102 protein-coding genes, 2 tRNA genes and 1 pseudogene (2 of these 105 running past the window's edge) are annotated in these 115,343 nt (G+C 65.1%); 62 read left to right on the forward strand and 43 right to left on the reverse strand.

Annotation, left to right across the window (positions count from 1 at the left end; translation table 11 throughout):
- The 4 genes in view from ACGFK1_RS18160 to ACGFK1_RS18175 are tightly spaced (at most 56 nt apart) and all read right to left on the reverse strand, a layout consistent with a single transcriptional unit that may run on beyond the window.
- On the reverse strand, positions 1-340 hold the 5' portion of the coding sequence (locus tag ACGFK1_RS18160; protein WP_393431884.1) for a hypothetical protein. It extends 116 nt beyond the left edge of the window; 340 of the gene's 456 nt are visible here — the first part of the coding sequence; its start codon is at positions 338-340; the stop codon falls past the left edge of the window.
- A gap of 56 nt (positions 341-396) precedes the next feature.
- Positions 397-1,539 carry a thiolase family protein gene (locus ACGFK1_RS18165; protein ID WP_393431887.1) on the reverse strand — a complete coding sequence of 381 codons (1,143 nt, stop codon included), beginning with the start codon at positions 1,537-1,539 and terminating at the stop codon, positions 397-399.
- A 13-nt stretch (positions 1,540-1,552) separates the two neighbouring features.
- Entirely contained in the window at positions 1,553-1,987 is a 435-nt protein-coding gene (locus ACGFK1_RS18170; RefSeq protein ID WP_393432365.1) for a Zn-ribbon domain-containing OB-fold protein, read from the reverse strand.
- Between the two features lie 21 nt (positions 1,988-2,008).
- Positions 2,009-2,656 (reverse strand): TetR/AcrR family transcriptional regulator, encoded by a 648-nt coding sequence (locus ACGFK1_RS18175; protein ID WP_393431890.1) that lies wholly within the window; start codon positions 2,654-2,656, stop codon positions 2,009-2,011.
- Positions 2,657-2,720: 64 nt separating this feature from the next.
- Here ACGFK1_RS18175 and ACGFK1_RS18180 point away from each other — a divergent pair, with 64 nt between their 5' ends.
- The 4 genes from ACGFK1_RS18180 to ACGFK1_RS18195 are packed head-to-tail and all read left to right on the forward strand — an operon-like array spanning position 2,721 to position 5,488.
- Positions 2,721-3,146, forward strand: coding sequence for a nuclear transport factor 2 family protein (locus ACGFK1_RS18180; protein ID WP_393431893.1), 426 nt, complete (start codon positions 2,721-2,723; stop codon positions 3,144-3,146).
- Positions 3,143-3,946 (forward strand): SDR family NAD(P)-dependent oxidoreductase, encoded by an 804-nt coding sequence (locus tag ACGFK1_RS18185; RefSeq protein ID WP_393431896.1) that lies wholly within the window; start codon positions 3,143-3,145, stop codon positions 3,944-3,946. Before ACGFK1_RS18180 ends, ACGFK1_RS18185 begins: the two co-directional genes overlap by 4 nt.
- A 1-nt stretch (position 3,947) precedes the next feature.
- The gene (locus ACGFK1_RS18190; RefSeq protein ID WP_393431898.1) at positions 3,948-4,970 is read left to right on the forward strand and encodes a zinc-binding dehydrogenase; all 1,023 of its coding nucleotides are present in this window, start codon (positions 3,948-3,950) and stop codon (positions 4,968-4,970) included.
- A complete protein-coding gene (locus ACGFK1_RS18195) occupies positions 4,967-5,488 on the forward strand; it encodes a VOC family protein (protein WP_393431901.1) in 522 nt (173 codons plus the stop codon). The genes ACGFK1_RS18190 and ACGFK1_RS18195 overlap by 4 nt, the downstream gene beginning before the upstream one ends.
- Positions 5,489-5,491: 3 nt before the next feature.
- On the opposite strand, the gene ACGFK1_RS18200 is transcribed toward ACGFK1_RS18195, so the two are convergent.
- Positions 5,492-6,208 (reverse strand): enoyl-CoA hydratase/isomerase family protein, encoded by a 717-nt coding sequence (locus ACGFK1_RS18200; protein ID WP_393431904.1) that lies wholly within the window; start codon positions 6,206-6,208, stop codon positions 5,492-5,494.
- Between the two features lie 80 nt (positions 6,209-6,288).
- Between ACGFK1_RS18200 and ACGFK1_RS18205 the strand changes: the two genes are divergently transcribed.
- The 7 genes from ACGFK1_RS18205 to ACGFK1_RS18235 all read left to right on the forward strand — a co-directional run bounded on the left by ACGFK1_RS18205 (position 6,289) and on the right by ACGFK1_RS18235 (position 13,791).
- Complete coding sequence (locus ACGFK1_RS18205; RefSeq protein ID WP_393431907.1) at positions 6,289-7,848, forward strand: AMP-binding protein; 1,560 nt, start codon at positions 6,289-6,291, stop codon at positions 7,846-7,848.
- A gap of 36 nt (positions 7,849-7,884) precedes the next feature.
- Positions 7,885-9,075, forward strand: a complete 1,191-nt coding sequence (locus tag ACGFK1_RS18210) for an amidohydrolase family protein (protein ID WP_393431910.1) — start codon at positions 7,885-7,887, stop codon at positions 9,073-9,075.
- 32 nt (positions 9,076-9,107) lie between these two features.
- Positions 9,108-10,520 carry a FadD3 family acyl-CoA ligase gene (locus tag ACGFK1_RS18215; protein WP_393432368.1) on the forward strand — a complete coding sequence of 471 codons (1,413 nt, stop codon included), beginning with the start codon at positions 9,108-9,110 and terminating at the stop codon, positions 10,518-10,520.
- Between the two features lie 146 nt (positions 10,521-10,666).
- Positions 10,667-11,521, forward strand: coding sequence for a hypothetical protein (locus ACGFK1_RS18220; protein WP_393431913.1), 855 nt, complete (start codon positions 10,667-10,669; stop codon positions 11,519-11,521).
- Entirely contained in the window at positions 11,518-12,120 is a 603-nt protein-coding gene (locus ACGFK1_RS18225) for a hypothetical protein (protein WP_393431916.1), read from the forward strand. The genes ACGFK1_RS18220 and ACGFK1_RS18225 overlap by 4 nt, the downstream gene beginning before the upstream one ends.
- Positions 12,121-12,154: 34 nt before the next feature.
- On the forward strand, positions 12,155-13,132 hold the full coding sequence (locus ACGFK1_RS18230) for a patatin-like phospholipase family protein (RefSeq protein ID WP_393432371.1): 978 nt from the start codon (positions 12,155-12,157) through the stop codon (positions 13,130-13,132).
- Positions 13,132-13,791: a 2-C-methyl-D-erythritol 4-phosphate cytidylyltransferase gene (locus ACGFK1_RS18235; protein ID WP_393431919.1), complete on the forward strand. Its 660-nt coding sequence runs from the start codon at positions 13,132-13,134 to the stop codon at positions 13,789-13,791. The genes ACGFK1_RS18230 and ACGFK1_RS18235 overlap by 1 nt, the downstream gene beginning before the upstream one ends.
- Here ACGFK1_RS18235 and ACGFK1_RS18240 read toward each other — a convergent pair.
- The 4 genes and pseudogenes from ACGFK1_RS18240 to ACGFK1_RS18255 form a co-directional block, all read right to left on the reverse strand.
- Positions 13,769-14,485, reverse strand: a complete 717-nt coding sequence (locus ACGFK1_RS18240) for a 2-C-methyl-D-erythritol 4-phosphate cytidylyltransferase (protein ID WP_393431922.1) — start codon at positions 14,483-14,485, stop codon at positions 13,769-13,771. The genes ACGFK1_RS18235 and ACGFK1_RS18240 overlap by 23 nt on opposite strands.
- Positions 14,486-14,492: 7 nt before the next feature.
- A complete protein-coding gene (locus ACGFK1_RS18245) occupies positions 14,493-14,915 on the reverse strand; it encodes a PPOX class F420-dependent oxidoreductase (protein ID WP_393431924.1) in 423 nt (140 codons plus the stop codon).
- A gap of 163 nt (positions 14,916-15,078) precedes the next feature.
- Positions 15,079-15,648: a transcriptional regulator gene (locus ACGFK1_RS18250; protein WP_393431927.1), complete on the reverse strand. Its 570-nt coding sequence runs from the start codon at positions 15,646-15,648 to the stop codon at positions 15,079-15,081.
- A gap of 56 nt (positions 15,649-15,704) precedes the next feature.
- Positions 15,705-16,732 (reverse strand): annotated as a pseudogene (locus ACGFK1_RS18255) (NAD-dependent epimerase/dehydratase family protein).
- A 33-nt stretch (positions 16,733-16,765) separates the two neighbouring features.
- Here ACGFK1_RS18255 and ACGFK1_RS18260 point away from each other — a divergent pair.
- Complete coding sequence (locus ACGFK1_RS18260; protein ID WP_393431929.1) at positions 16,766-18,028, forward strand: low temperature requirement protein A; 1,263 nt, start codon at positions 16,766-16,768, stop codon at positions 18,026-18,028.
- Positions 18,029-18,243: 215 nt separating this feature from the next.
- Complete coding sequence (locus ACGFK1_RS18265) at positions 18,244-18,663, forward strand: ChaB family protein (RefSeq protein WP_393431932.1); 420 nt, start codon at positions 18,244-18,246, stop codon at positions 18,661-18,663.
- A gap of 3 nt (positions 18,664-18,666) precedes the next feature.
- Here the strand turns inward: ACGFK1_RS18265 and ACGFK1_RS18270 are convergent, their stop codons facing one another.
- Entirely contained in the window at positions 18,667-19,938 is a 1,272-nt protein-coding gene (locus tag ACGFK1_RS18270) for a nitrate/nitrite transporter (RefSeq protein WP_393432374.1), read from the reverse strand.
- A gap of 299 nt (positions 19,939-20,237) precedes the next feature.
- Between ACGFK1_RS18270 and ACGFK1_RS18275 the strand changes: the two genes are divergently transcribed.
- Complete coding sequence (locus ACGFK1_RS18275) at positions 20,238-21,020, forward strand: MerR family transcriptional regulator (protein WP_393431935.1); 783 nt, start codon at positions 20,238-20,240, stop codon at positions 21,018-21,020.
- A 3-nt stretch (positions 21,021-21,023) separates the two neighbouring features.
- On the opposite strand, the gene ACGFK1_RS18280 is transcribed toward ACGFK1_RS18275, so the two are convergent.
- Genes ACGFK1_RS18280 through ACGFK1_RS18295 form a run of 4 tightly spaced genes read right to left on the reverse strand, consistent with a single transcriptional unit; the run spans position 21,024 to position 24,971 of the window.
- The gene (locus ACGFK1_RS18280) at positions 21,024-21,824 is read right to left on the reverse strand and encodes an ABC transporter permease (RefSeq protein ID WP_393431937.1); all 801 of its coding nucleotides are present in this window, start codon (positions 21,822-21,824) and stop codon (positions 21,024-21,026) included.
- On the reverse strand, positions 21,824-22,705 hold the full coding sequence (locus tag ACGFK1_RS18285; protein ID WP_393431939.1) for an ABC transporter permease: 882 nt from the start codon (positions 22,703-22,705) through the stop codon (positions 21,824-21,826). Before ACGFK1_RS18285 ends, ACGFK1_RS18280 begins: the two co-directional genes overlap by 1 nt.
- Positions 22,684-23,886: an ABC transporter substrate-binding protein gene (locus ACGFK1_RS18290; protein ID WP_393431942.1), complete on the reverse strand. Its 1,203-nt coding sequence runs from the start codon at positions 23,884-23,886 to the stop codon at positions 22,684-22,686. The genes ACGFK1_RS18285 and ACGFK1_RS18290 overlap by 22 nt, the downstream gene beginning before the upstream one ends.
- Before the next feature lie 2 nt (positions 23,887-23,888).
- On the reverse strand, positions 23,889-24,971 hold the full coding sequence (locus tag ACGFK1_RS18295; protein WP_393431945.1) for an ABC transporter ATP-binding protein: 1,083 nt from the start codon (positions 24,969-24,971) through the stop codon (positions 23,889-23,891).
- A 181-nt stretch (positions 24,972-25,152) separates the two neighbouring features.
- On the opposite strand from ACGFK1_RS18295, the gene ACGFK1_RS18300 reads away from it, so the two are divergent.
- The 4 genes from ACGFK1_RS18300 to ACGFK1_RS18315 all read left to right on the forward strand — a co-directional run bounded on the left by ACGFK1_RS18300 (position 25,153) and on the right by ACGFK1_RS18315 (position 37,511).
- The gene (locus ACGFK1_RS18300) at positions 25,153-25,875 is read left to right on the forward strand and encodes a DUF1906 domain-containing protein (protein ID WP_393431947.1); all 723 of its coding nucleotides are present in this window, start codon (positions 25,153-25,155) and stop codon (positions 25,873-25,875) included.
- A gap of 538 nt (positions 25,876-26,413) precedes the next feature.
- The gene (locus tag ACGFK1_RS18305) at positions 26,414-35,629 is read left to right on the forward strand and encodes a fatty acid synthase subunit beta domain-containing protein (protein WP_393431950.1); all 9,216 of its coding nucleotides are present in this window, start codon (positions 26,414-26,416) and stop codon (positions 35,627-35,629) included.
- 46 nt (positions 35,630-35,675) lie between these two features.
- Entirely contained in the window at positions 35,676-36,068 is a 393-nt protein-coding gene (locus tag ACGFK1_RS18310; RefSeq protein ID WP_067805904.1) for a holo-ACP synthase, read from the forward strand.
- A 96-nt stretch (positions 36,069-36,164) separates the two neighbouring features.
- Positions 36,165-37,511 (forward strand): dipeptidase, encoded by a 1,347-nt coding sequence (locus ACGFK1_RS18315; RefSeq protein WP_393431955.1) that lies wholly within the window; start codon positions 36,165-36,167, stop codon positions 37,509-37,511.
- Here the strand turns inward: ACGFK1_RS18315 and bcp are convergent.
- Positions 37,488-37,961: a thioredoxin-dependent thiol peroxidase gene (gene bcp / locus ACGFK1_RS18320; RefSeq protein ID WP_393431958.1), complete on the reverse strand. Its 474-nt coding sequence runs from the start codon at positions 37,959-37,961 to the stop codon at positions 37,488-37,490. The genes ACGFK1_RS18315 and bcp overlap by 24 nt on opposite strands.
- A gap of 99 nt (positions 37,962-38,060) precedes the next feature.
- Between bcp and ACGFK1_RS18325 the strand changes: the two genes are divergently transcribed.
- Positions 38,061-38,288, forward strand: a complete 228-nt coding sequence (locus ACGFK1_RS18325) for a DUF3618 domain-containing protein (protein ID WP_393432377.1) — start codon at positions 38,061-38,063, stop codon at positions 38,286-38,288.
- Positions 38,289-38,943: 655 nt separating this feature from the next.
- Here ACGFK1_RS18325 and ACGFK1_RS18330 read toward each other — a convergent pair.
- A complete protein-coding gene (locus tag ACGFK1_RS18330; RefSeq protein WP_393431961.1) occupies positions 38,944-39,102 on the reverse strand; it encodes a hypothetical protein in 159 nt (52 codons plus the stop codon).
- 64 nt (positions 39,103-39,166) lie between these two features.
- Positions 39,167-39,239, reverse strand: a tRNA-Lys gene (locus ACGFK1_RS18335).
- A gap of 160 nt (positions 39,240-39,399) precedes the next feature.
- On the opposite strand from ACGFK1_RS18335, the gene ACGFK1_RS18340 reads away from it, so the two are divergent.
- Positions 39,400-40,626, forward strand: coding sequence for an Ig-like domain-containing protein (locus ACGFK1_RS18340; RefSeq protein WP_393431964.1), 1,227 nt, complete (start codon positions 39,400-39,402; stop codon positions 40,624-40,626).
- A gap of 473 nt (positions 40,627-41,099) precedes the next feature.
- Here the strand turns inward: ACGFK1_RS18340 and ACGFK1_RS18345 are convergent, their stop codons facing one another.
- The 3 genes from ACGFK1_RS18345 to ACGFK1_RS18355 form a co-directional block, all read right to left on the reverse strand.
- Positions 41,100-41,438 (reverse strand): hypothetical protein, encoded by a 339-nt coding sequence (locus ACGFK1_RS18345; RefSeq protein ID WP_393431967.1) that lies wholly within the window; start codon positions 41,436-41,438, stop codon positions 41,100-41,102.
- Between the two features lie 628 nt (positions 41,439-42,066).
- A complete protein-coding gene (locus ACGFK1_RS18350; protein WP_393431970.1) occupies positions 42,067-42,834 on the reverse strand; it encodes an SDR family NAD(P)-dependent oxidoreductase in 768 nt (255 codons plus the stop codon).
- Positions 42,835-43,413: 579 nt separating this feature from the next.
- On the reverse strand, positions 43,414-44,502 hold the full coding sequence (locus ACGFK1_RS18355) for a ketopantoate reductase family protein (protein ID WP_393431973.1): 1,089 nt from the start codon (positions 44,500-44,502) through the stop codon (positions 43,414-43,416).
- Positions 44,503-45,102: 600 nt separating this feature from the next.
- On the opposite strand from ACGFK1_RS18355, the gene ACGFK1_RS18360 reads away from it, so the two are divergent.
- From ACGFK1_RS18360 to ACGFK1_RS18385, 6 genes are read left to right on the forward strand one after another with little or no spacing between them, the layout of a single operon-like run.
- Positions 45,103-46,140: an ABC transporter permease gene (locus ACGFK1_RS18360; protein ID WP_393431976.1), complete on the forward strand. Its 1,038-nt coding sequence runs from the start codon at positions 45,103-45,105 to the stop codon at positions 46,138-46,140.
- 37 nt (positions 46,141-46,177) lie between these two features.
- Positions 46,178-47,269: a substrate-binding domain-containing protein gene (locus ACGFK1_RS18365; protein ID WP_393431979.1), complete on the forward strand. Its 1,092-nt coding sequence runs from the start codon at positions 46,178-46,180 to the stop codon at positions 47,267-47,269.
- Entirely contained in the window at positions 47,262-49,814 is a 2,553-nt protein-coding gene (locus tag ACGFK1_RS18370) for an ATP-binding cassette domain-containing protein (protein ID WP_393431982.1), read from the forward strand. The genes ACGFK1_RS18365 and ACGFK1_RS18370 overlap by 8 nt, the downstream gene beginning before the upstream one ends.
- Positions 49,815-49,840: 26 nt before the next feature.
- Complete coding sequence (locus ACGFK1_RS18375) at positions 49,841-51,229, forward strand: M24 family metallopeptidase (protein WP_393431985.1); 1,389 nt, start codon at positions 49,841-49,843, stop codon at positions 51,227-51,229.
- Entirely contained in the window at positions 51,229-52,281 is a 1,053-nt protein-coding gene (locus tag ACGFK1_RS18380) for a zinc-binding dehydrogenase (protein WP_393431987.1), read from the forward strand. The genes ACGFK1_RS18375 and ACGFK1_RS18380 overlap by 1 nt, the downstream gene beginning before the upstream one ends.
- Entirely contained in the window at positions 52,278-53,258 is a 981-nt protein-coding gene (locus ACGFK1_RS18385) for a zinc-binding dehydrogenase (RefSeq protein ID WP_393431990.1), read from the forward strand. The genes ACGFK1_RS18380 and ACGFK1_RS18385 overlap by 4 nt, the downstream gene beginning before the upstream one ends.
- Here ACGFK1_RS18385 and ACGFK1_RS18390 read toward each other — a convergent pair.
- On the reverse strand, positions 53,248-54,324 hold the full coding sequence (locus ACGFK1_RS18390) for an SDR family oxidoreductase (protein WP_393431993.1): 1,077 nt from the start codon (positions 54,322-54,324) through the stop codon (positions 53,248-53,250). The genes ACGFK1_RS18385 and ACGFK1_RS18390 overlap by 11 nt on opposite strands.
- A gap of 193 nt (positions 54,325-54,517) precedes the next feature.
- Here ACGFK1_RS18390 and ACGFK1_RS18395 point away from each other — a divergent pair, with 193 nt between their 5' ends.
- Positions 54,518-55,180, forward strand: coding sequence for a helix-turn-helix domain-containing protein (locus ACGFK1_RS18395; RefSeq protein ID WP_393431996.1), 663 nt, complete (start codon positions 54,518-54,520; stop codon positions 55,178-55,180).
- Positions 55,181-55,185: 5 nt separating this feature from the next.
- On the opposite strand, the gene ACGFK1_RS18400 is transcribed toward ACGFK1_RS18395, so the two are convergent.
- From ACGFK1_RS18400 to ACGFK1_RS18410, 3 genes are all read right to left on the reverse strand, one after another.
- The gene (locus tag ACGFK1_RS18400) at positions 55,186-56,562 is read right to left on the reverse strand and encodes an NADP-dependent succinic semialdehyde dehydrogenase (RefSeq protein WP_393431999.1); all 1,377 of its coding nucleotides are present in this window, start codon (positions 56,560-56,562) and stop codon (positions 55,186-55,188) included.
- 135 nt (positions 56,563-56,697) lie between these two features.
- Complete coding sequence (locus tag ACGFK1_RS18405) at positions 56,698-57,375, reverse strand: GntR family transcriptional regulator (RefSeq protein ID WP_393432002.1); 678 nt, start codon at positions 57,373-57,375, stop codon at positions 56,698-56,700.
- Positions 57,348-57,872: a VOC family protein gene (locus ACGFK1_RS18410; RefSeq protein ID WP_393432005.1), complete on the reverse strand. Its 525-nt coding sequence runs from the start codon at positions 57,870-57,872 to the stop codon at positions 57,348-57,350. The genes ACGFK1_RS18405 and ACGFK1_RS18410 overlap by 28 nt, the downstream gene beginning before the upstream one ends.
- A gap of 156 nt (positions 57,873-58,028) precedes the next feature.
- On the opposite strand from ACGFK1_RS18410, the gene ACGFK1_RS18415 reads away from it, so the two are divergent.
- Positions 58,029-60,248 carry a thiamine pyrophosphate-dependent enzyme gene (locus ACGFK1_RS18415; protein WP_393432007.1) on the forward strand — a complete coding sequence of 740 codons (2,220 nt, stop codon included), beginning with the start codon at positions 58,029-58,031 and terminating at the stop codon, positions 60,246-60,248.
- Between the two features lie 17 nt (positions 60,249-60,265).
- Positions 60,266-61,522, forward strand: coding sequence for a dihydrolipoamide acetyltransferase family protein (locus ACGFK1_RS18420; protein ID WP_393432010.1), 1,257 nt, complete (start codon positions 60,266-60,268; stop codon positions 61,520-61,522).
- Between the two features lie 78 nt (positions 61,523-61,600).
- On the opposite strand, the gene ACGFK1_RS18425 is transcribed toward ACGFK1_RS18420, so the two are convergent.
- On the reverse strand, positions 61,601-62,647 hold the full coding sequence (locus tag ACGFK1_RS18425; protein WP_393432013.1) for a ketopantoate reductase family protein: 1,047 nt from the start codon (positions 62,645-62,647) through the stop codon (positions 61,601-61,603).
- 272 nt (positions 62,648-62,919) lie between these two features.
- On the opposite strand from ACGFK1_RS18425, the gene ACGFK1_RS18430 reads away from it, so the two are divergent.
- The 6 genes from ACGFK1_RS18430 to ACGFK1_RS18455 all read left to right on the forward strand — a co-directional run bounded on the left by ACGFK1_RS18430 (position 62,920) and on the right by ACGFK1_RS18455 (position 68,062).
- Positions 62,920-63,216, forward strand: coding sequence for a Dabb family protein (locus tag ACGFK1_RS18430; RefSeq protein ID WP_393432016.1), 297 nt, complete (start codon positions 62,920-62,922; stop codon positions 63,214-63,216).
- A 6-nt stretch (positions 63,217-63,222) separates the two neighbouring features.
- On the forward strand, positions 63,223-64,254 hold the full coding sequence (locus ACGFK1_RS18435) for a ketopantoate reductase family protein (protein ID WP_393432019.1): 1,032 nt from the start codon (positions 63,223-63,225) through the stop codon (positions 64,252-64,254).
- A 317-nt stretch (positions 64,255-64,571) separates the two neighbouring features.
- Positions 64,572-65,360, forward strand: a complete 789-nt coding sequence (locus tag ACGFK1_RS18440) for an SDR family NAD(P)-dependent oxidoreductase (protein WP_393432022.1) — start codon at positions 64,572-64,574, stop codon at positions 65,358-65,360.
- Positions 65,361-65,423: 63 nt separating this feature from the next.
- Positions 65,424-66,482, forward strand: a complete 1,059-nt coding sequence (locus ACGFK1_RS18445; protein WP_393432025.1) for a 2,3-butanediol dehydrogenase — start codon at positions 65,424-65,426, stop codon at positions 66,480-66,482.
- Positions 66,482-67,243 carry an SDR family NAD(P)-dependent oxidoreductase gene (locus tag ACGFK1_RS18450; RefSeq protein ID WP_393432028.1) on the forward strand — a complete coding sequence of 254 codons (762 nt, stop codon included), beginning with the start codon at positions 66,482-66,484 and terminating at the stop codon, positions 67,241-67,243. The genes ACGFK1_RS18445 and ACGFK1_RS18450 overlap by 1 nt, the downstream gene beginning before the upstream one ends.
- 30 nt (positions 67,244-67,273) lie before the next feature.
- Complete coding sequence (locus tag ACGFK1_RS18455; protein WP_393432032.1) at positions 67,274-68,062, forward strand: SDR family NAD(P)-dependent oxidoreductase; 789 nt, start codon at positions 67,274-67,276, stop codon at positions 68,060-68,062.
- 30 nt (positions 68,063-68,092) lie between these two features.
- On the opposite strand, the gene ACGFK1_RS18460 is transcribed toward ACGFK1_RS18455, so the two are convergent.
- From ACGFK1_RS18460 to ACGFK1_RS18470, 3 genes are all read right to left on the reverse strand, one after another.
- Positions 68,093-69,031 carry an ABC transporter permease gene (locus ACGFK1_RS18460; protein ID WP_393432035.1) on the reverse strand — a complete coding sequence of 313 codons (939 nt, stop codon included), beginning with the start codon at positions 69,029-69,031 and terminating at the stop codon, positions 68,093-68,095.
- A gap of 108 nt (positions 69,032-69,139) precedes the next feature.
- Positions 69,140-70,627 carry a sugar ABC transporter ATP-binding protein gene (locus tag ACGFK1_RS18465; RefSeq protein WP_393432038.1) on the reverse strand — a complete coding sequence of 496 codons (1,488 nt, stop codon included), beginning with the start codon at positions 70,625-70,627 and terminating at the stop codon, positions 69,140-69,142.
- Entirely contained in the window at positions 70,624-71,622 is a 999-nt protein-coding gene (locus ACGFK1_RS18470) for a sugar ABC transporter substrate-binding protein (protein WP_393432041.1), read from the reverse strand. The genes ACGFK1_RS18465 and ACGFK1_RS18470 overlap by 4 nt, the downstream gene beginning before the upstream one ends.
- Positions 71,623-71,922: 300 nt before the next feature.
- Between ACGFK1_RS18470 and ACGFK1_RS18475 the strand changes: the two genes are divergently transcribed.
- The gene (locus ACGFK1_RS18475) at positions 71,923-72,273 is read left to right on the forward strand and encodes a hypothetical protein (RefSeq protein ID WP_393432044.1); all 351 of its coding nucleotides are present in this window, start codon (positions 71,923-71,925) and stop codon (positions 72,271-72,273) included.
- A gap of 16 nt (positions 72,274-72,289) precedes the next feature.
- Here ACGFK1_RS18475 and ACGFK1_RS18480 read toward each other — a convergent pair whose 3' ends face one another.
- The 3 genes from ACGFK1_RS18480 to orn all read right to left on the reverse strand — a co-directional run bounded on the left by ACGFK1_RS18480 (position 72,290) and on the right by orn (position 74,662).
- Positions 72,290-73,153, reverse strand: a complete 864-nt coding sequence (locus tag ACGFK1_RS18480; RefSeq protein ID WP_393432047.1) for an NAD(P)-dependent oxidoreductase — start codon at positions 73,151-73,153, stop codon at positions 72,290-72,292.
- A gap of 757 nt (positions 73,154-73,910) precedes the next feature.
- Positions 73,911-73,983, reverse strand: a tRNA-His gene (locus ACGFK1_RS18485).
- 31 nt (positions 73,984-74,014) lie between these two features.
- On the reverse strand, positions 74,015-74,662 hold the full coding sequence (orn, locus tag ACGFK1_RS18490) for an oligoribonuclease (protein ID WP_393432050.1): 648 nt from the start codon (positions 74,660-74,662) through the stop codon (positions 74,015-74,017).
- Between the two features lie 80 nt (positions 74,663-74,742).
- Here orn and ACGFK1_RS18495 point away from each other — a divergent pair, with 80 nt between their 5' ends.
- Positions 74,743-76,317: a helicase HerA-like domain-containing protein gene (locus ACGFK1_RS18495; RefSeq protein ID WP_393432053.1), complete on the forward strand. Its 1,575-nt coding sequence runs from the start codon at positions 74,743-74,745 to the stop codon at positions 76,315-76,317.
- Positions 76,318-76,395: 78 nt separating this feature from the next.
- Here ACGFK1_RS18495 and cmrA read toward each other — a convergent pair whose 3' ends face one another.
- Positions 76,396-77,202 (reverse strand): mycolate reductase, encoded by an 807-nt coding sequence (gene cmrA / locus ACGFK1_RS18500; protein ID WP_393432056.1) that lies wholly within the window; start codon positions 77,200-77,202, stop codon positions 76,396-76,398.
- 24 nt (positions 77,203-77,226) lie between these two features.
- Between cmrA and ACGFK1_RS18505 the strand changes: the two genes are divergently transcribed.
- The gene (locus tag ACGFK1_RS18505; RefSeq protein WP_393432059.1) at positions 77,227-78,474 is read left to right on the forward strand and encodes an MFS transporter; all 1,248 of its coding nucleotides are present in this window, start codon (positions 77,227-77,229) and stop codon (positions 78,472-78,474) included.
- Here ACGFK1_RS18505 and ACGFK1_RS18510 read toward each other — a convergent pair.
- Complete coding sequence (locus ACGFK1_RS18510; protein ID WP_393432062.1) at positions 78,471-79,217, reverse strand: MmpS family transport accessory protein; 747 nt, start codon at positions 79,215-79,217, stop codon at positions 78,471-78,473. The genes ACGFK1_RS18505 and ACGFK1_RS18510 overlap by 4 nt on opposite strands.
- Positions 79,218-79,336: 119 nt before the next feature.
- On the opposite strand from ACGFK1_RS18510, the gene ACGFK1_RS18515 reads away from it, so the two are divergent.
- The 3 genes from ACGFK1_RS18515 to ACGFK1_RS18525 all read left to right on the forward strand — a co-directional run bounded on the left by ACGFK1_RS18515 (position 79,337) and on the right by ACGFK1_RS18525 (position 81,713).
- Positions 79,337-81,211 carry an alpha/beta hydrolase family protein gene (locus ACGFK1_RS18515; protein ID WP_393432065.1) on the forward strand — a complete coding sequence of 625 codons (1,875 nt, stop codon included), beginning with the start codon at positions 79,337-79,339 and terminating at the stop codon, positions 81,209-81,211.
- A gap of 84 nt (positions 81,212-81,295) precedes the next feature.
- Positions 81,296-81,517: a hypothetical protein gene (locus ACGFK1_RS18520; protein ID WP_197518613.1), complete on the forward strand. Its 222-nt coding sequence runs from the start codon at positions 81,296-81,298 to the stop codon at positions 81,515-81,517.
- A 40-nt stretch (positions 81,518-81,557) separates the two neighbouring features.
- Positions 81,558-81,713: a DUF6131 family protein gene (locus ACGFK1_RS18525; protein WP_101946508.1), complete on the forward strand. Its 156-nt coding sequence runs from the start codon at positions 81,558-81,560 to the stop codon at positions 81,711-81,713.
- Here the strand turns inward: ACGFK1_RS18525 and ACGFK1_RS18530 are convergent.
- Positions 81,710-82,333, reverse strand: a complete 624-nt coding sequence (locus ACGFK1_RS18530; RefSeq protein ID WP_393432068.1) for a TetR/AcrR family transcriptional regulator — start codon at positions 82,331-82,333, stop codon at positions 81,710-81,712. The genes ACGFK1_RS18525 and ACGFK1_RS18530 overlap by 4 nt on opposite strands.
- Positions 82,334-82,421: 88 nt before the next feature.
- Between ACGFK1_RS18530 and ACGFK1_RS18535 the strand changes: the two genes are divergently transcribed.
- Genes ACGFK1_RS18535 through ACGFK1_RS18555 form a run of 5 tightly spaced genes read left to right on the forward strand, consistent with a single transcriptional unit; the run spans position 82,422 to position 88,479 of the window.
- A complete protein-coding gene (locus tag ACGFK1_RS18535; protein ID WP_393432071.1) occupies positions 82,422-83,975 on the forward strand; it encodes a carboxyl transferase domain-containing protein in 1,554 nt (517 codons plus the stop codon).
- Between the two features lie 2 nt (positions 83,976-83,977).
- On the forward strand, positions 83,978-85,996 hold the full coding sequence (locus tag ACGFK1_RS18540) for an acetyl/propionyl/methylcrotonyl-CoA carboxylase subunit alpha (RefSeq protein WP_393432074.1): 2,019 nt from the start codon (positions 83,978-83,980) through the stop codon (positions 85,994-85,996).
- Entirely contained in the window at positions 85,989-87,149 is a 1,161-nt protein-coding gene (locus ACGFK1_RS18545; protein ID WP_393432077.1) for an acyl-CoA dehydrogenase family protein, read from the forward strand. The genes ACGFK1_RS18540 and ACGFK1_RS18545 overlap by 8 nt, the downstream gene beginning before the upstream one ends.
- The gene (locus ACGFK1_RS18550; RefSeq protein ID WP_393432081.1) at positions 87,146-87,661 is read left to right on the forward strand and encodes a MaoC family dehydratase; all 516 of its coding nucleotides are present in this window, start codon (positions 87,146-87,148) and stop codon (positions 87,659-87,661) included. The genes ACGFK1_RS18545 and ACGFK1_RS18550 overlap by 4 nt, the downstream gene beginning before the upstream one ends.
- Positions 87,661-88,479 (forward strand): HpcH/HpaI aldolase/citrate lyase family protein, encoded by an 819-nt coding sequence (locus tag ACGFK1_RS18555; RefSeq protein ID WP_393432084.1) that lies wholly within the window; start codon positions 87,661-87,663, stop codon positions 88,477-88,479. Before ACGFK1_RS18550 ends, ACGFK1_RS18555 begins: the two co-directional genes overlap by 1 nt.
- A gap of 212 nt (positions 88,480-88,691) precedes the next feature.
- Here ACGFK1_RS18555 and glgC read toward each other — a convergent pair whose 3' ends face one another.
- From glgC to fucP, 5 genes are all read right to left on the reverse strand, one after another.
- Complete coding sequence (gene glgC, locus ACGFK1_RS18560) at positions 88,692-89,930, reverse strand: glucose-1-phosphate adenylyltransferase (protein ID WP_393432087.1); 1,239 nt, start codon at positions 89,928-89,930, stop codon at positions 88,692-88,694.
- Between the two features lie 39 nt (positions 89,931-89,969).
- Positions 89,970-91,460 carry a mannitol dehydrogenase family protein gene (locus tag ACGFK1_RS18565; RefSeq protein WP_393432090.1) on the reverse strand — a complete coding sequence of 497 codons (1,491 nt, stop codon included), beginning with the start codon at positions 91,458-91,460 and terminating at the stop codon, positions 89,970-89,972.
- Between the two features lie 96 nt (positions 91,461-91,556).
- Positions 91,557-91,868, reverse strand: a complete 312-nt coding sequence (locus ACGFK1_RS18570) for a putative quinol monooxygenase (protein WP_393432092.1) — start codon at positions 91,866-91,868, stop codon at positions 91,557-91,559.
- Positions 91,869-91,904: 36 nt separating this feature from the next.
- A complete protein-coding gene (locus ACGFK1_RS18575) occupies positions 91,905-93,179 on the reverse strand; it encodes an ABC transporter substrate-binding protein (RefSeq protein WP_393432095.1) in 1,275 nt (424 codons plus the stop codon).
- Positions 93,176-94,501, reverse strand: coding sequence for an L-fucose:H+ symporter permease (gene fucP / locus ACGFK1_RS18580; RefSeq protein WP_393432098.1), 1,326 nt, complete (start codon positions 94,499-94,501; stop codon positions 93,176-93,178). Before fucP ends, ACGFK1_RS18575 begins: the two co-directional genes overlap by 4 nt.
- A 525-nt stretch (positions 94,502-95,026) precedes the next feature.
- On the opposite strand from fucP, the gene pdhA reads away from it, so the two are divergent.
- The 3 genes from pdhA (at position 95,027) to ACGFK1_RS18595 (ending at position 98,383) form a co-directional block, all read left to right on the forward strand.
- Positions 95,027-96,118, forward strand: a complete 1,092-nt coding sequence (gene pdhA / locus ACGFK1_RS18585; protein ID WP_393432101.1) for a pyruvate dehydrogenase (acetyl-transferring) E1 component subunit alpha — start codon at positions 95,027-95,029, stop codon at positions 96,116-96,118.
- 64 nt (positions 96,119-96,182) lie between these two features.
- Positions 96,183-97,181 (forward strand): alpha-ketoacid dehydrogenase subunit beta, encoded by a 999-nt coding sequence (locus ACGFK1_RS18590; RefSeq protein ID WP_393432380.1) that lies wholly within the window; start codon positions 96,183-96,185, stop codon positions 97,179-97,181.
- Complete coding sequence (locus ACGFK1_RS18595) at positions 97,178-98,383, forward strand: dihydrolipoamide acetyltransferase family protein (protein WP_393432104.1); 1,206 nt, start codon at positions 97,178-97,180, stop codon at positions 98,381-98,383. Before ACGFK1_RS18590 ends, ACGFK1_RS18595 begins: the two co-directional genes overlap by 4 nt.
- On the opposite strand, the gene ACGFK1_RS18600 is transcribed toward ACGFK1_RS18595, so the two are convergent.
- Together ACGFK1_RS18600 and ACGFK1_RS18605 are read right to left on the reverse strand one after the other, a co-directional pair.
- Positions 98,384-98,641, reverse strand: coding sequence for a hypothetical protein (locus tag ACGFK1_RS18600; protein ID WP_393432107.1), 258 nt, complete (start codon positions 98,639-98,641; stop codon positions 98,384-98,386). It abuts the gene before it with no gap.
- A 60-nt stretch (positions 98,642-98,701) separates the two neighbouring features.
- Positions 98,702-99,454, reverse strand: coding sequence for an enoyl-CoA hydratase (locus tag ACGFK1_RS18605; protein ID WP_393432110.1), 753 nt, complete (start codon positions 99,452-99,454; stop codon positions 98,702-98,704).
- 271 nt (positions 99,455-99,725) lie between these two features.
- Between ACGFK1_RS18605 and ACGFK1_RS18610 the strand changes: the two genes are divergently transcribed.
- The 12 genes from ACGFK1_RS18610 to ACGFK1_RS18665 all read left to right on the forward strand — a co-directional run bounded on the left by ACGFK1_RS18610 (position 99,726) and on the right by ACGFK1_RS18665 (position 110,347).
- Positions 99,726-100,076, forward strand: coding sequence for a GNAT family N-acetyltransferase (locus ACGFK1_RS18610; protein ID WP_393432113.1), 351 nt, complete (start codon positions 99,726-99,728; stop codon positions 100,074-100,076).
- A gap of 1,185 nt (positions 100,077-101,261) precedes the next feature.
- The gene (locus tag ACGFK1_RS18615; RefSeq protein ID WP_393432116.1) at positions 101,262-102,302 is read left to right on the forward strand and encodes an alpha/beta hydrolase; all 1,041 of its coding nucleotides are present in this window, start codon (positions 101,262-101,264) and stop codon (positions 102,300-102,302) included.
- Positions 102,303-102,559: 257 nt separating this feature from the next.
- Positions 102,560-102,994, forward strand: a complete 435-nt coding sequence (locus ACGFK1_RS18620) for a cupin domain-containing protein (RefSeq protein ID WP_393432119.1) — start codon at positions 102,560-102,562, stop codon at positions 102,992-102,994.
- Between the two features lie 99 nt (positions 102,995-103,093).
- Positions 103,094-103,543, forward strand: a complete 450-nt coding sequence (locus ACGFK1_RS18625) for a hypothetical protein (protein WP_393432122.1) — start codon at positions 103,094-103,096, stop codon at positions 103,541-103,543.
- Between the two features lie 143 nt (positions 103,544-103,686).
- Positions 103,687-104,307 carry a sigma-70 family RNA polymerase sigma factor gene (locus ACGFK1_RS18630; protein ID WP_393432383.1) on the forward strand — a complete coding sequence of 207 codons (621 nt, stop codon included), beginning with the start codon at positions 103,687-103,689 and terminating at the stop codon, positions 104,305-104,307.
- Between the two features lie 244 nt (positions 104,308-104,551).
- On the forward strand, positions 104,552-105,013 hold the full coding sequence (locus ACGFK1_RS18635) for a YkgB family protein (RefSeq protein WP_393432386.1): 462 nt from the start codon (positions 104,552-104,554) through the stop codon (positions 105,011-105,013).
- A gap of 278 nt (positions 105,014-105,291) precedes the next feature.
- Positions 105,292-106,059 carry an SDR family NAD(P)-dependent oxidoreductase gene (locus ACGFK1_RS18640; RefSeq protein WP_393432125.1) on the forward strand — a complete coding sequence of 256 codons (768 nt, stop codon included), beginning with the start codon at positions 105,292-105,294 and terminating at the stop codon, positions 106,057-106,059.
- 148 nt (positions 106,060-106,207) lie between these two features.
- Complete coding sequence (locus ACGFK1_RS18645) at positions 106,208-106,873, forward strand: nitroreductase family protein (protein WP_393432127.1); 666 nt, start codon at positions 106,208-106,210, stop codon at positions 106,871-106,873.
- 316 nt (positions 106,874-107,189) lie between these two features.
- Entirely contained in the window at positions 107,190-107,570 is a 381-nt protein-coding gene (locus ACGFK1_RS18650) for a nuclear transport factor 2 family protein (RefSeq protein WP_393432130.1), read from the forward strand.
- Positions 107,571-107,669: 99 nt separating this feature from the next.
- Entirely contained in the window at positions 107,670-108,227 is a 558-nt protein-coding gene (locus ACGFK1_RS18655) for a hypothetical protein (RefSeq protein ID WP_393432133.1), read from the forward strand.
- The gene (locus ACGFK1_RS18660; protein ID WP_393432136.1) at positions 108,217-109,653 is read left to right on the forward strand and encodes a dihydrolipoyl dehydrogenase family protein; all 1,437 of its coding nucleotides are present in this window, start codon (positions 108,217-108,219) and stop codon (positions 109,651-109,653) included. Before ACGFK1_RS18655 ends, ACGFK1_RS18660 begins: the two co-directional genes overlap by 11 nt.
- 97 nt (positions 109,654-109,750) lie before the next feature.
- On the forward strand, positions 109,751-110,347 hold the full coding sequence (locus ACGFK1_RS18665; protein WP_393432139.1) for a GNAT family N-acetyltransferase: 597 nt from the start codon (positions 109,751-109,753) through the stop codon (positions 110,345-110,347).
- 36 nt (positions 110,348-110,383) lie between these two features.
- On the opposite strand, the gene ACGFK1_RS18670 is transcribed toward ACGFK1_RS18665, so the two are convergent.
- Positions 110,384-111,301, reverse strand: coding sequence for an LLM class F420-dependent oxidoreductase (locus ACGFK1_RS18670; RefSeq protein ID WP_393432143.1), 918 nt, complete (start codon positions 111,299-111,301; stop codon positions 110,384-110,386).
- Positions 111,302-111,421: 120 nt separating this feature from the next.
- Complete coding sequence (locus tag ACGFK1_RS18675) at positions 111,422-112,075, reverse strand: TetR/AcrR family transcriptional regulator (RefSeq protein WP_393432146.1); 654 nt, start codon at positions 112,073-112,075, stop codon at positions 111,422-111,424.
- 1,094 nt (positions 112,076-113,169) lie between these two features.
- Between ACGFK1_RS18675 and ACGFK1_RS18680 the strand changes: the two genes are divergently transcribed.
- Positions 113,170-115,343, forward strand: partial view of a LuxR C-terminal-related transcriptional regulator gene (locus tag ACGFK1_RS18680; RefSeq protein WP_393432389.1) — the 5' portion only. It continues 88 nt past the right edge of the window; 2,174 of the gene's 2,262 nt are visible here — the first part of the coding sequence; the start codon lies at positions 113,170-113,172; its stop codon lies beyond the right edge, outside the window.

The raw sequence follows: 115,343 nt of genomic DNA on the forward strand, positions 1-115,343 counted from the left end.
CAGCGACCACCATCGCCCACTGATCCGGGTCGGCCAGACCGACGTCAAGGTTCCATTGCTGGTTCGGCCCGACGTCGGCTTCGACATTGGGACTGAATTGATAGGGGTTGTGGCTGTAGTCAGCCCAGTTCGGCGGGTCGACGTCGCGGTAGTAGATCTCGACCGTGAACGGCTGCTCGGCCCACACCGTGTAGTGGACGTTGTGCAACGGCGGTGGCGGCGGATCGTTGTCCGCGGCCGCTCGGGGTGTACCGCCACTGAGGCAGGCGGCCGCCAGCGCCGTTGCCCACACCATGGCAAGCAGCGGCCTGGCCCGAGCGCGCGCAGCCGGAAGCATCATTTGCGAGATTTTAGAACCTTGTTTTCGCACCGGGCTCCGAATCGCAGATCCGGCGTTTACCGGCTGAGGATCGTCGCCGACGCGGTGCCCGGCGCGCCGTATACCTGCGCCAGGCCGACGCGGGGATTACCGGGCACCTGCCGATCGCCTGCCTCACCGCGCAGTTGACGCACCAACTCGTGCACCTGCCGCAGCCCCGAGGCGCCTATCGGCTCACCATTGGCGATCAACCCTCCGTCGGTGTTGACCGGCAGTGAGCCGTGGATTTCAGTCTCGCCGTCGGCGATCAGCTTCTCCTGATCGCCGTTTGCGCACAGCCCCGTCTCGGCCATGTGGATGACCTCGGCGCCGGCATCGGTGTCCTGCAACTGGGCGACGTCGACGTCCTCGGGGCCGATGCCCGCGGCCTCATATGCGGCCTTGGCTGCGAACACCGTGGGGGAAGGGTCCTCATCGAGCGGCGCCGAGGTGGCGTGCACCTCGTAGGCGCCGAAGGTGCGGGTCCGGATCTCGGTGGCCCGCACATAGACCGGCTTGTCGGTGAACTTGTGCGCGATGTCGCCGCGGCACATGATGACCGCGGCCGCGCCTTCATCGGGAGCGCAGAACATGTACTGCGTCAGCGGATAGTTGAGCACCGTCGAGCTGAGGATCTCTTCCTCGGGAATAGGCTTGCGCCGGAACGCATTCGGATTCTTCTCGCCGTTGCGGAAGTTCTTCGCCGCCACCTTCGCCAGCGTCGCCTGCGAGATGCCGTGTTTGTGGATGTAGTGGTTGGCCTTCATCCCGAAGAATTTGGTGGTGACGAACTGACCGTTCTCGGCGTACCACTGCGGCAGCGCGAGCTTGGCGGGATCGTCGGTGAACGCACCACGCGGGTGTTTGTCGAGACCGATCGCGATGCCGATGTCGTACTTGCCCAACCGGATGGTGTCGGCCGTCTGCTGGATCGCCGACGCGGCGGTAGCGCACGCGTTGAAGACATTGGTGAACGTGATGCCGGTCAAGCCCACCAGGCGGGTTACCGCGTCGGGATTGGAGACCTCATGGCTGCCCCCGAAGCCGAACTGGATGTCCTTCCACTGCACTCCCGCGTCGGTGAGGGCAGCGTCGATCGCGTCGGCGCCCATCTCCATCGCCGTCTTGTCGAAGCGTCCGAACGGGTGCAGACCCACGCCGATGATGGCGACGTCGTTCATTGGCGTTCCTCTCTTAGACCGGTTGGAAGGCGAAGGTGACGACCTCGTTGCCATCTTCGTCGGTGGTGAACGGCACCATGGTCAGTTCCACTTCCTGGCCGAACTGGAGTTTGGCCGGATCATTCTCGGTGAGGCGGCCCTCGACGCGGATGACGTCATCGAGTTGCACCAGGCCCACGCCGAATGGGACGAAGTCTTTACCGGTCGGACCCTTGTACGGCGCGCCGGGCGGGAAGCCCTGCGTCGTCCACGCGATCAAAGTCCCGCGGCGGGGTAACAGCACCTCGGACATCTGGCCGGCACTGCACTTCGGGCAGCGCCGCTGTACGGGAAAGGCGGTGGCTCCGCAGCTACCGCAGGTGCTCCCGATGAGTTGAGGGTTCTCGGCAGGCCAGGTCGAAATCTCCGGCGCAAGCGCAATCTGCTGTGCTGACACGCGGTTCACGATAACCGGAAATGGGATTCTCGTCTAGAGAGAACACGAGCGCGCATAGCCAACGACCAACGCCGTGATGTCGCGACTGACCACCTCGGCGAAGGACCGCCCGCCGTACTTGCCCGCGGCCCAGTGGCGCGCACCTTCGCCGACCAGAGACTGAGCGACGTTCGCGACATGCGCGACATCGACGTGCCGGGGCAGCTTGCCGTCCTGTTGCGCCCGCTCGAAGATCTCGGCGAAGATCAGCGACGTCCGCTCGAGATGATCGTGGCCGGCGAGCGCCTGGCGATATCCCTCGAGAATGGCCTCGATGATGAGTTCGGGCGTGCTGCGCCGCATGGTGTCCTCGATGCTGGCGAGCACCGCCGTGATGACCGCCGACACCTCGTACGGTTTGGCCATCATCTCGGTCGCGACGTTGTGCGCGACATCCGTCGACAACACCCCGACTTCGAACAGGACGTCCTCCTTCCGCGGGAAGTAGAAGTAGAACAACGCCTTCGACACGCCCGCGGCCCGGCAGATGTCGGCCACGGTCGTGCCCGCATACCCATTGGTGCGCCACAACGCCATCGCCGCCTGCACCAGCGACCGTTTGGTCTGGTGTGAGCGCGCCTGCTGGAACGAGGCCCGGCGCTGACCTTGGTCAGCAACAGATATCCGAGCTATCTCAGGCATTGGCAATGCTTTTCCACGGTATGCATAGTTGACCCGAGTCTAACTTGTGAAATAGCCTCGCCGTGTGGATGCCGACAAGGAGCAGATCGCCGAGGTGCTGATCCGCTACGCCACCGGAATCGATTCCAAAGACTGGCCGCTGCTGCGCAGGTGCTGGACCGAGGACGTCGATGTCGACTACGGCGAAGTCGGCCGCTACTCGGGCGCCGATGCGATCACCGACCTGATGCGGCAGCTTCACAACGCGATGGGGCCGACGTATCACCGGCTGACCAACTTCGCGATTGCCGTCGAAGGTGAATTCGCCACGGCGCGGTCGTACGTACACGCTGTGCTGCAGGCGGTCCCCGACGACGCGACCAGTTGGGTTGAAGCGCTGGGGCATTACGACGACGAGCTGGTCCGAACGTCTGATGGCTGGCGCATCTCCCGCCGGACGACGAGCATCGCGCGGGTGCACGCGGGCGCGCCATCGGCTGCCAACTCATGACCGGAGGTTTCGTCGAGAAGTACGGCCGGTGGGCCGTCGTCGCGGGAGCCTCCGAGGGCATCGGTGCCGCACTGGCCGACCAATTGGCCTCGCGTGGAATGGATCTGGTGCTGATCGCGCGCAACGGGCCTCTGCTCGACGAAGTGGCCACCCGAGCACGCGGCGACCACGGAGTGCAGACCAGGGTGCTCGTGCAGGACCTCACCGACCCTGGCGCCGGCACGGAAGTGGCCGCTGCGACGGACGGTCTCGACGTAGGGCTGCTGATCTACAACGCCGGCGCGTCGGATCGGACCAACGCATTTCTGGACAACGACGTCGACTACTCACTCGAGCAGATCAAGTTGGACTGCATCGGGCCAACTGTCCTCGCACACCACTTCGGTACGGCCATGCGTCAGCGCGGTCGCGGAGGCATCGTGCTCGTCGCTTCGTTGGCCTGCCTTGCCGGATCCGCCACGCTCGCGATGTACTCGGCGGTCAAGGCGTTCCAGCACAATCTCGCCGAGGGACTGTGGGCCGAGCTTCGGCCACACGGTGTCGACGTCTGCTGCACACCACTCGGCATGACGTACACCCCGGCGCTTCGGCGGATGGGCATCGAGTACGACCCCGCCGCGCACATGTTGTCCGAGGACGTAGCCCGCGAGATCATCGATAACATCGGCAACGGTCCGGTGCATGTGGTCGGGGAGAACAATCGGGCGGCTTCTGCTGCGGTGTGGACCATTGACCGGCGCGCTCTCGTGGAGATGATGAGCACGGCCTCACTGGATTTCGCGGCCAAAAGGAGCGTCTGACATGCGTGCGGTAGTGCTTCGCGACAGCGCGCTCGAGGTCCGCGACACCGCCGATCCCGTCCCCGGCCCCGGTCAACTGCTGATCCGACCGCTGAGCGCGGCGATCTGCGCGTCCGACGTCCACTACATGGACCATCCGAATTCGGCCCCTCGATTCGTCTGGGATTCGGAGCGCGACACCGTCATGGGACACGAGTTCATCGGCGAGGTGGTCGGCCACGGGCCGGAGTGCTCCGATGACTTCCCGATCGGCTCACGCGTCACCAGCCTCCCGTTGCTGATCCGCGAGGGCGCCGAACCGCATGTGATCGGCCACGATCCGGATGCCCCAGGGGCGTTCGGTGAGCTCATGCTGGTGTCGGAGGTGTTGGCCCGCACGGTGCCCGACGGTGTTTCCGACGATGCGGTCGCGGTGGTCGATGCGTTCGCGGTGGGGGAGTTCTACGTTCGCAGTTCTGCGATCGGACCCGGTGAGCTGCCGCTCGTTGTCGGGGCCGGCGCCATCGGCCTTTCCGCGGTCGCGGCTCTGGTATCGCGTGGCGTCGGCCCGGTGATCGTTTCGGACTACAGCGCCGAACGCCTGGATTACGCAACAAAGTTCGGGGCAGATGTGCTGGTGAATCCGGCTGAGCGCTCGCCCTATGACGTGTGGCGAGAAGTGGCCAGTGACAAGGGAATTCAGAAGGCGCAGGTCATCTTCGAATGCGTCGGCGCACCAGGTCTGCTCGGCGACATCATCGGGTCATGCGAGTTCCAGGCCCGGCTGTTCGCCGCCGGCGGTTGGCACGGCAGCGATTCGGTGTCGGTCACCGAGGCCACGCACAAGGGGGTGACCATTCAGTTCGGCGGTGGCCCGCATCCCGTCGACTGGTACGGCACACTCGATGCGGTGGTCAGCGGTCAACTCGACCCGTTGCCGAGCATCGGCAAGGTGATCGGCCTCGACGAGGTGCCCGCCGCGATAGACCACGCACGCAAGGCGCAGGGGCCGCCGCGCGTCGTCGTCCATCCCACGGCATCATGAACGTGCTGCCAGGTCCGATCCGTCAGATCGGTTACGTCGTCGGTGACATCGACGAGGCGATCGCGAGTTGGGTCGCGCTGGATGTGGGACCCTGGTTCGCCGTGCGGGGATTGTCGATGCGGGCGCACTACCGTGGCCAGCCCTGTGAGACGACGCTGTCGCTCGCGCTGTCCAACAGCGGTGAGATGCAGATCGAGCTGATCTACCAGCACGACGAGACGCCGAGCATCTTCACCGAATTCCTCGCTGCCAACGGCCCCGGCTATCACCAGTTGGCGTACTGGGCAGAGGAATTCGATGCCGCGATGAAGGCCGTCGAGGACGCGGGCTGGCCTGTCGTGTGGTCCGGAGGCGAAGATTTCGGGGTGCGCTTCGCCTACGTCGAACCGCCCAACAGCCCCGCGACCGTCATCGAAATCTCCGAACTCACGGAAACCACCAAGGCAAGTTCCGCGTTCATTCGCGACGCGGCGGCGAACTGGGACGGCAGCGACCCCATCCGCGAGATGGGCGGCTAGCGACTACTTGCCGCGCTTCATTACCTTGTCTGCGGCCGCCCAATGTTCGTCGGCGATCCACAGCCGGGCAAACGCCGCCACCGCCTCCGTCGTCGAGGCCCCCTTCATCACGCGTTTGATCTCATCGGCCGGCCGACTCGCCAACGCCTTGGCGATACCGCGCCAACCGTCCTCGAAGGAGGCGCGCGGTAACACCTTGTCCACCAAGCCGATTCGTTCGGCCTCGGCCACATCGAGCACGGCGCCGGTGCCGGCCAGCAGCAGCGCCTTGCCGTAACCGACGAGCGTGACGAGCCGCTCGGCACCGCCCCAGGCCGGCATGATCTCCAGCGCCACCTGGTTGAACCCGATCTTGATGTCGTCGGCGGCGAGCCGGATGTCTGCCGCCACGGCGAATTCAGCGCCGCCACCGAGCGCGTGGCCGTTCAGCACTGCGATGGTGGGGGTGGGAAATCCGGCGATCCGGTCGCAGATCGTGCGCATCCGAAACGCCATCGCCGCCGCCTCGTGTTCGGTGCGCAGCGCGCTGAGTTCCTTCAGGTCGCCACCGGAGACGAACGCGCGATCACCCGCGCCCGTGAGCACCAGCGCGCTGGCGCCGACGGCCCCGTCGAGCGCCTTCTCGAGCTGGTCCATGGTTTCCAGCGAAATCGCGTTGCGGGCGTGCGGCCGATCGATGGTGATGACCGCCAGGCCGTCGTCCAACTCAAGGTCGACCATCGAGCGTTCTCCGTCTGCGGTATTGGCATTCTCTGCAGCGGAGAATAGCATCGCAGCGGGAGTGGAGGTGCCGCCTAGCCATGCGAAACATCCCTGTCGAGCTGACCAAACGCTACGAGGAGGAGGGCTGGTGGACGCGAGACACCCTCGGTGACCTCATCGCTCGCGGCCTGAAGGACAACCCCGACGTCGGATTCGTCGTGCATTCTGCGGTGCGGCCGTTCGCCGGCAACTTCGGTGACGTCGAGTTGGAGGCGCGTCGGCTGGCGGCCGGTCTGCGGGCCCGCGGTGTCGGGCCCGGTGACGTGGTGGCGTTGCAGCTGCCCAACTGGATGGAGGCGGCCGCCGCGTTCTGGGCCTCGACATTCCTGGGCGCGGTGACGGTGCCGATCGTGCATTTCTACGGGCGCAAGGAACTCGGCCACATCCTCGGCACGGCCAGGCCACGTGTCTTCATCACCGCAGAAGAGTTCGGACGCATGCGGTTTCAGCCAGACCTGTGCGCGGACATCCCGATTGTCGGGCTCGTCGGCTCCGATTACGAAGAGCTGCTCGCCGACGAACCGCTCGACGGCACGCTGCCCACCGACCCCGCGGGGCCGGCCCTGATCGCCTTCACCTCCGGCACCACAAGTAATCCCAAAGGCGTCGTGCACAGCCATCAGACGTTGGGTTTCGAGACGCGCCAGTTGTTGGAGAACTATCCGAAGGACCGCGGTCGCCAGCTCACCGCAACGCCGGTCGGCCACTTCATCGGCATGCTGGGCGCCTTCCTCATTCCGGTTCTCGAAGGTGCGCCAATCGACCTCTGCGACGTCTGGGATCCCGGCAAGGTGCTCAAACTCATTGAGCGCGAAGGGCTGTCGATCGGCGGCGGCCCCCCGTACTTCGTCACCAGCCTGCTCGACCACCCGGACTGCACGCCCGCGCACATGAGCCACTTCACGACCGTCGGCCTCGGCGGCTCAACGGTGCCCGCAGCGGTCACGCGGCGCCTGGCCGACCTCGGCATGTTCGTGTTCCGGTCATACGGCAGCAGCGAACACCCGTCCATCACCGGGTCCGCACCGACCGCTCCCGAGGACAAGCGGCTGTACACCGACGGCAATGCGCGTCCTGGCGTGGAGATCCGGCTCGGCAGTGACGGCGAGATCTTCAGCCGCGGTCCCGACCTGTGCCTCGGCTACACCGATCCCGAGTTGACGGCCAAGGCATTCGACGCCGACGGCTGGTACCGCACCGGGGATGTGGGGATGCTCGACGACGACGGCTATCTGACCATCACCGACCGCAAGGCCGATGTGATCATCAGGGGCGGCGAGAACATCAGTGCCCTCGAGGTCGAGGAGGTGCTGCTGAGCATGCCGAGCGTCGCGGAGGCGGTGGTGGTGGCCACCCCCGACGAACGGCTCGGGGAGCAGACGGCCGCGGTGCTGCGCGTGCGGGCCGGCCACTCGATGCCGACCATCGACGAGGTGCGCGAACACTTTAGGCAGGCAGGCGTCGCAACTCAGAAGTGGCCGGAGGAACTGCACCAAGTGGACGACTATCCGCGCACCGCAAGCGGAAAAGTGCAGAAGTTCCGGGTGCGCCAGAACGTGCTGGCGGCCCGGCAGGATATTGCGACTTGTCAAAAGTGAGAATATGATTCTCACAACCAGAAAAGGAGTGTTCCAATGGGGCAACTGTCGCACCGGGTCGACATACCGTTTCCGCTGTTCGATGCGGACAACCACCTGTATGAGCCGCCGGAGGCGCTGACCAAATACCTGCCCAAGGAGTACCAGGACGTCGTCCAGTACGTGGAGGTCAACGGTCGCACCAAGATTGCGCTGCGCGGGGTGATCAGCAACTACATCCCCAACCCCACGTTCTCGGTGGTCGCCAGGCCGGGCGCATGGGAGGAGTACTTCAAGTTCGGCAACCCCGAGGGTAAGAGCAAGCGTGAACTGTTCGGCGAACCGATGAGGTCCATTCCGGCGTTCTTCGAGCCCGGTCCCCGTCTCGAGCTGATGAACGAGTTGGGGGTCGACCGCTCGCTGATGTTCCCGACGCTGGCCAGCCTGATCGAGGAGCGGTTGCGCGACGACCCGGTCGCCATCCACGTGCTGATCCATTCGCTCAACCAGTGGCTCGACGAGGTGTGGGGTTTCAATTACCAGAACCGCATCTTCACCACGCCGGTGATCACCTTGCCCATCGTGGAGAAGGCGATCGAGGAGTTGGAGTGGTGCGTCAAGCGTGGCGCGCGCGCCATCCTGATCCGTCCGGCGCCGGTGCCCGGCTTCCGCGGGCCGCGGTCGTTCGCGCTGCCTGAGTTCGACCCGTTCTGGCAGAAGTGCGTCGAGTACGACGTGCTGATCGGGATGCACTCGTCGGACAGCGGCTACTCCCGCTACACCTCCGAATGGGACGGTGCGGCCCAGGAAATGCTGCCGTTTCAGACCAACGCGATGTCGATCCTCAACGAGTGGCGTCCCATCCAGGACGCCGTGGCGTCGTGGGTGATTCACGGTGCGCTGTTCCGCTTCCCGGCGCTCAAGGTGGCGATCGTCGAAGCAGGGTCGAAATGGATGTTCCCGCTTCTTGACTCGATGGCCGAGGTGTACAAGAAGACCCCCGAGAGTTTCCCCGGCAACCCGGTTGAGGAGATCAAGAACCGCATCCACGTCAGCCCGTTCTACGAGGAGGGCATCGACGACCTGATCAACCTGGTCGGCGTGGAGCAGGTGCTCTACGGCTCCGACTGGCCGCATCCGGAGGGCCTCGCCGAGCCGACCCATTACGTCACCGCGCTCGAGCACCTCTCGGTCGAGGATCAAGCGAAGATCATGGGCGGCAACCTGGACCGGCTCGTCACGGTGTGACCGTCCCGCAACCGTGGTCGACCATCCCCGAGATGGTCCTGAGCGCGGCGGACCGCTTCGGCAACGCGGAAGCGGTCGTCGACGGTCCGCTGCGCCTCACCTTCGCTCAGCTCGTTGCCCGGATCCGTTGTGCTGCAGGTGCATTCGCTGATTTCGGGGTGACGAGGGGCGACCGTGTCGCCGTCTGGGCGCCGAATTGCGCCGAGTGGATCATCGCCGCGTTCGGGCTGCTGACCGCAGGTGGCGTGCTCGTGCCGGTCAACACCCGGTTCAAGACCGAGGAGGCGGCCGACGTCATCGGCCGGAGCGGCGCCAAGGCGGTGCTGGTCCAGAAGGGATTCCTCGGCCAGGATTTCACCGCCCCCCCAGACGTTCCGGTGATCGATCTGAAATCTGATTTCCTGTCCAGCGGCGCGCCGTTCGAACGGGACGTCGACGGCGGCGACATCTCCGACATCATCTTCACCTCCGGCACCACCGGACGGCCCAAGGGCGCGAAGATGACTCACCGCCAGACGCTGCGGATGTACGAGGAGTGGGCGACGCTCGCCGATCTTCGCGAGGGCGACCGCTACCTGATGATCAACCCGTACTTCCACACCTTCGGCCTGAAGGCGGGATTGATCGCGTCGTTCCTGCGCGGCGCGACCATGCTGCCGGTGGCTGCCTTCGATATCGATCGCGTCGTGGAACTGATTGCAGCTGAACGCATCACGATGCTGCCGGGGCCGCCGACGCTGTACCACTCGTTGCTCGCCGTCACCGAGAAGGGCAAACTCACGACCCTGCGCGCCGGTGTCACGGGCGCCGCGGACATTCCCGTCGAACTGGTCCGCCGGATTCACGACGAGCTTCCGTTCCAGACACTGATGACGGGCTATGGGCTCACCGAGGCGGGCAACGTGACGCTTTCTCGACCCGGCGACTCGTTCGAAGATGTCGCCACCACCGCCGGGCTGCCGTGCGAGGACATAGAGGTGCGGATCGCCGACGACGGTGAAGTACTCGTACGCGGCTACGGCGTCATGCAGGGATACCTCGACGACCCTGCCGCCACGGCGGACGCCATCGACGCCGACGGGTGGCTGCACACCGGCGATCTCGGCAACTTCACCGAATCCGGTCGGCTGCGCATCGTCGGCCGCAAGAAGGACATGTTCATCGTCGGCGGCTTCAACGCCTACCCCGCCGAAATCGAGGGATCTCTGATGCAGCACCCTGCGGTCGCGCAGGCGGCCGTGATCGGTGTTCCCGATGAACGGTTGGGACAGGTCGGCAAGGCGTTCGTCGTGGTGAAGACTGGCGAAGCCGCCGTAAGCGGGGACGAATTGATTGCCTGGAGCCGTGAGCGGATGGCCGGATTCAAGGTTCCGCGGTCTGTCGAGTTCCTCGAACAGTTACCGTTGAACGCCACTGGCAAGGTGATGAAGGACAAATTGCGCTGAGCGCCCGCACAGCGCGTAAATAGCATTTCCGCAGGAAGCGCGCCGAAGGTTCCCGTTCGGGATGCGGTATCCTCTCGGCAATACTCAGAAATGAATAATGACATTCTCACATTTAGTAAAGCTTTGCAGCAGACAAGGAGGTCGCTGTGCCGTCTTTCAGGCGCCGCGCGTCGGTGATCGACGCTGACCGCGTCGACGAGCCGCCGCGCGAACCTGACCGGGCGGCCGACGCATCCGAGGCATTGACCCTCGCCGACGAAGCCGAGGCTGAGGCGGCGGAGGCGGAGGCGATCGCTGCCGCGGCCCGGGCCAGGGCGCGTGCGATCCGGCTTCGCAGACAAGCGCAGAGCGCCGGTGCGGACGCGGAGGCGCCCGATGCTCCGAAACCTGCCGTCGCCGATGATGAGCCGCAAGCCTCTGTAGCGGTCGAGCTGACCGAACCGACCGTGGCCGTCGGCGACGACGCCGCGGCCGACGTCACCGCCGAACCAGTGGGCAAGCGGCCGTCCCTGGTCCTCCGAGTCCTGAAGGTCGTCACGACCGTTGTCGCCATCGCAGCCACCGCGGCGCTGATCACGTTGAGCGTTCTGATGGTGATCAGTCACCGGCAGCAGGCGGCCGAACAGCAGAACCGCGCTGAGTTCACGGCGGCCGCGCGGCAGAGCGTGGTGACTCTGATGTCGCTGGACTTCAACAAAGCCAAGGAGGATGTCCAGCGCATCATCGACAACTCGACGGGGCAGTTCCACGACGACTTCAAGAACGAGGCCGAAGACTTCATCAAGGTGACCCAGGATTCGAAGGTGGTCACGGAGGTCACCGTCAATGCCACCGGCGTCGAATCGATGACTGACAATTCGGCCGTCGTCCTGGTGTCGGCCAGTTCACGCGTAACCAACGCCGCGGGCGCCAAGCAGGAGCCGCGTTCATGGCGGCTATCGGTCAATCTCGAGCGCGTCGGCGACCAGATCAAGATGTCGAAAGTGGAGTTCGTGCCGTGACCACCAAGGACACCGACGCCGTGACCGACGTCGACGAAACTAAAACGGTCATCGACGAACCCGTCGAAGAGGTGGCGAAGGGCGGCGGGGGCCAGCGTCGACCGGTGCGCGGGCTGGCGGGGCGAGTGGCCGCCATCGTGTTGGCGGTTGCGCTGCTTGCCTCGGCCGGCGTGGCCGCTTGGCTGTACTTCGGTCAGTACCGTGCTGACCGGCAAATCGACGATGCTGCCACCGACGGCGCGCTCGACGCCGCGAAGACCGGCACAGTCGCGATGCTGTCGTATTCACCCGAAAGCCTCGACAAGGATTTCGCGGCTGCGAAATCGCATCTGACGGGCGACTTCCTGTCGTATTACACGAACTTCACCCAGCAGATCGTCACACCGGCCGCCAAGCAGAAGGCCGTCAAGACCTCCGCGGCCGTCGTGCGGGCCGCCGTGTCGGAGATGCATCCCGATTCCGCCGTCGTGTTGGTGTTCATCAACCAGAACACCACCAGCAAGGAGAACCCGGACGGTGCCTTCGCGGCCAGTGCGGTCAAGGTGGGGCTGAAGAAGGTCAATGACGCCTGGCTGATTTCGTCGTTCGACCCCGTGTAGCGTCGGCGCCGTGGCGGACACCAAGCCTGCGGACATGGTGCTGTCGGGTGGCGGCGTCAAGGGAATCGGTCTGGTAGGGGCCGTCGTCGCCCTGATGGACGACGGGTACCGCGCCGAACGGGTTTCCGGAACGTCGGCGGGGTCCATCGTGGGGGCCATCGTGGCCGCTGCGGCGATGGGCGATCAGCTCAGCCCGGACGATGTCAAAGAGCTTGCCCTGCAGTTGGATTACCGCAAGTTCACCGATGCGGGCCCGGTCGAGCGGGTCCCTGTACTGGGTCCGTCGCTGGCGGTGTTGCGCGGTACCGGCATCTACAAGGGGGACTACGCCCACGACTGGGTGCGCAGCCAACTCGGCCATCTCGGTGTGCGCACCTTCGGTGACCTTGCCATCGACGATGAGGACCTGCCGCCAGAGCGGCGCTACAAACTGGTCGTCACCGTCGCCGACGTGACCACAGGCCAACTGGTCCGGCTGCCGTGGGACTACCGCAGGGTTTACGGTGTCGATCCCGACGAGCAATCGGTCGCCGACGCCGTGCGCGCCTCGATGTCGATCCCGTTCTTCTTCCGCCCTGTCACACTGACCGCGTCGAGCGGGTTGACCTCCACGCTGGTCGACGGCGGAATCCTGTCGAACTTCCCGATCGACTCGCTCGATCGCCACGACGGGCGTCCGCCCCGCTGGCCCACTTTCGGCGTCACGGTGTTGCCGAACCTGCCTGCGGGCAATGACAAGGTGATTCCCGCGTTGGCGTCCATCCGGAAGTTCGGCGCACCGCACCTGCTGGAAGATGTGATCACCACCGCTCTGGTCGGCCGCGATCAGGCGTACCTGAACGAGCCGTGGGTCAGCGCTCGCACCATCCGGGTCGACTCGACCGACGTCGGCTTCCTCGACTTCGACATCTCCGACAACGAGATCGAGGCGCAGTACGCGAAGGGATATGCCGCGACTGAGCAGTTCCTCTCGGCCTGGAACTGGCAGGCCTACCTCGACCGCTTCCGCTGATGGCCGACGATCTCGCGGCGATCTTGCCGCTGTCATCGACATCCGCCGACGCGGCCTTCGTGCCGTTGGCGGGGGAGGCGCCGTTGGTGCGCGTCGCCCGCACCATGTGCGGCGCCGCGGTGGTCGCCGCCGCCGAACCGTTGGCCGACCGTGCCCGGGAGACCCTTGCCGCTGAGGGGCTCTCGACGATCTCCGTGGTGACGGCGGCCAAACCCGGCTCGCGCGCGCAATGCGTTGCCGCCGCGCTGGAGTCCTTCGCGCACCGTTCGCCTCATGTACTGATTCACGACATCCGCAGGCCGTTGGCACCCGTGCGCGTGCGCGACAGGGTGATTGACGGGTTGCGGGCAGGTGGTTCTGTGGTGATGCCGATGCTTGCGCTGACCGACAGCGTGAAGACCGTCGACGCGCGCGGCGCGGTGACCGGCACCCTCGATCGCTCGCTGTTGCGAACGGTGCAGTATCCGCGCGGCTTCACCGCCGATCAACTGAACCGACTGCTGGCGACGGACACCACCGACGACTTCGACGAACTCGACGCGGCGCTGCGCACGGATACCCCGCTGACCCTTGTCGATGGCGATCCTGACGCATTCGTTGTCGAATTGCCAAGGGACGCGCACTATGTCGAGGCGATTATCGCCTGCCGGCTCGAGTGAGCAGTCGGGCCGCGACGGCCACGTCCTCGGCGTAGGTCACCTTGAGGTTGGCCTCGTCGCCCGCGAACGTGCGGACCTGCTCATCGGTGTACTGCTCCATGCATGACGAGGTGTCGGTGCCCTCGAACCCGTCGACGGCGGCCGCCAGGTACGCGCGCAGCAGGGGTCGAGCGCGAAACGCCTGCGGGGTCTGCACCCGGACCAGCGTTCGGCCGGTCGCCTCGACGCCGGACGGTCCCTGACGGACCACGTCCGATATGGGCAACGCCGGTATCGCACCGCCGAACTCGCGCGCCAACGACAGGGCGCTGAGGAACATGCCCCGTGTCGCCAACGGGCGGGCCGCGTCGTGAATCAGCACCACGTCGGCGGCACCGGTGTCGATGTCGGCGGCGAGATAGCCCAGCACATTGAACTCCGAAGCGTGCCTGGTATCCCCGCCCTCGACGAGTTCCACCGCCACACCAGGTAACTCCGCGGTGACGGTGTCGCGGGCCACGTCCAGTTCACCCCGCCGGTGCACCAACACGATTCTGGCGATCTCGGGGACCCCCGCTACTGCGCTCAGCGACCACGCCACCATGCTGCGACCTGCCAGCGGCAGATAGGCCTTGTTGCCGTCGGCGCCGACGCGGGCGCCAAGGCCCGCGGCGAGCACCACGCCGACCACGTACGGCCGCTGTGGCGTACTCATCGACCGATCACTCCGCCACGTTGAACGCCTTGATGATCTTGGTCGGCTTGATGCGCACCACGATCTCGCCCGGCACAGCATTGCGTCTGCCGTATTCCTCGGCCCTGTCCGCGCCCATGTAACGGCCACCGGTACGAGTTGCTATGTCGAGGACGTCGTCGGGGTCCTCGGCGATCGTCGCGACGCCTTGGACTTGGACGAACGAGTACGGCGGGCGGGAGTCGTCGACGCACATCACCACACGCGGATCACGTACCAGGGCACGGCCTTTCGCAGTGTCCTTGCCGGTCAAGAATGTCAATCCGCCGTTGTCCACGACGAACCAAACCGGCGCTGCCAGAGGACGACCATCGGATGCTAGGTAGCCCAGCAGTCCGGTGCGCGTGCCTTCTGACAGGAATTCGACGACATCGTCGGAAAGTTGTTCCACGCCATCACAGTAGGCTGCGGTAACGACGGCGTCGACGTTCAGTCCTCCGCGTGGCGGTTGTAGTCCCAGCGTTCCAGCCGCGTCTGCAAGTCGTACACGCCCAGTGCGGCAAGCGGTGTGCCGATGGACATGCAGATCATGAGCAACGCGTTCATGGTTCTCTCTAGTCGTTCTTGGACTTCCTGACCGAATGAAGCGTATGTATGGACCGCATCGAGCCGCACGGGTAACTGGCTACCTGCTTTTCCGTTCCGCCGCTCAACGCATCACGCGCCGCCCTGCGGATGGCGCGGTAGCGCTGACGCTCGGCGTGCGCCCATGGTTCGGACCACCCGTCTAGAAGCTCACCGGCACGAAGCAGCGGAAGGAGGTCGGACACGAACTGCGGATCGACGGGCTCGTCGCTGCCGAGCAGATGCTCGATCCGGTCGGCAGCGTCGTGCCAGTCCACCGACACCTCCGACGCCAGCGCGATGTACTGAGGATCGATTTCGAGGAGTGGATCTGCACCAACCGGCCGAAGCCGCCACATCGTGGACCGCAGACTGGCGATCGCTCGACGCGTCTGAGCGTGCGGCCACAACATCGCGCACACCCACAGCCTGTGCACCGGCCTTCGCTTCAGTGCGACAAGGGCGACAAGTCGCTGGCACGCCGGAGGTAGCTCAATGGGCTGCTCACCTCGCTGAACGGCGAACTGTCCGAGCAGCTTGAGCGCAAATTCTTCCGACATATCTTGATCGTCGATCTGGTTGCCGAAGAAGACATGCGTAGTCGACTACCTGTTTTTCATGGCACGCAGTTTCGCCGCCGCCCTGGCCTGTTCTCCCGGAAGAACTGCGCGGCTCTGCGGACCGACTCGTGCACCGGCTTCGGTTGCCAGCCCAGTTCTCGTTCGGCTTTCCCATGGTCGAGCGCCAGATGTGCATGAGCCGGACGCTGCGGCTTGTCAGCTGAAAATCGCGGCGCAGCGCGCTGCGCGCAAGGTCGCCCGCGTACCCCATCACGTACATGGCCCACAACGGCATGCCGAACGGGGCGGATCGGCTCCTGCCGCATCTGCAGCAGTCTCGTACAGCTCTCGAACGCTGATCGACCGCTCTGAGATGATGTAGCGCTCGCCATTTCGGCCCTTCTCGGCGGCCAGCAGCAGTGCCTCGGCCGCGTCCTCGACGCCCACCGCCTCACCTGTCCAGCCCTTGACGTAAAACGGCAGCTTTGCCCGCCGCGGCGAGCGCAAGCTGTTTACCGTGCGGCGTCGGCTGCCAATCGCCCGGCCCGTAGGTGTTCGAAACGCACATCGCCACAGCGGGGAGCCCACGATTTTCGCCGGCGCCCAGTACGAGGCGTTCGGCCTCCACGCGCGAGCGGATATAGCCACCACCTCTGTCGGCCCAGTTGAACTCGTCCTCTTCGGTGGCAGGCCTGTCCTCGGCCGGGATGCCGATCGTGCCGATCGTGCTGGTGAAGACGAACCGTCTCAGGTCCGCCTTCGCGGCCGCACCGAGGACATGGCGCAGACCCTCGACGTTGGTGCGAAAAAGCGGACTCGGGTCACGGAGCCAGGCGCGGATGTCGACGACGCAGTAGAAGACGTCGTCGCACCCCGCCATGGCCGCGCGGACCGCGTCGTGATCGAAGATGTCGCCGTAGCGGCACTCGACGGCACCCGCGTCAACGAGGTCCTCGATGGCCTTCGTCGAACTGGTCGGGCGCAGGATGACCCGCACGTCGTCGCCGCGTTGCACCAGCTGCCGGGTGACGTGGGAGCCGAGGAAACCGCTTGCGCCCATCACCAATATCTTGCCACCCGCCATGAGGTGAAATGTAGCTGTGAGAGGACTCAGACGATGACCGACGCGCACCCACAGCCGCCTTCGGTGCGGGCGCACCGGATTCGCCGGATGGCGGGGCGTGACCCATACGAGGAACACCGGGTGGCAACTCCGTTGGAGCTGCTGTTCGACCTCACGTTCGTCGTCGGGTTCGGCATCGCCGCCAGCGAGTTCGCGCACATGCTCGCCGAGGGCCACGTCGGTGCCGGTCTGCTGGGATTCTCGTTCGCGACGTTCGCGATCTGCTGGGCCTGGATCAACTTCGCGTGGTTCGCGTCGGCCTATGACACCGACGACTGGATCTACCGGTTGATGACCATGCTGCAGATGGTCGGCGTGATCGTGTTGGCGCTCGGCTTGCCGCAGATGTACGCGTCGATCGAGCACGGCGGCCACGTCGCAAACGAAGTGATGGTGGCGGGCTACGTCATCATGCGGATCGCGTTGGTGGCTCAGTGGTTACGCGCCGCCAAGCAGGACCCAACCCGCCGCTCGGCGTGCCTCACTTATGCCACTGCCGTCACCATCGCGCAGATCGGTTGGGCCGCGGCCATATTCATCCACACCTCGCTGCCCGCCACCTTCGCGGTCGTGGTGGTGCTGATCGGCATCGAGATGCTCGGTCCGCTCCTCGCCGAAGTCAGGATGGCCGGGACGCCGTGGCACGCACACCACATCACCGAGCGCTACAGCCTGCTGACCATCATCGCGCTCGGTGAGAGCGTGGTGGGAACGGTGGCCACGGTCTCGGCAGCGGTGAGCGCGCAGGGCTGGTCCTACGATGCGATCTTCGTCGCGGTGGCCGGCATCGGACTCACCTTCGGCATGTGGTGGACCTACTTCGTCGCGCCACAGGCCGATCTGCTCCACGCGCACCGCGAGCGGTCGTTCTTCTTCGGCTACTTCCACATCGTGACGTTCGGCTCCATCGTCGCCACCGGAGCTGGTCTGCATGCGGCGGCCTACTACATCGAGCACCGCTCCGAGCTCGGTTCGGTTGCGACCGTGCTGTCCGTTGCCGTGCCGGTGGGGATATACACGCTGTCCGTCTACGCGTTGTATGCGCGGCTCGCTCGCACGGTCGACCCCTTCCACGTTCTTCTGCTCGTGCTCACCGCCGGGGTGCTCGGGGGCGCGGTGTGGCTTGCCGCATCGGGCATCTCGATGGCGAACTGCCTGTTGGTCGTCACGCTCGCGCCGATGGTCACGGTGGTCGGCTACGAGACGCTCGGCCATCGGCACGCTGCGGATGTGATCGCCAGAAACCTCGAGGGCTGACCGCCGGTCGGCGGTTTTGCCTGGCTGTCGCCGGGGTAAGCGTCAGAGAGCCGTTCGAGGTCGCACGGCGAGGTGACCGACGTCAGCCGCTCGCGCCACGCGAGCAACTCGAACCGCAAGGTCAAGACGCGGCCGCGGTCCGTTCCTCGTCCACTGTCGAACCTCGTCGATGCCGCCTCGACGGCTTTCACCTCAGCGTCAACCGAGGAGCCACGATGCCGAAGACAACCAAGAGCGGTACTGCCAAGAAGAGCGAACTACCGAGCACGCTGCAGAAGTCGTCTGCCAAGGCGCAGCGCACTTTCGCCAAGGCCCATGACGCGGCGGTCAAGGAGTACGGCGAAGGTCAGCGTGCGCACCGCGTGGCCTATAGCGCGTTGAAGCACAGCTTCGAAAAAGTCGGCGACCACTGGGAGCCGAAATCTCAGAAGGGACCGTCGGATTCCCGTGCCCGCAGTGGCGGACCGAACCCCAAGGGCGACTCTGCTGAGGGGGTCAACGCCAACTCGTCGAAGAAGCACCTCGTCGATGTCGCGCGCAAACTCGACATTTCGGGCCGAACCACCATGAGCAAAGACGAATTAGTATCCGCGATCAAAAAGGCCAATCGACGCGCCACGGCACGCAACCGCTAGCGGTCAGCGCGCCGTCGGGTGCGTGTCGACCGTTTCCAGCAGCATCGCTTCTTCCTCGACGCGCATCAGCCTGCGCGCTTTTCGCCGGGTGATCAGGATGCCGACCACAGCGAGCACCCACACCGCATACTGCACCGTCCACGCATGCCGGAACGAGGCGAACGAGAAATCGCCTGCGGCGTCGAGGATCAGGCCCATGGCCTGCATGACCAACAGCGAGGCAACGAAGCCACCCATGTTGACCATGCCTTGAGCAGTGCCCAGCGTCGAACTCGGATTGAAGGTGCGGGCGAAGTCGAAACCCACCATCGATCCCGGGCCGCCGACGGAGATGACCACGATCAATGTGAGCAGCAGCCACAACGGGGCTCGATGCGGGAGCGCGAGCACAACCGTCCACGCGATGGCGTTGGCGGCGATGATGCCCAGCACGAGACGCGAGCGCCGATGCGGCACTCGTCCCGTGAAGATGCCGATGACGATGCCGGCCGAGATGGCGGCGACCACTGAGATGGTCAGCAGACCGCCCGCGGCACCAGTCGAAAGCCCTTGTGCTTCCGTCAAATACGGCACGCCCCACATCAACGCGAAGACGGTGACGGAAAACTGGGTGCCCATATGGGTGAAGAAGCCCAGCCGGGTGCCTGGCCGCATCCACACCGCCTTGACACTGGCCAGTGTCTCCCGGACGGAGGTGATCTGTGTCGGCAGCGCGGGACCGTTCGGTGTGTTCTTGACGAATGCGACTGTCAGCGCCATCGACAGCACGCCGAGTGCGGCCACTGACACGTAAGCCGACGTCCAGCCCGCCCCCGTCAGCAGCGCGAAAAACGGCACCGCAGAAAGCACTTGGCCGAGCTGGCCACAGATCCCCGTCAGCTGTGTGACGAGCGGCACCTGCTTGGCGGAAAACCAGTACGGCACCAAACGAAGGACGGAGATGAATGTGACCGCGTCGCCGAGGCCGACAACCGCACGGGCGGCGACGGCCGTCGGAAGCGATTCGGTGAAGGCCAGCACCAATTGACCCAATGCCATCACAGCCGCGCCGGACAGGATCAGCGCCTTGGAGCCGAACCGGTCCAGCAGCAGGCCGGCAGGCACCTGGGCGCCCGCGTAGACCACGACTTGAAGCACCACAAAGGTCGAAAGCACACTCGGGCTGGCACCGAACCGATCGGCGGCGTCCAGACCCGATACGCCGAGCGTGGTCCTGTCGAGGACAGCGACGATGTATGCGAGCAGTCCGGTGGCCCAGACAATCCAGGGACGCACACCGAACCTTTCGCTGGGGGGAGTCTCGACGTCGTGCAACACGCGGTGGCTCCATGATGTTCCAGCGACCCGCCGACGCGCCAATCCAGCTGGCGTGAAATCACTCACCTCGGACACCCGAATCCAATGGAAATCGGGTTGGCTGAAACTGCGCATGGTCGTCTCAGCCGAATTTGACGACTCTGCATCAGAGCAGATAGGACCGCCTAGCACGGGTAGCTAGCAAACTGTGGTATGACGGTCTAGACTTCGCTCGCAATAAACAGTAGGCGGCTACAGTGGTCGCATGGATTGTCGCGGTGCAAACGCCAAACGCGTCGGGACGCGCGGCATTGGCTGAGTACCGACTGGACGAGTTGGCGCGTGCCTCAGGGGTCAGCGCCCGCAATATCCGCGCCTATCGGGAGCGGGGCTTGCTCGACCCCCCGCGACGGGTCGGCCGATCGGCCTACTACGACGATTACCACCTGTCGCAGCTGAAGACCATCAATCAACTGCTGCGCCGCGGATTCACCTCCGCGCACATTGCGGAGTTCTTCACCAGCATGCGTCAGGGCGCAGACCTTGCCGACATTTTGGGCATTCAGCGGGCGGTGCTGGGCCCGCGAAGCGACGAGGCCCCTTCGCCGGCGCCCAGCGACGCGGGCGCCGGGCGACTCGACGCCGAGTCCGATGAGGCGCACAGGCTGATCGACTGCGGTCTGGCCGACATCGTCCACGGCGAGGTGGTGTTGAAGGACAGCACGATCGGAGCCATCGTCGCGCGCAGCCCTGATCCGGTGCTCTATGCCCGAGCGATCGTGCGACTGTTCGAAGCGACGCGCCACTGCGTCGACGACCTGGCCGCACATCTCGTCCACACGCTGGAGGAGTTGTACGGAGCCCGGTTCGGCACGAACCACGTGCCCAAGCGCGAGGAGATCGCGGAAGTGAGCCGCATCGTGCGGGACTACCGCGATCTGGGCACCAGAGTGGTCGCCAACAGCCTCCAAGAGGCGGTGCGCGAGCAGCTGATCACGGCGGTGTCCGACTTCACTGCGGGCATCCTGCTGAGCGGTGACCAGGCCCCGACAGAGTCGTAACGGCTACACCCTGGTGGCTGCCGGGTCTCCACCGAACCGTTGCGCGAGCCATACCGGGATGATCGCGACGACCGTGAGCGCGGCGGCGACCACATTGATCACCGGAGCCTGATTGGGACGGAACAGGTTTCCGAAGATCCAGATGGGCAGCGTCTGAACTGTTGGGCCCGCGGTGAACGTGGTGACCACGATTTCGTCGAAGGACAGCGCGAAGGCCAGGATGGCACCCGCCACCAACGCGCCGCGCATCATCGGGAACGTGACGTAGCGGAATGTCTGCCACGGCGAGGCGCCGAGATCGGCCGACGCATCCTCGAGGTGGCTGCCCAGTCGCCGCAACCGGGCCTGACTGTTGTTGAAGACGATCACGATGCAGAACGTCGCGTGGCCGACGATGACGGTGGCCAGGCCCAGCGTGACACCCAGCGCCGAGGTGAACGTCGCGTTGAGCGCGATGCCGGTGACGATGCCAGGCAACGTGATCGGCAGTACCACGAGGAAACTCACCACGTGGCGACCGAAGAATTCGTAGCGCTGCACTGCGAATGCGGCCATGGTGCCGAGCACCAGCGCGACGGCCGTCGCACCGAGGCCGACCACCGCCGAATTGGCCAGCGATTTCCACATGCCCTGACTGTTCGCCGCGTCGATCCACCACTGGAACGTGAAGCCGCTCGGTGGAAACGCGAACGTCCGCGACGCATTGAAGGCATTGATGACGACCAAAAGCAGTGGGGCATAGAGGAAGGCGAGTACGAGCAGGACCCACACCCGTACCACTCGGCGCGCCACGGCGGACAGCATCACACGTTCTCCAGTGCGCCGGTGCGCCGCATTGCCAACAGGTAGGCGATGATCGCGACGAGGGGAATGATCGAAAGCGCCGCCGCCAACGGCTGATTGTTGGCGGTGACCAGTTGGCCGTAGATGATATTGCCGAGCATCTGCGTCTTGCCGCCGACGATCGTCACCGCGATGTAGTCGCCCATCGACAGCGAGAACGTGAAAATGGAGCCTGCCGCGATGCCGGGAAACACCAACGGCGCCACCACCATCCGCAACGTCGACGAGTCCGAGGCGCCGAGGTCAGAGCTGGCGTCGATGAGCTCGTCCGGGACGCGTTCGAACGCCGCGAACACTGGTATCACCATGTAGGGCAACCACAGATAGGTCAGTGTGACGACGGTGGCGGTCAGTCCGTAGCCGGGACTGTAACCCGTCGCCCACGCCATCGGGCCCGCCGGGGAGAACAACATCCGCCACGCGTAGGCCTTGACGAGATAGCTCGCCCACAGTGGGGTGGTCACCGCCACCACCAACGCCAGTCGAACCCGCGGCGATGCGATCTTGGCCATGTAGAACGCCAACGGCACCGCGAGGAGTGCGCAGAGCACCGTGACGGCCGACGCGATCAGCAGCGTGCGCACGGTCGCGATCCGGAACACCGCCTCGGTCGCCACCCGGACGACGTTGTCGCTGGTGAACCCGCGGACCACTGCGCCGGTGAAGGTATCGGTGCTCCAGAACGCCGAAACCAGCAGCACCGCAAGCGAACCCAGGTACGCCACCAGCAGCCACGCCATCGGTGGCAGCAGCAGAAAGGCCAGACTGATCCGGCGTGCCAGAGACGCAGAGGTGATTGGTGCCGCCTGCGCGCGCTGCGTCACCCCTTGATCTGTTGCCACTTGTCGACCCACTCGTTGTAGGCCGTGCAGTTGTCACCGCTGCCGTCGACGCAGTGCTTCTGCGGCGTCGTCCAGTAGTGGATCTCTGCGGCGAACTTCTCGTCAGTCGCGTGGTAGATGTCGCAGAAATCCTTCTGGGTGGTGTGGTCACAGGCCTTGGTCTGTGCGGGCGCCTCACCGAAGTACTCGGCCACCTGGGCGTTCACCTCAGGTGATGAGATCCAGTCCATCCACTTGTACATGCAATTCGGATGGGCGGCCTTCGACGAGAGCATCCAGGTGTCGGACCATCCGGTGGCGCCTTCCTTCGGCAGCACCGTGTTGACCTGGACCTTATTGTCGGTGCCGATCGTATTGGCGATCACCTGCCATGTGGTGCCGATCACCGATGTGCCCGATTCGAATGCCTGCACCTCTTTGGTGTAGTCCGACCAATACTCACCGATGTTCTCGCGCTGCTTCTTGAGCAGATCGACTGCGGCGTCGAGTTGTTCGGGCGTCAGCGAATAGGGATCCTTGATGCCGAGGTCGGGCTTGGTCTTGGACAGGTACAGCGCCGCGTCGGCGATGTAGATGGGGGAGTCGTAGGCGGTCACCTTGCCCCTGTACTTGCCGGCGTCGTCGAACACCGCGGCCCATGAATTCGGCGCGTCGCGCACTGCGTCGATGTTGTACATCAACAAGTTGGCGCCCCAACCGTGCGGAATCCCGTACATCTGACCGTCGACCGAATTCCACGGCTTGTCCTTGAGGAACGACGAGATCGTCGCGTAGTTGGGCACCAGATTCGTGTTCACCGGTGCCGCGTCGCCCGCGTAGATCAATCGAAGGGTGGCGTCGCCGGAAGCCGAAACCCCGTCGTATTGACCACTTCTCATCAGCTGCACCATCTCGTCGGAGGTGTTGCCGATCTTCACGTTCACCTTGCAGCCGGTCTGCTTCTCGAACGGGGTCACCCAGTCGACACTCTTGTCATTGGACCCGTTTTCGGCGTAGCCGGCCCAGGCGATGAGATTCAGCTGGCCTTCGCCGTTGCCGACCGACGACAGCGGCTCCATCTTCGGGGGCGATTGTCCATTGCCGCCGCTGGGCTCTTCAGATTTCGAGCAGCCGGTGAATCCCAGGACCAGGGTGGCGCAGGCGACGAGCGCAAGGCCGAGTCGCACGGGCGTGGATGTCATCACTACTCCTCGTATTTCAATTGGTGGACTGCCTTTTCGGGCCAAGCCAACGTGATCGGTGTTCCGTGGTGCAGATCGGGCGGCAGCCATGTGCTGGCTGTCAGTACGGTCGCGGTCAGTGTGACGTCGGGTGCCGCGACCGCTGCGATGCGGGTCGTCGGGCCCGCGTAGATGACCTCGGACACCGTGGCCTCGACTGTGCGAACGCCTGGCACCGGATCGGTGCCAGGACGGAACACCCCGATACGTTCCGGCCGGATGACGAACATGCCGGGCCTGCCCATGAGTGCTTCGGCGACCGCGCCGTCGAGCACATTCGACGTGCCGACGAAATCGGCGACGAAACGATTGGCCGGGTTCTCGTACACGTCGCGGGCGATGCCGACCTGTTCGATGCGCCCGTTGTTGAACACGGCCAGTCGATCGCAGAGAGTCAGCGCCTCGTCCTGGTCGTGGGTGACGATGACGAACGTGATGCCGACTTCGCGCTGGATCGACTTCAATTCCAGCTGCATCTGTTCACGCAGCTTCATGTCCAGTGCGCCGAGTGGCTCGTCGAGCAGGAGTACCTTCGGTCGTCCGACCAACGCACGGGCCAGCGCCACCCGTTGACGCTGGCCTCCGGACAGCTGAGCCGGGCGGCGTACCGCGTGGTCGGTCAGGCGCACCATGTCGAGCGCGTCAGCGGTGCGGCGTCGGCGCTCGGCCTTGGGGACGCCTTTGACCTTCAGTCCGTATTCGACGTTCTGCGCGACGGTCATGTGCGGAAACAGGGCGTACTCCTGAAACACCGTGTTGACGTCGCGGTGCCGAGCAGGCAGCGCGGTCACGTCGGCGCCGCCGAGTTTGATCACGCCGTCGGTGGGCTGCTCGAACCCGGCGATCATCCGCAGCACCGTGGTCTTGCCGGACCCAGAGGGGCCGAGGATCGCGAACAACTCGCCGTCGGCCACCGTCAGGTCAGCGCCCTCGACGGCGACCACGTCGCCGAATGTCTTGCGGACCCCGACCAGCTCGATCTGCGGATCGTCAACCGCGGCAGCTACATTCGCGGCCGGTCGTGAGCTGACTGTCCCCGAGGGCATGGCTCATCGTAGGAATACAACCGTCCGGGCGCATTGTGAACGCGGATTTCGTGATCAGGCCCCCCTCGCGCCACTGGTTTCGCATTCCCGCGATTACGGCGGGGCCGATTGTGAATCTTGATGTAGATGTGACCAGTGGCGTTGAGGTGAAAATTGATACTGCTGTCATATTCTGTGGCACGTGGCATTATCCCGGCGCGACGTGCTCAAATACGCCGCCGCGGCACCCGCGGTGCTCGGTCTCGGCGCGGTGTCGTCGACGCTGGCGGCGCCGCAGGCCGGTGCCGGGCCGTTGGGAATCCTGCTCGACTATGCGGCGGGGGTGATCAGGGCAGGCGATCTGCGCGCATCGGGTGCGCTGGGCGCGATCCGCTACGTTTCGGACCGGCGTCCTGGCGGCGCATGGATGCTGGGCAAGCCGATCCAACTGCCTGAGGCGCGCGACCTCTATCAGAACGGGATGAAGATCGTCTCCTGCTACCAGTACGGCAAGCAGGACAGCGCGGACTGGCTGGGCGGGCAGAGTGCGGGTGTCGCACATGCCAAGCGGGGCTGGGCGTTACACGTCGCGGCCGGGGGTTCCTATGGCGCGCCGATCTACGCGTCGATCGACGACGACCCCAGTTACGACCAGTACAAGACGCAGGTCGCGCCGTATTTGAAGGGCTGGGAGGCGGTGCTGGGGCATCAGCGTGTCGGGGTGTACGCCAATTCCAAAACCATCGACTGGGCGCTGCAGGACGGCCTCGGTTCGTACTTCTGGCAGCACAACTGGGGTTCGCCACGGGGCTTCACCCATCCTGCCGCACACCTGCATCAAGTCGAGATCGACAAGCAGAAGGTGGGCGGCGTCGGGGTCGACATCAACCACATCCTGAAGCCGCAGTTTGGCCAATGGGACTAAACCTTACCGATCAGTAAGTAAAGTCAGCAAACTCCATCGGGTAGCCAGTGGGCGAGAGAAGACAAATTCGTTTCACTTGTCGCCTGCTCTTGCGACGACGTCGCTTGTGAGACAGCGCAAAATTTTTACATAACGATTGCATAACAATACTGCCTTGATCTGCGCTGTTGTCCTTACTCGAGCGTAACCACCTGCCAACAGGACGTTTGTCCCGCATGCCATCGGCGCCCACCGGGGCCGGTGTTATCGAACATCGGGTTACCCATGCGTAGAACTCGCCAGTAACCATTTAGGGCGCGAAAATGGTGCAGTCTCTTATGACACTCTTAGTACGGCTGGAGAGGCTTGAGCGTCCAGTGGGCCGTCTGACCAGACGGCCAGGTGGCCCGGGAACCGGACGCGCGTAGCACCAGCCAGGATTCGACGGCGAATCGCACGACCCGCGCGGGGGAAGCGCGGGCCTCCAAGAGTTCCAGAGACGACAGCCGACAGGCGACGAGCGATACGCGCGAGACAGCACCGAGGGAGATAACACGACGTGACGATCAACGAACAGAGCAGGGTGACCACCGGCCGCGGCGCCTCCGCATACGACACTGACGCGTTGTCCTCTGCTTCTGCCCTGGTCGATCGTTTGAACGCCGGAGAGCCGTATGCGGTCGCCTTTGGCGGCCAGGGTGGCTCCTGGCTGGAGAACTTGGAGGAACTGGTCAGTTCCGCGGGTATCGAATCCGAGCTGAGCGAGGTCGTCGGTGAGGCCGCGCTGCTGCTGGAGCCGGTGGCCCGCGAGCTTGTGGTGGTGCGACCGATCGGCTTCGAGCCGCTGCAATGGGTCCGCGCGCTGGCCGCCGAAGAGAAGCTGCCAACCGCCAAGCAGTTGATGAGCATCGCCATCTCGGGCCCGGGCATCCTGCTCACCCAGATGGCCGCGACGCGTGCCGTCATTCGCCAGGGTCTCGACCTGTACGGCACCCCGCCTGTGGCGATGGCCGGGCATTCGCAAGGCATCGTGGCGGTCGAGTCGCTGAAGGCGCAAGGCGCGCGGGACGCCGAGATGCTCGCCATCCTGCAGCTGATGGGCGCCGCCGGGTCGCTGATGTCGCGCCGCCGCGGCATGGTCGGCCGCGGTGACAAGTCGCCGATGGTGTCGATCACCAATGCCGATCCCGAGCGCATCGCCGAACTGCTCGAAGAGTTCTCCCAAGACGTCCGCACCGTGCTGCCGCCAGTGCTTTCGATCCGAAATGGCAGGCGCTCGGTCGTCATCACCGGCACCCCCGAGCAGCTCGGCCGCTTCGAGCTGTACTGCAGCAAGATCACCGAGAAGGAAGAGGCCGAGCGCAAGAACAAGATCCGCGGCGGCGCCGTCTTCTCTCCCGTGTTCCACGGCATCCAGGTCGAGGTCGGCTTCCACACGCCGCGACTGGCCCCTGCCGTGGACCTCATCGACGAGTGGGCCAGCCGGACCAGCATCGACCGTGAGCTCACACGCCACTTCGCGGAGGCGATCTTCGTCAAGCCCGTTGACTGGGTGGCCGAGATCGAGCGGCTGCACGACTCCGGCGCCAAGTGGATCGTCGACCTCGGCCCGAGCGACACCGCGACCCGCGTGACCGCCCCGGTGGTCCGTGGCCTCGGCGTCGGCCTGGTGCCCGCGGCAACGCGGGTGGGCCAGCGCAACCTGTTCACCGTGGGCGGCGAGCCCGAGGTGCCGCCTGCCTGGTCGAGCTACAAGCCGACCACCGTCAAGCTGCCCGACGGCTCGGTGAAGCTGTCGACCAAGTTCACCCGGCTGACAGGACGCTCACCGATCCTGCTCGCGGGGATGACCCCGACGACCGTCGACGCCAAGATCGTCGCCGCCGCAGCCAATGCAGGCCACTGGGCCGAGCTGGCCGGTGGCGGCCAGGTCACGGAGGAGATCTTCGCCGACCGCATCGCGGAGCTGACCCAGCTGCTCGAGCCCGGCCGCGCCGTGCAGTTCAACTCGCTGTTCCTCGACCCGTACCTGTGGAAACTGCAGGTCGGCGGGAAACGCTTGGTGCAACGGGCGCGCCAATCCGGCGCCCCGATCGACGGTGTGGTGGTGTCGGCAGGCATTCCCGACCTCGAGGAAGCCGTCGACCTGATCGACGAGCTCAACAGCGTCGGCATCAGCCATGTGGTGTTCAAGCCGGGCACCATCGACCAGATCAAGTCGGTCATCAACATCGCCGCCGAGGTGCCGGGCAAGGATGTCATCGTGCACATCGAGGGCGGGCGCGCGGGCGGCCACCACTCGTGGGAGGACCTGGACGACCTGTTGCTCGCGACGTATGCCGAGCTACGCAAGCTGTCCAACATCACTGTCTGTGTCGGCGGCGGAATCGGTACACCCGAACGTGCGGCCGAGTACCTGTCGGGCGAGTGGGCCGAGCGTTACGGGTTCCCGGCGATGCCTGTCGACGGAATTCTCGTTGGCACCGCCGCGATGGCCACGCTGGAGGCGACCACGTCACCCTCGGTCAAGCGGATGCTGGTCGACATCACCGGCACCGACCATTGGATCAGCGCCGGCAAGGCCACCGGCGGCATGGCTTCCAGCCGCAGCCAGCTCGGCGCCGACATCCACGAGATCGACAATGCCGCCTCCCGTTGCGGTCGCCTGCTGGACGAGGTGGCGGGCGACGCGGAGGCCGTTGCGGCCCGCCGCGACGAGATCATCGCCGCGATGGCCACCACCTGCAAGCCGTACTTCGGCGACGTCGGCGACATGACCTATGCGCAGTGGCTGCGCCGCTATGTCGAACTGGCCATCGGCGATGATGACAGCACCGCGGACACCAAGCTCCCCGACAGCCCGTGGCTGGCCGATACCTGGCGCGACCGGTTCGAGCAGATGCTCGAGCGCGCCGAGGCCCGGCTGCATCCACAGGACTCCGGCAAGATCGAAGCGCTGTTCAATGACGTTGCGCTGCTTGACAATCCGGACCAGGCGATCGCCACGCTGGTGGCTCGCTATCCCGAGGCCGAGACGCTCAAGCTGCATCCGGCCGACGTGCCGTGGTTCGTCACCCTGTGCAAGCTGATAGGCAAGCCGGTCAACTTCGTCCCGGTCATCGACAAGGACGTGCGCCGCTGGTGGCGCAGCGACTCGCTGTGGCAGGCCCACGACGCGCGTTACACCGCCGACCAGGTGTGCATCATTCCCGGCACACAGTCGGTGGCGGGCATCACCCGCGTCGACGAACCGGTCGGTGAACTGCTCGATCGCTTCGAGCAGGCCGCCATCGACCACGCGTTGGCCACCGACGGACACCCCGTCGAGGTGGTCTCCCGCCGTCAGGCCCGCGCCGACGTCACCGGTCCGCTTGCGGTGGTGCTGGATTCGCCGGACGTGCTGTGGGCCGGCCGTGCCTCGATCAACCCGGTGCACCGCATCGGTGCGCCCGACGAGTGGCAGGTCAACGAAAACCGTTCTGCCACACACCCATCAACGGGTGCGCGGCTCGAATTGGCCGGCGATGCGGTGACGTTGAGCGTTCCGCTGTCCGATATCTGGATCGACATCCGCTTCACGCTGCCGTCCTGCACAGTCGACGGCGGTATGCCGGTCGTCACCGTGGAAGACGCCTCGACCGCGATGCGATCGGTGCTGGCGATCGCCGCGGGCGTGGACGGGCCCGACGCCCTACCGCCGGTGGTCGACGGCGCCGCCAAGGTCACCGTCGACTGGGACCCCGAAGCGGTCGCCGACCACACCGGCGTCACCGCGACGTTCGGGGCGCCGCTGGCACCCGGCCTGACGCTGGTGCCCGACGCGTTGGTCGGCCACTGCTGGCCCGCGGTGTTCGCAGCGATCGGTTCTGCCGTGACCGATGATGGTTTCCCCGTCGTCGAGGGCCTGCTGAGCCTCGTGCATCTGGACCACGCTGCACACCTTCTGACCGCAATGCCGAAGACCAAGGCCGAACTGTCGGTTACTGCACCGGTTTCCGCGGCGACCGATACCGAGTACGGCCGGGTCATCCCCGTCTCGGTGGCCATCGCATCTGCTGACGGCACCCCGCTGGCCACGCTCGAGGAGCGGTTCGCGATCCGTGGCCGCACCGGTGTCGCCGAGTTGGCCGACCCGCCGCGCGCGGGCGGTGCGATGACGGACAACGCGACCGATACGCCGCGGCGCCGACGCCGTGACGTCACCGTCGAGGCGCCGACCGACATGAGCGCGTTCGCGGTGGTGTCCGGGGATCACAACCCGATCCACACCGACCGTGCCGCCGCGCTGCTGGCCGGGCTGAAATCGCCCATCGTGCACGGCATGTGGCTGTCTGCCGCCGCACAGCACGTCGTCACCGCGACCGACGGCAAGCCGGCCCCGCCCGCCCGCGTGGTCGGCTGGACGTCGCGCTTCCTGGGCATGGTGCTGCCGGGCGACGAGATCGACTTCCGGGTGGACCGGGTCGGAATCGACTGCGGCGCAGAGATCATCGAGGTGGCCGCCCGTGTCGGTTCCGAGTTGGTGATGTCGGCGACCGCACAGTTGGCCGCGCCCAAGACCGTCTACGCGTTCCCCGGCCAGGGCATCCAGCACAAGGGCATGGGCATGGAGGTCCGCGCGCGGTCCAAGGCCGCCCGCAAGGTGTGGGACACCGCGGACAAGTTCACCCGCGACACATTGGGCTTCTCGGTGTTGCACGTGGTGCGGGACAACCCGACCAGCCTGATCGCCAGTGGTGTGCACTACCACCACCCGGATGGTGTGCTGTTCCTGACGCAGTTCACTCAGGTCGCGATGGCGACCGTAGCCGCTGCGCAGGTGGCCGAGATGCGCGAGCAGGGCGCGTTCGTCGAGGGCGCGATCGCCTGCGGCCACTCCGTCGGTGAATACACCGCGCTGGCATGCGTTTCCGGCGTTTACGAGCTGGAGGCGCTGCTCGAGGTGGTGTTCCATCGCGGCAGCAAGATGCACGACATCGTGCCGCGCGATCACCTCGGTCGGTCCAACTACCGGCTGGCCGCAATCCGTCCGTCGCAGATCGACCTCGACGACGCCGACGTCAAGCAGTTCGTTGCCGACATCTCGGAGCGCACAGGCGAGTTCCTGGAGATCGTGAACTTCAACCTGCGTGGCTCCCAGTACGCCATCGCGGGCACCGTTCGCGGGCTGGAGGCGCTCGAGGAAGAGGTCGAGCGGCGGCGCGAAATCACCGGCGGCAAGCGGTCATTCATCCTGGTGCCGGGCATCGACGTGCCCTTCCACTCTTCCGTGCTTCGGGTCGGTGTCGCCGACTTCCGCCGCTCGCTGGAGCGCGTCATGCCGCGCGATCAGGATCCGGCGTTGATCGTCGGCAAGTACATTCCCAACCTGGTGCCGCGGCCGTTCACGCTGGATCGCGACTTCATCCAGGAGATCCGGGATCTGGTGCCCGCCGAGCCGCTCGACGAGATCCTCGCCGACTACGACACGTGGCGAAACGAGAAGCCGGCCGAACTGTGCCGCAAGGTCGTCATCGAGCTGCTGGCTTGGCAGTTCGCCAGCCCGGTGCGCTGGATCGAGACCCAAGACCTGCTCTTCATCGAGGAGGCCGCTGGTGGTCTGGGCATCGAGCGGTTCGTCGAGATCGGCGTCAAGTCGGCGCCGACCGTCGCCGGGCTTGCCGCCAACACGCTGAAGCTGCCCGAGTATTCGCACAACACAACGGAGGTGCTGAACTCCGAGCGGGATGCGGCCGTGCTGTTCGCGACCGACACGGATCCGGAACCAGAGGTCGACGAGGATGAGGCGGCTGCGCCCGTCACGGAGGCGGCGGCCCCCGTCGAGGCGGCAACACCTGCGCCCGCGCCCGCCGCTCCTTCGGGTGGCCCGAGGCCGGATGACATCGGATACGACGCCGCCGACGCCACCATGGCGTTGATCGCGTTGTCGGCGAAGATGCGCATCGATCAGATCGAGCCGCTGGACTCGATCGAGTCGATCACCGACGGTGCGTCGTCGCGACGCAACCAGCTGCTGGTCGACCTCGGCTCCGAGCTCAACCTGGGCGCCATCGACGGTGCGGCCGAGGCGGACCTGGCCGGGCTGAAGGGACAGGTCACCAAGCTGGCCCGCACCTACAAGCCGTTCGGCCCAGTGCTTTCCGACGCGATCAACGATCAGCTGCGTACGGTGCTCGGCCCGTCCGGCAAGCGCCCGGGCTACATCGGGGAGCGGGTCAAGAAGACCTGGGAACTCGGTGAGGGCTGGGTCAAACATGTGACGGTCGAGGTGGCACTGGGCACCCGCGAGGGTTCCAGTGTCCGCGGTGGCGAGCTCGGCGGCCTGCACGACGGCGCGCTCGCGGATGCGGCGACCGTCGACAAGGTCATCGATGCTGCGGTGTTGGCAGTCGGTGCACGCCAGGGTGTTTCGGTGTCGCTGCCATCAGCCGCAGGCGGCGGTGGCGGCGTGGTGGATTCCGCCGCGCTTGGCGAGTTCGCCGAACAGGTCACCGGCCGCAACGGCGTGCTCGCCTCGGCGGCCCGTCTGATCCTCGGCCAACTGGGCCTTGACACTCCCGTCCCTGTCCCTGAGGCCACCGACGCGGAGCTCATCGACCTGGTCACCGCCGAACTCGGCTCGGACTGGCCGCGGTTGGTGGCCCCCACGTTCGACGGCCGCAAGGCGGTGGTCTTCGACGACCGCTGGGCCAGCGCGCGCGAGGACCTGGCCAAGTTGTGGGTGCTCGACGACAGCGAGATCGACGCCGAATGGGAGCGGCTGTCCACGCGCTTCGAGGGCGCGGGCAATGTCGTCGGTACACAGGCGACGTGGTGGCAGGGCAAGGCCTTGGCCGCGGGCCGCAACGTGCATGCTTCGCTGTACGGACGCGCCGCAGCGGGTGCGGAGAATCCGGGCAAGGGTCGCTACACCGACGAGGTTGCGGTCGTCACGGGTGCCTCCAAGGGATCCATCGCCGCCTCGGTGGTGGCTCAGTTACTCGACGGCGGCGCGACGGTGATCGCGACGACGTCGAAGTTGGACGACAGCCGATTGGCCTTCTACCGCAACCTGTACCGCGACAACGCGCGCTTCGACGCGAAGCTGTGGGTCGTGCCTGCGAACATGGCGTCCTACACCGACATCGACAAGCTGGTCGAATGGGTCGGCACGGAACAGACCGAAAGCCTTGGGCCGCAGTCGATTCACCTCAAGGATGCGCTGACACCGACGCTGTTGTTCCCGTTCGCGGCGCCGCGAGTGGCCGGTGATCTCTCCGATGCCGGGTCGCGTGCCGAGATGGAGATGAAGGTTCTGCTGTGGGCTGTTCAGCGGCTGATCGGCGGCCTGTCACACATCGGTGCGGAGCGCGACATCGCCGCACGCCTGCACGTGGTGCTGCCCGGTTCGCCGAACCGCGGCATGTTCGGCGGTGACGGTGCGTACGGCGAAGCGAAGGCCGCGCTCGACGCGGTGGTATCGCGGTGGAAGGCCGAGTCATCGTGGGCGCAGCGAGTGTCGTTGGCGCACGCGCTGATCGGCTGGACCAAGGGCACCGGGCTGATGGGCCACAACGACGCGATCGTCGGTGCGGTCGAACAGGCCGGCGTGACGACGTACACGACCGACGAGATGGCAGGCATGCTGCTGCGCCTGTGCGACATCGAGTCCAAGGTCGCCGCCGCCCGTGAACCGTTGCAGGTCGACCTGACCGGCGGGCTTGCCGAGGTGGACCTCGATCTGTCCGAGCTGGCCGCCAAGGCCCGCGAGGACATGTTGGGCGAGAGTTCGGCAGAGCAGACCGACGACGAGAGCACCATCCGGGCGCTGCCGTCGCCGCCGCGTGGTTACCGGGCCGCACCCGCCCCGGAATGGGACGACCTGGACGTCGACCCGGCGGATCTGGTCGTGATCGTCGGCGGCGCCGAACTCGGCCCGTACGGCTCGTCGCGGACCCGCTTCGAGATGGAGGTCGACAACGAATTGTCGGCGGCGGGCGTGCTGGAGCTCGCGTGGACCACCGGCCTGGTCAAGTGGGAAGACGACCCGACGCCGGGCTGGTACGACACGGAGTCCGGCGACCTGGTCGACGAGGGCGAGCTGGTGGAGCGCTACCACGACGCCGTCGTCGAGCGTGTCGGCATCCGCGAGTTCGTCGACGACGGCGCGATCGACCCCGATCACGCTGCGCCGCTGCTGGTTTCGGTGTTTCTCGACAAGGACTTCACGTTCGTGGTGTCCTCCGAAGAGGAGGCGCGCCAGTTCGTGCAGTTCGATCCGGAGCACACCGTCATCGCGCCGGTGCCCGACAGCGCCGACTGGGAAGTCACCCGCAAGGCGGGCACCGAGATCCGGGTACCGCGTAAGACGAAGCTGTCCCGTACGGTCGGCGCGCAGATCCCCACCGGGTTCAACCCGATGGTGTACGGCGTCAGCCAGGAGATGATGAACTCGATCGACCGGTTGGCGATCTGGAACCTCGTCACCACGGTGGACGCATTCCTGTCGGCGGGCTTCACGCCGGCGGAACTGATGCGCTGGGTGCATCCCAGCCTGGTGGCCAACACGCAGGGCACCGGCATGGGCGGGATGACGTCGATGCAGACCATGTATCACGGCAACCTGCTCGGCAGGAACAAGCCGAACGACATTCTGCAAGAGGTGCTGCCGAACGTGTACGCCGGACACGTCGTCCAGTCGTACATCGGCAGCTACGGCGCGATGATCCACCCGGTCGGCGCGTGCGCCACCGCGGCGGTGTCGGTCGAGGAGGGCGTCGACAAGATCCGGTTGGGCAAGGCGGATTTCGTCGTCGCGGGCGGTTATGACGACCTGACGCTCGAGGCGATCATCGGATTCGGTGACATGGCGGCCACCGCCGACACCGAGATGATGCGCGCCAAGGGCATCAGCGATTCGAAGTTCTCGCGTGCCAACGACCGTCGTCGGCTCGGCTTCGTCGAGGGCCAGGGCGGCGGCACCATATTGCTGGCGCGCGGTGACCTAGCGCTGAAGATGGGTCTGCCGGTGCTGTCGGTCCTCGCGTACGTCTCGTCGTTCGGCGACGGCGTGCACACCTCGATTCCGGCGCCGGGTCTCGGCGCATTGGCCGCCGGGCGTGGCGGTCGCGAATCGCAGCTGGCGCGTTCGCTTGCCAAACTCGGCGTCGGGCCCGACGACATCGCGGTGGTGTCCAAGCACGACACCTCCACGCTGGCCAACGACCCCAACGAGACCGAGCTGCACGAGCGGCTGGCCGACGCGATGGGCCGTTCACCCGGTGCACCGCTGTTCGTGGTGTCGCAGAAGAGCCTGACCGGCCACTCGAAGGGTGGCGCCGCGGCCTTCCAGATGATGGGGCTGTGCCAGATCCTGCGCGACGGCGTCATTCCGCCGAACCGCAGCCTGGACTGCGTCGACGACGAGCTGAGCAGCGCCGCGCATCTGGTGTGGCTGCGTGACACCCTGCGGCTGGGGGACAAGTTCCCATTGAAGGCGGGCCTGATCACCAGCCTCGGCTTCGGTCACGTGTCCGGTCTGATCGCGCTGGTGCATCCGCAGGCGTTCATCGCCGCCCTGAGCCCCGAGCAGCGCGAGGATTACCAAGCGCGGTTCGAGGCGCGGGTGCTGGCCGGTCAGCACCGGCTGGCATCGGCGATCGCCGGCGGCCCGGCGCTGTACGAGAAGCCTGCCGATCGCCGGTTCAGCCACGAGGCGCCGGAGAAGCGACAGGAAGCCGAGATGCTGCTCGATCCGGAGTCCCGGCTGGGCGACGGCGACGTGTATGTGCGGTGATGAGCGCTCGCGCGAAGAACATGTGCGATGAGATAGCGTTTCCGGCATGGCAGTAGTCGGGGTGGGGATCGACCTGGTCTCCATCCCCGACTTCGCCGAGCAGGTCGACCAGCCCGGCACGGTGTTCGCCGAGACCTTCACGCCCGGCGAGCGACGCGACGCCGCGGACAAGAGTTCGTCCGCGGCGCGGCACCTGGCGGCGCGGTGGGCGGCCAAGGAAGCCGTGATCAAGGCGTGGTCGGGATCCCGATTCTCCAAGCGGCCGGTGCTGCCCGAGGGCATCCATCGCGACATCGAGGTGATCACCGACATGTGGGGCAGGCCGAAGGTGCGGTTGACCGGTGCCATCGCTGAGCATCTCAAGGACGTGACGATCCATCTGTCACTGACCCACGAAGCCGATACCGCAGCGGCGGTCGCCATCCTCGAGGAGCGCTAGTCAGCGCCAACAGACGCAAAACTGCCCATTTCCCGTGAAAATCAGGCAGTTTTGCGTCTGCTCGCGGTGTTGGGGTGACCCGCTAGCCTCGATGCCATGACTGATCTCGTGGAGCGGGTGCGTGCGGTGCTGCCGTCGGTGCGGCGCGACCTGGAAGACCTGGTGCGCATCGAGTCGGTGTGGGCCGATCCGGCTCGCAGGCCCGAAGTGCAGCGCAGCGCCGAGGCGGTGGCAAAGTTGTTGACGGAGGCCGGGTTCGGTGACGTGAAGACCGTCAGCGAGGGCGGTGCGCCTGCCGTCATCGCCAGGCACCCAGCCCCGCCAGGGGCGCCGACGGTGTTGCTGTATGCCCATCACGACGTGCAACCGGAAGGCGATCCGGCTCAGTGGCAGTCGGCGCCATTCGAGCCCACCGAGCGCGACGGCAGGCTGTACGGTCGCGGTGTCGCCGACGACAAAGCAGGCATCGCAACGCATTTGGCGGCTTTTCGGGCGCACGGCGGCCAACCGCCAGTCGGCGTGACGGTGTTCGTCGAAGGGGAGGAGGAGTCTGGCTCGCCGTCGCTGGCACGCCTGCTTGCCGCCCACCGCGACGTGCTGGCCTCCGATGTGATCGTCATCGCCGACTCGGACAACTGGAGCACCGACGTGCCGTCGTTGACGGTGTCGCTGCGCGGCCTCGCGGACTGCATCGTCGAGGTCGCGACACTGGATCACGGTCTGCACTCGGGACTTTGGGGCGGCGTGGTGCCCGACGCGGTCAGCGCGCTGGTGCGACTGCTCGCCAGTCTGCACGACGACGAGGGCAACGTCGCGGTCGCCGGGCTGTACGAGGGCAACGCTGCCGATGTCGACTACTCGGCGGAACGGGTGCGCGACGAGGCCGGCCTACTCGATGGCGTTTCAGAAATCGGCTCGGGCTCGGTGCCGCAACGACTTTGGGCCAAGCCGGCGATCACCGTGATCGGTATCGACACCACCTCGATCGACAAGTCGTCGAACACATTGATCCCGCGGGCGCGGGCGAAGGTCAGCATGCGCGTCGCGCCCGGCGGCGACGCGCGCGAGCACCTGCAAGCGCTGACGCGTCACCTCGAAGAACATGCGCCCTGGGGCGCACAGGTCACGGTCATCCCTGGCGACCTCGGCCAGCCTTACGCCATCGACGCCAGCGGACCGGTCTACGACGCTGCCCGGGCAGCGTTCCGGCAAGCGTGGGGCAACGAGCCCGTCGACACAGGGGTGGGCGGTTCGATCCCGTTCATCGCCGAGTTCGCCGAGGCTTTCCCATCGGCCAAGATCCTTGTCACCGGCGTCGAAGATCCGCAGACGCAGGCGCACAGCATCAACGAGAGCCTGCACCTCGGGGTGCTGGAGCGCGCGGCCACCGCGGAGGCGTTGCTGTTGGCCAACCTCGGGTCAAACGGACAAGTCGCGCCGTAGCTTGGCGACGTGCCCCGTGGCGCGGACGTTGTACAGCGCCTCGGCGATCTTGCCATTCTCGTCGACGACGAACGTCGACCGGATCACGCCGAGAACGGTCTTGCCGTACATCGTCTTCTCGCCGTAAACGCCCCACGCGGAGAGCACCTCCCGGTCCGGATCGGACAGCAGCGGGAACGTCAGCTTCTGATCGTCGCGGAACTTGGCCAGCTTGGCGGGCTTATCGGGGGAGATGCCGATGACGTCCAGGCCCGCGCCGTTGAGTTCGCTCAGGCTGTCGCGGAAGTCGCAGGCCTGCTTGGTACACCCTGGCGTGGAGGCGGCGGGGTAGAAGTACACGATGACCTTACGGCCCTTGTAGTCGGACAGTTTGACGGTTTTGCCGTCGGCGTCGGGCAAGCTGAACGCGGGGGCTTTGTCACCGACTTCGAGTCGCGCGGTCTGCGGCATGCGATAAGTCCCTTCTTCGACCGGTGCACTCCGTCGAGTGCAAGCTGAACTAGGGTAGTGCGGCAAGGCGACGCTCATGGAGTGGCTTGGAGGCAACAAGTGGCGGACCGCGATCCCGACACCATCAAGCGGGACATCGATCAAGCTCGGGATCAGTTGGCGGCGACCGTGGACACTCTCGCCGAACGCGCCAATCCGCAGCGAATCGCCGACGACATCAAGGCCGCCGTGCTGCGCTTCGTGCAGAAGCCCGTGGTCGCGGTCTCGCTGGCGGGTGCAGGCGCAGTCGTCGTCATCGTGGTGATTCGCCGAATCCGGCGAAACTGACGGCTTGGGTCAGCGACGACGCGCCGCCCGGAACCAATCTGCGATTGAGAAGCTCGGCGGGTTGGCGACACGGCCGAGGCGGCTGCAGGTGTAGACCATGAGTGGCCGTTGCGCAGTTACGTCGTCAGCTGTACTCGCGCCGGACACACCCGCGGTGAGTGATGCGTCGGTGCTGGTCACAGCTAAGACCTCGTTTCGTAGTCACCATGGTGTCTTAGACCCATGTAATTCATCGCAGCTAACCGAAGGCTATCACTCCCACACCTGTCTACACCGCACAATTCGCTGTGAAGCAACGCACCCGTTACCAGTTGGAGCATCCGATGGCTTCGTAGCATAAGTCCACTTACGGAGGCGATAGCACATTCAACGAACCTCGTCGGGCTATAGTGCAAATTTTTCGTGTGCGTAAATAGGCTACTGCGTCCGCGTAGCCACGGCAAGGCATTCCGGGTTGCCGCGGCGGCCGACGGTCCAGTCGGTTGAGGGTGCGATCGAGGGTCCGAACAGGCGCTAATCGCGGCGGCAGCATCCCGTGGGCCGTTGGCGCACGGGTTTGCTGATTCTGCCCCGGCGCGCGACAGATGGAGGTAGATGCGATGATTCCGGCGTGATCGACGACCCAGACACAGCGCAGGCCCTCGCGCTACTGCAGTCACTGCACGCGCACGTGGACGAAATTTCCAAAAAGGTTGAGTCCGCGGAGAACCGCACCCGGCGCGTTCAGGGTCACGCCGCCGTTGTCGCCCGTCGCCGGGTGGCCAGCCTGCGCCACGAGCTCTACGAAGCGCACCGACTGATCGACGGGATTCATCGGAGGTTTCCGGACGCGCGGCCCCGACGGACTGCGGCGTCGCGGGCCGATCATTCACGCTGAGTGCGCCGTCAGGGTTTCGAACCCCGGACCCGCTGATTAAGAGTCAGCTGCTCTACCAACTGAGCTAACGGCGCTGCGTGTGCGACAATAACAGGCCTTGCGGCAAGCGTGAAATCACACCCGCCTGCCACCGCTGGAAGCGACGCCGGCGTTGCGCCGCCAGCTAAATTTGCCCTTAGACTATTGCCAAGAATCCTCAGTCTGTGGGTCGTGGGTGGGAAGTGGAGCAAAGTTATGTGGCAGGTCGAGAAGGCGGCCCGTCCGCGTCGCTGGCGAAGATGGACGGTGGCGGCCGCGGTGATTCCGGCCATGGTGCTCGGACTGGGTGCATGCGGCAGTGAGTCGGCGGCTCCGCAGCAGCCTCAGGTCATCACAGACAAGGGGACGCCGTACGGCGACTTGCTGGTGCCCAAGCTCACGGCGTCGGTCAGGGACGGCGCAGTCGGCGTGACCGTCGAATCCCCTGTCACCGTCAGCGCCGAAGACGGCGTGCTGGGGCCGGTGTCGATGGTCAATGCCGCCGACGGCACCGCGGTCGCCGGCCAGTTGAGCCCCGACGGGTTGGTGTGGTCGACGGTCGACCCATTGGACTACAACGAGCGCTACACGTTGCGCGCACAGTCGTTTGGTCTTGGCGGGGCCACCAGTCAGCAGATGACCTTCGAGACGCATTCGCCCGAGAACTTGACGATGCCGTACGTGCTGCCCAACGACGGTGAGGTGGTCGGTGTCGGCCAGCCGGTCGCGGTCCGGTTCGACGAGAACATCTCGGATCGGTTGGCTGCCGAGAAGGCCATCAAAGTCAAGACCAACCCTCCTGTGGAGGGCGCGTTCTACTGGCTCAGCAACCGCGAAGTGCGTTGGCGCCCTGCGGCTTACTGGAAGCCGGGGACGACCGTCGATGTCGAGGTGAACACCTACGGCGTCGACCTGGGCGACGGACTGTTCGGCCAGGAGAACGTCACCACGCACTTCACCATCGGCGACGAGGTCATCACGACTGTCGACGACGACACCAAGACCCTGACCGTGACGCGCAACGGTGAAGTGATCAAGACCATGCCGGTGTCGATGGGCAAGAACAGCACACCGACCAACAACGGCACGTACATCGTCGGGAACAGATTCAGCCACATGGTGATGGACTCATCCACCTACGGCGTGCCCGTCAACTCGCCGAACGGGTACCGCACCGAGGTGGACTACGCCACGCAAATCTCCTACAGCGGCATCTTCGTGCACGCCGCCCCATGGTCGGTGGGGAGCCAGGGCTACAGCAATGTCAGCCACGGCTGCATCAACGTGTCGACGGCCAACGCGCAGTGGTATTACCAGAACACGAAGCGCGGAGACGTCGTCGAGATCGCGAACACGGTTGGTTCTGTCCTGCCGGGTACCGACGGGCTGGGCGACTGGAACATCCCGTGGGAGCAGTGGAAAGCGGGCAACGCCACCATCTGAGGCAAGGCCGGCGGGCGGGATACGCCCTCCGGCCGATCGGGGTGGCTGACGGGACTCGAACCCGCGACAGTTGCAGGATGTCACGCGCGACGACACCGCAGCGGCGGTCCTGGGGCTCCTTGCGGACCATGCGGAGCGGTCGCGGCGTCGTATGTCGCTGCGGACGGCATGCGTTACTAAGCGCCGAACACCTACGAGACTGCGCGTAGACACTCACATTCGCGTTGTCGAGCTCCGTGGCGAAGGTGTGCCGCAAGCCACGGACCAAGGCACCTCGCGCCCGTTCGCCGTCGATGCCGGCCCTCTTGAACGCCCGAAGGATTCGATACTGCAGTGTCCCGCGTGTGATGCATTCCCCGTCGGCTCCGATGAACAGGGAAGCCGTGGGGGAGAAGCGCATGGGGTCCTCGACTGTTAGCGCTCGCCTACGTGGCTGGGGAACCGCGCGATCCGGGATTGCAGGTACTCGTCGACTACAGTGAGAAGCTCTGTGCTGAAGGGGATTCGGCGGTCCTTATTGCCCTTGCCGAGCACCTGCAGGACACACCGACGGTATCCAGGCGGATGTCGCCAATGTTGGCGTTGATCAGCTCGTGGGCTCGCAAGCCCGCCAACAGTGAGGTGAAGACGATGGCGCGGTCCCGCTCAGCCCGCTCGTTTCGCCGCGCGGACCCTTCGTCGTCGGTCGCCGCGGCAAGTCGGGCGACCGCCTCGGTCGAGTGGCTTTTCGGAAGGAACTTGGGCACTTTCGGTCGCCCGGTATGTGGCATCGGGTTGGCGGCGAGCAGTTCGGGGTGTTCAGGAGCGTGCACAACGTGTTCCACGTCGGCCAGCAGCGCAGGATAGAAGCGCCGGAGCGGTTCTCCGCATAGACCGCGAACGCGGCACGCAGGCTGTCCGACGTCAGGTCGGCGGTCTTGACGTCGACGACACGGTCGCTGGCGCCGGCGAGGAGCGTGGCTATCGCTTCGAAGTCTTGGCGGTAAGCCTTCAGTGTGCGGTGACGGCTTGCGAATCGTCCTGTCCGCCAGAAAATGAAGGAACCAGCCCGGGGTGGGCGAGTGGCGCAGACTTGGACGAGCGGGCTACGGGCACCAGTTCAGTATCACAAGGCCTCGTGAATATAAGCGGTTATTCATCATAGTCTCCTTCACTTTCACTAGGTGGATCGCAGGTCCGACGCGTGGCGTCAATTGGTCTCGCCGCGGCGCGACGGTCAAAGCCATTGGTAAAATGTGGTTTAAGGATTAGTAATTGTAGGTGGGGAGTGCCTGTCTGCAATGGAGCTCATCAGAGACCCGGCGAGATCCGCCGATCTGACCTGTGCGTGTTTCCATCGGACACTTTTATTCCCCCCGATTCGACGACGCCGCACGAGTGAGGGCCCGGAGACGACGAGATCGAATGCGGCGGATTGACGGTGAAGCTGGGCGAATGCGTTCAGCCCAGCCGCGGTTGGCCGTTGGAGGCGCCGAGCCCTCCGTCTACAGGGAGGATCACACCATTGATGAAAGAAGCATCTTCGCTGGCGAGAAACGAGATGGCCGAGGCGACCTCGTCGGGTTCGGCTGCACGACCCGGGGGTAGGCGATCCATGAACTGTGCCCTCAGTTCGGGATCGGCATCCACCTTGGCTGTCATGTCGGTCTGCGTGAGGCTCGGTGCTACCGCGTTGACCCTGATGCCGCTTGCGGCATGATCTAGTGCTAGTGCCCTAGTGAGATTTGTCAGCCCGCCCTTGGCCGCGTTGTAGCTCGCTGCTCCCCAGTCGCCAGCTATCCCTGACACCGAGCTGACGTTGACGATGTTGCCGCGCGTCGCCTTGAGGTGGGGCAGTGACGATTTGGAGACGTAGAACGCGCCGCTGAGAACGGTGGCGATCATGTTTGCCCAAGCCGTGTCCGTGGTCTGCTCGATGGTCCCCGACGGGCCGATCCCGGCGTTGTTGACGACCACGTCGAGAGCACCGAATTCGCTGACGATTCCATCGACGATCGTCGTCACGGCTGACGGGTCGGTGATATCGAGTTGCCGAGCTACGATCGCTCCCTCCGACTGATGACGGGCTACCTCTTGAAGTTTCTGCAGACGGCGACCGGTGATCACGACGGTTGCGCCCTCGTCGGCCAAGCGTCTGGCAGTGGCGGCGCCGATACCCGTGCCCCCTCCGGTGATTAGCGCGATCTTGCTTGCAAAGCGGCGGGACATCAGCTGTCTTCCTTCTCGATACGGGTTTTCAACCGGACCTGTCTTCGGTCGCGATCGCGGGCGTCATGAAGATCAAGATTGGTGCTACATGTGGCGGGTTGCGTATGTATCCATGCCAAGTGAGGGCCGCACTGCGGAGACGTGCTGCGGTGAGATCTCTTTCTGCCAGTGACCTTGTCGCCCAGTGGTATTGCGGCGATGGCAAGGTCCATCGCAGATCGACCATGCACAGCTAGGAATGGGGCCGACGGTCACCAGGCGAGTTCTTGGGCACCCGACGGTGACCGAATTGGTGAAGCCATGATCGGAGACGTCGAGGCTTCACGGGTTTCGCGTTGCCCGCATTCGAATCCATGGGCGCTAGCGGCGGTGGTCCGTCGTCGAGGATCCACGCTGGCCCGCCCCAGCACAATGCTTGCGCGAGATTGGCCTCGATCGGCCGTCGATGCAGGTTATCTTCGTCGGTCATCTTCCGTCCGTTCTACCGATGGGATGCGTCAGACGACGCGTTCATTTGAAGGCGGCTCCGTCAAGATGTGCCTAGGCGACGACCGGCGGGACGAAGCAACGGACCTCCCGTCATGACGTCACCGCCAAGGGTGTTCCCGTGTCTGGAACTTGCAGCAGCAGTCCGACATTGGAGGGGTCGGCGCGAAGCTGTCCGGCCTCGATCCGAGTTGCGAGACTGACCACGTGCTCGTTGTAGGGCGCGCGCTGGCCGGAGCGGCTCAACGTTTCTAGGACGTGACCGTTGACTTCGGCGATCTCTGCGCGTCGCCCTTTGCGCCAATCTTGAAGCACTGTGGTGAGCGTGTCGGCGAACGAGTACTCCTTCAAGACGATTCCCAACAGATCCTCGGCGTATTGCTCAGGTGCAGTGACTTCGTGGTCGGTCAGGTTCATGATGGGCACCAGTCGGCAGCCGTCGGCCAACGCCGCAGAGGCTGCTTCGCGACAGCATTCGGTCATGAAGGCGAGTACGTCGGGGTGCGCAGCCGCCTCGGCCAACGGGAGGTTCAAGATCGCCGACGGCACCAGCTCACCAGCGTTGGCGACCAACTTCATCCACTTCGAGGAGCGAATGTCGTCGGACAGTTCGACCGTGCCGGCGTGCGCCAGGTGGCGCTGAACCTCGACCGCCTTCTCGCGATAGTCCGGAGAAAGAGCACCTACGGCGAACCAGGAATGCTCAGGTGCGTTCTGTCGGTTCACCACGCCCGGCACAAACATGTTGGACGCCATCTCAATGACTGCGCCGATGGTGCGCGACACTCCGACGATAGAGGCCACGTCGTCGATGCTCATGCCGTTTTGCAGCCCGACGACGACGCCGTCGGGCGACAGCACGGGCTTGATGAGCTCGACAGCCCACCGCGTGTCATAGGCCTTCATGACTAGGAAAACGATGTCGAACGGTTCGCGCAGCTCAGCGACTTCGCATATATGGAGCGCCGGTATGCGCGTGATCTCCGTGCGATCAGGCATGCGGATCTCCACACCGCGCGCCCGGATGGCTTCGACATGTCGAGGCCACTGTTCGACCAGAGTAACGTCCAAGCCGGCGCGGACGAGGTCGGCCGCCACCCCCGATCCCTGTGCACCCGACCCGACGAAGGCTATCTTCGGTGACTTCTCCATGTCGACCTTCCCAGCCGCGTCCAGCTTCACTGAACACAACGTAGGTCCAAATGGCACGTCGGGGCAACCCCAGATCGCGACAACATGCACCCGAGCATGTGCCCGACCAGCACGTGGGCACCACGGTCTTCCGGCACCTGCGAGATCCAAAGGCCGGCCAGCGGCAAGTGTTCGAATCCACCCGTCCCAGGTGAAGACGCCCACCGATCCCCAGTGACACCGTGGCGGCGGTCGCCGGTGACTCGCCGAGACAACGACGGAACACTCTGAATCATCCACCACCGAAACGTTTCCCGAGCCATCGCGAGCACTGCGCTCTGATCACACCGATTGATATCTGAAGGTGTGAAGCAGGGCGTGCGGACCGCAGCGGGGGCACGGAGCCGTTGTCCGGTCTCAGCGAAGTTGTCATTCGCGGTCATCGACGTTCCCCAGCGCCACACGCAGCAGAAATTGCGCCCTCGCCGGAAGCGCCACCGCGGCCGATGTAGTTCACCCCGCCGCGCGGAGTGGCCACCGCCTTGTGCGTTGTCATTTCGGTCCCGTACAGTTTCGCTAAACAGCAACGGGTGACTTTGTTCATAACAGGGACCAGACGTCGATGTCGGCACAGCGAGAGCGAAGCAAACCATGTCACTAACAAGTTCACCGTCGGAACGGGTCGAAGAGGCACCCACCGGCGCGACGGCGCGTCGGGTCTCGGTGTCGAAGGGCCTCGTCACCGTTGGAATAGCGACCCTGCTGCTCTTCCTCATCGGGGGCATCGTCGAACCCGCGAGCGTCTCGTTCACGTCGTTCTCGGGCATGCTTCCCGTCGCCGCGGTCCTGGCGATCGCCGGCCTCGGGCAGATGCTCGTCGTCCAGCAGGGCGGTATCGACCTCTCGGTGGCCGGCGGAATCTCCCTGACGGTCGTCTTGGTCACGCACATCCCCAACGGAGACAGTTCGCTCCTGGTCCCCGCCATCGGGCTGGCCCTGATTTTCGCCATCGTCGCAGGCCTGCTGAGCGGGGTGCTGATCGCCACCCTCGGCCTCAACCCGATCATCGCGACATTGGGCACCAACGCCGTGCTCTACGGCGTCAACCTCGCCATCTCCAGCGGACGGCCGCGAACCACGACGGATTTACTGGCCGGTATCGGCGGCGGGTCCACGCTGGGCATCCCGAACTCGGTGTTCTTCGCGGTCGCTGCGTTGATCGTCGTCGCGGTGTTCGTCAAGCGCACGGTTCCCGGACGCCGCTTCGAGGCGATCGGCGCGAACAGGCGGATGGCGCGCGTTGCGGGCCTCCGGATTCGTCTCCACCAGTCGCTTGCCTACGTGTGGGCGCAGCTGTTGTATTGCCTCGCAGGCATTCTCATCGCGGGCATCACATCGATGCCGTCAGCCTACGCGGGCGACAGTTACCTACTCCCATCCATCGCGGCCGTCGTCCTCGGCGGCACGTCGCTACTCGGTGGCCGCGGCTTTGCGCTGCCGACGGTGATTGCGGCTGTCTTTCTCCAGCAGCTCATCCAGTTCGTCAGTGTGCTCGGCGTGTCCTCGGCCATCTCGCCGTTGGTGCAGGCTGCCGCGCTGGCGATCGGCATCTCGCTCTACACGCTTCACTGGAGCGCGATCCTCAGTCCGTTCACCGCGTGGGTCAAACCCGCTGTGGCAGCTACCTAGTCGTCGTCGACAAGCGAACCACAGGAAGACGAAGCCCATGACTGTACGGTCCGCGGTTCTGTTCGGATCGATCGCCGCAGCGGTCGCCCTCGTGGGTGGCTGCTCGTCCGCTCCCGATGAGGCCGCACCCGCCGTCCGCGATGCGGCTGCCGCACAGGAGGTTCCGTCGTGGTGCGGCCCCAAGCCGATTGAATTCGGCCTGCTCGACGGCAACGGCGGCAACAGCTGGCGGCTGGTGGCGACGGCGACGGGGATGGAAGAGACCGCAAAGTGCCCCAGCGTTAAGAACTTCCGTTACGCCGACGGCCAGGGCAACACCCTCAAGGCCATCTCGGACATCAAGGGCATGGTGGCCGCGGGGGTCGATGCGATGGTGGTCTTCCCCGATGCAGGCAAGGCGGTGCTCCCCGCCGTGACGGCCGCGTACCAGGAAGGGGTTGTCACCGTTCCCTATCGCGTCGATCCCGGTGGTCAGGCCGGGGTCAACTACGACGAGTGGATCGGCGACGACTTCGCCAACGACGCCCACAACTGGGCGGCCTGGATCAAGAAAAACGTCCCCAAGGGCGCCAACATCCTGTTCCTCGGCGGCCCGGCGGGGTCCAGCCAGAGCACCACCGAATACGAGGCGCTGGCCGGCGATCTCGGCACGGACTACACCTTCATCGGTCAGAAGCCGTTCCAGCCGACCAATTGGGAGCCGACGCTGACCCAGCAGTTGCTCACCGCCGACATCGCCAAGTACCCCAAGATCGACGTGATCGTGTCCGACTTCGGGCCCACCCTGGTCAGTTCGCTTCCGCTGTTCGCCAAGAGTGGACGACCAATCCCCGCGCTGGCGACGTCCGACGGCAACTCACTGAGCTGCTTTTGGGCGGACAACCAGAAGACCAACCCGTTCGCCATGATCACCGTCACCACCGGAAACGACAACGTGCGGTTGGCCGTTCAGCACGCGGTGGCGCGCGCGACTGGTGGCCAAATCCCCGCCGAGACGTCGTTCAAGGGTCCCGTCTTCGAGGACTCGACCGATCCGGCCAAGCCCGTGCAGTGCCGACACGACCTCCCTCCGGACACCTACCTGTCCGCCACGATGCCCGGTGACCAGCAGGCGAAGCTCGATGGCTGAGCCGACCGACACCACGACGAAGGACTTCGCAGTGACTCAACCGAATGTCGACGTCATGACCGTCGAGACGACCGTGGAAGCCGCGCTGGAACTGGCCGGCGTCTCGAAGCACTACGCCGGCGTCGCCGCGCTGACCGATGTGTCGCTGACGGTGTTGCCGGGGGAGGTGCACGCCGTCCTCGGCGAGAACGGCGCCGGTAAGTCGACGCTGATGGGCGTCGCCACCGGCGCCGTCACCCCCGACGCGGGCATCATCACGGTGCGCGGGGAGGTGGTGACCGGGCTGGACCCCAAGACCGCTGCGCAGTTGGGCATTTCGATCGTGCGCCAACACCCCGCGGTGCTGCCGGATCTGACCGTGCTCGAGAACCTCCGGGTCGCGCTGCCCGACGAGGTCTTCGCCGACGCGCCGCCGAATGACGTGGCGCGCGCCATCCTCGACGGGGTGGGGCTGAAGGTCCACCTCGGCGACCGGGTCGAGTCCCTCACGCTCGCGGAGAAGCACCTGTTGGAGATCGCCAAGGGGTTCGCCGTCACGCCGAGGATCCTCGTCCTCGACGAACCCACGGCACCCTTGGCGCCCGACGCGTCCGACATGCTCTTCCGCCGAATCCGCGACGTGGTCGCCAAGGGCACCGCGGTCATCTACATCACCCACCGGATGGCCGAGGTGCGGGAGCTGGCCACCCGGGTGACGGTCCTGCGCGACGGCCGAGCGCGCGGCACGTCGACCGTGGCCGGGATCACCGACGGTCAGCTGCTGGAGCTCATCGTGGGCCGCAAGCTGGACTCGACGTTCCCCGACAAGCACACCGCGAAGCACGACGACCGGCCCAACCTGGTCATCGACGGACTCTGCGGACCCGGCTTTGATTCGATATCGGTATCGGCCGCGCCCGGCGAAATTGTCGGGATCGCCGGAGTCGTCGGCAACGGACAAAGCGAACTGCTCAGGGCGTTGGCGGGGCTGGAGACCTTCACCGGAACCGTCACGCTCGGTGACGGGGTACACGACGCGCGAAGTCTCTTGCACCGCAGTGCTTTCGTGCCTGCCGACCGACAGGCCGAAGGCCTCGCGATGAGCCTGTCGGTGCGGGAGAACGCCGCGTTGACGGCGCTGAAGTCGTTCACCAGCGGACCGCTGATGAACCGTCACAAGGAAACCGATTCCGTCCGTGCCTCATTGGGCTCGCTCTCGGTGAAGGCGCCGTCGATGGAGGCCGCCGTCTCGGCCCTGTCCGGCGGCAACCAGCAGAAGGTCGTCATCGCGCGCGCCCTGCTCTCAGAGCCGGTGCTGCTGGTGGCAGACGAACCGACCCAAGGCGTCGACGTCGGAGCGCGCGCCGAGATCTACGGCATCCTCCGGGGTGCCTCTGCACGCGGGGTCCCAGTGATCGTGGCCTCCTCGGACGCCAAGGAACTCGAAGGTCTGTGTGACCAAGTGCTGGTCATGTCGCGCGGCCACGTCGTCGAGGCCCTCGCCGGGGCCGACGTCACCGAGGAGCGCATTGTCTCCGCCGCCGTGACGTCGACGGCCGAGACGGTGTCGGTGGCCGCGGCGCAGCGCGAGGCCCGCAGTTCGGGCTTCCGTCGACTGCTCGGCGGCGACTACTCCCCGGCGATGCTGCTCCTGATCCTGATGGCGGTGCTGGGTGCCTGCATCGCCCCGGGAAGCGAGCGCTACCTGTCGGGTTTCAACGTGTCGACGATCCTGACGGCCGCCACGGCCATCGGGCTCATCGCGATGGGGCAGACGATCGCCTTGCTCACCGGTGGGATCGACCTGTCGGTGGGCCCCCTTGCCGGGCTGCTCGTGGTGATCTCGTCGTTCTTCGTCGTCGAGGGTGCTTCCACATCGACCGTCGTCCTCGGCCTGGCGGTGATGCTCGTCGTCGCGGCCGCCGTGGGCGCCATCAACGGATCACTCATCCGTTTCGGCAACTTCACGCCGATCGCTGCCACCCTGACGCTCTACATCGCCCTCGGCGGAGTGGCGTTCCTGCTGCGGCCCACCCAGGACGGCTACGTCGGCACCGCATTCCAGAACGCCGTCAACTACCGGGTAGGTCCCCTCCCGGTGGCCTTCGTGGTGTTCGTCCTCATCGCGGTCGGGATGGAGTACATGCTGCGCCACCACAGGCTCGGCTGGAACCTGCGAGCCGTGGGCTCCAACGAACCGGCCGCGCTCCGCATCGGCATCGGCATCAACAAGACCATCATCCTGGCCTACGTCGGTTCGTCGCTGTTCGTCTTCCTCGGCGCACTGATGTTCATGGGACAGTACGGCATTGGCGACCCCGCCCAGGGATCGGCCTTCACGCTGACCAGCGTCACGGCCGTCGTACTCGGTGGCACCAGCCTGCTCGGCGGCCGCGGCACGTTCATAGGAACGCTGGTGGGTGCGGTGGCACTGCAGCAGTTGCTCAACGCCACCGCGGTGCTCAATCTCGGCTCGGCCGCCCAGTACTTCTTCCAGGGCGCACTCATTCTCATCGCCGCAATGTTCTACACCGTGGCGCGGTCGCGCCGCGGCATCCGCGTCTAGGAAACGCGCAACCGAAAGGACCTGAAATGGACACTGGCACAGCAACATTCGGAGCGAACGCGGTCGACTGGGAGAGCCGGATCAACTTCGACCGCCTGCGTGAGGAGCGCCTCGCGCGGCTGAAGGTCGAACTCGAGAAGTCCGACCTGGGCGCCGTGCTCGCCTTCGACTTCTCCAACATCCGGTACATGTCCGCCACCCACATCGGCACCTGGGCGATGGACAAAATGATCCGGTTCGCCCTGCTGACCCGCAATTCCGATCCGATCGTGTGGGACTTCGGTTCCGCGGCCAGGCACCACCAGCTGTACAACCCGTGGCTCTCGACGACGACCGCCGAGATGGACGCCGACCCCCACGCACCACACCACAACGCAGTCCGGCCGCGCCTGGAATCGGGTGCACGAGCGGGCATCTCGACGCTACGCGGCGCGTTCAATCCCGATGCCGGCATCGCCGAAGAGGTGGCCCGCAAGATCAAGCGGGAGCTGGAGCGCTTCGAGCTGATCGGCGAGCCGCTCGGCGTCGACGTGATCGAGTTGCCCATCCTCTTTGCCCTGCAGAAGGCGGGCGTCGACGTCGTCGACGGTCAGCAGGTCTTCCTGGCGGCGCGGTCGATCAAGACGCCCGACGAGATCTCCCTGCTGACGCACGCCGCGTCGATGGTCGACTCGGCCTACGACAAGCTGTACGAGTTCCTGCGGCCCGGTGTCCGCGAGAACGAAACCGTCGGCCTGGTCGCCAAGACTCTCTACGACCTCGGCTCCGAGTACGTAGAGGGCGTCAACGCCATCTCGGGTGAGCGCTGCTCCCCGCACCCGCACGTGTACTCCGACCGGATCATCCGGCCCGGCGACCCGGCGTTCTTCGACATCCTGCACAGCTACAACGGGTACCGCACGTGCTACTACCGGACGTTTGCGGTCGGCTCGGCCAGCAGTGCGCAACACGACGCCTACACCAGGGCCCGAGAGTACATGGACCGCGCCATCGCCTTGGTCCGACCTGGGGCGACCACCGCCGACATCGTCTCGGTCTGGCCCACCGCGCAGGAATTCGGTTTCCCTGACGAGGAAGCTGCTTTCGCGCTGCAGTACGGCCACGGCGTCGGCCTGTCGATCTGGGAGAAGCCGATCTTCTCGCGGCTGGTGTCCCTGGACCATCCGGAGGTGCTCGTCGAGGGCATGTTCTTTGCCCTCGAGACGTACTGGCCGTCGGCCGACGGCATCGGCGCCGCCCGCATCGAGGAGGAGGTCGTGGTCACGGCGACGGGCTGCGAGGTGGTCACCAAGTTCCCCGCCGAGGAACTGCTCATCACCGGGCAGCGGTACTACGCGGTCGGTGGCCAGCTGCCGGTGGTGCGCAATTCACAGTCACACCTCAACACCGTCGCCGGGCGCGGTGAAGAGGGCTGATGCGCGCCTCGGTCTACCACGGTGCACATGACGTGCGCGTTGAGGATGTGCCGGAGCCCGTCCGCAGGCCCGGTGAGGCGATCCTGCGCGTGCTCCGCAGCGGGGTGTGCGGAACGGATGCCACGGAATGGTCCGCTGGCCCGAAGACGTTTCCCGTCAACCGAATTCACCCGGTCACCGCGCACAGCGGGCCGATCATCGTCGGTCACGAGTTCGTCGGTGAGGTGGTCGAGGCGGCCGACGACGGACGTTACGGGCTCGGTGAGGTCGTCGCGTCGGGAGCGGGCGTGTCGTGCGGTCAGTGCGGCCGGTGCAGGGGGGGTCGGACGAACCTGTGCGACGTCTACTACACGTTGGGACTCAACACCAACGGCGGCATGGCCGAGTACGTGTCGGTTCCCGAGCGGGTGCTGACACCGGTGCCTGGCGAGATGTCGCTCGACCAAGCGGGACTCGCCCAACCCATGGCCGTTGGTCTACATGCGGCCAGGCGCGCGAGAGCCTCCGATGGGGATCGTGTGGTCCTGATCGGCGCGGGCGCGATCGGTTCGTTCGTGTTGGCGGGGCTGACGTCCTTGGCCGACGTCGACGTCACCGTCGTCGACTTCCCGGGTTCGCGGCTGGAACGGGCGCAGCGCCTAGGGGCGGCCTGCACGGTGGCCGCCGGCACGGACGCAGTGTCCGAACTACGGGGATTCGAGGTCGTCATCGAAGCCAGCGGCGCGCCAGGCCAATTGAACAACGCAATCGGCATGGTGCGTACTGGCGGGACCATCCTGCAGGTCGGGCTACCGTCGCGGCAGCAGGAGGTCGACGTGCACACGTTGGTGATGCGCGAGATCTCGATCGTCACGACGCTCGCGCACGTGTGCGATGAGGACCTGGGCGCGGCGTTGGAGATCCTGTCAGGAACCCATCTGGCGAACGAGGTGCTGGAGTCCGTGCACCCGCTCGAGGACCTGCCCGAACAACTCGAACTACTGGCCACCGGAAAGTTGGAAGGCAAGGTGCTCTTCGACCCGCAGGCCGCGACGACCAAGGAGCAACAGTGAAGGCGCTGCAGTACCAAGAGCGGGGAGTGGCAGTCGTCGCGGAGTTGAGCGTTCCTCGGATCGCCGATGACGAGGTGTTGGTGGCCGCCCGCTCGGTTGGGGTCTGCCACTCCGACATCGAACTGCTCGAGGGCCGCTACATCATCCCGTTCGCTTATCCGCTGATCCCCGGCCATGAGTGGTCGGGCGAGATTGTCGCAGTGGGCGACAGGGTCACTGACCTCGCTCCCGGCGACCGGGTGGTCGGGGAGTGCGTGATCGGAGAGGATCACTTCGGCTTCTCGATCAGCGGCGCGGCGGCGGAGTTCTTCGTCGCCCGTCCCGAATGGCTGCACCGCCTTCCCGACGGGTTGTCCCACACGATGGGCGCGCTGGTCGAGCCGTTCAGCGTGGCGTACTACGCGCTGGTGCGGGCCGGCGGGGTGGACGCCAGCGACACGGTGGTCGTCCTCGGTGCGGGTCCGGTGGGCCTCGCGGTGGTGGCAGCCGCGGTGGCGATGGGTGCGGTGGTGGTCGTCGCCGAACCGTCACCGGACCGCCGGGTGTCTGCGAAAGCCCTTGGCGCGCATCATGCGGTGGCGCCTGAAGACGTCGACGATCTGCTGGTCACCTTGAGCCGCCGGGGCGGGGCCGATCTGGTGGTCGAGGCAAGCGGTAGGCCCGAGGTGATGGCGCGTGCCTTGGAACTGGTGACCTTCCGCGGGCGCGTGGCCTACATCGGCATCGACGTCGGAAGGGAGGCTCCCGCGAAGCTGGGTCTGATCCAGTCCAAGGAGCTGCGCATCACGGGCTCCATCGGCTCACCGGGAGTGTGGCCCGAGACGCTGCGATTCCTGGCCAACAGCGGTATCGACCTGACGGGGATCGTCACGCAGCGCTTCGGCATCGACGACGCCGTGTCGGCGCTCGAGGCGGCAAGACATCCCGAGTCGACGATCAAGGCGCACATCGAGTTGACCGCCGCGCTCACGGCGTGATGCGCGCGGCGCGGTATCGCTCGGCGTAGTGGAAGAAGCTGTCCCTGGTGTCGCGGGTGGCCGTGAATCCCGCCTTGCGGCTCTTGTTCATGTCGGTGAGGACCTCGATGTTGCGGCCGAGGTCACCATCGGTGTGCCACCAGGAGGCCACCCTGGACAGGTCGGACTCCACCAGGCCGTGCTCGTCGGCGATCTCGCGCCACGTCCCCTCCACGCCGACCATCGCCTTCTCCAGGGTGCGCGGTTCACCTGAGAAGCCCTCCCACTCCAGCCCGAAATGGTCGGCGACCTGCGGCCACAGCCATCGCCAGCGGAACGCGTCTCCGTTGGCGATGTTGAACGCCTGATCGTGTCCCGCGTCATTGCTTGCCGCCCAGAGGATCTGCTCGGCCACCAATTCGGCGTCGGTCACGTCCGTTACGGCGTTCCACTGCGTCTCCGAGCCGGGAAAGACGAACGGCAGTCCCCGTTTCCGGCAGATGGCGGCGTAGGCGCAGAGCGTCGCGACCATGTTCATCGCGTTACCGGTGGCGAAGCCGAAGACAGTGTGGGCCCGGTGCACACTCCACGTGAACCCGTTGCGCTCTGCCGAGCCGAACAGTTCGTCCTCCTGGGCGTAGTAGAAGTTCGGCGCGTCGAGCCGGGGCTCCTCCTCGTGGAACGGAGTGTCCGGCATCTCGCCGGTGGCGTAGGCCTCGAAGGGACCGAGATAGTGCTTGAGACCGGTCATCAGCGCGACGTGCCGCATCGACTTCGAGGGTTCGAGCGCGGCCAGCAGGTTGCGCACCGCCCCGCCGTTGACGGCGATGTTCTCGGCCTCGGTGTCTTTGCGGGTCCAAGCGGTGATCGCGACGAGTTCGGGGTGGACACCGTCGAGCGCGCGGGACAGTCCAGCCGGATCGCCGAGGTCGGCCGTCACGGCGGTGACGCCGTCGATGGCTGAGCCGCTGCGCGACAGGCCGAACGTCTGCCACCCGTCGGCAAGCAGGCTGCGCGCCACGGCTTGGCCGACGATTCCGGTCACGCCAACCACCAGGGCACGGCCTCGGTTCGAGTCAATGGTCATGGGATCCCCTTCATCGGTGTTCAGTATATATAAACACCCGCTGCCCTCAGGGGCAATGACAGCACCCACGCAGCCTGGCGGTCGCGCCAATCCGCCGTTCAGGGGACGCGACGTACAGTGCTGCTAAAGTTTCTTCAGGCGGTCCGACACCGGCCGGAACGTCACGCGGAGCTCACTGAACGGCAGGGACACCATGGATCAACTGGGCCGGCGACTCAAGGCCATCAGGCAGCAGGCCGGGGTATCGCTTCGCGAACTCGCCCGGCAGGCCGATGTGTCCCCGTCGCTTGTTTCGCAGATCGAGAACGGTAAGTCCCAACCCTCGGTCGCGACGCTCTATGCCTTCTCCCGACTACTCAACGTCTCGGTCGACGAGCTGTTCGAGGACGAATCCACTGCGGCCCCGGTCGGCGCCGCGCGCAACCGCAGCACGTCAAATGGCTCCAAGGTTCACAACGGCTCCGACGGCAGAAGGGATCCCGTCCACGCCTGGCGCCCAACTGAATACGCGAACCGGGTGTCCGTCGTGCACCCCTCGCACCGCTCCTCCCTGACAATGGCCGAGGGCGTGGTGTGGGAGCGCCTTGCGGCAACACCGGAACACGGCGTCAACTTCATGAAGATCACCTATGCGCCCGGCGCCTCGTCGAGCGACGGTGACCACCTCTCGATCCACGACGGGTACGAATACGGCTTCGTGGTGGCCGGCGAGATCGAGGTGACCGTGGGCGGCGAGGTCTTCCTCCTGCGCCAGGGCGAGTCGCTCGGGTTCGATTCGAGCATCCCGCACGTCCTGCGCAACCCCGGACCGGAGCCCTTCGAGGGCATCTGGTTCGTGCATGGCCGCGCTCACTGAGGCGATCAGGCCCGCCAGACCGTCTTGAGGTTGCAGAACTCCCGGATGCCCGCCGCGGCCAACTCGCGACCGTATCCGGACGCCTTCACACCGCCGAATGGCAACTCCGAGTACGAGACGGTCATGCCGTTGACGAATACGGCACCCGCGTCGAGGTGCTCGACGAACCAAACCTGTTCAGCCGCATCGGTGGTCCACACCGCGGAGCTGAGCCCGAAGGTGGTCTGGTTGGCGACCTTCACGGCTTCGTCGCGGTCAGCCACCCGGTAGAGCGACGCCACCGGACCAAACGTCTCCTCTAGCACCACTCGCATCTCGTCGGTGAGATCAGCCAGAACGGTCGGGGCGAAGAACCATCCGGGTCCGTCGAGGGCAGAGCCGCCCAGAAGTACCCGAGCCCCCTTAGCGACGGCGTCGTCGACCAACTCGGCCACGTCGTTGCGTCCCGATTCGGTGGCCAGCGGCCCGACATCGACGCCCTCGTTCATGGGATCGCCGACGGTCAGGGCGGCCATCTTCGCCACGAAGAGCTCCGCGAACCGGTCGTAAACATCGGCGTGAACGACGAAACGCTTTGCGGCGATGCAGGATTGGCCGTTGTTCAATATCCGGGCCTTAACGGCGGTCGTCGCGGCAGCCTCAAGGTCGGCGCTGGGCATCACGACGAATGGGTCCGACCCGCCGAGTTCAAGAACCGCCTTCTTGATCTGGTTGCCCGCCGTCGCGGCAACGGATCGCCCCGCAGGCTCCGAACCGGTCAGCGTCACGGCCTTCACGCGCGGATCCTCGATGACAGCGGCGACTCCGGCGGATCCGATCAGCAGCGTGCGGAACGACCCGGCCGGAAAGCCACCCTTCTCGAACAGGGCGTCGAGGTACAGGGCGGCCTGCGGAACGTTCGATGCGTGCTTGAGCAGACCCGTGTTGCCTGCCATCAGCGCCGGGGCGGCAAACCGAATCACCTGCCACAAAGGGTAATTCCACGGCATCACGGCCAGCACGACACCCAGCGGTTGCCAGACTGAACCAGCCTGGGAGGCGGCGACAGCAGATGGGTCGGCCAGTGACTCGGAGGCCAGGAACGACTCGGCGTGCTCGGCATAGAATCGCATGTTCTTCGCGCACTTGAGTACCTCGGCGCGGGACTGGGCGATGGGCTTGCCCATCTCGACGGTGATCATCCGCGCGGCGTTCTCGACGTCGGCTTCGAGCACCTCGGCAGCAGCGACCATCCATTCGGCGCGTTCCGCGTAGGTGGTGTCGCGCAGCGCCACGTGCGCCTCGAGCGCCTGGGCAATGCGGCGAACCACCTGGGCATCGTCGTGGGCTTGGAACGTCTCGACGGTTTCCCCGGTGGCCGGGTTGATGGTCGCGATCGGCATATGGAGATCCCTACGTAGTCGAGGCCTTTGACTGCTCCGACCACTTTGGATCCTATATGAAGCAGTTGAGTGCGTCGGGAGCGCCCGACACCGAGAATAACCCGAAGATTGGATGCAATCAACGGGGTGATCGAACTACGCGAACACCTCGGGATGACGCGCCAACTGGAGGCGGGTGCGACGAATGTGGCCCCACAGAACGCGCTCTGCCTCCTCGCAGTCCTGCTCGCGGATCGCCGTCACCAGCATGTGGTGCTCGTCGTGCAGGATGCGGTTGCCGTCGAGGTCGAGGAGCCGGGTGAACGCGCGCCGGTAGTGCTGGGTGGTGTTCCACAGTCGCTCGACCGTAGGCCCGAGGAAACCGGTGTCCGCACCGGCGTAGCTGCCGAGGTGGAATTCCCGGTCGAGTTCAAGGAACTCCTCGACGTCGCGGGCGCGCTTCATCTCGTCGACCAACTCGGTCAGGCGGTCGATCTGGTCTGGGCACAGAGCAGGCATGCTGTAGCGCAGCAACAGTGGCTCGATCCGCTCTCGGACCTGGTACAGCTCGACGCATTCGTCGAGGCTCAGCCGGGCGATCCACGCGCCGGTGTTGGCCACCGTCGTGATCAGGCCCTCCGACTGCAGGATGCGCAGCGCCTCGCGCACGGGCACCCGGCTGGCGCCGAACTGCGCGGCGAGCTCCTCCTGGCGCAACCGCGTCCCCGGCGGATAGGCGCCGCGCAGGATGGCCGTACGCAGTTCGTCCGCGACACGGGCGCCGGTGACCCCGTCGCGGATGCGGCTTACTCCGCTGGCCGGTTCGGGTTCCACAGCAGCACCTCGGCCTCCGTCTCGTAGGCCTTTCCGTTCGGAAAGCTCACCAGCTCGAACTGCATCCCCCACGGGCTCAGAAAGTACACCCAGCGCTGGCCCTCGCTTGCGTTCCGGCTTGCCGTCGGTTCGCCGAGGACGCGAATGCCCTCGGCACGGAGGTAGTCGACTGCGGCATCCATGTCGTGGACGTAGAAGGCGAGGTGGTGGCCACCGATGTCGCTGTTGCGCGGAATCGGCGCCCGCCCGTCGGCGGGTGCGTACTCGAAGACCTCGAAGTTGGCCCCAGTGCCGCATCTGTAGAAGCGCAGTTGCCGCATCACTGTTCGCGGGTGCACGTTGAGATGCTCGCGCATCCAGTCGTCGTCGTGCTCGAACGGACCCAAAGAATAGACGTGGGTGCATCCCAGAACCCGGACGAAGAAGTCGTGAGCCTCGTCGAGATCCGGCACGGTGAATCCGATGTGGTCGGTGCCGACCAGTCCAGGCAAAGCCATGCCGCTCCTATGCGATAGTGGATCCAATAACGATCAGACTAGGCGAAATCGCACCGCGCGCTACATCGTATTAGCCAAATTGGATCCAATAGCGTTATCTTGGTGTGGTCGCGCTCACGCTGGTCGAGCGCTACCTCCCAACCGAGATGAGGGTCCATGCCACTCGAACGCAGCCTTGAGACACGTGCTCCCTGGGTCGAGCTGACGACCACGGAAGACGACTGGAAGGCCGCCGACCCGGCGTTGCTTGCGACGATGCTCGTCGAGTTGCATCTCATACGCGCCTTCGAGGAGACGGTGCTCGAGCTCGCCGGCGAAGGCTTGGTGCACGGACCCGCGCACTCCAGCATCGGACAGGAGGGCGGCGCGGTTGGATCCATCGTTGCGCTGCGGTCCACCGATGCGGTCAACGGCTCACATCGTGGTCACCACCAGTTCCTCGCCAAGGCACTGACGCACGTCAGTGGCGGCACGCTCGATCCGGCCGCCGTGGTGACACCGAAGATCCAACGGGTGTTGCAGCGCACGCTCGCCGAGATCCTGGGACTGGCACAGGGGTACTGCCGGGGCCGCGGCGGCTCGATGCACCTCCAGTGGTTCGAGGCAGGCGCGCTGGGGACGAACGCCATCGTCGGCGGCGGTGTCCCGATGGGCGCGGGCAACGCCTGGGCGCAAAAGCACAGCGGTACAACCGACCTCACCATCAGCTACTTCGGTGACGGCGCCAGCCAGATTGGTTCGGTACTCGAGACCATGAACCTTGCCGCGGTGTGGAAGTTACCGTTCTGCTTTTTCATCGAGAACAACCTCTACGCCGTGTCCACCCACGTCGACGAGATCACCGCCGACACCCGGCTTTCGGTACGTGGCCAGGGCTTCGGCATACCCGGTTGGCGTGTCGACGGAATGGACCCGCTCGCAGTGCATCTCGCGACGCAGAACGCCGTCGAGAGAATGCGCGGCGGCGAGGGCCCCGCCGTCATCGAAGCCGAGGTATACCGATACTTCCACCAGAACGGCCCCTACCCCGGAAGCGCCTTCGGCTACCGCCAGAAGGAGGAGGAAGCCGAATGGCGCCGTCGCGATCCGCTGGAGCGGATGGCGCGCGAGATGATCGGACTCGGACTCATCGACGAGCAGGGCGTCGCATCGGTGCGCACCCAGGCGCAGGAAGTCATGACCGCGGTGGCCGCTGAGCTCACCGAGGCCGACCCCGACAAAGACGGCAAGCGCCGGATCCGTCAGGACCTCTGGCCCGATCCGGGATTCGTCAACGTCGGCGTCCGCGGTGACGCGAGCGAGCTCGACGAGTTGACCACACTCGATCCGCTTGATCACAAAGGCCCTTGGCGCAAGGTGAAGTTCGTCGACGCGGTCGCCGGCGTGATGGAGCGCCGGATGGAGACCGACGAGCGCATCGTGGTGTTCGGCGAGGACGTTCACCGCCTCAGCGGCGGAACCAACGGCGCCACAAAGGGTTTGGCCGCCAAGTACGGTGACGAGCGGGTGATCGGAACTCCGATCAGCGAGAACGCCTTCACCGGCGTCGGGGGTGGGCTGGCGCTGGACGGACGGTTCCGGCCCGTAGTCGAGTTCATGTACCCCGACTTCATGTGGGTGGCCGCCGATCAGGTGTTCAACCAGATCGGCAAGGCGCGCCACATGTTCGGCGGAGAGAACCCGGTGCCGTTCGTGCTGCGGACCAAGGTGGCGATGGGGTCGGGCTACGGCTCCCAGCACCTGATGGACCCGGCGGGCGTGTTCTCCAGCAGTCCCGGGTGGCGGATCGTGGCACCGTCCACCGCCGCCGACTACGTCGGACTGATGAACGCCGCCCTCGCGCTGCAGGACCCGGTACTGGTGATCGAGCACATCGATCTGTACGGGAAGGCCGACGAGGTGCCCGAGGGAGATCTCGACTATGTGATCCCGCCCGGTAAAGCGGCAATTCGCAGACAGGGCAACGAGGTAACGGTGATCAGTTATCTGTCGATGGTGGCGCGGTGCGCGGAGGCCATCGAGCAGACTGGAGTCGACGCCGAACTCATCGACCTGCGTTGGCTCGACCGCGCTTCGATTGACTGGGACACGATCACCGCCAGCGTCAAGAAGACCAACGCCGTGCTGATCGTCGAGCAAGGGGCGCGGGGTAGCTCGTACGGCGGCTGGCTTGCCGACGAGATCCAGCGGCGGTTGTTCGACTGGCTGGACCAGCCCGTGGAGCGGGTCTCCGGCGAGGAGGCCTCACCGAGCATCTCAAAGGTGTTGGAGCGGGCGGCAATCGCCGGTACCGAGGAGGTCGTCGCGGGCCTGGAGAAGATCAGAGTCGGCATGGGGCAGCCCATGGCGAGCGAAACGACGGGAAGTAAGCGCTGATGCCCACGGTGGTACGGATGCCCGAAGTGGTCGCCAACGCGACCGAGGCGGCGATCCAGGCGTGGCTCGTCTCCGAGGGCCAGGAAATCACGGTCGGCGAGCCGCTGGCCGAAGTGGAAACCGAGAAGGCCGTCGTCGAAGTGGCCGCCGAGTTCGCAGGCGTGCTGGCACGATTGATCGCCGAACCCGGTGTCACCGTCGCCGTCGGCGACCCGATCGCCATCCTGCTGGCACCGGGGGAGAGCGACGCCGATCTCGACGTCGAACCCCCGGCCGACACCGCGGCGCGCGACCCCGAGTCGGGAACCCCCGTGCTCGAGGCCGCGTCGCAGCGCCAATCCGCACCTGTTGGCGAGAAGCCACCCGCCGCGTCGCCCGCCACCAACGGTAAACGCCTGTTCGCCACGCCCCTGGTGCGAAAACTGGCCGGCGAGAGGAACATCGACCTCGCTACGGTGACGGGGACCGGACCCGGCGGACGCATCGTGCGTCGCGACCTCGACCGGTTGGCCGCCGCGGAACCGGTCGCCGTCGAGGCGCCGGCCGCAGAGCCGACGGCGCCGACTCCGATTCCGGCCCCCGCTGCCGCGGACGACGGCTTCGTCGACATCCCGCTCACGGGCATGCGCAAGGCGATTGCCAGGCGCCTGACCGAGAGCAAGACCACCGTGCCGCACTTCTACCTCAAGGCGGACTGTCGGGTGGATGCGCTGATGGAGCTACGCCGCTCGGTCAACGAGGCTGCAACAGTGAAGGTGTCGATCAACGACTTCGTTGTGAAGGCCGTCGCCGGGGCCCTCGTCGAGGTACCCGATGCCAACGCGATCTGGAACGACACGTCGATTCGGCGCTTCGAGAAGGTCGACGTCGCGGTCGCCGTGGCCGTCGACGGCGGACTGCTCACGCCGGTGTTGAGGGGCGTGGACAGCATGTCGCTGTCCGGCGTGGCGACCACTGTCGCCGACCTCGCGCAGCGCGCCCGCGAGGGCCGGCTCAAGCAGGCGGAGCTCGAGGGCGGCAGCTTCTCGGTGTCGAATCTCGGCATGTACGGCGTGAGCGAGTTCTCGGCGATCCTCAACCCACCGCAGTCCGGCATCCTCGCCGTGGGAGGGGCGGCGCCGCGCCCGGTCGTCGTGGACGGCGAATTGGACACCGCCACAGTCATGACGGTCACCCTGTCGGCCGACCATCGGGTGATCGACGGCGCGGTCGCCGCCCAATGGATGGCGGCGTTCGTCAGACGCATCGAGAACCCATTGACCATCCTGATCTAGGGGAACGGTGGCAACCCGGGCGCGGGTCCCCAACATCGACGCGATTGTCGTGATTCGTGGGGCCGCGCCCCCGCTTGGTCAGTGGGCGAGAGCGCCTGCGGCAACCAAAAGATCTGCGTTGTCCAAACTCGGCGTCAGGTCTCCTGATTCGATCCTGTTGGCAATCTGCAGGATTGCCTCGTTCACCGGCGCGCTGCCCCCGAGCTTCCGACGAGTCTCGACGATGTAGCCGTTGTAGGCATCGAGTTCGGCGTGTCGCTTCTTGTCCCAGTCCTGCAGCACCGCGACGCGTGTGTCCTCCAGCGAGTACGACTTCAGGACGGCGTCGAGAAGGTCGAGCGCATACTGGTCCGAATCGGGGACGTCGCGTGCGGTCATGCCGAATATCGGCACCATCGCGATGCCGAGTTCCTTTGCCAGTGCGTACGCCTCGCGAGACGCCGCGTCCATCGTCTCCCGGACGCCGGGGACGTGCACCGCGGTGAGAAGGGGCACGCCGAGGATGGCCGAGGGCAGCATCTCGGGAATGTTGGCCAAGAGCTTCATCCACTTCGACGCCCGGATGTCGCGCGAGGTCTCGGTCACCGCGGCGGTCGACAGCACGGCGTGGACGTGCTCCAGTTGCGGGGTGTGGACGCCGGAATACATGCCGACGGTGGTCCAGGTATCCGCGCGCGACACCTGGCGGTTCACGACGCCGGGCTCGAACATGTTGGCCGCGATGCCCAATACGGCGCCGACGGTTCGCTCAGCGCCCACGATGTCAGCCACGTCGTCGATCGTCATGCCGTTCTGGAGGCCGACGACAACGGACTCCTGGTGAAGTAGCGGCTTGAGTAGCTCGACCGCCCAACGGGTGTCGTAGGTCTTGACGCTGACGAACACGATGTCGAACGGGCGACGGAGTTCGGCGACCTGGCACAGGTGGTATGCGTCTATCTCGGTGTGTTCGACGGTGCCGTCGGGGAAGTTGACGGTGAGGCCGTCCGTCCGCATCGCGTCGACGTGGGCCGGCCACTGATCGATGTAGGTGACCGACAATCCCGCGCGGATCATGTCTGCGCCGAGCGAGGCCCCGTTTGCTCCCGTCCCGACCACCGCAATATTGAGCTCTTCGATACTCACCGCGCGCCTCATTCCCAGGGGATGTGTTTAGCAGCATGCTACATACGGGTGTGAAGTACAGGAGCGTTTCAACGGGGCACGGTGGCGGCCGATGCCGAGACCCAACATGAGCTAGTCAGTGGTGACGCGTACTGGGTTGTGGCCCAAAGGTAGTCGCGACAAAGGAGCTCGTCGTACGCCCAGGGGAGTGGGACCGGCTTTATCGGGAGTAGCAGCGCCTTAACTGTTAAGCTTTGATGCACAGCGTCGAGCACGCCATCCAAGGAGCATTTGTGATCAGACACATCGTGGCCTTCGAACTCAACACACCCGACGAGGAGGCGCGACTGGCCCACATTCGTCGGATGCAGGACGTGCTCGAAGCGTTGGCGGCGCTCGACGAAGTCGTATCGATCACCGTGCGGCCGGATCTGGGGACCGCCGAGGGACACTGGGACGTGGTGTTGGTCTCCGAGCACCGGTCGACCGCCGATCTCGAGGCCTACCAGGTGCACCCGAAGCATCAGCAGGCAGCCAAGATCGCAGGCGAATTCGTCGCCCGGCGAGCCATCGTCGACTACGAGTACTGAGCAGCCATGCCATCGATCGCGATAGTCGGAACCGGCGCCAATGGAGCGGCGATCGGCGCGGACCTGGCCGAAGCCGGCCATGACGTCACCTTCATCGAGCAGTGGCCGGCTCACGTCGAGGCGACCCGTCAGCACGGCATCCGCATCGAGACGCCCGAGGAGACGGTGTCGGCGAAGGTGCCGGTGCTGCACTTCTGCGAGGTGGCAACCCTGCGACGACGGTTCGACGTCGTGTTGATGCTCGTCAAGGCCTACGACACGCGCTGGGCGTGTGAGCTGATCAAGCCTTACCTCGCTGACGACGGAATCGCCGTCGGCGTCCAGAACGGCATGACGGTCGACGACATGACCGAGATTCTCGGCGCGGAGCGCACACTGGGAGCCGTCATCGAGATTTCCTCGACGATGTTCGAACCGGGCGTGGTCGATCGTCACTCGCCGCGGTCGCGCAGCTGGTTCGCCGTCGGCAGCCTCGGGTCGGCAACGGCCGGCCGGGAGGAGGAGGTGGCGTCGCTGTTGCGCCACTCCGGCGCGGTCGACGTGGTCGACGACATCCGGTCGGCGAAGTGGATGAAACTGGTCATCAACGCCGCCGAGCTCGTTCCGTCGGCCGTCCTCGACCTGTCGATCGTCGAGGCGGCACACCACCCCGGGATGAAGGACGTGATGCTGCAGGCCGGCTATGAAGCGGTCGACGCCGCCCTGGCAGCCGGCCGTTCTGTCGTGCCCATCTTCGGCCTCACCTCGGTCGATCAGACGAATCCGCACGGGTTTGTCGACACGCTGATGGACGTCCTCCTCGACAAGTACGTTCTGTCGCACACGCTGTCCACCGTGCTGCAGGACTGGATGAAGTCTCGTCGCAGCGAAGTCGACCAGATCAACGGGCGGGTCGTCGACGAGTTGCGTCGGGTCGGGCGGCCGGCGCCGGTCAACGACGCGGTCGTTCAGCTTGCCCACCGCATCGAACGGGGCGAATTGAAGCGATCCACCGACAACGTTGCGGCATTGCGCGAGGCGCTCTCCACACCGGTGTGATCGAATCTGCGTCCCCCGCTTCACCGAGGCTGGCGGTTGGTTGACACCACTGTGACGAGTGTTTAGTGTCATGAATCAGTCCGTGTGTGACGGCCGTCGCAATCGGAAAACGTCGCTGCCTCGCCGTCGAGGAGCCAGGAGTCGCTCGACACGATTGACCTGCAGCATTGCGGGTCATCTCTCGACATGAGACGGGTTACATTGCGGCGGTCGCCCGAACGACGGTCGCCCCCGGGCCGCTCGACGGGTGTCCACAAATACCGAACGCCCGCGAGTGCGGAGACCTACTGCAAGAACGGAGAATAGGACATCCTGCGATGACGAGTGCATGGTCCTTCGAGGCACGGTCGACGATCGTGACCGGCGCGGGCAGCGGCATCGGCAAGGCGGTGACCCTCGCTCTTGCCGCCGCAGGTGCGAAGGTCCTGGCCGTCGACATCGACGGTGACGCGGCCAAGGCGACGGCGACAGAGGCGATGGCGAACGAGGCAACCTCGTCGGTCGTGCCACACCAGGCCGATGTCGCCGACCGCGCAGCGGTACTCGGCTATGCGGCCGCAGCGACGGCCGAGCACGGCCCACCCACGCTGTTCTTCAACAACGCCGGCGTCGAAGGCGTGCACAGGTCGATCCTGGACACCGATCCCGCCGACTGGCTCCGCGTCATCGACGTCAACCTCAACAGCATGTTCTGGGGATTGCAGGCGGTTCTGCCGCACATGGTGTCCGAAGGCTTCGGCGCCGTGGTGAACACGGGATCGATCCTCAGCCTCAAGTCGGCGCCGGGACGCTCCGATTACGCTGTCACCAAGCACGCGGTCCTGGGGCTCACTCGCAGCGCTGCCAGCGAGATGGCGGCACACGGCATCAGGATCAACTGCTTGTGCCCAGGCCCCATCGAAACTCCGCTCATGCGGCGCTCCGAACTCCTCGTCAATCCCGACGACCCCGACTGGGAACGCCGCCGGTTCGAGGAAGGCACGCCCATCGGCCGCTACGCCTCACCCCGGGAGATCGCCCAGACCGTCATGTTCCTGCTTCGTGGTGACGTGGCCTACCAGACCGGGTCGGCGGTCGTCATCGATGGGGGGATCACCAGTGTCTGAGCTGCCTGGCTCACCGTGGGCCGCACGATCAATCCGCTGAAATAGGAAGAGGTACAAACGACAATGCGCGCCGCGATCTTCTACGACGAGCACGACATCCGCGTTGACGAGGTGGCTGAGCCGGGTCCGCTGAAGCGGGGTCAGGTCCGGCTGCGTCCCATGTTCTGCGGCATCTGCGGGACGGACCTCCATGAGTATCTCGCTGGGCCGATCGTCATCCCCACCTCCCCGCACCCCCTCACGGGATCGGCGGCGCCGCAGGTCCTCGGACACGAGCTGTCCGCCCGTGTCCTCGAAGTGGCCGACGACGTCTCCTCGGTGTCCGTAGGGGACCGAGTATCGGTGCAGCCGTTGGTGTTCTGTGGTGAGTGCTACTTCTGCAGGCGTGGCCTCAACCATCTGTGCGTGCAGATGGCATGCGTGGGCCTCAGCTTCGACGGCGGCGGGATCGCCGAACAACTGGTGCTCAGCGCCAGTCAGGTGAGCGTGCTCCCCGACAGCGTCAGCGACAAGCAAGGCGCCCTGATCGAACCATCGGCGGTCGCCGCCTACGGTGTCGACCGGACCGGGTTCACAGCAGGAGATTCCATCCTGATCACCGGCGCCGGACCCATCGGCGCCCTGTCAGCGCTCTACGCCCACGCGGCCGGCGCCTCGCAGATCATCATCTCCGAGCCCAATCCGAAACGCCGCGCTCTAGCAGCATCGTTCGGCATTGCGACCGTGCTCGACCCCACCTCCGACGACATCACCTCGGCGGTCAAGGACATGACAGGCGGCATCGGCGTCGACGTGGCCGCGGAGTGCTCGGGTTCGGAGGCAGGCCTGAACGCCGCGCTGAACGCCGTGCGTTCGCACGGCACCATCACCCAGGTCGGGTTGCACACCAAACCAGCCTCCATTGATCCGATGAACCTGTCCAACCGGGACCTGAGCCTGATCGGAACGTGGTGCTACCCGGTCACGGACTGGCCGCGGATCATCGCGCTGGTGGCGTCGGGCCGCTTCCCGGTCGAGAAGGCGGTCAGTGACGTCGTGCCGGTCGCCGACATCGTCGAACGTGGCTTCGACCGCCTGGTCAACCCGAACGGCGATGCGCAGAAGATCCTCGTGGAGGTCTGATGAGTGACGTCGCTCTGGTAACGGGCGCCGCGGGTGGCATCGGGCGCGAAACCGTTAAGGCGTTCCTGGACAACGGATACGACGTGGTGGCGGTCGATGCCGCCGACGCGGTCCACCAGTTGCCCGAGGAGCTGGACGTCGACGGTGCGCGCGTCACTACCAAGGTCACCGACATCACCGACGAACGGAGTGTCAGCGCGTTGGCCTCCGAGGTCGGCTCCGCCCGCAGCCAACTGAATACAATCGCGTTGGTCGCCGGTGTCGTGCAGACTGCAGCCGCCGTGACCGAGCTGGATCCTGCGGAATTCCGAAAGGTGTTGGACGTCAACCTCACCGGGCCCTTCCTGCTGACCCGCGCGTTGACGCCGCTGCTCTCGCGTGATGACGGCAGCATCACCTTCATCTCGTCCTGGTGGGGCCGTTCCGGACACGCCTACTTCTCGTCCTACTGCGCCTCGAAGGCCGCCGTCATCGTCTTCGCGCAGGCGCTGGCCGAGGAACTGGCCCCCGACATCCGGGTGAACACGGTGTGCCCGGGGAACATCGACACCAAGATGCACCGGGCGGCCTTGCACACTGAAGCCGCCGAGCGCGGAATCTCCTTTGAGGAGATGAAGGACATCGAGTGGGCGAAGATCCCGCTCAAGGTCGCGGGACCCCCGTCGGCCATTGCCAATGCCCTGGTGTGGCTGGCCTCCCCGGCGGCGTCGTACATCACCGGGGCATCGCTGGACGTCAACGGCGGCGTCGTCTTCCACTGACGGCGCCATGACACGGACAGGAGCGCAAGGATGGTCGATCGGGTAAGTGGCCGAACCGTTCTCGTCACGGGTGCGGGTCAGGGAATGGGTGCTGGCATCGCCCGCGCCCTGGCCGCAGAAGGCGCGAACGTCGCTGTCGGGGACATCAATGTGGCCGCCGCAGATGCCGTGGCAGGCGCGCTCAGAGACGAGGGGCATCCGGCGATCAGCGTCGGGATGGACGTGACGAAGCGCGACGACGTGCGCGCTGCGATCGCCGGAACCGCACGTGAATTCGGTCGCCTCGACGTCATGTTCAACAATGCCGGCCTCAACAAACCCATGCAGTTCCTCGACGTCACGGAGGAGAACTGGAACCTCGTCATGGACGTCAACGCCCTCGGCGTCCTGATCGGGACGCAGGAAGCGGCCAAGCAGATGATCGCCCAGGGCGGCGGCGGCAAGATCGTCAACACCGCGTCCATCGCCTCCCGGCAGGGTTACGCGGAGTTCGTCCCCTACTGCGCAAGCAAGTTCGCGGTGGTGGCCATCATCCAGGCGGGGGCACGGGCCCTGGCGGACCACCAGATCACGGTGAACGGATTCTCGCCGGGCGTGGTGGACACCCCGCTGTGGGCACAGCTGGACAAGGACATGGTCGACATCAACGCGGCCGAGAAGGAGGGCGATGCCTTCGCGGCCTTCGCTTCCGGAGCGCTGCTCGGCCGCGCCGCGGTAGTGGAGGACATCGTCCCGACGGCGGTGTTCCTCGCCAGCTCGGACAGCGACTTCATCACCGGACAGGTGATGGCCATAGACGGGGGAATGGTTCTGGTTTAAGCCGTTTCGACGGCCCGCCGGCCGACCGACTCAGCGCTTGCTCTTCGACAACCTGCGCGAGTTGTAGGAGTCCAGCAGCACGGCGATGAAGATCAATGCGCCCTGCATGAACTGAACCCAGAACGGGCTGACGTTGAGCAGCGTCAGGCCGTTGTTGATCACGCCGATGAGCAGCACGCCGACGAAGGTTCCTGCCAGACTACCCTTGCCACCGAAAAGGCTGGTACCGCCGATGACCACCGCGGCGATCACCTGTAGCTCCAATCCCGTTGCGGCAGTGGGTGTCGCCGAGCCCAGACGGCCGACGAGGGTGATGGCAGCGATGCCCGCACAGACCCCGGCGATGGCGTAGACAAAGAACAGGACACGGCGATCGCGGATGCCTGCCAGACGCGCCGCCTCCCGGTTGCCACCGACGGCATAGACCTGATGGCCAAACGTGCTGCGACTCAGCACGAAGTAACCGATGGCGAACATCAGCAGTGTGGTGATCACGGGCACGGGCAGCCCGAGTAGCGCGCCATCACCCAGCCAGGTGAACGAGGCGGGCAGATCGTAGACACTCTGCCCACCGCTGATCTGCAACGTCAGACCACGGGCCATGCCGAGCACGGCGAGGGTGACGATGAACGGGGCGAGGCGTAGCACCGTGACCGAGAACCCGTTGAGCGCGCCGATGAGGGCGGCGACGGCGATGGTGAGGAGGACTCCGAGCCCGCCGTTCAGCCCGCCACCGACTAGCGTCGCGGCGAGCATCCCGGACAGCGCGATGTTGGAGCCGACCGAGAGGTCGATGCCACCGGTGATGATGATGAACGTGGCTCCTACTGCGGCGATTCCGACGATCGACGACTGCGTCACGATGTTCGTCAGGTTCGACGTGGTGAGGAACTTGGGCGTGAGGATGAACATGATGACGCAGGCGACGGCAAGGGCCGCAACGATGGGGAACAGCGGGCTCTTCGCCATTCGGCGGATGGTGTCGGTCCTGGGCGCGCGTTGATCGTCTGACCTCGTGCGCCCTTCACTCGCTGGCGATGTTGCGGTGGTCGTCATGGTCGTGGTGTGCGCTTTCGTTCAGCCCGCGGCTGCGAGGTGGAGGATACGTTCGCGGTCGTAGTCCGACCGGGCGACTTCGCCAACGAGTCGTCCCGCTCGAAGGACGTAGATGCGGTCGGCCATCGCCAGCACCTCGTCGGTGTCCGAACTCGTCAGCAGGACCGCGACGCCTGCCTTCGCGAGTTCGATGATCTGTTGGTAGATACCGGATTTCGCACCGACATCGACCCCGCGGGTCGGATCGTCCAACAGCATGACGGCGGGCTGACCCGCCGCCGAGCGGGCGAGGACCACCTTCTGCTGGTTGCCCCCGGAGAGCATCCCTACGGCGGTGGCCGGTGACTCGGCCTTTACGCCGAAGCGCTTCATCGCCGCCGCCGCGAACTTCCGCTGAACCGCGGGCATCCGGATGCCGTAGCGGGAGACCTGGGGGTACAGGCCGTAGATCAGGTTGTCCTGAATGCTCTTGTCCAGTATCACGCCTTCGGACTTGCGGTCCTCCGGCGAGTACACGATCCCGAGCTTCTTGGCCGCCGCGATGCTGCCCGCTTTCAGCGTGGTGGTGTACCGCGTGATGGTGCCCGCGGACACGTCGTTGATCCCCGCGATCGCCTTCATCAGTTCGGTTCGCCCTGCGCCCGCGAGGCCGACGAGGCCGACGATCTCGCCGGCCCGCGCGGTCACCGTCGCGTGGCGAATGCCGGGTGCGCTGAGGTTTGACACCGACAGGCAGACGTCGCCGAGTTCCCTTGCCTCGAAGGGGTAGGCCTGTTCGAGTTCCTTGGCGAGCATGGCCTTGATGAGCGCTCTCTCGGTCCACTCGCCGATCGGACGGTCGTCGACGAGACGGCCGTCCCGCAACACGCAGATCCTGTCGGCGATCGCAAACAGTTCGTCGAGGTGGTGGCTGACGTAGACGATGGTCAGGCCCTCCTGCTTGAGCCGTCCGATCAAGAAGTGCAGCTTCTTCACGTCGTCTTCCGGTAGCGCCGAGGTGGGTTCGTCGAACACCAGGACGCGAGCCTCTCGTGCCAGACACCTGGCAATCTCCACCAGTTGGCGTTGCGCCAGGGTCAGCGACCGGACCGGTCGTGCCACGTCGACGTCGGCGAGTCCGACCCGGGACAGTGCGTCACGGGCGGCGCGCCTGTTGCCACGTCGGTTGCTCACGTTGGCGCTGTGAAGCGGACGGCCCAACATCACGTTGTCCACCACCGACATGTCCGGAATGTCGGTCAACTCCTGATAGATGACGCTGACACCGGCGTCGATGACGCGTCTGGGGTCGGCAGGCAGCTCGATGCCGCCGAGCAATATCCTTCCCTGGTCGGCGGATACGGCACCTGCGAGGATCTTGATCAGGGTCGACTTGCCCGCGCCGTTCTCACCGGCGAGCGCGACCACGCTGCCGGGTCGCAATGTCATGGTGACGTCGGTGAGGGCATGCACTCCGCCGTAGGACTTGGTGATCGATTCCAGCGTCAGCTCCGCCGCGCCGGAGGTCATTGCACCTCATCCGCCCAGATGCCGTAGGCCTTCACCTCGGAGGAGTCGATGTTCGCCTTGGTGATCAGCTGCGCTGGGTAGACCACGTTCTTGGGAACCTCCTTACCCGCCTGGAGGTCGGAGACCAGCTCGATTGCCTTCTCGGCCATCTTGATCGGGTTCTGGCTGACGGAGGCATCCTGGATGCCCGCGCGGATGTTGGCGATCGCGGGCTTGGAGCCGTCGACCCCGATCACGTAGATGTGGCCGGGTGTGCCTACCGATTTGAAACGTCCGGCGGCCTCGATCGCCGCACTCACGCCGACCGCTTCGGCGTCGTTGCCGCTGAAGACGGCGTCTACCTTCGGGTTTGCCTGCAGGATGTCGTTCATAGTCGCGTTGGACTTCTCCGTGTCGTAGCCGCCGTCCTGGGTGGCCACGATGTGGATGTCCGGATGCTTCCCGATCTCCTCGAGGAACCCCTTGTTGCGGTCCGACGCAGATGGTGTCCCGATGATGCCGGTGATGTTGACGACGTTGCCACGGGGCCCACCGTTCACTGTGGTCAGAAACTGGACGATCTGCTGGGCGGCCATCTGGCCCGCTGCCACGTTGTCCAGGTTCACGGTCGAGGTGATGTCTCCCTCGACCGAATCGGCGATCGAGATGACCGGGACGTTCTTGACTTTGGCGGCATTCAGGGCCGGGGTGACGGCTTTGCCATCCGCGGGCGTGAGGAGGAGGTACTGGGCGCCACGATTCAAAAGGTTCTCGATATCGCTAACCTGTTGGCTCGGTTCACCATTCGCGTTCGTCGTCACCATCTGGTAGCCGTGCTTGCTACTGCCGGCGTCGAGTCCCTTCTGCATGCCTGCGAAAAACGGATTGGACACCGTGTAGGTGCTGTATCCGACGGTCGTGGCGGACTCGCCGGAGTCACGGTTGCAGGCAGTCAGGCTGGCCACACACACCAGACTCACCGCGCCCGCGGCCAATTGGCGCATCACGTTCGACATGCGGTCATCTCCTTGTGAACGTTTCGAGCCCGACGGTGGGAGGTGTCGTCGCAGGCGGTGGGTTGCGGCCGTCAGCCTAAGTTCACGATGAACAGTGTGTCAATCGTCACTATACAAAGAGATTGTGATGACGGCCGTACCTACACAGCGATAGCACTCAGTGAGGCGGGAGGTCAGTTTAGGCATTTCCGCAGCTAAAACCCTATGCGGATTGTGATATAGCTGTGCGCCGGCACATTTCTTGTTGACGCATTCGCTTAACCTGGCCCGCCGATGTGTAGTTTCACTGAAGCGACAGCCATGACATCTATCCCGCACCGCCAGCACGACTCGAAGGCGACTGAAAACGGAACATCCCCAGACATAGGGCAGTCCGCGGCGGGATTTGGAATCCTCGCCAGGCCGTGGTTTGCCGAACGGCAGATCGCTGCCCTGGGCTACGACGGTGACAGCACGTGGAACCGCACCGAGTCGCAGGCGTGCAGGCGCAAATCCCATGTCCTCGGCATCACCGCGATGGGGTTGCCCTTCTTCGACGGACTAGGGCTGGAGGACTTAGCCGTGGCGTGCGGATACAAGGAAGGTGGGAGGCGCATCGCTGATCCACCGATACGCCTCCACGGCGACACGGGTGCTTCATCAACCCGCTAGCCATCTTGTGACCCGGTCAGAGTCGACGGGTCACCTCGGCGACCGCCGACCAGTCCAGCTTGGAGAGGTCCTCGTCGGCCAGGGCGGACTCAAACAGCGATCGCAACGCGGAACTCGTGGGAAGCGCCGTACCGGTGTCGACGGCTGCCTGTTCGGCGAGCACGAGATCCTTGAGACCCAGGGCGACGGTGAAACCAACGGGCTCGTAGTTCCGCCGCGCGATCATGGGACCATAACCGGCGTAAGCGCTTCCTGTATAGGCCGTGTCGGTGAGGATCTCGATGAAGGTGTCACCCGAGACGTTGCCACGTTCGACCATCGTGACCGATTCCGCGAGTGCCTGCAGAGTGTGGATGAGGTTGTAGTTCACCGCTATTTTGACCAGGTTTGCCCGTTCGGGTTTGTCTCCGACGGACCAGAATTTCTTCCCCAGCACGTCGAGACACGGTCGCGCACGTTCGATGTCTGCGAAGGGGCCCGCGGCGACGATGTTGAGTTGACCGCTAGCGGCGAGATGCGGCCGACCCAGGACGGGCGCGGCGATGTAACCGACTCCGGCGGCTCGGTGCTTGGCATCGAGGATCCGCGCCGTGTCCACGCTGACCGTTGCCATGTTGACGTGGGTTGCGCCGACGGCAGAAGCCAGCGCGTCGTCGGAGAAAACGCTGAGGGCTGCGTCGTCATTGGCCAGCATGGAGAAGGCGAGGCCCGCCTGCAGCGCCTCTTGAGCGGTGTCCGCGACACGTATGCCGGCGGCGGCAAAAGGCTCGGTGGCACCCGTCGACCGATTCCACACGACGACATCGTGGCCCGCATCCACCAAACGGCGCGCCATGCCGGCGCCCATCGTTCCCAACCCGATGAAACCTACTGTTGGCATGGTGTTTTCCTCTTTCGTAGCTGGTCGTCGTCAGCGCGATTCCAGCGAATCGATTGACCAGGATGTTCACAATACTGTTCATTGTTGATGTACACCTCTGACCGTCCGGCGTCTGAGTCCCATGCCGTTGCGCGGTCAGACCCCGCCGGAGCGCAGGCCCGATCCGTCACACGTCATCGAGCGAGGCATTCCATTTCGTTAGGGACGCGGTGGCGCGTGATCGCATGTTGCTCTGCGGGCAGGCCGAGGCCGCTCGGGTATTCGAAGAGTCTGCGAACGGGTCAGCGTCTCGCCGCACCGACACTCGCGCGCGGTGCGCACGTCGATGTATTCCTCAGTTTGGTTCGCTCCCAGTGGGGGTCGAACGAGAACGGTCTCGCGCCGACAATGTGGGCACGGGTCCTGTTGCCAAACCGCTGGGATCCACCTGAGTGCGGCCAACTTATTGAGTGTCATCCAAGCCGAGTCGGACGTGTTCGGTGATGTCCGCGACGGTGATCTGCTCGGTTTCTGTGGACTCTTGGAGATGCGAGTAGATGACCGCCGCTCGGAGCTCTGGTCTACACCGAGGCCAGCACTGCAGTACGCCGCCGATCGCCATTTGTCCGCCCAACTGCGCCGATGACGACCGGAACATCGGCTGCGCGGCATGATGGTGCTCCGATGTGTCCGCTGCATAGCTTGAGGTTGCAATAAGGTTGCGAAGGGTCCAAACGAAGAAAAAGGTCAGGGACCAGAAACGGCCCCTGACCTGCGGGGTGGCTGACGGGACTCGAACCCGCGACAGCCAGGATCACAACCTGGTGCTCTACCAACTGAACTACAGCCACCATCGCCGCTAACCGCGCGGCGCCGTTGATATTAGCCGCTAGGGCGCTCCCTGGCCGAATCCATATCCTTCGCCGCGCCGTTCGGTGGACCCAGTTCGGCGGCGATCTCCGTGATCTCGCTGGTTGACGGTCCAGGAGGCGGTACGAACGCGGTGCGCCGGTAGTACTGCAGCTCGCGGATCGACTCGTGGATGTCGGCCAGCGCGCGATGCGCGAGCCCCTTCTCCGGCTGCCCGAAGTAGATGCGTGGATACCACCGGCGGCACAGCTCTTTGATCGAGCTGACGTCGATCATCCGGTAGTGCAAGTAGTCGTCGAGCTTGGGCATGTCGCGGGCGATGAACCCGCGGTCGGTGGCGATCGAGTTACCGGCCAGGGGAGCGGTTTTGGCCTGCTTGACGTGGGTGCGGATGTAGTCCAGGACCAATTCCTCGGCCGCGGCCACGTCCACGCTCGACGCGCGCACCTCCTCGATCAGGCCAGAGCGGGTGTGCATGTCGGTCACCACCGGGATCATCGACGACAGTGCGGCGTCATCGGCGTGGATCACCACGTCGATGCCCTCGCCCAGGATGTTCAGCTCGGCATCGGTGACCAGCACCGCGATCTCGATGAGCAGGTCGGTCTTGAGGTCAAGACCGGTCATCTCGCAGTCGATCCACACCAGTTCGTCACGCACAGGGGCCACAGTAAGCCGTCCGGCGACAACCAGCCGCCCACACCCGCCGAGCGCGCCGATGCTTAGTAGTGTTTCGACCTATGACGACTGAGTCGACAGCCAACTCCGCACAGCAGATCGCCGCAGGTTACGCCACTGATGGGGCGGCTCTCGAGCTTGGCGCCGTCGTCGTCGACGCAGTATGCGACCCGGCGTCGCTTGTACGTATCCCGTTGGCCACGGTCAACCGCCACGGCCTGGTCGCGGGTGCCACCGGCACCGGCAAGACGAAGTCGCTGCAGGTGATCGCCGAGCAGTTGTCGGCGGCGGGGGTCCCGGTGGTGATGGCCGACTTCAAGGGCGACCTGTCCGGTCTGTCGCAGCCGGGTCAGGCCAGCGACAAGATCGAGCAACGAAGCAAGGACACCGGCGACACCTGGAGGCCGACCGCGTTCCCGGTGGAGTTCCTGTCCCTTGGCACGTCGGGAGTCGGAGTGCCGGTGCGCGCGACGATGACCAGTTTCGGGCCGATACTGCTGTCAAAGGTGCTGGGGCTCAACCCAACTCAAGAATCCACCCTGGGTCTGATCTTTCACTGGGCCGACCAGAAGGGGCTGGCGCTGCTTGACCTGAAGGACCTGCGGGCCGTCATCCAGTTCCTCACCAGCGACGAAGGCAAGGAGGAGCTCAAGGCGATCGGTGCGGTATCCGCGTCGACCGCCGGGGTGATCCTGCGGGCACTGATCAATTTGGAGGCCGAGGGCGCCGACACGTTCTTCGGCGAGCCCGAACTCGAGCCCAGCGACCTGATGCGTACCGACGCGCAGGGTCGCGGCATCATCACGCTGCTCGAACTGGGCGACCAGGCCGCGCGCCCGGTGATGTTCTCGACCTTCCTGATGTGGGTGCTTGCCGACCTGTTCACCGCGCTGCCTGAGGTGGGCGACGTCGACAAGCCGAAGCTGGTGTTCATCTTCGACGAGGCGCACCTGCTGTTCAGCGACGCGTCCAAGGTGTTCCTCGAGCAGGTCGAGCAGACGGTCAAGTTGATCCGGTCGAAGGGCGTCGGCGTGCTCTTCTGCACCCAGCTGCCCACCGACGTGCCCAACGATGTGCTCAGCCAGCTGGGCGCGCGCGTCCAGCATGCGCTACGCGCGTTCACGCCCGACGACCAGAAGGCGTTGACGAAGACGGTGCGCACCTACCCGAAGACCGATGTATACGACCTGGAGGAGGCGTTGACATCGCTGGGGATCGGCGAGGCAATCGTGACGGTGCTGTCGGAAAAGGGCGCGCCGACGCCCGTGGCGTGGACCAGGATGCGCTCGCCGCGTTCGTTGATGGGCGCGATCGGCACCGACGCGATCACCGAGGCTGCGAAAGCCAGTCCGCTACAAGCCAAGTACGGCCAGACGATCGATCCGCAATCGGCCTACGAGATACTGCAGAACAAGGTGGCGCCGCCGCCTGCCGATGCGCCGCCGCCACCGCAACAACAGCCGCCTGCCCCCGCCAGTGCCGAAGGCGAGGCGAAGAGTCGCGGGGGCGTCGAGGGCAGCATGGTGTCTGAGGTGCTGCAGAGTTCGGCGTTCAAGAGTTTCCTGCGCTCGGCGGCGACGGTGGCGGGCCGCGAGATCACCCGCAGCATTTTCGGCACCGGCCGCCGCAGGCGCTAGCACGTCGCGCCGAAACTGTATTCCGGCAGGCCGCTACTCGAACTTTTGCTGCTGGAATACCGTTTCGGCGCAAGGGGCCTAGCCGCCGCCGAGTTTCTTGTAGACCGCGCCGACGATCGGCGTCACGATGGCGCGCGGGGTGTACCCCGACGCCACCGACATCGCCTTAGACGTCACACCCGGTACGACCCGCATCTTGTTGCGCTCCAAGCCGTCCAGCGACAGCCTGGCCGTGTACTCCGTCGAGATCCACAGGAAGTCGGGAATCAGCTTCTCCACCAGCGACTGCTCGGTCTCGGCGGGCAGCGTCTCGCGCACGGGACCCGGCGCCAGCACCGTGACGTGGACGCCCGCATGCTTGAGCTCGCCGCGCAGCGATTCGCTGAACGTGTTGGCGAATGCCTTGGTGGCCGCATAGGTGGCGTTGTTCGGGATCGGCGAATTGCCCGCCGCCGAACCGGAGATCAGGATTCCGCCCGCGCCGCGCGACACCATGCCCGGCAGCACCGCGAGCGTAAGGTCATGCACGCCAAGCACATTCAGTTGCACCTGGGCCTTCTCACCGGCCGGGTCCAGCGACGCCACCGGGCCGAAGGTCGCGGTGCCTGCGTTGGCGCACAGGATCGAGATCTCACGCGAGGCGAGTTCGTCGCACAGTTTGGTCCGCTGCTCGGGATCTGCCAGATCGACCGGGCGCACTTCGACGGTCACGCTGTACTGCTCGGTGATCCGGTCCGCCAGCGCGCGCAGGACATCCTCGCGGCGGGCGGTGATGATCAGGTGGTGCCCGCGGGCGGCGAGTTCGATGGCCAACGCCTCGCCGATGTTCTGCGAGGCGCCGGTGACGACGGCACGGGCGTCCGCGCTGGGACCGGGTACTGGCATGGGCCGGACTATATCTTGACGTGCATGAGCCGGTTGCGAGTGCTCGCGTGGGCGTTGTGGGACTGCGGTTCCACCGGGGTGGGTGCGATCGTCGTGACCTTCGTGTTCTCCGTGTACCTGACCCGCTCCGTCGGCGACGATCTGCCCGGCGACACCAGCCCGGCGAGCTTGCTCGGCTGGGCGTTGTTCGTCTCCGGTGTCATGGTCGCCGTACTCGCTCCGGTCGTCGGGGTCTGGGTGGACGGGCCGCATCGTCGCCGGCAGACACTCGGTGTGCTCACCGCAATGGTGGTGGCGCTGACATCATCGATGAGCCTGATCCGCGACGACTCCAGCTACCTGTTGGCTGGTCTTCTGTTGCTCGGCTTCACCGCGGCGTGCAATGACCTTGCCACCGTGCCTTACAACGCGATGCTGCGCCAGCTCGCCACGCCGCAAACGTCGGGCCGCGTATCTGGATTCGGTTGGGCAGCAGGCTATCTCGGCAGCATGTTGCTGCTGGCGATCGTCTACGCGCGGTTCATGTCGCACGGCACTCAGAACGTGCCCGCGGCCATGCTGCTCACCGCCGCATGGATGACGGTGTTCGCGCTGCCCGTGCTGATCGCGGCGCCGCCGACTGACCTCGCGCCGGCACCTCGTTCCGCAGCGGGGCTGCTCGGCGCGTACCGCAAGCTGTGGGCCGACCTGGTCGCCGAATGGCGGCGCGACCGGAACTTCGTGTACTACCTGCTCGCCAGCGCGGTGTTCCGGGACGGCTTGGCCGGCGTCTTCACATTCGGGGCAGTGCTCGGCGTCAACGTCTACGAGGTCTCCGAGGCCGACGTCCTGCTGTTCGGCATCGCCGCCAACGTGGTGGCCGCGATAGGCGCGGTGCTTGGCGGGCTGTTGGACGACCGCGTCGGCTCGAAGACCGTCATCCTGGCCTCGCTGGCGTCGATGATCGCCGTCGGATGCGCACTGATGGCCCTTTCGGGCGCCGCGGCGTTCTGGGCGTGTGGTCTGCTGCTGTGCCTGTTCATCGGGCCGACGCAGGCTTCGGCCCGCACCCTGCTGCTGCACATGACAAGCCACGGCAAGGAGGGCGTGGCATTCGGGCTCTACATGATGACCGGCCGCGCCGTCGCGCCGATGGCGCCGTTCATGTTCTCGACCTTCGTCGCGGTGTTCGGGGCGGACCGGGCAGGCATCGCGGGTCTAATGCTGGTACTGGCAACGGGTTTCGTTGCGATGCTTGGGGTGCAGGTGCCGCGCAGGCAGTCAGTTGCCTAGCCCGCTGCGGTGCAGATCGTCAGGCCCGCACCCGTGCGCTGCTGCACCTGGACCCCGTTGACCGTGATCGAGCAGCTCACTTCCCGCCCGACATTGATGATGCTGACACTGGCCGAATTCTCGGCAGGGTCTGCCAGTTCGACCTCCTTGCTCCACGGCAGCATCACGTTGAACTCGGTCTGCAACACCCCGCCCGTATCGACGTAGGTGATGTTGATGGCTCGACCGTCGCCCGAGACGTTGTAGACGACGGTTTCGGTCGCGCCAGGAGTCGACGGGCTGGTGGGCGACGGAGTGCTTGGCAGCGTCGGCAGCGGGAAGACCGGAATGGTCGGGCGGGGTGTCGTGGTCGGCGTCGGCCTGGTGGTAGTCGGCTCCTGCACAGACGGCAGCGGGGCCACCACGGTGTCCTGCTTGGAGCTGTTGACGATCACCAAGGCGATCACCAGCCCGATCACCGTGACGATCGCGACGCCCGCCACGATCCACAGCCAGCGCGGCGACTTCGGGCCGTCGGGCTCTGGCGGCGGCCCGGCGGGCGGGTACTGCCCGCCATACTGGCCGGTCGCGTACGGGTCATAGCCGTACGGCGGGTACCCGGACAGCCGCTCAGTCGGCGCCGGGCCCACGGGCGCCTGGTAGGTGGGGCCGTAGGGCGCCTGGCTGGCATAGGCCGGATCGCTGTATCCGGGATAGCTGCTGCCGAAGGGTTCGGGCCCGTCGCGGCGTGGTGAATCGGTCATACCCACCTCATGGCTGCAGGGTACCTGTGCGGCCGCTCAGTCGATCACCGACCGGCGCTCACCTCGATCTTCACGGCGCGGTGCCGTCGCGCGGCCTACGACCATGCAGAATCGAACCAATGGGAGTACACGTCCGTCGGCTCTACGGCGCATCGATGTCGCCGGACGCGACCGCGTTCGCCCATCTGGTGGACGACGGCGGCTTCCCCCGGGCCGTCCAGCGCTTCCTTCGCGGCTGGCGTGCCAGCTCGTCGCGCGACGTCGAACTGCCCGTCGAGGGCGCCGTCACCCGCGTCCTTCATTCTGCAGACGGCCACTGGTTGGCGTGTGAGGTCGCACCTGACGGGGCCACGCGCAGCCAGATCTGGATCGTCACAACTGATCCCGACGACCGCGTCGCGCGGCGCATCGACCAGTGGCCTGCAGGCGCGCAGGAAGGCACCGCGGAGCTGATCGCGTGGGATGGCACCAAGGTCGCGGCCATTCTCACCGGCGAGGACGGGGTCGGCAGCTCGTGTCTGATCGATCCGTCCGACGGCACAACGGCGATACTCGATCGCCGCTCGGGCGGCAGGCTGGTCGATGCGTGGGCGGGGGCGGCGCTGGTGCGGGTGGGTCCGCGGGGTTACCGCGACCTGATCATGTTGCGTGGGCAGACCGAAATCGCCTTACTGCCATACGATCCCGGCTCCACCAGCGACGCGGGCATCATCCTCGACGACCACAGCCCGCGGCGGTTGCGGGCGGGTCTGGAGGGTGAACTGACGCAGTTGTATCAGCCCGCGAGCCACGGGCCCAACGACTCCGAGGGTTATGTCCGCGCGCTGATCCGCAGTGAGAACGGCACCGAGCACGCTCGGCTTCTCGAGGTCACGGCCACGCCGGACGGAGTGTCGTATCAGGTGGTCGCCGAGCGGCCGGGATTCGAGCTCGACGAGTTCACCGTCAGCGATGATCTGTCCACTGTGGCGATGCTGTGGAATATTCACGGCGCCAGCGAATTACAAATCTTGGAGCTTGCTGACAACACGCTGCATGAGCCAATTCCGTTGCCCGGCATGGTGGCCAGCGAGTTGAGCATCAGCGCGGGCGGCTCGATGCTCGCCATGACAGTCGAAGGTCCGTCGCTGCCGCCGATGGTCGAGCTTGTCAATCCGCGGACCCGCGAATGGGAGCCGGTCGACAGGGAGCCCAGCAGCGGGCCGCTCACCGCTGATCCCTCGCTGGAGCGGATCACCGCACGCGACGGGCTCGAGTTCACCGGCTGGTTGTTCCGCCCGCCCGACGGGATCGACTCGATTGGCGCGATGATTTTCTTGCACGGCGGCCCAGAGGGGCAGGGCAGGCCCGGCTACAACGAGTTCTTCCCCCCGCTGCTCGAAGCCGGGATCGCCGTGTTCCTTCCGAATGTCAGGGGCTCCGGCGGATTCGGCCGCACGTTCATGCACGCCGACGACAAGGAGCGGCGGTTCGCGGCCATCGACGACGTCGCCGACGCGGCATGCTATCTAGTCGACCGTGGTGTCGCGCCGCGGGAGCGCATCGCATGCTGCGGATGGTCGTATGGCGGTTATTTGACCCAGGCGGCGCTGACGTTTCATCCACAACTGTTCGCGGCGGGAATCAGCATCTGCGGGATGAGCGATTTGAACACGTGGTATCGGACCACCGAGCCGTGGATCGCCGCCGCCGCCCACCCGAAATACGGCCACCCGATCAGCGACCGGGAACTGCTGGACGATCTGTCACCGTTGCTCCGCGCTGACGCGCTCACCGCGCCGCTGCTGCTCGTGCACGGGCTCAACGACACTAATGTGCCACCCACCGAATCGCAGCAAATGTATGACGCATTGCGTGCATTGGGCCGCACCGTCGAACTGCTGACGTTCGACGACGACGGCCACGAAATCGTGCGCCGCGAGAACCGCGCTGTGCTGGTCAGCGCGATGACCAACTGGCTCACAACAGCGTTCGCTGCCGCCGCGATTTCGTGATCAAACCGTAGCTGGCCTGAGGTTTGGACAAATTGTCCGCCGGGTAAACCGTCGCTGCGCGTCAGTCGCTGGCGCCGTACACGGATGGAGGCAGACATGCGAGGCGGCGGAATTCTCGGCGTCATTGTGCTCGTCTGGTTGCTGATCGGGGTGGTCGCGGCGTACCAACGCGATTACTTCAAGAACTCTGAAAACAACTGCGCCACAGCGGGGTCCATCGCCCTCACGGTGGTGGCAGGTCCGCTTAATTACGCGGGTGTCAATCCCAAGGTAACCAACTGCAACATTCCTGAACCCAGCCAGTAGTCAACTGGCGGTTAACAATTCGCGACGAAATGGAGTAACCATGATTGTCCTGGGAGCCATCCTGCTCATTCTCGGGCTGATCTTTGGCATATCGATTCTCACGTACATCGGTGTGGTGCTGCTCGTTGTCGGCGCCGTCTTCTGGATCCTCGGATCCGTCGGCCGTCCGGTCGGCGGTAGGAGAGTCTGGTACTAACGCTGTAAACGAGCGGCCGAGGTCAGCGCCGCGACCGTCATCGCCCGCAGGACGGATCGCGAGCTGGCCTCGGCCGCTTTTGCGGCACCGGGCTTCACGCTGTGTGGTGTCGAGTTCAACAACCCAAAAGCCGCATGCGCCATCAGCCGCGCATCCGCCTCGCTGAGCGAACCATCCAACTGCCGCAGCACGTCGACCCAGATCTCGACGTATTGCCGCTGCGCCTTCCGTACCTGCCGCTTGGCCACCGGTGGAAGGTGACCGAGGTCGCGGTCCTGAATGCGGATCAGATCCGATTCTCCGAGCGCGAAGTCCAAGTGGAAATCAATGAGCCCGTCCAATGCATCCGCGGCGCTATCGGCGTCGCCGACGACTTTCGTGGCGCCGGCCAGCAGTCGTGCGCTGATGCCGACCAGAAGCTCAGTCAGCAGCGCTTCCTTGTTGGGAAAGTGACGGTATATCGCGGGCCCGCTGACACCCACGGCCGCCCCGATGTCTTCCAGGCGCACAGCGAGATAGCCGCGCTCGGCGACCAGGCGTTCGGCGGCGGCGATGAGCTGGCCACGACGGTCGGATTTCGCCCGGCTGCGCCGCGTCGGGGAGGACGTCGACGTAGCCATTCGACCTCCGGCTCGCTGGTGGACAACTCGGTTAATCGTGACTAACATACCATAAGTTAGTCGTCATTAACTCAAACGAACGGGTCTTATGAGGACACCGCAAGGCAGCCACCGCGGCGAGCATCTCGCGCTGGTCGAACAGTTGCGTGCGAAGTTGGCCACGGCGGCACTGGGCGGCCCCGAACGGGCACGCGATCGCCACGTCAGTCGCGGCAAGCTTCTGCCGCGCGACCGGGTGGACGGCCTACTCGACGCAGGCAGCCCGTTCCTCGAACTCGCGCCGTTGGCGGCCGACGGCATGTACGACGACGAATGTCCTGGCGCCGGCATGATCGCAGGCATCGGCCGGGTGTCGGGTCGGGAGTGCATGATCGTCGCCAACGACGCGACGGTGAAGGGCGGCACCTACTACCCGATCACCGTCAAGAAGCATCTGCGCGCCCAGGAGATCGCCGGACAGAACCGGCTGCCCTGCATCTATCTCGTCGATTCCGGTGGTGCGTTTCTACCGCGTCAGGATGAGGTGTTTCCCGACCGTGAGCACTTCGGTCGCATCTTCTACAACCAGGCGAACTTGTCCGCCGAAGGGATCCCGCAGATCGCCGCGGTGCTCGGGTCCTGCACCGCGGGTGGGGCGTACGTACCCGCGATGAGCGACGAAGCAGTGATCGTGCGCAATCAGGGCACCATCTTCCTCGGCGGACCGCCGTTGGTGAAGGCGGCGACGGGCGAGGTGGTGACGGCCGAAGAACTCGGCGGGGGCGATCTGCACTCCAAGACCTCCGGTGTCACAGACCATTTGGCGCACGACGATCGCGACGCGCTTCGGATCGTTCGTCGGATCGTCGCGACGTTGGGACCGCGAACGCCCGTGCCGTGGGACGTATTGCCAACGGTTGACGCCGTCGCCGACCAGACCGAGCTCTACGACGTCGTGCCCGTTGACCCCAGGGTGCCCTACGACGTGCACGAGGTCATCACGCGGATCGTCGACGGTGGCGAGTTCTCGGAATTCAAATCCGACTACGGCGCCACACTGGTCACCGGATTCGCCCGCATTCACGGCTACCCGGTCGGCATCGTCGCCAACAACGGTGTGTTGTTCAGCGAATCTGCGCTCAAGGGCGCGCATTTCATCGAACTCTGCGACAAGCGAAACACGCCGCTGCTTTTCTTGCAGAACATCTCGGGCTTCATGGTCGGCCGCGACTACGAGGCCGGCGGTATCGCCAAGCACGGCGCGAAGATGGTGACCGCGGTGGCCTGCGCCAGGGTGCCCAAGCTGACCGTGGTGATCGGCGGTTCCTACGGTGCGGGTAATTACTCGATGTGTGGTCGCGCGTATTCCCCTCGGTTCCTGTGGATGTGGCCGAATGCCCGGATTTCGGTGATGGGTGGTGAGCAGGCCGCCTCGGTGCTCGCGACGGTACGCGGCGAGATGACACCGGAAGAGGAAGAGAAGTTCAAGGCGCCGATCCGTCAGCAATACGAAGACCAGGGCAACCCCTACTACTCGACGGCCAGACTGTGGGACGACGGCGTGATCGACCCTGCGGACACCAGAACCGTTCTGGGTCTGGCTCTTTCGGTCGTGGGGCAGGCGCCTCTCGAAGCGGTTTCCTACGGCGTGTTCAGGATGTGACGATGCACTTCAACACGGTTCTGGTAGCCAACCGCGGTGAGATCGCGGTCCGGGTGATCCGCACTCTGCGTGCGATGGGAATCCGCTCGGTCGCGGTGTTCAGTGCCGCCGACGCCAACGCCCGCCACGTCGCCGAGGCCGACGTCGCCGTGGGTATCGGACCCGCTCCGGCGCGGCAGAGCTACTTGGACATCGACGCGGTGGTGCGGGCAGCGCAGCGCACCGGCGCTCAGGCCGTCCACCCCGGTTACGGATTCCTCTCCGAGAACGCACAATTCGCCGCAGCGCTGCAGGCCGAGGGCATCGTGTTCATCGGGCCGCAGGCAGCCGCCATACAGACGATGGGCGACAAGATCGCCGCCAAGGCGGCCGTGTCGGCATTCGGCGTTCCGGTGGTGCCGGGCGTGTCCCGGCCCGGCCTCACCGATGCCGAACTGATCGCGGGAGCCGACGAGGTCGGTTATCCCGTGTTGGTCAAGCCGTCCGCCGGGGGTGGCGGCAAGGGCATGCGGGTGGTGCACGAAGCGTCGGAGCTAGCCGCGGCGCTGGCCAGTGCGCGCAGGGAGGCGGCGTCCGCGTTCGGCGACGACACCCTGTTCATCGAGCGATTCGTGTTGAATCCCAGGCACATCGAGGTGCAGGTACTGGCCGACGGTTACGGCAACGTCGTGCACTTCGGCGAACGCGAATGCAGCCTGCAACGGCGTCATCAGAAGGTGATCGAGGAGGCGCCGTCGCCGCTGCTCGACTCCCAGACCCGGGCCCGTATCGGCGCGGCCGCCTGCGACACCGCACGTAGCGTCGACTACACCGGTGCGGGCACTGTCGAATTCATCGTGTCTGCCGACCGGCCGGACGAATTCTTCTTCATGGAAATGAACACACGCCTTCAGGTCGAACATCCTGTCACCGAGATGGTCACCGGTGTCGACCTCGTCGAGCTACAGGTACGCATCGCCGCGGGGGAGAAGCTGCCGATCGGTCAGGACGACATCACCATGCGCGGCCACGCCATCGAGGCCCGGGTGTACGCGGAGGATCCCGCGCGGGGCTTCCTGCCCACCGGCGGTGAGGTGCTCGACCTCGCCGAGCCCGTTGGTCCCGGCGTGCGAGTCGATTCCGGACTCGCCGCAGGCACCGTCGTCGGCAGCGAGTACGACCCGATGCTGGCCAAGGTCATCGCGCACGCCGAAGACCGGCCCGCGGCGTTGCGTGTGCTCGACCGCGCGCTGTCGGAGACCGCGGTGCTGGGCATCACCACCAACATCGACTTCCTGCGCTTCTTGCTCGCCGACTCCGATGTCGTCGCAGGCAGACTGGACACCGGGCTGCTGGACCGGCGAACACCCGACTACGTTGCGACGCAACCCGGTGACGACGCGTTGATCGCCGCGGCCGCCTACCACTGGCTGCGCCTGTGGCCCACCTCGATCGGTGACCTCTGGGCGGTGCCGTCGGGTTGGCGGATGGGGGAGCGGGGGCCGACGACCTTCCGACTCCATGCCGGTGAACGGACCGACCATGTGCATCTGACCGGTACGCCCACTGCCGCGACTGCGCGAGTCGAGGACGGCGAAACCCGTTCGCTGACAGCATCGCTGGATGCCGATCAGTTGACTGTCACGTTGGACGGGCTGCGGACGGAGTATCTGGTGGCGGCCACCGATGGGCAGATCTGGCTGGCCGGCGGCGGAGGCACCGCGATGGTCGAAGAAGTGCGGGAAGCGCCCGTGCGGCCCGACGAGGAACACAGCGGCGACGCCGAGCTGACCAGCCCGATGCCCGGATCCGTTGTCGCCGTTGGCGTCGAGGACGGTCAAGAGGTGGCAGCGGGCACTGTCGTTGTCACCGTCGAGGCCATGAAGATGGAACACGCCCTGTCCGCCCCGATCGACGGCGCGGTCGAACTTCTCGTCGCCGCTGGCGACCAGGTCAAGGTGGGCCAGCCGCTCGCCAGGATCACGGCCGGCCGAGCCGGCGATTCAGCAGATGCAAGTACGAAAGAAGAAGTCCATGACTGATTTTCTGGCCACCGGGATGCTGCCCGATCACTATGAGCAGCTCGCCAAGACTGTGCGCGACTTCGCTCAGAGCGTCGTCGCGCCCGTCGCCGCCAAACACGATGAGGAACATTCCTTTCCGTACGAAGTGGTGTCCGGGATGGCCGACATGGGCCTGTTCGGTTTGCCCTTCCCAGAGGAGTACGGCGGTATGGGCGGCGACTACTTCGCCCTGTGCTTGGCGCTCGAAGAGCTCGGCAAGGTCGACCAGAGCGTGGCCATCACGCTGGAAGCAGGCGTGTCGCTGGGCGCCATGCCGGTGTACCGCTTCGGCAACGAACAACAGAAGCAGGAATGGTTGCCGCTGCTGGCAAGCGGCAAGGCGCTCGGTGCGTTCGGGCTGACCGAACCCGGCGGCGGCACCGACGCGGGTGCCACCAGAACCACGGCCAAGCTGGACGACGGGCACTGGATCATCAATGGCTCAAAGCAGTTCATCACCAACTCGGGCACCGACATCACCAAACTGGTGACCGTCACCGCAGTGACTGGAGAGACCGGCGGCAAGAAAGAGATCTCGTCCATATTGGTGCCTGTGCCCATCGCGGGATTCACCGCGGAACCCGCATACAACAAAGTCGGCTGGAACGCGTCTGACACCCACCCGCTGTCCTTCGACGACGTCCGGGTGCCCGCGGAGAACCTGCTCGGTGAGCGGGGTCGCGGGTATGCCAACTTCCTGCGAATCCTCGACGAAGGCCGGATCGCCATCGCGGCGCTTTCCGTCGGTGCGGCGCAAGGATGCGTCGACGAATGCGTGAAATACGCCAAGGAGCGTGAGGCGTTCGGTGCCGCGATCGGCAGCTACCAGGCCGTCGCATTCAAGATCGCTCGCATGGAGGCACGCGCGCACGCCGCGCGTGCGGCCTATTACGACGCGGCGGCGCTGATGCTGGCGGGCAAGCCGTTCAAGAAGGCCGCGGCGGTCGCCAAGCTGGTCGCCAGCGAGGCCGCGATGGACAATGCCCGCGATGCCACTCAGGTCTTCGGCGGGTACGGTTTCATGAACGAATACGCCGTCGCGCGGCACTATCGCGACAGCAAGATCCTCGAGATCGGCGAGGGGACAACGGAAGTGCAGTTGATGCTGATCGCGCGGGAGGCCGGCCTGTGAGCGGAGCGAACGATTCAGCGGATGTGAGCGACAGGAAAATAGTCGTTCAGCGCGGGCTGTGGTTCGAGGAGTTCGAGACCGGCGTGCTGTACCAGCACCGCCCAGGACGCACCATCACCGAAGCCGACAACGTGCTGTTCACCACGCTCACGATGAACACCCAGGCGCTGCACCTTGACGCCGCGTTCTCCGATGCGTTGCCGCCGTTCAACCAGCGGCTGGTCAATTCGATGTTCACGCTCTCGACACTGGTCGGGCTGTCGGTGGCCCAACTGACGCAGGGCACGATCGTCGGCAACCTCGGCTTCGGCGAGGTCGCGTTCCCCAAGCCGCTCTTCCACGGGGACACGTTGTACGCCGAAACCGAGGTGACCGACAAACGGGAATCGAAGAGCCGGCCGGGCGAAGGCATCGTGACGTTCGCCCACACTGGCCGCAACCAGCACGGCGACGTGGTCGCGACCGCATCGCGAAAGACCATGGTGCGCAAGCGTCCCGAGGGAGCTGCATAGTGGCGCTAACGCAACCTGGTACGGCATGGTTGTTCTGCCCGGCCGATCGCCCCGAGCGATTCGAAAAGGCCGCGGCGGCAGCCGATGTGGTGATTCTCGACCTCGAGGACGGGGTCGCGGCCAAGGACAGGCAAGCGGCCCGCGAGGCGCTTGTCGAGAAGCCGCTCGACCCGCAGCGCACCGTGGTGCGAGTGAACCCGAGCGGGACCGCCGACCATCAACTCGACCTGGAGGCGCTGGCCCGCACGGCATACACCACCGTGATGCTGGCGAAAACCGAAGAGCCGCAGCAGGTTCGGGATCTTGCGCCGCTGGACGTAGTGGTGCTGATCGAGACGCCGCTCGGCGCGCTTGCCGTCAACGAACTGGCGCGGATGGACAACTCACTGGCGTTGATGTGGGGGGCAGAAGACCTGTTCGCGGTGCTGGGCGGCACCGCCAACCGGTATCCGGACGGCAGCTACCGCGAGGTGGCCCGGCACGTCCGGTCGCAGACCCTGCTCGCCGCCAAGGCATACGGGCGGATGGCGCTCGATTCGGTGTATCTGGACATCAAGGACCTCGAGGGCCTCGGCAGAGAGGTCGACGATGCGGTGGCGGTCGGTTTCGACGCCAAGGTCGCCATCCATCCGTCGCAAGTCGCCGTCATCCGCGCCGGCTATGCGCCGACACCGGAGCAGGTCGAGTGGGCGCGGGCAGTGCTCGCCGCCGCCGCCAGCGAACGGGGCGTGTTCCAGTTCGACGGCCTGATGGTCGACGCCCCCGTGCTTCGGCGGGCGGAGCGGATCGTCGCGTCCGCGCGGCACGATCGTGGCTAGCAGCCATCCGGACATGCGGGTCGTCCCGCGGAGTTTGGCGGTTTGGGCGACGTCGGTCGGCGTGAATCAGCACTCCGCCTAGTACTGCTTTCGGAGGAAACGTCGGCGCGTTCATCAGACCGTCGATCAGGTCGCCCTCGGCAGTGATGGCGTTGAGCGCCAACGAAACTGGATCATTGACAGCCTCTCGGCGGTGGCGTGCGCGGAGAGGCTCACTTGGTCACCTCCTGGCTCTTGCCGACGACAGTTACACCGCCGTCTGAGACGACGAATCCGCGCGCCCGGTCGTGATCCTTGTCCACCCCCACCTGCGCCCCCTCGGGTACCACCACGTCCTTGTCGATGATTGCGTTTCGTACCACGGCGTTGGCAGCGACAACGGTGTTGTCCATGATCACTGAGCGTTCCACGATGGCGTAGTCCTCTATCCGTGCGCCGGGAGACAGTACTGACTCGCGGACCAGCGCCCCAGAGACAATGACGCCGTTGGCGACCACGCTGTTGACCGCATGGCCGACCCGTTCGCCTTCCTCGTGCACGAACTTCGCCGGTGGATGCGGCGGGATGTGGGTGAGAATCGGCCACTCGCTGTTGTACAAGTTGAACAACGGCACGACAGCGCACAGATCCATGTGCGCGTCGTAGTAGGAGTCCAACGTTCCAACGTCCCGCCAATAGCCGGCGTCGGCGGGGTCGGCACCGGGCACCTCGTTGCGCTGAAAGTCGTAGACCTGTGCCATGCCCCGGTCCACCATCATCGGCATGATGTTGCCGCCCATGTCGTGCTTGCTGGACTCGTCGGCGGCGTCCTTGCGCAGGGCCTCGACCAGAGCGTCGGCGGAGAACAGGTAGTTCCCCATCGACGCGAACGTCTCGTCGGGCCGACCTGGCAGCCCCGGCGGGTCGGGCGGTTTCTCCAGGAACGCCTCGACCCGGAGCCCGTCGGAGGCGGTCTTGATCACCCCGAAGGCGGTGGCCTCCTTGCGTGGCACGGGAATGCCGGCCACCGTGGCGCCCGCGCCACTGTCGAGGTGCTGCGCGATCATCTGCCTCGGGTCCATGCGGTAGACGTGGTCGGCGCCGAACACGATGACCAGATCCGGCTTCTCGTCGTTGATCAGGTTCAGTGACTGGTAGATCGCATCGGCGGAGCCGGTGTACCACTGCGGGCCAAGGCGCTGCTGGGCGGGCACCGGTGTCACGTAGTTGGCGAGCAGGCTGCTCATCCGCCAGGTCGTGGTGATGTGGCGGTCCAGGCTGTGGCTCTTGTACTGCGTGAGCACCGCGATACGCAGCACCCCGGCGTTGACCAGGTTAGACAACGCGAAATCGATCAATCGATACAGCCCGCCGAACGGAACGGCTGGCTTAGCCCGGTCAAGGGTCAATGGTGAGAGGCGCTTGCCCTCACCACCTGCGAGCACGATGCCGAGCACCTTTGGATCGGCCATTTGACGTCTCCTTCTGTTTCGACGCTTCAATTGGCGCTGTCAGCTTGCCGTGGCGTCCAGCATCTCCTGCAGCGTCGCTCTTGCGCCGTGCTCGGCCAGAGCCGTGCGATAGCCCTCGAAGCTGACGACGAAGTCCGCGTGCTCCACGACACCGCTCGCTAGCAGCGGCTCGATCCGCAGCGCTTCGGACGGATCGCCCGATATTAGGTGCCGACGCGCTTCATCGTCGAGGCGCGGCTCGGATGTCTCGAAGGCATTGCCGCTGTCGTCCCGGCCCTGTAGCACGCGGCTCCAGGCGGCAATGGTAAAGGCGGGTATGCGGTGGTCGATGCCGTCCGCAAGCATCTCCTTGAGCGTGGTGGTGAAATACACGGGCACCTTGGACGCGCTGTCCGAGGCGATCCGCGTCAGCTGGTCGTGCATCGCCTCGTTGGAGAAGCGTTCGAGCACGGTGTTCTTGTAGTCGACGAGGTCCACGTCCCGCGGCTCCTCGAGCAGCGGCAGCACGATCTTGTCGAGGAAGCGTTCCAGCAGCACCGGCACCTGCGGGTCGCGCATAGCCTCGGCCACCTCGTGGTAGCCCAGCAGCAGGGCCGGGTAAGCCAGGGTGAGGTGGCTGGCGTTGAGCACACGCACCTTCACCTGCTCCCAAAGCTTCACTTCGTCGCTGAGTTGCACGCCCACTTTTTCGAGCGTGGGGCGACCGTCGATGAAGCGGTCCTCGATTACCCATTGGGTGAAGTCCTCGGCCACTAGCGGGATTCGGTCGTGCAGGCCGCTGGCCGCGTTGAGACGCGCGGCGTCTTCCGCCGACACCGACGGCGTGATGCGGTCAACCAGCGAGTTGGGAAAGGCGACGCTGGCATCGATCCAGGCGCCGAGTTCTGGGTCGCGCGCGCTGGCAAAGCCGACGAAGGCAGCCCGCGCCACTTCGCCGTTGTGTCGTAGGTTGTCGCACGACACGATCGTGAACGGCTTGATGCCGGCCACGCGTCGCCGCGCCAAGGCTTCGGTGACGAAGCCGAAGACCGTGCGCGGCGGGCCGTTGCCGGCGAGGTCGTGGGCCACGTCCGGGTGGTCGGCGACGAAAGCGTCCGACTGCGGATCGACGTGATAGCCGCCCTCGGTGATGGTCAGCGAAACGATGCGCAGGTCTGGGCTGGTCAACAGGGCGAGCACTTCGTCCGGCTGATCCGGCCCGAGTAGGTAGTCGACCAGGGCGCCGATCACGCGCACGTCGGGTTCGCTTTTTGGCGGCGCGATGGTGAGCGAGTACAGGCAATCCTGGGTGAGGTACTGCGCGGCCTTCTGCCGGCCCCGCTCGCCGCCGCCCAGGCCGATGCCGACAATGCCCCAGTCCTCCTGGCCAGGCAGGGCGAGACAGCGGTCGATGTAGAAGGCCTGATGCGCGCGATGGAAATTGCCAACGCCGAAATGCGCGATGCCGCGCTTGAGCCGGCTGCGGTCGTAGGGCGGCGCCGCCACCTTGGGCGGCAACTGCGAGAGCGTACTGGCGTTGAGTTCGGTCATGCTCGACTCTCCTTGACAAGCTGACTACGCGGGTCCGATTCCGTCATCGGCTCGAGATCGTCGCCGCGGAAACGCGGTCGTTCGCTTCGCGGTTTCCTACTTCTCGTCGAGCAGGCGGAGGTCGGACGGCTCGCGGAGGAGACCTTCGAGAATCTTGTTGCCCTCGGTGTTGTAGGGCTGGCGCATGTGCTCGTCCCATGCGGCACGCGAACGGAACATCTCGAGCATCACCCACGTGTCTCGATCGTCCTGGGGCTGGACGAGGTGCATGAACACGCACCCCGGCTCATTGAGGGTGTTTTGCCGCATCGACTGCAGCTGCGCCTCCGCTTCGTTGAGCCGGTCGAGCCGAGGCTTGATGGTGACAACCAGGAACAGCGGTTTGTCCTGACTAACCTGGTCGCTCATGAGTCATTCCTTCCGCTGGCGGACCGTCAAGGGACGTCATCGTCCCCCCGGAATGGGGACGGCGATGGAATTTTGCAGCGTGTCGATGAACGACTTCGAATTCTTACTTTGCACGAATGCCGCCACCGCGTCATAGAGCGCCTGCTGGAAGGCGGATGGCATGAGCTCGCCGTGCGTCATCGATAACAGAATTTTGTCGTGCCACAACGCCTCGGACGCCTGACGCTGATAGGCGGGCAGCGAGGACACATCGACGTCGTTTCGTATCGGTACTGAGCCTTTCACCTTGTTGAAAGCGAGCGACGTCTTGGGATCAGCGATCGTCTCGAGGAACTTGATGGCATTTAGCCCGTCTTTGGCCTGAGCCGACACGACGAAGGTATCCACAATCGCCAGATAGGCGCCCGCAGTCCCGGGATAGGGCACGTATCCGAAGTCCTTGCCCTCGGCGGCGCCGTTCGCAACGAGCTCCCCATAAACGGAATCGTTCATCGACAGGAATGCGCAATCGCCGGACGCCAACTTCTTCGCCGCTTGATCCCACGTCAGGGCACCGGCACTTGGATCGGCGCGGGACACGACGTCGCCGAATCGGGTCAGCGCGTCTTTGAGCTGAGGACCCGTCCAGTCGAATGAGTCGTCACGAATCTTGGCCCAGCCATCACGGCCGATGACGCCGAGCAGAGTGTTCTCGAAAAGCTCTGTGGCAGTGAAGCGATCTTTACCGCCCAAGCACAACGGTGTTCGTCCGGTTGCCGCTACTTTGGCCAGGTCACTGGCGAAATTTTCCGAGGTGTAGCCGGCGGCCGGAACAGCGATGCCGACGTCACGCAGCACGCGCAGGTTGAACCAAAGGTTATTGCCGCGGTGTGATCCGGTGGGCACGCCCCAGGCCTTGACACGATAGGTGGCCGCGTCGAGCAATGTCGCTGGCATGGTGTGGTCCAGGCCCGTGCGTTCGTACACGGCGGACACGTCTGCGATCCGGCCGGCGTCGACCCAAGCGCGAAGCGAACTGCCCAGGAATGTCTGCCACACATCGGGCGGATCACCAGCCCGCAGCCGTGCGGCCAGCGCGACCTGCACATTGCTCCCACCACCACCGGCGATTGCACCATCGATCACATTCACTTTTGGATTGGCTGACTTGACGGCGTTCAGCAATACCTCGAAAGCCGGATGCTCGGACGGCGACACCCACCACGAAACAACCTCGAGTCGGTCAGTTGCATCTTTGAAGTTGGCCGCTTGTCCGCCACCGCCGCATGCCGCGACGACCAATGCCAGGGCAAGGATCCAGTAGCGTTTCATGCGCGTTCTCCAACCGGGTTCGGTTCCGCCTTCAGATCGAAGAGAGCAAAGCTAGTCACGACTGCGAAGCAGAAAGCAGGTACCACGAACGAGATCGCGGGACTCGTCGCGTCGAGCAGTCGGCCCTGGACCAAAGGCATGATCGCCCCACCCACGATTGCCATCACCAGGCCCGCGGCGCCGAATTTTGTCGCGGGTCCCAGTCCCTTGAGAGCCACCCCGTAGATCGTCGGAAACATGAGCGATAAGCAGAAGGACACTGCGACGAGAGCCACCACGCCGGCCACGTTGGGAGAGAACATCGCAAAAATGCAGAGTAATACCGCGAGTGCCCCGAGAACTGAGAGAACAGCCGTCGCGCGAATCCGCCCGATCACCCAGGTCATGATGAATCGCGAGATAAGGAACACGATCAGGCTCACCTGTAGCAGGAATCCGCCCAACTGCAGCGATCCACCCAGCGCCTGTTGTGAGTACTGGATGAGGTATGTCCATGTGCAGACCTGGGCCGCGACGTTGAAGAATTGCGCTATTACGCCGAACACATAGCGCTTATTCGACACCAGAATCTTCAATGGTGATTTTCCTTCCAGGTCGCCCGACGGGTATTCTTCGACGATTTTCGGGGACTTCTGGAATGCAAAAACAAACGCTATGGCAATCAATACAAATCCAAGACCGAGATAGGGGCCCATCACCGCGCCGAGTTCACCAGCGCGGATCGTCCGTACCTCCGCAGGCGACAGATTCGCCATATTCACCGGCTCGTCCAATTTGGGCAGGATAAGGGTGGCGGCCAGCAGGACACCGATGTTTGTGCCCACAGGGTTGAAGGCTTGCGCGAAGTTGAGCCGCCGCGTCGCGGTTTTTTCCGGCCCCAGCGAAAGGACGTAGGGGTTGGCAGAAGTCTCAAGTATCGAGCAGCCCGCGGCGATGGCGAACAGCGCGACCAGGAACGCTTCGTACGTCATGAGCTTGCTCGCCGGATAGAACGCAAACGCGCCGATCGCGGCAAGCAGAAGGCCCGTCAGAAGACCGGCCTTGTATCCGAACCGCTGATTGATGAATGCGGCCGGAATTGCTAGCAAGAAGTACGCGCCGAAGTACGCCAACTGAACCAGCGAGGCCTGGAACGTGCTCATATCGAAGATGCGCTTGAAGCCCGCGACCATTGGAGTGGTGAGGTCTGCCGCCACCCCCCACGCGGTAAAACAGCAGATGAGGACGCCGAACAGCACCCACATCTTCGGATAGACCAAGGCTGGTTTCGCCGTGGTGGCCGGCAATTCGGCGGGTTGATCGGCGTGCTCAGTGGTCGTCATATTCGGCGTCCCCCTCGTCATCGAGAGCCGTTCAGATCCCCCCAGACCTGTGATCTAAATCACGCTACTCAGGTCGTGCTCCGGTGGGAATGGTTGCGCGAGCAGGATGATGCGGTTCGTTCAGTCCCCGTGAGCCGATTGGCCGCCCGCGCAGTGGCCCGTCTGGCCAGCGCGGCGCGCGCTGCGACGGTCAGCGCCGCGGACAGCGTGGCTACCTTGAGCGCCTCATGCAGCGCGTCTGCACGGATGCCGCGCAGGTGGCCGTGCGCGTGTCTGCGGAGCAGGCCAAGGTCCCCTGGAAGGGCACGCCGCATGAGCGTGTCAGAAAACACACACTCAACGGCAACGGCATAATGGAGGTTGCCCCAGTGCTGCGGCGAGCAGAGCGCATCGTCCGGCTAGCTCCACACCCCGGTAGCTAGTGGGACAGCCCCTTACCAGGGATTTTGCTCTGACCGCCTCCGCGCTGAGCACCGCATGGTCTAACGGCGAAACATGCCGCGACTGGGACCTGAAGGAGGCGGTATGGCCGAAGTGTCTGCGGACGCGGAGAGAGTCGATCTCTCCCCGATCCGGCTGGTGGATCCCGACGGGACACCGACAGCCGACGATCGTTACAGCCGCGATCTCCCACCCGAAACGCTGAGCTGGCTCTACGAGCTGATGGTCGTCACCCGCGACCTGGACGGCGAATTCATCAACCTGCAACGCCAGGGCGAACTGGCGCTGTTCGCGTCGTGCCGCGGCCAGGAGGCAGCCCAAATCGGTGCCACAGCTTGCCTGCGCAAAACCGACTGGCTGTTCCCGCAATACCGTGAGATCGGTGCATTTCTGTTGCGCGGCATCACGCCGGCCCAGATGGGTGCCGTGTGGCGGGGCAAATGGCACGGCGGCCTTGGCTTCACCGAGAAGTGCGTGGCACCGATCGCGATACCCATCGGTACCCACGGGTTGCACGCGGTGGGCGCCGCGATGGGCGCCCAGCGGATCGGCGAGGATTCGGTCACGCTCGCGTTCCTCGGCGACGGAGCCACCAGCGAAGGCGACGCGCACGAGGCGCTGAACTTCGCGGCGGTCTTCGGTGCGCCGTGTGTGTTCTTCATCCAGAACAATCAGTGGGCGATTTCGGTACCCGTGAGCCGTCAGATGGCGGCGCCGTCGATCGCGCACAGGGCCATCGGCTACGGGATGCCGGGCGTCCGCGTTGACGGTAACGACGTCCTTGCGTGCTACGCGGTGGTCGCGGAGGCGGCCAAGCGCGCCCGTGAAGGAGGCGGCCCGACGCTGATTGAGGCGGTCACCTACCGCATGGGTCCGCACACCACATCCGACGATCCGACGCGCTACCGGTCGCAGCACGAAGTCGACCAGTGGGCGGCGTTGGACCCGATTGCGCGCTACCGGACATACTTGCGAGCCACTGGCGTGTGGACCGAGCGGATGGAGGAGCGCGTCGCGGCCAAGTCGAAGCGGTTGCGAACCGAATTACGCGAATCTGTGGTCGGCGCCGACGATTTCGATGTCAGCGAAATGTTCGACACGGTCTACCACGACATCACCCCGGATCTGGCGCGCCAGCGGCAGGAACTGCTGGCCGAGTTGGCGAAGGAGGCCTGACGTGACGCAGATCATCGAACGACCCCCGATGCACGGTGACGACGTACCAGAACCGCGGGGACCGATGCTCACCGCCGTTCCGACGGCAGCCACTCTGACGATGGCGCAGGCGGTCAACCGCGCCCTGCACGATGCGATGGCGGCCGACGACCGAGTGCTGGTGTTCGGCGAGGACGTCGCCACTTTGGGTGGCGTCTTCCGGGTCACCGAGGGACTCACCGAAACATTCGGGGCGCAAAGGTGTTTCGACACCCCGCTGGCGGAGTCCGGGATCGTCGGTATCGCGATCGGGCTGGCGATCCGCGGTTTGGTGCCGGTTCCGGAGATTCAATTCGACGGCTTCGCCGCTCCCGCATTCGATCAGATGGTCAGTCATCTTGCGAAGTACCGCATGCGCACACGCGGCGACGTCGACATGCCGGTGACCATCCGCATTCCGTCGTTCGGCGGCATCGGTGCGGTGGAGCATCACTCGGAGTCCACCGAAACCTACTGGCTGCACACTGCGGGCCTCAAGGTCGTCGTGCCGTCGACACCATCGGACGCCTATTGGCTGCTGCGGCAATCGATCGCCAGCCGCGACCCCGTCATCTATCTGGAGCCGAAGCGCCGCTACTGGACCAGGGAGGCCGTCGACACCCATGCGCCCACTTTGCCGTTCGGCAGGGCGGCGGTGCGTCGTGTCGGCGCGGACGTCACCGTGGTGACGTACGGGTCGCTGGTCGCGACGGCGCTCAGCGCTGCCGACCTCGCAGAACAGAACGGCTGGAGCCTCGAGGTGGTCGACCTGCGGTCGCTGAACCCGTTGGACTTCGACACTGTCGCCGACTCCGTCCGCAAGACCGGTCGCGCGGTGGTGATGCACGAGGGTCCGCGCACACTGGGCTTCGGTGCCGAGTTGGCGGCCAGGATGCAGGAGGAGCTGTTCTACCACTTGGAGGCACCGGTATTGCGCGCCACCGGGTTTGATACGCCGTACCCGCCCGCGCGGCTGGAGAAGCTCTGGTTACCCGGGCCCGACCGCCTGCTGGATTGCGTCGAGCGTGCGATGGGTCAGCCGTGAGCGGGGTCAAGGAGTTCCTCGTGCCGGACTTGGGCGAGGGCCTCGAAGACGCGACCATCACCGGTTGGAGTGTCGCGGTCGGCGATGACGTCGAACTGAACCAGACGTTGTGCACGGTGGAGACGAACAAGGCCGAGGTCGAGATTCCCAGCCCGTTTGCGGGCCGGGTGGTGGAATTGGGGGGTGGCGAGGGCGATACGTTGGCCGTCGGTTCTGTGCTGGTGCGCATTGCGGTGTCGGCGGCCGAGGAAGAGCCCGCCGCGGCGCCGCCGAGCGCCAACGGCACTGTGCGCAAACCGGTTCTGGTCGGCTATGGCGCCGACGAACAGATGGACACCAGCAGGCGTGGATCGGTCGGTCAGCGTCCGCGTGCCAAGCCGCCGGTTCGCAAGTTGGCCGCCGAACTGAACGTCGACCTGTCGGGTGTCACGGGCACCGGTCCAGACGGGGTGATCACTCGCGAGGATGTGCTGGCCGCGGCGGGCAGGTCGGCGCCGACACCGGAGATGGTCGCGGTGCGGGGCGTCCAGGCCGAGATGGCGCATCGAATGACCCTGTCGCGAAGCCAGATACCAGACGCGCATGCTGGCGTTGCGGTCGATTGCACCAACTTGATCCGGATGCGCGACCGCCTGCGCGACATCGTGTCCGATGACGGGTGCCCGATCACGCCGTTCGTGCTGACGTTGCGGCTGCTGACGATCGCGCTCGGCCACCACCCGCAGCTGAACGCGACCTGGCTGGAGACCACCGACGGCCCGCAGATCCACGTGCATTCGGCGGTGCATCTGGGGTTCGGGGTGGCCGCGCCGCGTGGACTGCTGGTGCCCGTCGTCACCGACGCACACGAGAAAACGACACGCGAACTGGCGACGGTGGTCGCGCGGCTGATCCGCGACGCACGTGCAGGCACGCTGAAGCCGTCGGAGCTACAAGGCTCCACGTTTACCGTGTCGAACTTCGGGGCGTTGGGGTTGGACGACGGTGTTCCGGTGATCAATTACCCCGAGGCCGCCATCCTGGGCATCGGCTCACTGAAGCCGCGCCCGGTCGTGGTCGACGACGAGGTGGTTGCGCGTCCGACGATGTCTCTGACATGTGCATTCGACCATCGGATCGCCGACGGGGCCCAGGTCGCGGCGTTCTTGACCGAACTTCGCGACCTCATCGAGGCGCCGGAATTGGCGCTGTTGGACCTCTGATCAGCAGGGGGCGCCAGGAGGGGTGTAGTAGGGCACACCCTCGGCCGTGTAGCACGGCATCTCCCCGGGGACGTACGGCACATGCTGCGAGGCGATGGCCACTGCCGCGGCGTCACCCGCGATGTTGGTGCACCCGCCGACCGAGAAATGACGTCCGCCCCCGGCCGCGCACACATCGGCGTCGGCAACCGGGGCGATGACCACCGGCATCACTGCCATCCCCATCGCGGCGCACACCGCTGCTGCCAGCTTTTTCATCTCGAGCTCCTTTTGCTGACCCGGCCCATTGCAGCGTATGCGCCTTTTCTGATGGCGGGATCATTTTCGCTGCGCGGCAGCCAACCTTCTGGCGAAGTCCGGCGAGGTGATCGAGACGGCTTGCGGTCCCAGCTCGGTGTCGACGGCGATGCGGTGTTGTTCGGTGTCGACGACGCCGGGGTTGGCGGTCGCGCGCATGGACGCCTTGGTGGCGATGACCACGTCGCGGGGGGCAGCGGCGGGTCCCTGAGCGAGTTCGCGCGCCGCGGCGACGGGATCGTCGGCGATCTGCAGCGCGAGCCCGTAACGGACCGCAGCCTCGGCATCGAAGCGCATGCCGAAGAGCAGCGAGGCGCGCGCCACCTGGGGGCCGACAGCACGCTGCAGCATCCATGTGGCGCCGCCACCGGGATGAATTCCCAGCTTCTGGAACCGCGCATCGAAAAGTGCTGCGGGACCGGCGATTCGGACATCAGCAGCGAGCGCGAGGTTCAGCCCCGCACCCACCGCCGCACCGTTGACCGCCGCGATGGTTGGCAACGCACAGTTGGCCACCGCGAGGAATCCGTCGTAGATGGTGCGCAGGCCGTCCTCGGTGGCGGCGCCCAGCGCCGTCAGGTCCGCACCCGCGCAGAACGCCTTGCCTGCGCCGGTGACGATCAGTGCGTGCACGGCGGGGTCGGCCTCGGCAGCATCGACCGCCGCACGCAGGGCGGCCGAGATCTCCGCGGTGACGGCGTTGCGGCGCTCGGGGTCGTTGACGGTGATGAGGGCGACGCGATCGTCGACCTCGACCAGAACTGGATCAGACACGGGCTCAGCCTAATGACCGGGCCGTCGCCAGGTTGCGGCGGTGACGTGCCGAGCGTGCCGCCTGATTGAACATGTACGGGCTTGTTGGACCCGGCCCGCGTGGTCTTGACTAGGCGCAAATGCGCCCCGGCAGGCGACGAGCCGAAGCGACGCGGCGCGACTGAACAGCGGCGGGTGGCAGGTGCACCACTCGTCTTGCGGCACATCGGCGACAAAGCTACTGTGGACTATAAAGTCCTTTTTTTGGACCGGCGACAAGTGAGGGGCCCCCGTGAGTCCGACGATGCACGTGACCAACGACAGCGGTCGAGGCTGCTACGAGGGACTCATCGGCGACAAGGTGGTCGGAGTCGTGGTCTACAAGCGCATCGGCGGTCGCGTCGTCATCCGCCACACCGTGATCGAAGCTGAGTATCGCGGCAGCGGTTTGGGCACCGAACTGGTCCGGAAGGTCCTCGATGATCTACTGGAGCGTGGCGACAAAGTCACGAACTACTGCAGCTTCGTCGCCGACTTCATCGCGGACCACCCCGAATATCAAGGCGTCGTGGACACCGATCGGCCGGGGCTGACCACTGCACCGCGTGACAAGCGCGGCGGCGACACCGTCGGAACCCTGTAAGCGCGCGGCGTATGAAGATCTGCGACGCGGGGCCGACCTACCACAGGTGACCTCGGTGGGGAATGGGTATGTAGCAGTAGGTCATTGCGAAGCCGTCAGCTACCGCAAGGCGCCGCGCGGGGAAACGGCGTTTACCCCAGACGTTCTGGTGAGTGAAGCGGGGTCGTGGCGCTAGTGCGCCACTGTTGCGACGCGCGAACCATCGGACCATCACCCGGGTGAATCACGTCTTCGGGTGATGACCACTCATCCCACGCCGGTGGAGGCTGCTCAGCAGGTGGTGACACGGTGAGTGTCAACTGTGCGGCACACCGTAAAGCGCCATCGTCGCAAGTGGAGAAAATCAGATGAAGCACCGTCAATGCCAACGATCACCCGCGATCCTGTATCGAATGCGGAAGGCTGCTGCCCGCGCCTGGCGTTCGACGCATCGGAAAGCAAATGCTGCGATGGGCACCGTCCCCGCGATCGAAGACCAACTTACCACGCTGAAGCCAATCTGCAGTGCCCAGCGGGTATCGACCGGAATTGCTTGTGGTGCAACGGCGGTGGCCGTAGCAGAGATACATGCCATCGACGGATGCGAGCAGATGGGATTGACCCCTGGCGGCGACCTCATCGAGATACTCTGCCAATCCTGCTTGACAACACTGCAGCGGGCGATGGCCGCGTACGTAGGCGACAAACGTGAGACGGCGTCTCGAGCCGGCACCCGTCCGGTGTGCAGCACCTGCGGGCGTCCCACTCGATACCTGCCCAGCGTCTTCACTGTGCGCCCGATTTCATCAAACGGACTGACGTCATGACCCCCCTACGCATCGCCTTACTCGTTGTGGCTGTGCTGGCCGGAGATTACGCGTTCCTGATGTTGATCGACGGCCGGCTGATCCATTTCGGAATCGCCGCAGCCATATGTGCGGGATCCTCGCTCGCGGCCGGCCTGATCGCCTATGGGGACGACGACGATGCCCGGCGGCAACACGAGTCGGCCACTGCGGCCGTCGGCGAACGCCGCGATCAGTGGGCAGCTACCGCAGCCGGCCCACAGTGCCTGTTATGTGGCGGCGCACATCAGAAGACAAGTGATTCACCCAGGTTCGCCGATCGACAGGGTGCACGCTTCTGCGAAGCATGCGTGCCGTTCACGGCTGATAGCCGACGTGATGAGTCTGCTGGCGGCTTGACATGAGTACACCGGCGGCCAAGCCGGCTTCGTCGCATCCTGATCTGATCGGTCGCAGAGCCCGCAAACCCCGACGACGTCCGGTCAGCACTGGCCGAATTTTGGAGGTCTTCCACGAAGACCCAAGCATGGCAGGACGTATCGCGTGGTTGAGCGCCCGACTGATGATCCGACCGACCCTGAACGTCGGCAGCTATCTGTCGTCGGCGCCGTGGCCGTGGGGCGTCGTCGAGTTCGCCGCCCGCACCATCACGCCGACAAGAGGCACCGTCCGCGATGGTATCGGCCTGGCGCACTGCACCGCGCACCTGGTCCGCGCCGAGGGAGTGCTACCGGCCGATGGCACCCGCCGGGTCGTGTTGTATCTCCACGGCGGGGCGTTCCTCACTTGCGGCCCCTACTCGCACGGTCGACTGGTGAGCATGCTGTCCAGGTTCGCCGATAGCCCGGTACTGGTGCCCGACTACCGCAAGACTCCCAAACATTCGATCCGCGATGCGATCGATGACTGCTACGACGGCTACCGGTGGTTGCGCGAAAAGGGTTATCAGTCAGAGCAGATCGTGCTCGCCGGTGATTCCGCTGGCGGCTACCTCACGTTCGCGCTGGCGCAGCGCTTGCTCGACTACGGTGAGCAGCCTGCGGCGCTGGTGGCCATGTCACCATTGCTGCAACTGGCCGCGGCACCAAGAATGACTCACCCGAATACCGGCTCAGACGCCATGTTTCCGCCTAGGGCGTTCGATGCCTTCCACGGCCTGCTCACTCGCGCGGCGGCCCTTGATGATCACGTCGCGCTTTACGAGCCACTCGATCACATTCAATCCGGACTGCCGCCCACTCTGATTCACGTCTCCGGCTCCGAGGTGTTGCTCCACGATGCGCAGCTCGCGGCCCACCAACTCGCTAGCGCGGGCGTGCCAGTCGAAGTGCAAATATGGCCCGGTCAAATTCATGTGTTCCAACTCGCCGCGCCGATGATCCCAGAGGCCACCCGCTCACTGCGCCAGATCGGCCGCTACATCCGGCAAGCGACGGGATAACGCGGGAAACGCCACCCTCAAATCTCACCCGGGTGGATTGCTTCTTTGGGTGATGACTATTCACCCCGCGGCTCTGAATGCTGTTTCAGCAGCTGGCAACTGGAGGAATCCTGGCGCCGGTGTACGGCTTCTAGGTTCGACGCGGTCGCCTGAGGTCAGGTACGCGAAACGCGCGGCCGCGAGTGCGGACCGGTACCGGCTTGTCACGCTAGCTCGTCATTCCGTCGTTCAAAACTTTCGAGGGAAGGTAGTCAAGGATGGCCCCAAAAGCATTGATAGCCGCAATGATCGGTGTCGCGACACTCGCGCCGGTAGCCAACGCTGAGCCCGCGCCTCCGAACCCAGGCCAAGCCGACGTGGTGCGTACTGTTTTCGATCAAGCTACGAACGTACCGGGCAAATCGCTGGTAACTGTGACTGTCAGCTACCCGCCGGGAGCCAAGAGCGGAGCTCACCACCACGCGAAATCGGCCTTCATCATGGCCTACGTGATCTCCGGGGCGATCCGCAGCCAAGTCGAGGGTGAGCCCGAACGTGTCTATCACGCCGGCGAGACGTGGAGTGAGGCACCGGGCGCGCACCATACGATCAGCGAAAATGCCAGCACCACCGAACCCGCCGAATTGCTCGCAGTCTTCCTGGTCGATACAGGAGACGGACCGCTCACCGTGAACGACAACCCGGGGGAGTGACCCGCCACGTAGACAACCCAGACGTCTGCGCCCCCAGGCATTCAAAGGCGGGCGCACGGTCGTCCGAATCGCGGGGGCGCGGCGCAGCAGGAGGAGACCATGCCCACACCTGACGCGGTCCGGGTTGTTCGGATCGCTCTCCGCTTATCACTCGCGGCGGGATTCCTATCCGCTGTCGCCGACCGATTCGGTTGGTGGGCACCGTTGGGACAGGGTAGCTGGGGCAGTATGAGTTCCTTCGCCGACTATGCCCACGAACTCCTGCCCTTTGCTTCTGGTTGGTCTCTGACCCTCATCGTGTGGGCTTCCACCGCCGCCGAAACGACACTTGGCATACTGCTCTTGAGTGGCTGGCTCCCGCGACTCGTTGGGGCGGCAACTTGTCTGTTGCTCATCGTGTTTGGTGTCGCGATGGCGGTATCGCTCGGTATCGAATCACCGCTGAGCTACAGCGTGTTCGCGGCAGCAAGCGCCGGCGCGGCGTACGCGATACTCGGACCAACATCGACGTCACGGCCAGGACGGCCGAAGCTGTCGCAGGCTGACTGACGGCTCCGCGTCCGCCTTCGTACTCATCCGGGTGAATCGGGTTCCCGGGTGATGACCATTCACCCCGCATCGGGAAATGCTTGCCCAACAGCCGGCGAGCGGACAAGTGCACCGAACGCCGAGGTGATGAAGGGAATGTAGGTATGGTGGCCGTCACACACAGCGAACGTGTAACCCTGACAAAGCATCTGGGCGGCGGTGCTCACTTCGAACGTGACGTGACGCCTTTGCTCGAACCCCTCCGCCGGCGGGCTATTCGGATCACTTCTGCCCAGCCGGACGCCGAGGATCTGCTGCAGGAGACACTGCTGAAAGCCTATGCGGCTAGGCATTCCTTCAAGTCGGGAACCGACTTGAAGGCGTGGTTGTTCCGGATCATGACCAACACGTACATCAGCAGCTACCGGGCCAAGAAGCGCCAGCCCATGCAGTGCGGCACCGATCAGATCACCGACCGGCAACTGGCGGCCAGCGCGGCGCGCAGGCCTGCAGGGCTCTGGTCGGCCGAAGACCACGCCCTCGCCACACTCCCCGACCCGCACATCCAGGCGGCAATGCAAGCACTGCCCGAGCAGTTTCGGATAGCCGTCTACTTTGCCGACGTCGCCGGATTCTCATACAAGGAGATCGCCGCGATCATGGACATCGAACAGGGAACGGTTTGTTCGAGGATCCACCGAGGGCGACGACGGTTGCGCAACTTGCTCAGTGATTCACCGGCCCTGGGCGAGACCCGCAACCGGCCGAAACGGCCACGAACGTAAAACCCGGTCCGCCTAGGCCTCTCACCCGGGTGACTTGCGCATCCGGATGAGGACAACTCACCCGGCGCACACAGATAGTAGTCGCTGACCTGAGCCGCGAGGGGCCAACGCCTGGACGACCTCGACCGTCTGCGTTGAAGGCAGGGCCCCGCAACGGCGGAATGAGAAATGAGATAGGGACGGAGACCGCATGTCACACAATCAACTCGCGGAATTGACATCTGATGAGCTCAAAAGCTCGCAAATGAGCGACATCGCAGCGCTCGTGGCGCGCTACGGTCTGGTCATAGTTCTTGCCTGGTTCGGTGCCATGAAGTTCACTCACTATGAATCCCAGGGTATTTCACATTGGGTGGCAAACAGCCCGTTCTTGAGTTGGATGTACAACGTCATGTCGATCGACGACTTCGGTCGACTGAACGGATCTATTGAATTGATCGTTGCAGCACTGCTTGCCGTCAAGCCGTGGTTACCCAAGGTCTCCGTGGTGGGCGGCATACTCGCCTCGCTGTTCTTCGTGATGACGCTTAGTTTCATGGTCACGACTCCCGGCGTTGGCGAGGCTTCTGCCGGCGGTTTTCCCGTGTTGTCCGCCGACGGCGAGTTTCTGATGAAGGACATCGCGAACCTCGGATTGGCGCTGTGGCTGCTCGTAGACGCGATTGAAGCAACCCGCAAACGCGCGAGGGTCGTCAAGTCAGACTGACGCTTGTCGATCGTCAAAACAAAACAGCGCCAGCCGATGCGCACATAGCAAGGCCCCGGGAGGACATTTGATGGTGGCCTATTGACGGTCAATTGTCCTGGCCGAGTGCCCGCGCCACGGTTCACCTTGCGCTGACATCACCCGGGTGAACTAGGTGGTTGGGGTGATGACAGTTCACCCGGCTTGGCCGAAGTCTCAGTACGACCTCATCCGGACGCGATTGTCGGCCCGCTTTCGGTGGCGCCGCAGCTGAAGTGGAGAACCAGAAAGGACCGCGAATGCATTTGGAAGGCAAGAAGGTTGTGGTTGTTGGCGGCAGCGCCGGTATGGGGCGGCAGGTCGCTATTGACGTCGTGGACCACGGCGGCAGTGCGGTCATCGTCGGGCGCTCGAAATCGCGTGTCGATGAAACCGTCGGGGAGCTGAGTCGAGGTGGGCTGGCCTGGGGCATCGCCGCCGAGCTCACAGATCGCGCCGCGATCGCCGATGTGCAGCGGGAGCTGTCCAAACACCACGGCGACGCAACGCTGCTTGTCAACGCCGCCGGATTCTTCATTCCCAAGCCTTTTCTCGACTACGATCCGCAGTTCTACGACTCGTACATGGAACTCAACCATGCCCTGTTCTTCCTGACCCAAACTGTGGTCGAAGGCATGATCGTGGGGGGCCAGGGCGGCTCCATCGTCAACATCGGCAGTATGTGGGCGCATCAGGCCATTGGCGCGACCCCGTCGTGTGGGCACTCAATGCAAAAAGCGGGGCTGCATGCGCTCACCCACAACCTGGCCATCGAGCTCGCCGGGCACAAGATCCGCGTCAATGCGGTGGCGCCGGGAGCTGTGAAGACGCCGGCTCTGGAGCGTTGGGTCCCCAAGGATGAAATCGACGCGACGCTCGATGCTTTCGCGCCGCTTCATCCCCTTGGGCGGGTCGGCACCCCCACCGACCTCGCGAACGCTGTCATGTACCTGCTCTCCGACAAAGCCAGCTGGGTCACCGGCGCGATTCTCAACGTTGATGGCGGCTTCATGGCAGGTCGCCCCTAGACCGCGTGGGCGTAGCGACCGAAACCCTCTGACGCGGCGCGCAATAAGCGGCGTACTCAGCTGACGGCGGTGAGAGCACCAGCTATTCCGGGCATGCGTTGTTCGGCGCCAGGATGTTTCGGTGTCCTCCGAGAAAGGATGTCCGGCCATGGGTCAATATCCCGTTGTCGATTTGTCCACCGACGCATTGCTCACCACGACCCGCTCGGTGCGCAAACGCCTCGATTTGACCAAACCCGTTCCCATGGGGCTGATTCGGGAATGCCTTGAGATTGCGGTGCAGGCCCCAACGTCGGCTAACGTGCAGAACTGGGGTTTCATCGTGGTCACCGACACCGAACAGCGTCGCGCGATCGCCGATGTGTATCTGCGCACATGGAATTCGATTGTCGCGTCCCCTTTCGCTGTCGCCGATCGGTTCAAAGACGACCCCGGGCGCAATCACGAGCAACGGAAAGTATCAGACAGCGCGACGTACCTCGCCGAACACATCGGCGAGGTACCCGTGTTGATGATCCCGTGCGTCGCGCTCATCGACGGTGACACGACGCTGACGGGCGAAAACGCCAACCGATACTGGAGTTCCATCATGCCCGCCACATGGAGCTACATGCTCGCGGCGCGTTCTCGGGGCTTGGGAACCACCTGGACAGGGGTGACCATAATGGCTGACGAGGAGATGCGCGCCATCCTCGGCCTGCCCGACAACGTCTACCACGCCACGACCGTCCCCACCGCTTACTACATGGGCTCGAGCTTCCGTCGCGCCAAGCGGCTTCCGCTCGACGATGTGCTGCATTTCGATCGTTGGTGAGTGGCTACTCGAGCGGGCCAGTGGTCATGCTCAGCTCACCCGGGTGACTGGGCGGGCGGGGTGATGACAGGTCACCCCTCGAGGCCGCAGGCTCGATACGCCACAAGCGGACGGCATCGTCGGCCCGCTTTCAGAGCCGCCACCGAAACCGGCGAACCAGGAAGGACTGAATGCATCTGCGGCCAACAGGGCTGTAGACGTTGTTGGACTCGGACGAATGTGCTGTCCGGCAGCGGCGCTGAGCTGATACGGCGTTTAACGCACAGAACCGGCCACCCACGTGGGCCGAACGCCAAACCGCGAAGGAAATAAAGAGATGACGGACACCAAGCAGACCACCGAAGATCTGGCCATCCTCGAGCAGCTCAACAACGACTACGTCCACTCCGATCAGCTCAACGATGTCAAGCGCTTCAGCGAGTTCCTTGCTGAAGACTTCATCGTGCAGACTCCTGGTGTTACCCGCAGCCGGGAAGAGTTCCTCGATTACATCGCCAAGCCGCGTCCGTTCAAGGATCTTGCTGTACATGACGTCAACATCCGCATCCTCAGTGACGTCGCCCTGATTCACGCTCGCGCCACGTACACCATGCTCGCCGATGGAGTGCACCAAGAGGCCCTGTACACGGACACCTATCAGAAGCGTCAGGGCACCTGGGTCTGCGTTGCAGCATGCGCGATCGCCCCTGGCGCATAGACCGGACCCCCGCTGGTGGAAGCGCAAACTCTTCGACACGCGCGGATACGGCGAGTTCGAAAAGTCCCCGGGCGCAGGACCCTTGCCCAAGGAGCATCGGTGTCACACGAGTACGACAAGAGCCCGGCCGCGATCGATGCGTCGCACTCCGATGCGCACCACGATTCTGAATACGAGCGGGCTCGCCAGTGGCGCGATGCCACCCGCGAGCTGGTGTTGGTCGGAGTCAGCGTAATGGCCGCGGCACACCCGCCACAATGGCATGGATCGATCTTGATCACTCTGACGGGTAATGCATTGTCGAACGACGTGTTGCTCGCGGAAACAGGGAATGTCGTAATGACATCCTTGGGCGACCAATCAAGCGGTCGCAGCCACCCGATGAGGGTGGTGCCGATCCGGCTCGACATGCTCAGCGACCTGCCGGCAATCCATGTTCTGGGACGTGGCGTGACCGCCGAGACGCGAATTCGGCTGGTCATCGAATTGACCGCGCGCAACCCACGTACCGCCACCACGTCGATGATGAGGTGCGAATACGACTCCGTTCTCCTCGATGCCGGGACGCCGTTTGCAGTGCTGGACTTCCAGATCCAGCACCGCGACACGCACATCAACCGGTCAGGGATCGGAAACGAGGATAAAAGTGAGTGGTGAAGAGTTCGATGTGATCGTGCTCGGCGGCGGAGTCGGCGGAATGCTCGCCGTGCGCAGCCTCGCGGCTGCGGGGCTCGCGGTAGCTCTTGTTGAGGACCGTCTGGTCGGTGGCGAATGCCACTACTGGGCCTGCAACCCGACCAGAACACTGCTTCGTTCGATCGAAGTCTTCAACCTTGCGAAGACTGTTCCCGGTGTGCGCGAAAGAATTTCGGGCGACCGGCCGGATGTCGCAGCTGTCTTGGCGAAACGCGACACGATCATCGAGCATCTCTCCGACCAAGACCGCAGAGCGTCACTGCGGGAAGCCGGTGTAGCGGTGTTTCACGGGTTCGGCCGGTTGAGCGGCCCACGTACAGTGCGGGTCGCGTATGCCGATGACACCGAGGACGTCTTGACGACGCGCCAGGCGGTGGTGTTGGCCACCGGAACTCGCCCGACCCTGCCTGACGTCTCCGGGTTGGCGGAAGCACGTCCCTGGACGAACCGGGACCTGACGACCATGGCGCACGTGCCACCTCGCACGCTCCTGGTGGGTGGCGGCGCGGTCGGCGTCGAGTTCGCCACCCTCTTGGCTGGCTTAGGCTCTGCGGTCACGCTTTTGGTGCGGGGGAAAACACTGCTCGGCAAATCTGAGCCCGAGGTAGGCGACCTGGTCGAACAGTCCCTGCGGAACAAGGGCGTCAAGATTCACTTTGAAACACGATTGTCGGCGGTGGCTCGCCCGGTCGAGGCGGGGCCTGTGACCGCGACCTTCAACGGCCAGACCATCGAGGTAGACGAGATCGTGCTGGCCGCAGGACGCCGCCCCAACACCGACAGCATCGGACTGGAAACCGTTGGCCTGCCGGTCGGCGGATTCATTCGTGTTGACGACCATCTCCAGGCCATCGGCGTCGACGGCGACTGGCTGTACGCCCTTGGAGACATCACCGGGCGTGCTCGGTTGCTGTCTCACATCTCCCAGTACCATGGCCGTCTGGTGGCTGACATCATCGCAACGCGGGCGGCGGGGCGTGAACTGTGGGAAAACGAGTTGGCCGCTCGCGATCTCGTCAGCCTTGCCCGTGTCATCTTCACAGACCCTCAAGTAGTCGAGGTGGGACGCACGGAAAGTCAGGCTCGGGCAGAAGGATTCGTCGTGAGAACGCGAATCGCCCGATATCCCGGCGAAACGCCTCAGCTCGCCGTTTACCGGGATGGCTTCGATGGATGGGCGAAACTGGTCATTGACGCCGCGACCAACACATTGCTCGGAGCGACCTTCGTCGGACCCGAGTTCTCCGAACTGGTTCAGGCGGCCACCCTGGCTGTCGTCACGAAGGTTCCCACGAGTGTCCTGCGTGATGCCGTCGCGCCGCACCCCACACTCAGCCAGGTCTGGGATCCCCTGCTGGCCCACGAATCCGAAGTTGTTCATCATTGAGCGCAGCGGAGTCCACTTCCGGCGCGAACAAACCCTCGCCAGGGTGTTCTCAGCGTCGGTCGTCTCCGGCAGGCGTGTCACCCGAAAGGAGTAGTCGATGTGCGAGAGCGCCCACGTCCGCGTGGTGGCGGGAACCGACGAGATCATCACCAAGCGCCTGCGGTTGCGTCCGTGGAGACGTGAAGACGCCGATGCCGCACTGACGATCTTCGGTCGGCGGGAAGTCGCGCGTTGGCTCACCCCGGCGGTGCCGCGCGTTTCCGGTCGTGACGAGATGCAGCAACTGCTGGCCCGCTGGGCCACCGAACACGATGAAGTCGGGCGGCCGCTGGGGCATTGGGCGATCGAAATACAGGACAGTGGCTTGGTCATTGGAGCGGTCGCGCTGCTGCCGTTGCCCCCCGGTTGCACCGACCTCGAAATCGGCTGGCAGATCAGCCCTTCGGCTTGGGGGCATGGTTACGGCGCTGAGGCTGGCCATGCGGTAGCACACCAGGCCTTTGCCAACGGGGTAGCCGAGGTGTTCGCCGTGGTGCGCCTGGGTAACACCCGGGGTGTGGCGACAGCACAGCGCGTCGGAATGGAGTGGGTCGGCGAGACCGACAAGTATTACGGTCTCACGCTGCAGGTCTACCGACTCACCGCGGCCGATCTCGACTATCCCAAACCGACCTTCGGCGTGCGCTGGCACTGACCGGCGTTAGGATTCAGCATCCTGTATTCCGTTCGGTCACAGCGAAGCGGCTGTAGCCCAGAATGTTTCGGCCGCAGCGGAGCCGATCCAGTCCAGCGGGCTCAGAACAACGTCGGTGGCACCCGCATCAAGGTAGCTCTGAACCTTCCGCCTGACCGCTTCCGCTGAACCTATGGCGGCAAGGTCGACCACGCTGGATACACCCTCTCGGGCGATGACCTTCTGATAAGAGGGGATCTTCTCGTAGAAGCTCAACCGCTCCGCTACGAAATCCTTCGCCGCATCGACGTCGTCGGAAACGGCTGTCGGGATTTGCGCCAGAATCCTTGGTTTCGGCCGTCCGGCATCGACAGCCGATTTCGTAATCGTCGGTTCGATGAACTCGGCGATGGTTCGAGGACCGGCGAGATAGGGCAGTGTGCCGTCGGCCAGCTCACCGGTGACTTTCAACGCCTTCGGGGCCATTGCGGCGACGTAAACCGGTACGGGTGTGCCCCCCGCAACCCGTACCGACCATTCCGGCTGTGCTGTGATCTCGTTGCCGCTGAAGTCGACCTCTCCGGTGTCGAAGATGGACCTTAGAACCGTCAAGTGCTCGCGAAGTCTTTCGATCGTGTTGGGCCATGATGTTCCGAACGCCCGCCGCTCTGGCTCGTGGCCGCCCAGTCCCAGGCCGAGATTGAAGTTGCCGTGGGATGCGGCCTGCGCGGTCTGCGCGAGCGACGCGACGATCAGCGGGTGACGCGGATTGATTGGCACCACCGACGTGCCCACCTCGACTCCCGGTACGGCCGCGCCGACCACAGCGGCCAAGGCGATGGCATCGTGATCGTTTCGCTGGCCCAACCAGACCTGGCGGACACCAAGGTCGTACGCGCGCGCCGCCTGAGCCACGATGTCGTCGACGTGATTGATCGCTTGTGGGTTGGAAAACAACGAGATTCCGGTCGCCATGTTGTGTTTAACGCTCGGAGCGAGCAGGCCTATTCCTGTTACACAGTTAGACGGACGCCCACATCGCCGTGTTCGCTCGACAGGATCAATCGGCTCATCGCGTTACCGAACGCGTCCGCCTTATCGTTTTGCGGCGGCTTTTCGGCGCGGCTGGGCAGCGCTCGCACGAATTGAAGACGTTGCGGTCTTCCGTTGTTTGGCAACCTTTGTGGGGCGGATGGTGAGGCTCTCGATGTGCGCAAGCGCCATATCAAGTGCGGTGGCCATCGGGGAGACATCGTGATCGGCCTGCGCCAGCAGGTAGCCTCCTTGCAGCGTGGCCATCAGTCCGGTCGCCAATGCGCCGGGGTCGGCCGTCGCGGGAAGGATTCCGTCGTCTTGCATACGTCGAAATCCATTAGCCAGCAGCCCTTCCCATGTAGCAAAGTGCCGCGACAACGAGGTACGCGCGTGGTCGTCTTGATCGGAAAGCTCCACCACTAAGTTGCCCAGTGCGCAACCGTAGGCACCGCCCTGCAGTGCAGCGCCCTGGACCAGGGCGTCACGCCATCGCCGTAGACCGCTCATTGATTTCAACCGCGCCAGGCGCTGCTCCTCCCGTGCCAGGATCTGTTCGCCTCGCAATGCCACCACGGCGCGCACCAGTTCGGGCTTGCCGTCCGGGAAATGTTTGTAGAGCTGTGACTTGCTGGTGCCCGTTGCGGCCCGGACGTCGTCGAGGGTGACCGCATTGACGCCGCGCACATACATCAGATCAGCAGCCGAGGAGATCATCCGGGCACGCGTCGCTTCCCCGCGTGCGGTTGTTCGCCGCCTCGGCCGCTCACTGCTGTTTTCCGGCTCCGCGCTGCCGGCCGGGCCGGAGTGTTCGTCGTTGGCCGCGCCGCCGCGTCGAGACCCCGTTGAAGCGGCAGGCGCCCGACGGTTGCGGTTCGACCGTTTGGTGCTCGGTGCGGTTGTCACAGCTTCCTGCCCCTGGCCCTCTGCGGCACCGACACCCTGGGGTGCGGTACGCCCACGACGAATATGTCGGGTTCAAGATACCCGGCGCTGGACGATCAGGTCCCCAAAAGTGTGCGGCGCGTCCGGCCCAACCGCGATTACCAGGCACTGGCGGTCTGGGCGTAGCTAGCTGAACGTGGGGCTGGGCGGCGGTTGGGCGCGGACTTCAGTCGGTTCACTACAACCGCATGTTTTCGTAGCCTCGAGATGGTCACGTGGGCCGTGACCAGGCCGCGAGGGGTGACTCGGCGCTGGCAGGACGGCGCGGGTGACATCGTCGTGTAGTGGATGGCGCAGTGCGTCGGTGCGCCAGGGGCGCGTCTCGCGCGCCGTTACGCACGACAAGCACGTGTCCACCTCCAGAAGCCCTTCCCCCGGGCAGCCGCAGTGACGGTCGAGGGCATCTCCCCGACACGTAGACTATCACTATAATGGACTATTTAGTCCCCGCAACTGGTGTGGGACGTGAGCTGATGTTGCGACGAGACCAAGCGAGGGAAGAGGGCGACGGGCGTTGAACAGGAGCACTGCTGTCTCGCTTCGAGTGCTCAGCCGTTTCATGCTCAAGCTTCCGCTCGGCGGCGTTATGAGTCGTAGAGGCAGTGCAATACAAGAGAATTAAGAAAGCGTTATTTGAACACAGTGTTTAAAAGGATGATGACGCCGACGTCGTTCGGCATCGCTGGGTACGCATTGGCGTGCCGACTGCCATGAGAACTTCAAGTGGACTTGGGGGTACGTCCAGGACGGTTCCCCAGCGTGTTTCTGATTCGATGGCGCCTTCGCCGCCACCACTTAGTGAGGCTGAGCTGACGGCGGTCGGCCAGACCCCGGGCGTGAGTTGGTCCGATTCTCGGCATTCGGAGGTGCTCGGTTCGGCTGAGCCTGCTGGCGATGGTGCGGGCGAGGGTGCCGAGCGGGCGGTGTTGTTGGCTACCAAGTTGCATGTGCCGGCAGTGGGGGGTCAGCTGGTTCATCGGGCTGCGTTGTTGGAGGCGTTGTCAGCGGGGCGGCGGCGCAAGTTGACGCTGCTGAGTGCGCCTGCGGGGTGGGGTAAGACGACGTTGTTGGCGCAGTGGGCTCTGAGTGCGGGCGAGGATCAGCTGTTCGGTTGGTTGTCGCTTGATCGTTCTGACAATGACCCGGTGTGGTTTTGGACGTATGTGGTCGCTGCGTTGCAGCGGGTGTGTCCGGGGGTCGGGGCCCGCGCGGTCGAGTTGTTGGCGATGGGTGCTGATCCGGTGCAGGTGGTGTTGCCGACGTTGCTCAATGACTTGGCCACGATCGCCGGCCCGATGGTGTTGATTCTTGATGATTACCACTTGGTGGCCAATCCGGCGGTTCATGAGCAACTGGGGTTCGTCGTCAGCCGGATGCCGGTGAATCTTCATTTGGTGATGGCGACCCGTTCGGATCCGGTGTTGCCGTTGGCGCGGTTGCGAGCCTGTGGTGATCTGGTCGAATTGCGAAGCGACGATTTACGTTTCGAGTTGGCCGAGGCCGGCGAACTGCTCAACGACATCCTCGGGTTGGCCTTGGCTGATGAGGACATCAAGATGTTGCATCGGCGGACCGAGGGGTGGGTGGCGGGCCTTTATCTTGCTGGTCTTTCCCTGGCCGGGCGTGCCGATGCTGCGCCGTCGATCAGGACGTTCGCTGGTGACAACCGCCATATCGTCGATTACCTGATGTGGGAGGTGCTCGACAATCAGCCGCCGCGGGTGCGCAGTTTCCTGCTGGCCACGTCGGTGTTGGGTCGGCTGTGCGGCCCTCTGTGTGATGCGGTGCTGCAGACCGGTGGTTCGGCCTCGGTGTTGGAGGAGATCGAGCGGGAGAACCTGTTCGTGGTGCCGCTGGACATGTCGCGTCGCTGGTATCGGTATCACCATTTGTTCGGGGAGTTGCTGCGCGCGGAGTTGCAGCGCAGCGACCCCGGTCTGGTCGAGGGTCTGCATCAGCGTGCTGCGGTGTGGTTTGAGGATGAAGGTTTGATCGATGAGGCGGTCCGCCATCTGGTCGCCGCGGGTGACCTCACCCGCAGTGCCGATTTGATCGCCGGCAACTGGGTCGACGAATTCGATAGCGGAGGGTTGTCCACGGTGTCGGGCTGGCTTGATCTGCTGCCCGATGGGACTGTTCGGCAGGATCGGCGGCTGAGCGTGGCGCGGGCATGGATCGCGTTGAACGTGGGCCGGTTCGACGAGGCGCGCCTGTGGATCGAGGCGATCGACGCCGGTACCGCAGATGATGACGATGTGCTTGCTGCGCAATTGGTCGCCCTGCGGGCGATCCACGCGTTCAAGATGGGACAGAACGCCGCGGCGCTCGAAACGGCTCGCCGCGCGATCACCCTCGACTTCGGCGACGCGCGGTGGGCCTGGTTGGGTGCACAGAGCATCCACGGAGCCGCTCTGTATCACGCGGGACACATCGACGAAGCCCAGGACACCCTCCGTCGGGCCACGCAGATGGCCGAGAGAACGGGGGACCGGCGACGCTACGTCTACGCGTTGGGCTACCTCGCGTTGATCGCCGCCGAATCCGGGCAGCTCGCCGATGCCGAGCACCACATGCGCCGGGCTACCGGCATAGGTGGCGATCCGGCCGGTCGCGAACACTTCGTCAACGCAATGGTCTCGCTTGCGGCGGCCACCGTTTTCGACATCCGTGGCGATGCGGCTGCTGCCGCGCACGCGGCCGAGCACGCGGTCAGCTTGGCCCGCAAGGGCGCAGGAATTCCCGAAGTCGGGAAGGCGTTGCTGCTCAACGCCAAGACCGCTGACGACCTCGGCGATCACCAAGCCGCGCGGGCGAAGCGCAACGAAGCGTGCTTGCTGCTGCGGGGTTGCGCCGACAGCGATGTAGCGGAGGCGTTGCTCAACGGGCCGCACCGCAGCAGCGCGGCCGCGGTACGCCCCCGCTGCCCGCAGGACAACGCAGAGCTGACCGCTAAAGAACGCGAGATCCTTCGGCTGCTGGCCACTCGGCTGTCGCGCCGCGAGATCGGCCAGCGGCTCTACATCTCACTGAACACCGTCAA

Source organism: Mycobacterium sp. NPDC048908 (genome assembly GCF_043197955.1).
In the GTDB taxonomy this organism is placed as follows: Bacteria; Actinomycetota; Actinomycetes; order Mycobacteriales; family Mycobacteriaceae; genus Mycobacterium.

Bases quoted from the DNA above. Each gene is read 5' to 3' on its own strand.
- ACGFK1_RS18415 (WP_393432007.1), top strand. From the start codon at position 58,029: ATGCCACTCGAACGCAGCCTTGAGACACGTGCTCCCTGGGTCGAGCTG.
- ACGFK1_RS18475 (WP_393432044.1), top strand. From the start codon at position 71,923: ATGACATCTATCCCGCACCGCCAGCACGACTCGAAGGCGACTGAAAAC.
- ACGFK1_RS18395 (WP_393431996.1), top strand. From the start codon at position 54,518: ATGGATCAACTGGGCCGGCGACTCAAGGCCATCAGGCAGCAGGCCGGG.
- ACGFK1_RS18640 (WP_393432125.1), top strand. From the start codon at position 105,292: ATGCATTTGGAAGGCAAGAAGGTTGTGGTTGTTGGCGGCAGCGCCGGT.
- ACGFK1_RS18200 (WP_393431904.1), bottom strand. From the start codon at position 6,208: ATGGTCGACCTTGAGTTGGACGACGGCCTGGCGGTCATCACCATCGAT.
- ACGFK1_RS18340 (WP_393431964.1), top strand. From the start codon at position 39,400: ATGTGGCAGGTCGAGAAGGCGGCCCGTCCGCGTCGCTGGCGAAGATGG.
- fucP (WP_393432098.1), bottom strand. From the start codon at position 94,501: ATGACGACCACTGAGCACGCCGATCAACCCGCCGAATTGCCGGCCACC.
- ACGFK1_RS18625 (WP_393432122.1), top strand. From the start codon at position 103,094: ATGCCCACACCTGACGCGGTCCGGGTTGTTCGGATCGCTCTCCGCTTA.
- ACGFK1_RS18535 (WP_393432071.1), top strand. From the start codon at position 82,422: ATGAGGACACCGCAAGGCAGCCACCGCGGCGAGCATCTCGCGCTGGTC.
- ACGFK1_RS18420 (WP_393432010.1), top strand. From the start codon at position 60,266: ATGCCCGAAGTGGTCGCCAACGCGACCGAGGCGGCGATCCAGGCGTGG.
- ACGFK1_RS18205 (WP_393431907.1), top strand. From the start codon at position 6,289: ATGCGAAACATCCCTGTCGAGCTGACCAAACGCTACGAGGAGGAGGGC.
- ACGFK1_RS18455 (WP_393432032.1), top strand. From the start codon at position 67,274: ATGGTCGATCGGGTAAGTGGCCGAACCGTTCTCGTCACGGGTGCGGGT.
- ACGFK1_RS18190 (WP_393431898.1), top strand. From the start codon at position 3,948: ATGCGTGCGGTAGTGCTTCGCGACAGCGCGCTCGAGGTCCGCGACACC.
- ACGFK1_RS18350 (WP_393431970.1), bottom strand. From the start codon at position 42,834: ATGTCCCGCCGCTTTGCAAGCAAGATCGCGCTAATCACCGGAGGGGGC.
- ACGFK1_RS18215 (WP_393432368.1), top strand. From the start codon at position 9,108: ATGGTCCTGAGCGCGGCGGACCGCTTCGGCAACGCGGAAGCGGTCGTC.
- ACGFK1_RS18470 (WP_393432041.1), bottom strand. From the start codon at position 71,622: ATGTCGAACGTGATGCGCCAATTGGCCGCGGGCGCGGTGAGTCTGGTG.
- ACGFK1_RS18295 (WP_393431945.1), bottom strand. From the start codon at position 24,971: ATGCCCTCGGGGACAGTCAGCTCACGACCGGCCGCGAATGTAGCTGCC.
- ACGFK1_RS18635 (WP_393432386.1), top strand. From the start codon at position 104,552: ATGAGCGACATCGCAGCGCTCGTGGCGCGCTACGGTCTGGTCATAGTT.
- ACGFK1_RS18570 (WP_393432092.1), bottom strand. From the start codon at position 91,868: ATGAGCGACCAGGTTAGTCAGGACAAACCGCTGTTCCTGGTTGTCACC.
- ACGFK1_RS18465 (WP_393432038.1), bottom strand. From the start codon at position 70,627: ATGACCTCCGGCGCGGCGGAGCTGACGCTGGAATCGATCACCAAGTCC.
- ACGFK1_RS18510 (WP_393432062.1), bottom strand. From the start codon at position 79,217: ATGACCGATTCACCACGCCGCGACGGGCCCGAACCCTTCGGCAGCAGC.
- ACGFK1_RS18330 (WP_393431961.1), bottom strand. From the start codon at position 39,102: ATGAATCCCGTCGATCAGTCGGTGCGCTTCGTAGAGCTCGTGGCGCAG.
- ACGFK1_RS18545 (WP_393432077.1), top strand. From the start codon at position 85,989: ATGACTGATTTTCTGGCCACCGGGATGCTGCCCGATCACTATGAGCAG.
- ACGFK1_RS18450 (WP_393432028.1), top strand. From the start codon at position 66,482: ATGAGTGACGTCGCTCTGGTAACGGGCGCCGCGGGTGGCATCGGGCGC.
- ACGFK1_RS18365 (WP_393431979.1), top strand. From the start codon at position 46,178: ATGACTGTACGGTCCGCGGTTCTGTTCGGATCGATCGCCGCAGCGGTC.
- ACGFK1_RS18375 (WP_393431985.1), top strand. From the start codon at position 49,841: ATGGACACTGGCACAGCAACATTCGGAGCGAACGCGGTCGACTGGGAG.
- ACGFK1_RS18515 (WP_393432065.1), top strand. From the start codon at position 79,337: ATGGGAGTACACGTCCGTCGGCTCTACGGCGCATCGATGTCGCCGGAC.
- ACGFK1_RS18460 (WP_393432035.1), bottom strand. From the start codon at position 69,031: ATGGCGAAGAGCCCGCTGTTCCCCATCGTTGCGGCCCTTGCCGTCGCC.
- ACGFK1_RS18175 (WP_393431890.1), bottom strand. From the start codon at position 2,656: ATGCCTGAGATAGCTCGGATATCTGTTGCTGACCAAGGTCAGCGCCGG.
- ACGFK1_RS18290 (WP_393431942.1), bottom strand. From the start codon at position 23,886: ATGACATCCACGCCCGTGCGACTCGGCCTTGCGCTCGTCGCCTGCGCC.
- ACGFK1_RS18265 (WP_393431932.1), top strand. From the start codon at position 18,244: ATGCCGAAGACAACCAAGAGCGGTACTGCCAAGAAGAGCGAACTACCG.
- ACGFK1_RS18195 (WP_393431901.1), top strand. From the start codon at position 4,967: ATGAACGTGCTGCCAGGTCCGATCCGTCAGATCGGTTACGTCGTCGGT.
- bcp (WP_393431958.1), bottom strand. From the start codon at position 37,961: ATGCCGCAGACCGCGCGACTCGAAGTCGGTGACAAAGCCCCCGCGTTC.
- ACGFK1_RS18600 (WP_393432107.1), bottom strand. From the start codon at position 98,641: ATGAAAAAGCTGGCAGCAGCGGTGTGCGCCGCGATGGGGATGGCAGTG.
- ACGFK1_RS18540 (WP_393432074.1), top strand. From the start codon at position 83,978: ATGCACTTCAACACGGTTCTGGTAGCCAACCGCGGTGAGATCGCGGTC.
- ACGFK1_RS18480 (WP_393432047.1), bottom strand. From the start codon at position 73,153: ATGCCAACAGTAGGTTTCATCGGGTTGGGAACGATGGGCGCCGGCATG.
- ACGFK1_RS18575 (WP_393432095.1), bottom strand. From the start codon at position 93,179: ATGAAACGCTACTGGATCCTTGCCCTGGCATTGGTCGTCGCGGCATGC.
- ACGFK1_RS18370 (WP_393431982.1), top strand. From the start codon at position 47,262: ATGGCTGAGCCGACCGACACCACGACGAAGGACTTCGCAGTGACTCAA.
- ACGFK1_RS18630 (WP_393432383.1), top strand. From the start codon at position 103,687: ATGGTGGCCGTCACACACAGCGAACGTGTAACCCTGACAAAGCATCTG.
- cmrA (WP_393432056.1), bottom strand. From the start codon at position 77,202: ATGCCAGTACCCGGTCCCAGCGCGGACGCCCGTGCCGTCGTCACCGGC.
- ACGFK1_RS18645 (WP_393432127.1), top strand. From the start codon at position 106,208: ATGGGTCAATATCCCGTTGTCGATTTGTCCACCGACGCATTGCTCACC.
- ACGFK1_RS18565 (WP_393432090.1), bottom strand. From the start codon at position 91,460: ATGACCGAACTCAACGCCAGTACGCTCTCGCAGTTGCCGCCCAAGGTG.
- ACGFK1_RS18400 (WP_393431999.1), bottom strand. From the start codon at position 56,562: ATGCCGATCGCGACCATCAACCCGGCCACCGGGGAAACCGTCGAGACG.
- ACGFK1_RS18495 (WP_393432053.1), top strand. From the start codon at position 74,743: ATGACGACTGAGTCGACAGCCAACTCCGCACAGCAGATCGCCGCAGGT.
- glgC (WP_393432087.1), bottom strand. From the start codon at position 89,930: ATGGCCGATCCAAAGGTGCTCGGCATCGTGCTCGCAGGTGGTGAGGGC.
- ACGFK1_RS18360 (WP_393431976.1), top strand. From the start codon at position 45,103: ATGTCACTAACAAGTTCACCGTCGGAACGGGTCGAAGAGGCACCCACC.
- ACGFK1_RS18530 (WP_393432068.1), bottom strand. From the start codon at position 82,333: ATGGCTACGTCGACGTCCTCCCCGACGCGGCGCAGCCGGGCGAAATCC.
- ACGFK1_RS18410 (WP_393432005.1), bottom strand. From the start codon at position 57,872: ATGGCTTTGCCTGGACTGGTCGGCACCGACCACATCGGATTCACCGTG.
- ACGFK1_RS18505 (WP_393432059.1), top strand. From the start codon at position 77,227: ATGAGCCGGTTGCGAGTGCTCGCGTGGGCGTTGTGGGACTGCGGTTCC.
- ACGFK1_RS18675 (WP_393432146.1), bottom strand. From the start codon at position 112,075: ATGATCTCCTCGGCTGCTGATCTGATGTATGTGCGCGGCGTCAATGCG.
- ACGFK1_RS18185 (WP_393431896.1), top strand. From the start codon at position 3,143: ATGACCGGAGGTTTCGTCGAGAAGTACGGCCGGTGGGCCGTCGTCGCG.
- ACGFK1_RS18620 (WP_393432119.1), top strand. From the start codon at position 102,560: ATGGCCCCAAAAGCATTGATAGCCGCAATGATCGGTGTCGCGACACTC.
- ACGFK1_RS18230 (WP_393432371.1), top strand. From the start codon at position 12,155: ATGGTGCTGTCGGGTGGCGGCGTCAAGGGAATCGGTCTGGTAGGGGCC.
- ACGFK1_RS18210 (WP_393431910.1), top strand. From the start codon at position 7,885: ATGGGGCAACTGTCGCACCGGGTCGACATACCGTTTCCGCTGTTCGAT.
- ACGFK1_RS18260 (WP_393431929.1), top strand. From the start codon at position 16,766: ATGACCGACGCGCACCCACAGCCGCCTTCGGTGCGGGCGCACCGGATT.
- ACGFK1_RS18235 (WP_393431919.1), top strand. From the start codon at position 13,132: ATGGCCGACGATCTCGCGGCGATCTTGCCGCTGTCATCGACATCCGCC.
- ACGFK1_RS18165 (WP_393431887.1), bottom strand. From the start codon at position 1,539: ATGAACGACGTCGCCATCATCGGCGTGGGTCTGCACCCGTTCGGACGC.
- ACGFK1_RS18520 (WP_197518613.1), top strand. From the start codon at position 81,296: ATGGAGGCAGACATGCGAGGCGGCGGAATTCTCGGCGTCATTGTGCTC.
- ACGFK1_RS18380 (WP_393431987.1), top strand. From the start codon at position 51,229: ATGCGCGCCTCGGTCTACCACGGTGCACATGACGTGCGCGTTGAGGAT.
- ACGFK1_RS18440 (WP_393432022.1), top strand. From the start codon at position 64,572: ATGACGAGTGCATGGTCCTTCGAGGCACGGTCGACGATCGTGACCGGC.
- ACGFK1_RS18525 (WP_101946508.1), top strand. From the start codon at position 81,558: ATGATTGTCCTGGGAGCCATCCTGCTCATTCTCGGGCTGATCTTTGGC.
- ACGFK1_RS18435 (WP_393432019.1), top strand. From the start codon at position 63,223: ATGCCATCGATCGCGATAGTCGGAACCGGCGCCAATGGAGCGGCGATC.
- ACGFK1_RS18250 (WP_393431927.1), bottom strand. From the start codon at position 15,648: ATGTCGGAAGAATTTGCGCTCAAGCTGCTCGGACAGTTCGCCGTTCAG.
- ACGFK1_RS18315 (WP_393431955.1), top strand. From the start codon at position 36,165: ATGACTGATCTCGTGGAGCGGGTGCGTGCGGTGCTGCCGTCGGTGCGG.
- pdhA (WP_393432101.1), top strand. From the start codon at position 95,027: ATGGCCGAAGTGTCTGCGGACGCGGAGAGAGTCGATCTCTCCCCGATC.
- ACGFK1_RS18670 (WP_393432143.1), bottom strand. From the start codon at position 111,301: ATGGCGACCGGAATCTCGTTGTTTTCCAACCCACAAGCGATCAATCAC.
- ACGFK1_RS18665 (WP_393432139.1), top strand. From the start codon at position 109,751: ATGTGCGAGAGCGCCCACGTCCGCGTGGTGGCGGGAACCGACGAGATC.
- ACGFK1_RS18445 (WP_393432025.1), top strand. From the start codon at position 65,424: ATGCGCGCCGCGATCTTCTACGACGAGCACGACATCCGCGTTGACGAG.
- ACGFK1_RS18590 (WP_393432380.1), top strand. From the start codon at position 96,183: ATGCTCACCGCCGTTCCGACGGCAGCCACTCTGACGATGGCGCAGGCG.
- ACGFK1_RS18615 (WP_393432116.1), top strand. From the start codon at position 101,262: ATGAGTACACCGGCGGCCAAGCCGGCTTCGTCGCATCCTGATCTGATC.
- ACGFK1_RS18280 (WP_393431937.1), bottom strand. From the start codon at position 21,824: ATGCTGTCCGCCGTGGCGCGCCGAGTGGTACGGGTGTGGGTCCTGCTC.
- ACGFK1_RS18240 (WP_393431922.1), bottom strand. From the start codon at position 14,485: ATGAGTACGCCACAGCGGCCGTACGTGGTCGGCGTGGTGCTCGCCGCG.
- ACGFK1_RS18390 (WP_393431993.1), bottom strand. From the start codon at position 54,324: ATGACCATTGACTCGAACCGAGGCCGTGCCCTGGTGGTTGGCGTGACC.
- ACGFK1_RS18310 (WP_067805904.1), top strand. From the start codon at position 35,676: ATGGCAGTAGTCGGGGTGGGGATCGACCTGGTCTCCATCCCCGACTTC.
- ACGFK1_RS18650 (WP_393432130.1), top strand. From the start codon at position 107,190: ATGACGGACACCAAGCAGACCACCGAAGATCTGGCCATCCTCGAGCAG.